A 113642-nucleotide genomic window follows, 5' to 3' on the forward strand; every position below is an offset into this window, starting at 1 on the left:
GCAACGTCAACCCGGCGCCGGACATCAGCTACAAAGTGGTCGGCCAGGCACCCGAAGGCCTGGTCGAACGGCCGATCGTGGTGGGTTTCGGCCCTTGCGGCATCTTTGCCGGGCTGTTGCTGGCACAGATGGGCTTCAAGCCGATCATTCTTGAACGCGGCAAGGAAGTACGCCAACGCACCAAGGACACCTGGGGCCTGTGGCGCAAAAGCGTGCTCAACCCCGAGTCCAACGTGCAGTTCGGCGAAGGCGGCGCCGGGACCTTTTCCGACGGCAAGCTCTATAGCCAGATCAAGGACCCGAAATTCCATGGTCGCAAGGTGCTCCACGAGTTCGTAAAAGCCGGCGCCCCGGAAGAAATCCTCTACGTCAGCAAACCGCACATCGGTACCTTCCGCCTGACCGGCGTGGTGGAAAACATGCGCGAGCAGATCATCGCCCTGGGCGGTGAAGTGCGCTTCGAACAACGGGTCACCGACGTGTTGATCGAAGACGGCCAGTTGAACGGCGTGGTCATCGATGGCGGCGAGCAGATCCTGTCCAAGCACGTGATCCTCGCCCTCGGCCACAGTGCCCGCGATACTTTCCGCATGCTGCACAGCCGTGGCGTGTACATGGAAGCCAAGCCATTCTCGGTGGGTTTCCGTATCGAACACCCGCAATCGCTGATCGACGCCGCGCGCCTGGGCAAATACGCCGGGCACCCGAAACTCGGCGCCGCCGACTACAAACTGGTGCATCACGCCAAGAACGGTCGCTCGGTCTATAGCTTCTGCATGTGCCCAGGCGGCACCGTGGTAGCGGCGACTTCCGAGCTGCACCGCGTGGTGACCAACGGCATGAGCCAATACTCGCGCAACGAGCGCAATGCCAACTCCGGCATCGTGGTCGGTATCACCCCCGAGGTGGACTACCCGGGCGGCCCGCTGGCCGGTATCGAGTTGCAGGAACGCCTGGAATCCCACGCCTACATCCTCGGCGGCAGCAACTACGAAGCGCCGGCACAGTTGGTGGGCGATTTCATCGCCGGCAGACCGTCCACGGCGCTTGGCAGTGTGGAACCGTCCTACAAACCGGGGGTGGCCCTGGGCGACTTGGCCCTGGCCTTGCCGGACTTCGCCATCGAAGCGATCCGCGAAGCCCTGCCGGCATTCGAGAAGCAGATCAAGGGTTACTCGCTGCATGATGCGGTGTTGACCGGTATCGAAACGCGCACCTCGTCGCCGCTGCGGATCACCCGTAACGAATCGATGCAGAGCTTGAACGTGAAAGGCCTGTTCCCGGCCGGTGAAGGCGCCGGCTATGCAGGCGGGATTCTCTCGGCGGGGGTTGACGGGATTCGAATCGCCGAAGCGCTGGCAAGGGACATGCTCGGCATCGACGCCTGAATACAGCGCAGTCTCCAGGAGGGAGGGGGCCCCCTCCCTCATTGGGCATTGCCGCGTGTCAGATATTGGCGCGCAGGACGCTGTCAGGCAGAGGCTCACCGCGCTCCACACTGGCTGCAACGGCCGCGATCAACGTTTCCAGCAAATACCCCTGCCCCGCCAGCCACGCCTGATCGTAATAGGTGGTGGCATACCGCTCGCCGCCATCACACAAAATCGCCACGATCGAGCCCGACTCCCCGGCGGCTTTCATCTGCTGCGCCGCTATCAGCGCACCGATGAGGTTGGTGCCGCTGGACCCGCCGACCCGCCGACCAAGGCGCTCGGCCAGGTAATGCATGGCCGCCAGTGACAGCGCATCCGGCACCTTGACCATCGCGTCGATAACCTTGGGCAGAAACGACGCCTCGACACGCGGGCGGCCAATGCCTTCGATCCGCGAACCGCAGTCCAGGCGCAGGCTGGCGTCGCCACTCTGATAAAAATCGAAAAACACCGAGCGCTCGGCGTCGGCACACAACACGCGAGTACAGTGCTGGCGATAACGCACATAGCGACCAAGGGTGGCGGTGGTGCCGCCGGTGCCAGGGCTGGAAATCAACCAGCTCGGCTCGGGATATTGCTCGAAGCGCATCTGTTGGAAGATCGATTCGGCAATGTTGTTGTTCGCCCGCCAGTCGGTGGCGCGCTCGGCGTAGGTGAACTGGTCCATGAAGTGACCGCCGCTCTCCCGGGCCAGGCGTTCGGATTCGGCGTAGATCTGCGTCGGGTCCTGCACCAGATGGCTCTTGCCGCCATAAAAAGCGATCTGGGCGATCTTTTCCTGGGACGTGGTGGCCGGCATCACCGCGATAAACGGCAAGCCAAGCAAACGGGCAAAGTACGCTTCGGAAATCGCCGTCGACCCGCTGGATGCTTCGATCACTGGAGCGCCCGGCTTGAGCCAGCCATTGCACAGCGCATACAGAAACAAAGAACGGGCCAGTCGATGTTTCAGGCTGCCGGTGGGGTGGCTGGACTCATCTTTAAAGTACAACTCGATACCGGGCAGACCCGGCAGTGGCAAGGGAATCAGATGCGTGTCGGCGCTGCGCTGGAAGTCGGCTTCAATGATGCGAATGGCTTCGCGGGCCCAGGGCCGGTGGTCGTTCATGACGGGTGCTCTCCAAGAGTTTTCATCGCCAATCTTAAGAGTTTTCCTACACTGCACACAGGTACAGTAACGACTCAATTGGACACACAATTACCCGCCATGACAGCAATATCGACGGGGTGCATCACTTATAACAAATAAGAATATAACTTTTGTTTTAACAACTAACGGTACGGGTTAGGGTACCCACCTATTGAACCTTGATTGGAGAGCATCCCTTGCCTCTGCGTAGCACTTTCACCCGTTTCTTCCAGCTGGAAGCCGCCAGCGGTCTGTTATTGATCGCCGCTGCGGCCCTGGCCCTGATCATCAACAACTCACCTTTGTCGCACCTGTACAACGCGTTTCTCGACGTACCGGTGGTGGCACAAATCGGCGCGCTGAAAATCGCCAAGCCAGCCCTGCTGTGGATCAACGATGGCCTGATGGCGTTGTTCTTCCTGCTGATCGGCCTGGAGGTCAAGCGCGAGTTGCTCGATGGCCACCTGTCCAAGCCCTCCCAAGTGGTCCTGCCCGGCGCGGCAGCCATCGGCGGTATGGTCGTGCCGGCGTTGATCTACTGGGCGATCAACAAGGACTATCCTGCGGCACTTTCCGGCTGGGCCATTCCCATGGCCACCGACATTGCCTTTGCGCTGGGCGTACTGGCGCTGCTGGGCAAGCGGGTTCCGGTGTCGCTGAAGCTGTTCCTGATGACCCTGGCAATCATTGACGACCTGGGCGCCATCATCGTCATCGCGGTGTTCTATTCCTCCGACCTGTCCGGTGCCGCCCTTGCTGGCGCGGGTGCCTGTCTGATTGCCTTGATTGCCATGAACCGCCTGGGCGTGATCAAGCTGGCGCCTTACCTGATCGTGGGCTTGATCCTGTGGGTCTGCGTGCTCAAGAGCGGTGTGCATGCGACCCTGGCCGGCGTGACCCTGGCGTTCTGCATTCCGATGCGTACCAAGAACGCCGAACCCTCGCCGCTGCTGACCCTGGAACACGCCCTGCATCCGTGGGTGGCCTATGGCATCCTGCCGCTGTTCGCCTTCGCCAATGCCGGTGTTTCGCTCACCGGGGTCAGCCTGGAAAGCTTCACCCATCATGTGCCACTGGGCATCGCGACAGGGCTGTTGATCGGCAAGACCATCGGCGTGTTCGGCCTCACCTGGCTGGCGATCAAGACCGGCTTGGCCGCCCTGCCCAACGGCGCCAACTGGGGCCAGGTCTTCGGTGTGGCGATCCTGTGCGGCATCGGTTTCACCATGAGCCTGTTTGTCGGCTCGCTCGCGTTCGTACCGGGGGCCAGCGAATTTGCCGGGGAGGATCGAATGGGGATTCTGACCGGGTCGATATTGGCTGCGTGTATCGGTTACGCGATCACAGCGATGGCCAGTCGCAAGAAAGCCTGAACGGACTGGACCGTCGCCCAAAGAAAAACCCCAACCGGTTACCCGGTTGGGGTTTTCTTTGCCTGCTGCTTACCGTTAGCGGGTCACGCGGCTGGTGCCATCTACCGTCATGATGCGCACGCGATCGCCGATGCGGAAGATTTCATTTTCCTGCACGGCCTGCACGTAGGCGCGGATGCTGCCATCGTCTTCGCGGACGGTGATCTCGACACCCTGGGTACGGGTCAGGCCTTCTTCGGTGGCCGAGCCCAGCAGGCCGCCGGCGACGGCGCCGATCACAGCGGTGACGATGCTGCCACGCCCGCCGCCGATGGCGCTGCCGCCAACGCCGCCGATGACAGCACCCGCAGCGCCGCCGATTGGGGTCTTGGTACCTTCGATTTTCACCGGACGCAGGGATTCGATAGTCCCCATGCGCACGGTCTGCACACGACGCGCTTCATCACGGGAGTACGAGTCGCCGGTCAGACTCGAAGCACAGCCACCCAGCAGAAGTGAAAGGGTGGTAACGCAGGCAACCAGTAAAACGGACTTACGCATAGCATCAACTCCAAAGGACAGGTATTCATTAAACGCTGAGGCTTGACGCCTGTCACGGCAAGCCCCGCAGAAAATTGCTTTCATTCAGCCTTAGTACAGACAGCCCGCACCAAAAAAACAGACGAACGGTAGCAGTCTTCTCATTATCAGGACGCTTATGGATTATTTCATTATCGCAGTCACTACCCTCGCCGGCCTGTACTTCCATGGCTGGCTGTACCTGCGCATCAAGCGCTGGATGAACCGCGATCTCGCACTCTCCCTGGCGGGTGGTGACCTGCACAAACGGGCCTATATGCTGCAACAGTTGCAGAGGGCCCATGAGCTGAAGATCAAACGCAGTGACTTGCCGGACTGGCTCAAGAGCGCTGCTCAGCAGTATAAGCCTGAAGCCTCTTCAACAGAGACTTCGGCATGATGGGCATCACTCAAGCAAAGCGATAATAGACACAACTCAGGGCGCGAGGCGCTCGCGAATCCAATCAGCCCCTTGCAGGCGATAGTTCAGGCGATCATGCAGGCGGCTGGCGCGGCCCTGCCAGAACTCGATGCGCTCGGGCAACAGGCGGTAACCGCCCCAATGCTCGGGGCAGTGAGGCTGGCTGTCACTGAAACGCTGCTCGGTGGCCTTGAGCAGTTCATGCAGTTCTTCGCGGTCACGCAGGACCTTGCTCTGCGGGGATGCCCAGGCACCGAGGCGGCTGCCCAGCGGGCGGACCTGGAAATAAGCATCCGATTCCTCCGGCGTGACCTTGACCACCCGCCCTTCGATGCGCACCTGGCGCTCCAGGGTCGGCCAGAAGAACGTCATGGCCCCAAACGGCCGCGCCGCAAGCTGCTCGCCCTTGGCGCTGTCGTAGTTGGTAAAGAAGGTAAAGCCCTGCGCATCCAGGCCCTTGAGCAACAGGATGCGGCAGTGCGGGCGACCGTCCTGATCGACCGTGGCGAGGGTCATGGCATTGGCTTCCACCGGCGGCTGCTCGGTTTTCACCGCATCGCCAAACCATTGGTGGAACAACGTGAACGGTTCGCTCGGAGCCTGGGCCTCGTTCAAACCGTCCCGCGTGTAGTCACGGCGCATATCGGCCAGTGCCTGGGTCATGCAGCGTTATCCTTCTGGTTCAACGGATCAGTTTTTCGCCTGGTCGTTAGCCGGATCAGCAGCCTTGGCTTTTGCCGGAGCAGCCTTCTTCGCAGCGGGCTTGGCCGGGGCCTTTTTGGTCGCAGGCTTGGCCGCGGCTTTCTTGGCTGTGGCCTTCTTGGCGGCAGGCGCCTTTTTCGCCGTGGCTTTGGCGGCCGGTGCCGGAACATCCTGCACGGCAACCATTTCAGCCACTGGCGGTGTCTTGCCCGACTGGTATTTGCTCAGCAAGGCCAACATAGTTGTACGCTGAGTGAACATGATTTCCATGCGACGATTCAGCGCACGGCCCTGGGAGCTGTCGTTGGCGGCGCGCGGCATAAGGTCGCCCATGCCGCGCAGCATCAAGCGGTCCTGCTTCAGGCCGCTGAGGCTGAAGATCGAAGCGATGGACTGTGCACGCTGCTTGGTCAATGCCTGGCTCGCAGGGGCGCTGCCGGTGGCATCAACGTGGCCCAGCACCAGTACGGCAGTCTTGGGATCGGCTTCAACGGCCTTGGCCACGCGAGTGAACGGGCCCAGGGTAACCGGCAGCAACATCTCCGGGCGCTTAGGGTTGTAGGAGCCGTCTACCGGAGCGATCACGACCAGTACGTTGTCGCGACGCTCCAGTTGCAGGTTGCTGTCCTTGATGGCGGCGCGCAGGCGCGGCTCATAGTCGTCCAGCCAGGCCTGGGTGATTTTCGGATCGGGCATCGGCACGTTGGTCACGTCGACCTTGGCCAATGGCTTGGGCTTGCTTTCGAACGGCCACCACCAGTGGGTTTCAGTATCGTTCTTGGCTACCGCAGGGGCCGGTTCCGCAGCCTTGACGTCGGCTTTCAGATCGGCCTTGGCAACAGCAGCTTTATCGTCGGCATTCTTGGAAGAGAACGGCCACCAGCTGGAGCCGGTGTCAGCCTTGGCGACCGGTGCAGGCGCAGGTGTCGGTGCAGCAGCGGCGGCTACAGGTGCGGCAGGCTTGGCCCCGGCGGCAGGTTTGGCATCCGGCTTGGCGTCGGTTTGAGTGACTACGTCCTTGGTAGTGGCTTTATCCGATCCAAATGACCACCAATGCCCGCCCTCGGCATCATTTTGTGGAGTTTGTGCGCAACCGGTAATAGTGAGGCAAAGCGCCAGTGCCAAGGACTTGTTCGATAACATGAGATATCCACAAAATGAGAAAAGAAACGGGGGTCTGATTGACCCGTTAAACAGACGCTTACAGGACATTAAAGTTACATCATTTCCTTCAGCGTCTTCTTATAGTTGCCTTTGTAACAAAAAAACGTGAAACAGCAAGGGGTTTACAGACAACCGGCCAATATTCCGACCAACTTCTGTGCCCGCGGGTCCATAAGTACATAAGGCCCCAGTGTATTAGTCACGAAACCAAACGCTACATCATGTTCAGGGTCGGCAAACCCCACCGAACCGCCGGCACCGGGATGCCCGAAAGCACGTGGGCCAAGGCCGAAGGTGGCATTGGGCAACTGCGGTTGATCCAACATGCAGCCCAGGCCGAAACGGGTTTGTGTCAATAATGTTTTATCCGGCCCGATACTGTGTTCACGGGTCAATTGTTCGAGCATGTCGGCTTCGAGCAAACTACCGTCCAACAAACCGCTATAAAAACCCGCCAGGCTGCGCGCATTACCATGGCCATTTGCCGCCGGCTGCTGCATGCGTCGCCATTCGGGTTTATTAGTGCTGGTCAGAATAGACGGCGGATTGGCAAATGCCCGTGTAGTCATGGCCGTCGGTTCACGCATCATTACTTGCAGTAACCGTTGAGCGGCTTCATCGCCCATGTTGCCTTTGCTGCGCGCTATATGTGCCACGCGATAAAACTCTTCGTCGGCCAGGCCCACATGGAAGTCCAGCCCCAGCGGGCGCGCAACCCGTGCCACGATGGACTCCCCCGGCCCACGCCCGTCGGCACGCCGCAGCAGTTCACCAACCAGCCAGCCGTAGGTGATGGCCTCGTAGCCATGGCCCTGGCCCGGCGTCCACCACGGCGCTTCGGCCGCCAGGGTATCGACCATCAGTTGCCAGTCGTACAGCGCTTCGGTGGGCAACATCTCGCGGATCGCCGGCAACCCGGCCTGGTGGCAGAGCAACTGGCGCAGGGTGATGTTCTGCTTGCCGGCGGCGGCGAACTCCGGCCAGTAGTTGGCAACCGGCGCATCCAGCTGCAGCTTGCCTTCGGCCACCAATTGCAGGGCGGTGACAGCGGTGAAGGTCTTGGTGCAGGAGAACAGGTTGACGATGGTGTCGCTGTGCCAGGCCTCGGTGCCGTCCTTGTCGGCGGTACCGGCCCACAGGTCGACGACGGTTTCACCGCCGATCTGGATGCACAGCCCGGCACCACGTTCCTGCGGGTCATCGAATAACGCGGCGAACGCTTCACGCACCGCTTCGAACTGGAGCTCGTAATGACCCTGAATCTGCACCGGTGCACCCTCGAAAGACAGCGTAAAAAGTGGCCGGCATTGTTCCAGCCCTCAGCGTTTTTGTGAACCCATCAGCACTCAATCAATGACCATTTCCAGCGTGTCCGCCCGCATGCCCGGCGCCTTGCGCCGCGCCTTTGCCGTCACTCGATGCCCTGCCACCTTCGCTTTCACGCACAGCGTTGGCCGCCTTGGCCTTTTGCGCCTCCTTGCCCAGTTGGTCGATCGCCGCCAGGTTGCTTTTGCGCACACTGTCGACAAAGCCCTGGAACGGCACATCGGTAATACCGACCAGGCCGAAATGGCCGTTTTCACCGTCCAGCAAGCGGCCGGTAACCGGTTGGTCCAGATACTGGAACCAATGCACGCCGACAATCGACGGCTCGGCCATGGCCTGCTTGAGGAAGGCACCATACGCCGCACCGCGATCTTCTTCCCTGGCCAACTGCGTCACGCCTCCCCAGAACGGGCCACGGTCGCTGGAGCCAAAGTTGAATTCGGTGATCAGCACCGGTTTGTCCAGTGCGCGCAGGGCGGCAAAGTCATAGCCGTCCTGGGGTTTGAGGGTGTACATATTGAAGCTCAGCACATCGCAATACTGCGCGCAGGCCGCCACCGCTTCCGGCGTGCTCACCGAATAGCGGCCGCCCAGCAGCAGTTGGTTGGGCGCGTGCCATTTCAGCGAATCGGAAAGCGTCTTGAAGTAGGCGTCGGCGAAGGTCTTCTGGAAATATTTGAAGTCGGCTTCGATTTCCGGGTGTTCGGAACTCGGCATCGGCGCTTCGAACCCCGGATCTTCCATCAGTTCCCAGCCGGCCAAGTGGATACCCCAGGCCCGCGACAGGCCTTCTTCGTTGCGATACTTGTCGCGCAATTGCTTGAGAAACGCGCGCTTGGCCGGTACGTCGGTGGTCATGCGCAAGGTCCCGTAGGCCAGGGCATAACGGGATTTCGGATCGTCTCCGGGGCCTGCCCACGCCAGTTCGTTATCGGCGAAGAAGCCGATCAGCCATGGATCATCGCGGTGATCGCGGGCGGCAATGGCCACGGCGCGCTCGGTGGCCATGGCGAAACGCGGGTCGAACGGATCGGGCATGCCGCCCCACCAGTCGGTGCCGGTGCTGATGCTGGCGTAATCGCCGACGATCGACAGCGGCAAGGTGTACGGCACCCGGTCAGCGGTGGCCAGGCCCGGCTCGCTCCAGTTGCCCACGGTGTTGAAACCCCAGGCTTGCAGGCGGTCGAGGGTGTGGGTGACCCAGCGTTTCTGGTCGAAGCCTTTGGTGTCATAGGTGCGCTGCAGGTTGGCGCCATAGAAGTCGTACCAGCGCCCCACATTGAAGCCACGGCCCTGATCGGCACCGTTGCCACTGCGGTTGTCGCCGCTGCCGTAATACTTGTCGAAAGGTTCACCCGCCTTGGGCAATGCCGCGAACATCCACTCGCGGCCGGCTACGTAGGTCTGGTTATTGGTCGCAGCCACGGTGTTGACCCCCAGGGAGTAAAACGGGTGGCCTTCCGGCGTTACGAGGTACCAGCGACCGTCGCGCTTCTCGGTGCGGAAAAAGCCGCTGGCGTCGAACACCGGGCCCTTGTTCCATCCGCCGTATTGGTCCAGGGAGGCGTTGTCCCGCTCGGTAAGCCAAGCCTTGAGCTGTTGCTGCTCCTTGGCGGCGGCAGCCTTGAGTTGCTCGTCGCTGCTGACTTTTTCCGGCCAGCGCGCGCGGTTCGACTGCCCATACGCATCCACCAACTCGCTATAGGCGGCCTTCACCACCGGTTCGCTGTCCTGCACGCCGAAACGTTCCAGCAGGATGCTTTGGGCGGCGACGGGCTTGATCATCGACAGGGTCACCGAGACCACCTGGCTGCGGTCCACCTCCCCGGTGCTGCTGGCCAGCAACACGCGCTGGCCGTCAACGGTGATCGGCATCGGTGGGCCGGCCTTCATGCCTTGGCTCAACGGCGAGTTGGCTTGCAGCGGCACCAGCAAGGTCTGGGCCGGGCCGGCCGGCAGGTCGATGCGGCTGAGCAGGGTCTTGCCGTCGTTGCTCTGCACCTTGACGTACAGGGTCAGCGCCCAGTCCATGGCGCTCTGGATACGCAGGCTCATGGCGCTGGATTGCGACCAGTCCCACACGCCGGTCTGAGGGCTGAGCACCAGGCTCGGCTCGGCCGCCGGGTTGAAGGTGATGCGGCGCAGCACCTCGCCTTCGGCGGTCTGTTCGGCGTTGTATTGCGGCAGGCTGGCGTCCTGGGTCGCCACGTTGACCACATCGGCGGGCCGGACGAAGTTGAACAATGTCTGTTGCCCGGCGGGCGCGGCCATCAGCGGCGCGGCGAGCAGCAGGGCAAAAAGAGCGGGCAGCGTGCGAATCATACGAACAAGGTTCTCCCAAACGACCGGTGAATGGCCTGATGACATAACTGAGATAGACCACAAAGTGGGCGAATTCGCCCACGGTGGCTTAAGAAATTTCGCGCCGGAACGGCGGCAAGGCATTCAGGATCGCCTTGCCATAGCGCTGGGTGACCAGGCGGCGATCGAGCAAGGTGATGGTGCCCCGGTCTTCTTCGGTACGCAGCAGGCGGCCGCAGGCCTGGACCAGCTTCAGGGAAGCATCCGGCACCGAGATTTCCATGAATGGGTTGCCGCCCCGCGCCTCGATCCACTCGGCCAGTGCGGCCTCGACCGGATCATCCGGCACCGAGAACGGGATCTTGGCGATCACCACGTGTTCACAGTAGGCACCGGGCAAGTCCACACCCTCGGCGAAGCTCGCCAGGCCGAACAACACGCTGGAATCCCCGCCATCGACCCGCGCCTTGTGCTTGTTCAGGGTTTCCTGCTTGGACAGGTTGCCCTGGATAAACACCTGCTTGCGCCAGTCACGGTCGAGGCCGTCGAACACGTCCTGCATCTGCTTGCGTGACGAGAACAGCACCAGGGTGCCGCGCGACCCTTCCACCAGCCCCGGCAGGTCACGGATGATTGCAGCGGTGTGAGCCGGCGCATCCCGTGGGTCGGCCTTGAGGTCGGGCACGCGCAGCACACCGGCGTCGGCGTGATGGAACGGGCTCGGCACCACGGCGGTGACGGCTTTTTTCGGCAGCCCGGCGCGCATGCGGAAGCGGTCGAAGGTGCCCAGGGCGGTCAGCGTCGCCGAGGTCACCAGGCAGCCATAGGCCACGTTCCACAGGTTGCGTCGCAGCATTTCGGCGGCAAGGATCGGGCTGGCGTTGACCTCGATATCGAACAACGCACCACTTTCCGACAGGGTCAACCAACGGGCCATGGGCGGGCTGTCCTCCGGGTCTTCGACGGTAAAGGCAGTCCACAACTCCCAGTTGCCCTGGGACCGGGACAACAGGCTGCCGAACAGCGGGTACCACTCCTCGGCCTGGTTGCTGGCGATGCCGATATTGACCTCGCCATCCATGCCTTCCTTGAGCAGATCGGTCAGGCGAGTGAACAGGTCGGTCAGGCGCGAGAAGCCCTTTTTCAGCTCGATGCCCATTTCGCGCATGTGCTCGGGGATCAGCCCGCCCACAAACCGATGACGCGGGCGCTCGCGGCCCTCGACGTCTTCGCCGGGCTTGAAGTCGGCGACCTGCTCGCAGGCACTGAACATGAACTGCTGCTGGGTCTTGATCTCCCGCGCCAGCTCCGGCACCTGTTCGATCAGTTTGCCCAGGTCGCCGGGCAGCGGATGCTGGGCCAGCAGCTTGGTGAGGTTCTTGGCGGTGGTCTCCAGCCAGTCGGCGGTGGAGCGCAGCCGCGTGTAGTGGGCGAAGTGGCCGATGGCCTTGTCGGGCAGGTGGTGGCCTTCGTCGAAAACGTAAAGGGTGTCGCGCGGGTCCGGCAGCACGGCACCGCCGCCCAGGGCCAGGTCGGCCAGCACCATGTCGTGGTTGGTGACGATCACGTCGACCTTGCCCATGCCTTCGCGGGCCTTGTAGAAGGCGCACTGGCCGAAGTTGGGGCAATGGCGGTTGGTGCACTGGCTGTGATCGGTGGTCAGGCGCGCCCAGTCGGCGTCTTCCAGGGCGGTGGGCCAGCTGTCGCGGTCGCCGTCCCATTTGTTGCCGGCCAGTTTCTCGATCATGCTGGTGAACAGCTTCTGGCTGACTTCATCGACTTCGATCTTGAAGCCTTCTTCTTCGAACAAGGAAGCTGTGGCGGTTTGCGCGTGGCCTTCCTGCAACAGCACGTCGAGCTTGGACAGGCACATATAGCGGCCACGGCCCTTGGCCAGGGCGAAGGTGAAGTTCAGGCCGCTGTTGCGCATCAGGTCGGGCAGGTCTTTGTAGACGATCTGTTCCTGCAGGGCGACGGTGGCGGTGGCGATCACCAGGCGCTTGCCGGCGGCCTTGGCAGTAGGGATCGCGGCCAGGCTGTAGGCCACGGTCTTGCCGGTACCGGTGCCGGCCTCGACGGCCACGACCGCAGGCTCACCCTCGCGGCGACCTTCGTCGTCGGTGTCGATATCCCCGAGGACCTTGGCCACTTCGGCGATCATCAGGCGTTGGCCGTAGCGCGGTTTCAAGCTCTTGGCTTCGAGAAAACGCGAATAGGCGCCCTGGATCGTGGTTTTGAGTTCAGTGCTGATCATGGATAGTCGGGCGCAAAAAACGCTGGATAAATTTTCAGTGGTTCGGATCGGTCGCTATCATACCCCGCTAATTAATCCCGCGCAGAACGGAGTACCACCATGACCGCGTTTAGCCTCGCTTACACCCTGCATGTATTGGCCGCCCTGATTTGGGTAGGCGGTATGTTTTTCGCCTGGATGATCCTGCGCCCCGCCGCTGTGGCGGCCCTTGAAGGCCCTGCCCGGCTAAAGCTGTGGGCAAATGTGTTTCAACGTTTTTTCGTGTGGGTTTGGGTGGCCGTGCTGGTTTTGCCGATCAGCGGTGTCGGCCTGCTGCAACTGCGCTTCAACGGCTTTGAAACCGCGCCGCGTTATGTGCAGGTGATGATGGGCTTATATCTGGTGATGACGGCGCTGTTTATCCGTATCCAGGCGCTGAAATTCCCCGAATTGCGCGCGGCGGTAGCGGCTGAGGATTGGCCGGCGGGTGCGGCTGCACTGGGGCAGATTCGCAAACTGGTGGGGATCAATCTGATCGTGGGCCTGGTAGTGGTGGCGATTGCTTCGGCTCGGCCGATGTTCTGACCAGACACTGTAGGAGCGAGCTTGCTCGCGAAGGTCGTCAACGATAACGCAGCGCTTCTGGAAGCCCGTGTCGCCGATGGTTTTTTCGCGAGCAAGCTCGCTCCTACAAGTGGGTGTGTCAGAGGCGCTGGATCGTTACGGCGCCCGCAGGCCCAGCCGGCCCCGGCTGTCCTTCAAGTCCTGGCCGGCCCTTCTCGCCGCCATCGGCGCGGTACACCAGGCAGCCTTTGGATTGGCCACCGTTGCCCGGTTTACCCGCCGTGCCAGCCAAACCACCGGCACCGCCATCGACCCACACCTTGATCTTGTCGCCTGGGAAGTCCTGCGGCAGTTCGACCCGCACCTGCGCACCTGCCGCGCCAGGCAACCCGTCACCACCGTTATCGCCGTTGGCGCCGCGCCCAGCCGAGCCCCACGTGCACCCTGGGTCTTCACCGTTGGCACCATCCAGCCCGGCATACCCCTGGGCACCAGCGCCACCGCGGGCATCCACCGACAGTTCTTCAGCCGTCAGGGCTTTGATATGCAAGGTCAGGTCACGCCCGGCCTTGGCTGGTTTTTCATGGGTGCCCGGTGCGCCACGGGAAGTGAACTGGCTGCCGTGGTCCAATTGGGCATGCTGCACCTGCAGTTGTAATGCGTTAATACCGGGGGCAATCGCAATACGGGCGTCGCGGCCCAAGTGCAGTTGATCCACCGTGACCTGGCTGATCGTGGCCGGGATCAGCAAGGTGCCGTAGTCCGCCACATCCAGGCGTTCCAGCTGCAATACGCTGGTGCTGCTGGGCAGGCGCATCAATGAGTTGGTTTCGACACTGACGCTCTGGGCCAGGGCTATGGGGCTGACCAACAGGGCCAACAGAAAAACCTTACGCATCATGGGGCTCCTGAGTGTTTTCAAATTTTTCTTTGAACGCACAGTAACGACTTCTACAGGCGATTTGCCAGTGAAGGTTCAAAAAAGTTAATAAAGGGGGAGGTTTCGCTGCAAATCGCCGGCAATGCCCCTGCTGTCAGCAGTTGATCTGGATTTCGGTCCGGCGGTTGAGCGCGCGACCTTCAGCGGCTCCGTTGTCAGGCACCGGATGGCTTTCGCCCGCACCGGCGGGGGCCGATGGGTGGACTAAAGACCGCTCTTTTCAACTGCGCTACTACGCCACACCCCGTATTCATTGAGGTTTGCCGTCCACATCGGACTTTTCGCAGCCGTATGCTCTAGGCCCGCACGCTCAGCCGCGCTAGTCTCTGAGGTCTTGATGTGAGGATCTCTGATGACCGCTGGTATTTCTTCCCGTACACCCCAGCAAGCCTTGGCTGCCCTGCTGGATCTGCACCAGCCCAAACGCCTGCTGCTATTGGGCGCCAGCCAGTTCCCGGCACTGGATGCCTTCCAGGCGGCCCACCCGGATACCCACGTTAGCGTGGCAGTGCCCGGGGCCTTGCCGGCGGAGCTTGCAGCGCAGCGTTTTGACCTGGCGCTGGTGGTGGACTGCCTGGAACACCTGTCAAAACCCCAAGGCCTGACCCTGCTCGGCGGCATTCGCAACCTTAATGCCAGCCGTATTGCCGTGCTGGTGGACCTGGGCGCCTGCGACTGGAAAGACACCGACTTTTTCTCCCTGGCCCTGCAGGCCGGCGAGCGCTTCCAGCGTGATGAGCAGGTTCTGACCCTGTTCACCTACGATCTGCTTGACTATAAACAGGTACCGGACTGGCTCAACGCCCGGTTCTGGGCCAACCCGGAAAACTTCGGAAAGTATTGGTGGTAAGCCGATGAGTACATCCATTTGTCCCTGCGGCAGCGGCAACCTGCTGGATGCCTGCTGTGGCCATTATCACGCCGGGCATCCGGCGCCTTGCGCCACCGCACTCATGCGCTCACGCTATAGCGCCTATGTGCTGGGCTTGGTGGACTACCTGGTCGCTACCACGTTACCCGCGCAACAGGCCGGCCTGGACCGTGACGCGATCGCCGCCTGGAGCGCCCAGAGCACCTGGCTCGGCCTGGAGGTGGAAAGCTCGGAGGTGTTCGGCGGCCAGCCGGAACATGCCTTCGTGACCTTCACCGCACGCTGGCATGACAGCACCGGCGAACATAGCCACCGCGAGCAGTCCTCTTTCGTACAGAATGACGGGCGCTGGTACTTCATCGACCCAACGGTGGAGGTCAAGGCAGGACGCAACGATGCGTGCCTGTGTGGCAGTGGGCAGAAATTCAAGAAGTGTTGTTCCAGCTACCTCTAAATCCATTCAAAGGACAACGCCATGCTTCGGATGTACAGCTTGATGCTGGCGCTGACCCTCATGTTGACGGGCTGCGCTTCATGGTTCGAAGACGACTCGCCGCCGCCCCACGTCTCGCTGGTCAAGGTCGAAGTGGTGCGCGCCAAGCTGCTGGAGCAGAAATTCAAGCTGTACTTTCGCGTGGACAACCGCGACGACTCGGACCTGACCGTGCGCGGTCTGATCTACAAAGTCACCCTCGGCAACTTTGTGCTGACCGAGGGCGAGTCCAACGAATGGCTCACCGTACCGCCACGGGGCCACGCCTTCTTCAAGGTCTCGGTGCGCACCAACCTCTGGCCGCAAATCCGCGATGTGGTGCAGATGCTGAAAAACCCCGACAAACCCGTGCCCTATCGCCTGGAAGGTGAACTGAAAACCGGATTATTCATCGGTTATGACGTGCAGGTGAACCACAATGGCGAGATAATCCCCGGCGATTTTATTCCGGAGCGACATCAATGACTCAACAACCCCATGTCCATGGTCCTGACTGCAACCACGATCACGATCACCATGATCACGACCACGGCCATGTCCACGGCCCGAATTGCGGCCACGCTCACCAGGAACCGGTACGCAACGCCTTGAAGGACGTTGGCCGCAACGATCCGTGCCCATGCGGCAGCGAGAAGAAATTCAAGAAGTGCCACGGCGCCTGATACCAGGCTCCTGAAAATAAGCCTTAGCTCCTGCTTGCGTCGTTTCGCCGCGCTCACTAACGTAGCGCCTTTACTGACGCTACCCCCCGCAGGAGCTTTGCCATGGCCTCGCCAGCCCTCTCACATTTTCTTCCCCGGTTCGGCGTTGCCGCGGCAGTGGCCAGTGCATTAAGCCTGGCCGGTTGCCAGCTCCAGAGCACCCAGGACACCCTGCTTCCCGTTGCCGGCGTCCAGCCGATCAAGGGCCTCGCACAGAATGTTTCGATACGCCGCAACGCCCAAGGCATGCCGCTGATCGAAAGCAACACCTTTCACGACGCACTGTTCAGCCTCGGCTACGTGCATGCCAGCGACCGCATCACACAGATGGTCACGTTGCGCCTGCTGGCCCAGGGCCGTCTGGCGGAAATGTCCGGCCCCGACGTACTGGATGTCGACCGCTTCATGCGCGCCGTCAACCTGAAGAAAAGCGCCGGCGAGCTGTACAACGCCTCGTCGCCGCGTCTCAAGCGTTTCTTTGAAGTGTATGCCCGGGGCGTCAACGCCTACTTGTTCCGCTACCGCGACAAGCTGCCGCCGGACCTCGCCCGGACTGGCTACAAGCCCGAATACTGGAAGCCGGAAGATTCGGCACTGTTGTTCTGCCTGCTGAATTTCAGCGAGTCGGCCAACCTGCAGGAAGAACTGGCGTCCCTGGTACTGGCGCAAAAAGTCGGCGTCGACAAACTCGCCTGGCTCACTCCGAGCGCGCCGGACGAACCGATTCCCCAGGCCGAAGCCGACAAACTCAAGGGCGTGAACCTGGGCCAGATCACCGGCCTTGCCGGGCTGGATGCGGCCAGTCAGCAACTGAGCAGCCTCAACTCCCTGGCGGTGACGACGTCGAGCAACTGGGCCATCGGCCCACAACGCAGCCGCAGCGGCAAAAGCCTGCTGGCCAACGACCTGGCCGCCCAACCGCAAGCACCGTCGCCGTGGAGCTACGTGCAGATTCGCGCACCGAAGTACCAGGCGGTCGGTGCCTCGATTGCCGGCCTGCCCACCCTGCTGTCCGGCTTCAACGGCAAAGTGGCGTGGAGCATGAGCGCGGTCAAGGGCGATACCCAGGACCTGTTCCTGGAGAAAGTCAAACGCCAGGGCAACGCGTTGTACTACGAAAACAACGGAAAATGGCTACCGGCGGGGGTACGTAACGAAACGTTCTTCGTCAAAGGCCAACGCTCGATCCGTGAAGTGGTGTACGAAACCCGTCACGGCGCCCTGCTCAACAGCAGCCAGGCGCTGACCACGGGCCTGGGCCTGGCCCTGCAAACCGCCGACTTCAAAGACGACAAGAGCCTCGATGCGTTCTTCGACCTGTCCCGTGCGCAAAGTGTCGCCAAGGCCTCGGACGCGACCCGTGAAATCCGCGCTATCGCCTTGAACATGGTCTTCGCCGACGCCACCAATATCGGCTGGCAAGTCACCGGCCGCTTCCCCAACCGCCGCGAAGGCGAAGGCCTGCTGCCCTCGCCGGGCTGGGACACACGCTTTGACTGGGACGGTTACGCCGACGCGATGCTGCACCCGTACGACCAGGACCCGGCCCAAGGCTGGATCGGCACCGCCAACCAGCGCACCGCGCCGCGTGGCTATGGCATGCAGTTGTCCAACTCCTGGGATGCGCCGGAGCGCAGCGAACGCCTGGCGCAATTGGCCAATGCTGGCAAGCATGACAGTCGCAGCGTGATTGCCATGCAGTACGACCAGACCACCACCTTCGCCGCCAAACTCAAGACCATGTTCAAGGCGCCGGGCATGGCCCAGCCGCTGAAACAGGCGATTGACGCTTTACCGACCGCGGAACAGGCCAAGGCACGGGAAGCCCTCAATCGCCTGATGGCCTTCGACGGTCGTCTGGTGGCCACGTCCGCCGACGCCGCGCTCTATGAGCTGTTCCTGCAGGAAAGCACCAGGCAGATCTTCCTCGACGAACTCGGCCCGGAAAACAGCGCCAGCTGGAAAGCCTTTGTCAGCAATGCAGGCTTGTCCTACGCCGCCCAGGCCGACCACCTGCTGGGGCGCGAAGACAGCCCGTTCTGGGACGATGTGCGCACTGCGCAAAAAGAAGACAAGCCCGCCATCCTCGCCCGCAGCCTGGCCGCCGCGATCAGCGCCGGCGACAGCCAACTGGGCGCCGACCACAAGGCCTGGCAGTGGGGCAAACTGCACAGCACCACCTGGAAAAACACTCAGGGCCAGGCGATTCGCGGCCCGCTGGCGTCCGGCGGCGACCACAACACCTTGAACCCGGCGCCGTACAGCTGGGGCCGGGACTTCAATACCACCCAAGTGCCGGCGCTGCGCATGATCATCGACTTCGGCCAACCGGAACCGATGATGGGCCAAGGCGGCATCGGCCAATCCGGCAACCCGGCCAGCCCGAACTATGCCAATGGCATTGACCCGTCGCTCAAGGCGCAATACCTGAGCTTCCCGATGCAGCCGCAGAACTTCGACAAGGTGTATGGAAAAGCCAGGCTGACCCTGACACCCGGCAAATAACCGGTTCCCCTGAAGACGCCGGACCAACATCTGCGAGGGGGCTTGCTCGCGATAGCAGTGGATCAGTCGATACACGTGTGACTGACCCACTGCTATCGGGAGCAAGCCCCCACATTTTCAATCTCCAAATGATCTGAAATGGTGCGCTGTTTTTTTCATGCCCATTTTCGGGCATCTCCTACACTAATAACGCCTTTGTCCTACCTTTTAAAACGCTCATTCGGAACTATGGTGCAGAAATTGCTACTTGTGATCCGTCTGACACCGTTCAGTAACAGTCCTAAACGCGCCACAAGCGCCTATCTTGGTTTCTAGGGATTACATAATGAAAAAAGCATTGCTGACCCTTTCCGCACTGGCTCTGTGCATGGCCGCAGGTTCCGCCTTGGCCAAGGAATACAAGGAACTGCGTTTTGGTGTCGATCCGTCCTACGCTCCGTTCGAATCCAAAGCGGCTGACGGTAGCCTGGTGGGCTTTGATATCGATCTGGGCAATGCGATCTGCGCCGAACTGAAAGTGAAGTGCAAGTGGGTCGAAAGCGACTTCGACGGCATGATTCCAGGCCTGAAGGCCAACAAATTCGACGGTGTGATTTCGTCCATGACCGTCACCGAAGCCCGTATGAAGGCTATCGACTTCTCCAATGAGCTGTTCTCCGGCCCAACGTCGCTGGTATTCAAGAAAGGCGCCGGTTACTCCACTCCCGAGTCCCTCAAGGGCAAAACCGTGGGCTACGAGCAAGGCACCATCCAGGAAGCCTACGCCAAGGCCGTGCTGGACAAAGCCGGTGTGACCACCAAGGCCTACGCCAACCAGGACCAGGTTTACGCCGACCTGACCTCCGGCCGTCTCGATGCGTCCGTGCAGGATATGCTGCAGGCCGAACTGGGCTTCCTGAAGTCGCCAGCCGGTGCCGACTATGAAGTCAGCGCAGCCATCGACGACCCATTGCTGCCGGCGAAAACCGCCATCGGTATCAAAAAAGGTAACACTGAGCTGAAGGCCCTTTTGGATAAAGGTATCAAAGCGTTACACGATGATGGCACCTACGCCACCATCCAGAAGAAACACTTTGGCGATCTGAACCTGTACAGCGGCAAATAATGCCTGGGGCGCCCCTTTTCCGAAGGGGCGCTTTTTTATCGCCATAGGTCCTGATTTATGTTCGAAGAACTGTTGCAAACCCTCGGGCTGAGCGCGCTCAGTTTGAAGGGTTTCGGCCCGTTGTTGCTGCAAGGCACCTGGATGACCCTCAAGTTGTCGGTGCTGTCCCTGGCCGTCAGCGTGTTGCTGGGCCTGCTCGGCGCCAGCGCCAAACTCTCCAGCCTGCCCTTGTTGCGCATCCCCGCCCAGCTCTACACCACATTGATTCGCGGTGTACCCGACCTGGTGCTGATGCTGCTGATTTTCTACAGCCTGCAAACCTGGCTGACCGGTCTTACCGACTTCATGGAATGGGAATACATCGAAATCGACCCATTCAGCGCCGGGGTGATCACCCTGGGCTTTATCTACGGTGCGTACTTCACCGAGACCTTTCGCGGCGCGATCCTCGCCGTGCCCCGCGGCCAACTGGAAGCCGCCACGGCCTATGGCCTCAAGCGCGGCCAACGGTTTCGCTACGTGACCTTCCCGCAGATGATGCGCTTTGCCCTGCCGGGCATTGGCAATAACTGGATGGTGATGCTCAAGGCCACCGCGCTGGTGTCGATCATCGGCCTGGCGGATCTGGTCAAGGCCGCCCAGGATGCCGGCAAAAGCACCTATCAGCTGTTTTATTTCCTGGTCCTCGCCGCGCTGATCTACCTGTTGATCACCAGCGCGTCCAACTTCGTCCTGCGCCGTCTTGAACGTCGCTACGCCGCAGGCTCCCGGGAGGCAGTGCGATGATCGAACTCTTGCAGGAATACTGGCGCCCCTTTCTTTATAGCGACGGCCAGCACATCACCGGCCTGGCCATGACCCTGTGGCTGCTCAGCGCGTCCCTGGTCATCGGTTTCCTGGTGTCGATCCCGCTGTCCATCGCCCGGGTATCGCGCAATCCTTTGGTACGCTGGCCGGTGCAGTTCTACACCTACCTGTTCCGTGGCACGCCGCTCTATATCCAACTGCTGATCTGCTACACCGGCATCTACAGCATCGCCGCCGTGCGCGCGCAACCGGTGCTCGATGCGTTCTTTCGCGACGCGATGAACTGCACGATCCTGGCCTTCGCCCTCAACACCTGCGCCTACACCACGGAGATTTTCGCCGGCTCCATCCGCAGCATGGCCCACGGCGAAGTCGAAGCGGCCAAGGCCTATGGCTTGAGCGGCTGGAAGCTGTACGCCTATGTGATCATGCCGTCGGCGCTGCGCCGCTCGTTGCCCTACTACAGCAACGAAGTGATCCTGATGCTGCACTCGACCACGGTGGCGTTCACCGCGACGATTCCAGACATCCTCAAAGTGGCCCGGGACGCCAACTCGGCCACCTTCATGACTTTTCAATCATTCGGCATCGCGGCGCTGATCTACCTGACCGTGACGTTCGCCCTGGTCGGTCTGTTTCGCCTGGCCGAACGCCGCTGGCTGGCGTTTCTCGGACCGAGCCATTAAGGAGCCTTCATGCGTCATCAGGTTCATGAACTGATCGCGCCGGTGCCCGGCACGGCGCGGCAGATTCACAGCTTTCACTTCGGCCCGGAACAGGCCGAAAGCAAGATCTACATTCAGTCGTCACTGCATGCCGATGAACTGCCGGGCATGCTGGTGGCCTGGCACCTCAAGGCGCGTCTGGCGCAATTGGCGGCGGCCGGGTGCCTGCGCAGCGAGATCGTGCTAGTGCCCATCGCCAACCCGGCGGGCCTGGAACAGGTGCTGATGGATACCCCGCTGGGCCGTTACGAACTGGAAAGCGGGCAGAATTTCAATCGCCGGTTTGTCGACCTCAGCGACGAAGTCGGTAACCAGATCGAGCATTTGCTTGGGGATGACCCGCAGCACAACGTCCAACTGATCCGCAACGCACTGTCCCGCGCCCTGGCCGCACACACCGCCGAGACCCAGTTGCAATCCCAGCGCCTGGTGCTGCAACGCCTGGCTTGCGATGCCGACATGGTGCTGGACCTGCATTGCGACTTCGAAGCCGTGGCGCACCTGTACACCACGCCCGCCGCCTGGTCGCAGGTGGAACCGCTGGCGCGCTATATAGGCTCGGAGGCCAACTTGCTGGCCACCGACTCCGGCGGGCAATCCTTCGATGAGTGCTTCACCCTGGTGTGGTGGCAATTGCAGCAACGTTTCGGCAAGCGCTTCCCGATCCCCATGGGCAGCTTTTCGGTGACCGTCGAGCTGCGCGGCCAGGGCGACGTCAACCATGGCCTGGCGGCCCTCGACTGCCAGGCGATCATCGACTACCTGATCCACTTCGGCGCAATTACCGGCGACGTGGCCCCACTGCCGGACCTGCCCTACCCCGCGACGCCGCTGGCGGGCGTCGAACCCGTGGCCACGCCGGTGGGCGGCCTGCTGGTGTTCAGCGCCCTGCCGGGTGAATACCTGGAGGCCGGGCAACTGATCGCCGAAATCATCGACCCCATTACTGACCGCGTAACGCCTGTGCATTGCCAGAAGGCCGGCCTGCTTTACGCCCGCTCGCTACGCCGCATGGCCACTGCCGGGATGGTCATCGGCCATGTCGCAGGCTCAGAGGCCTACCGCAGCGGCTATCTACTTTCGCCTTGAGGATGCATGCCCCATGTACAAATTGACCGTTGAAGGCCTGCATAAAAGCTATGGCGACAATGAGGTGCTCAAAGGTGTCTCGCTCAAGGCCAAGACCGGCGACGTGATCAGCCTGATCGGCGCCAGCGGCTCGGGCAAAAGCACGTTCTTGCGTTGCATCAACTTCCTGGAAACGCCCAACGACGGCGCCATGACCCTTGATGACAAGCCGATCCGCATGGTCAGCGACCGCCACGGCATGCGCGTGGCCGACGATGCCGAGTTGCAGCGTCTGCGCACACGGCTGGCGATGGTGTTCCAGCATTTCAACCTTTGGAGCCACATGAGCGTGCTGGAGAACATCACCATGGCGCCGCGCCGGGTGCTGGGTTGCAGCAAGAAGGACGCCGAGGATCGCGCCCGTCGCTATCTGGACAAAGTCGGCCTGCCGGCGCGCGTGGCCGATCAATATCCAGCATTCCTGTCCGGCGGCCAGCAGCAACGGGTCGCCATCGCTCGCGCCTTGGCAATGGAACCGGAAGTGATGCTATTCGATGAACCCACCTCGGCCCTCGATCCGGAGCTGGTGGGTGAAGTGTTGAAGGTGATCCAGGGCCTGGCCGAAGAAGGTCGCACCATGATCATGGTGACCCACGAGATGAGCTTTGCACGCAAGGTATCAAGCCAGGTGCTGTTCCTGCACAAAGGCCTGGTGGAAGAGCAAGGCACGCCGGAGGATGTGCTGGGCAATCCGAAGAGCGAACGCCTGCAGCAGTTCCTGAGCGGCAATCTGAAGTAAACCTTTGCCGCCGCCTCCCGTGGGTCTGCGGAATAGACCCACCGGAGTGTCAGCTGCCGTATGGCCAGTACGCTAGAGAACTGGCCACTTTCCCCCTGGGATATCAGGCCATCGGTACGGGTGGTGGATCGTCCGGAAGGGTCGGTTCGCCAGGTTCGGTCGGTTCCGGAAAATCGGGATCGGGTTGACCGGGGATACCGCCCGCATAGGCAGGGTCAGCCATCAGGGACCAAGCCAGAACACCAATCTGATTGGGTTCAAGTCGGGCGAGTTCGGCACTGATTCGCGGGTCGATCTTCATAAGGTAATCCTCAAGCGTGGCTCGGTACGTTTTGCACGTACCGAGGCAGTACACCCAATAGAGTCCCTTTCCGCAGACTAATTCCCTTTACGCGTAGGACGTTTCGATCAAGCGCGTGGCAAGGTGACGCCGCGCTGCCCCTGATACTTGCCGCCACGGTCTTTGTAGGACACTTCACAGGCTTCATCGGACTGCAGGAACAGCATCTGCGCCACGCCTTCGTTGGCGTAGATCTTTGCCGGCAGGGTGGTGGTGTTGGAGAACTCCAGAGTCACGTGGCCTTCCCACTCGGGCTCCAGCGGCGTCACGTTGACGATAATGCCGCAGCGCGCGTAAGTGCTTTTACCCAGGCAGATGGTCAGCACGTCGCGAGGAATACGGAAGAATTCCACGGTGCGCGCCAGGGCGAAGGAGTTAGGCGGGATGATGCACACATCGCTCTTTACGTCGACGAAGCTCTTTTCGTCGAAGTTTTTCGGATCGACGGTCGCCGAATTGATGTTGGTGAACACCTTGAATTCATCGGCACAACGCACGTCATAGCCATAGCTGGAAACACCATAGGAAATCACGCGGTCGTCGCCTTCACCCCGGATCTGGCGCTCTACGAACGGTTCGATCATGCCGTGCTCTAGCGCCATGCGGCGAATCCACTTGTCCGATTTGATGCTCATGGCGGGTGTCCTGAATAGCGAGGTGGAAAAATTCTGTTGGGCATCTTACCGGGGCAGGCGGTGGGGTTCAAAGGGCGCGGGGGTTTTCTTGACGAATGCGCCGGCCACATAAGCCGCAGCCAGCGGGGCCGGGGGCGTTTTCACGATGCGTGGGGGCGGTAAATACCACCGCCAGTCACGAAAATAGAGAAACCTTCGGAAATACCATTGGCACGTCTCGGAAAAAGGGTTAAGGTGGCGCCACTGTGCTGCTTGTGTCACTGAGAATCTCTACACGATATGTTGAATTTCGATCCAACCATCTCCAAGAATTTTTCCTGCTCTTTGCACTCAGTCTCGGCCAGGGCTTTTCCTGAGTCGCAGTTAACTTTGTCCAAGGAGATACACCATGTCTAATCGCCAAACTGGTACCGTTAAGTGGTTCAACGATGAAAAAGGCTTCGGCTTCATCACTCCACAATCCGGTGACGACCTGTTCGTTCACTTCAAAGCTATCCAATCCGACGGCTTCAAAAGCCTGAAAGAAGGCCAACAGGTTTCTTTCATCGCTACCCGCGGTCAGAAAGGCATGCAAGCTGAAGAAGTTCAAGTTATCTAACTTGTACTGACCCAGTCGAAAGAACCCCGCCCTTAAAAGCGGGGTTTTTTTATGCCTTGGATTTGAGCATTCCTTTGAATGCCCCGCCGTGTAGCCACGCAGGCACGGCTTGCCGGTGATGGCGACGTTATGATCGCTATCGCCGGCAAGCCGGGCTCCTACAGTGGGTGTACGGGCACACAGCAAAACGCCCGATGCATTCCCATGCACCGGGCGTTTGTCGTGGCGGCCTTATCAATCGTTACTGAAACAACGACTCACTCGACAAGCCATTCTTCTCCAGGATCTCACGCAAGCGCTTGAGCCCCTCGACCTGGATCTGCCGCCCCCGCTCACGGGTCAAGCCGATCTCCAGACCTACGTCTTCCAGGGTGCTGCTCTCATGGCCGCGTAGACCGAAGCGGCGAATGACCACCTCACGCTGCTTGTCCGTGAGCTCTGACAGCCACTGATCAATGCTCTGGGAAAGGTCATCGTCCTGCAACAACTCACAGGGATCGGTGGGACGATCATCGGTCAGGGTGTCCAGCAGGGTCTTGTCCGAATCCGGCCCCAGCGAGACGTCGACCGAAGACACCCGCTCGTTGAGACCCAGCATGCGCTTGACCTCCCCTACCGGTTTTTCCAGCAGGTTGGCGATTTCTTCAGGCGAAGGCTCATGATCGAGTTTCTGAGTGAGCTCACGCGCTGCCCGCAGGTAGACGTTGAGTTCCTTGACCACATGGATCGGCAACCGGATCGTGCGGGTCTGATTCATGATCGCCCGTTCGATGGTCTGGCGAATCCACCAGGTGGCATAGGTCGAAAAGCGGAAGCCCCGCTCTGGATCGAACTTCTCCACGGCCCGGATCAAGCCCAGGTTGCCCTCCTCGATCAGGTCCAGCAACGATAGCCCACGATTGACGTAGCGTCGGGCGATTTTCACCACCAGTCGCAGGTTGCTTTCAATCATGCGCTTGCGCCCAGCAGGATCGCCCTTTTGCGACAAGCGCGCAAAATGGACTTCTTCTTCAGGCGTCAGCAGAGGAGAAAAACCGATTTCATTGAGATACAGCTGGGTCGCATCGAGCGCCCGCGTGTAATCAATGTATTTGTGTTGCTTTAACGCAGTGGAGTTCTTGGATTTGGTGCGAACTGAAGGTACAGCAGATCCCTCATTCGACATCGAATCCATAGCGATGCCGGTCTCCATCAGGAGAACCTCATCGTCGATGTCAAACTCCGGCGCTTCTTTACTGAGAGCCATTGTTATAGTCCTTTGGTGAGTTCGACCTCAAGCTCAAGCGACGCCTTTATCCTTGGCAACGCTGGAGCCTGTTCCTTCTACGTGAGGGAACAGGCTGGCAACACATCAACGACGGGGTAGGAATTGCAGCGGATCTACAGGCTTCCCTTGGCGGCGAATCTCAAAGTGCAGTTTCACCCGGTCTGTACCAGTTGACCCCATTTCGGCAATTGTCTGTCCGACCTTGACCTGCTGCCCCTCCCGAACCAACAGCCTACGGTTGTGGCCGTAAGCACTGACGTAGGTATCGCTGTGTTTGATGATGACCAGCTCGCCGTAGCCCCGTAATCCACTCCCGGCGTATACCACTGTCCCATCAGACGCAGCTAAAACAGGCTGTCCCAAATCCCCGGCGATATCAATGCCTTTATTCAAACTACCGTTTGAAGAGAATTTTCCAATCAATACGCCGTTCGAAGGCCATCCCCAACCGGTCGGTGCAGGCCCTGCGGGGGGCAGCGGCGCGGGGGCGGGCTTGCTCGCAGTGGTGGGCGCGGCGGTGCCCGCAGGCCGCGTAATGATGGTGGTTTTGCTTGAAGAGGATGGGGAAGAACCGCTGTTTGTCACAACTGTCGTAGACGTTGAACCGGTACGCCCATCGAAGCGAATCGTCTGACCCGGATGTATGGTGTACGGCACAGGAATATTGTTTCGAGCTGCAAGTGCCTTGTAGTCCCAACCGTAACGGAAGGCGATCGAGAACAGCGTATCGCCCTTGCGCACCACATATTGCCCGGTGGTCACCGTCGGCTTTTGCGGCGCGGCATTGTTACGGTCAACGACCCGCGCGCCGCCGGATGGCGTGCTCGAACAGGCCGCCAATAAGGAACTCAAGACAAGGCCAAGCACCAGTCGCTGAAAGCTTGTTTTACTCATACGCTGCGCAAGACCTGTGAGACTCACCCGCCGCTCCCTTTGTGGTGGCTGAACATGAACGCCTGTACCAGGCTTGAAATATGTCGCAAGTATAACTGGGCATTGGCTTTTTACCGGCACACGACCGAAACGAAACATTCATCGTGATGAATACCATCGCCAAGTATGTTGAATCGATAGACCCAGCCGTAAGACATGTCCTAATCAACAGAATTCACTGCCAGTAAGGAAATGCTCAGGCCAGCGGACCATTGAGCAGAGGCACAAAACGCACGGCACCCAGCACATGCCGGGAAAAACCTTCGTCCTCACGAATAATGAGCATCAATTGTTGCACTTCGCCGGAACCCACCGGGATAACCAACCGCCCGCCCGGAGCCAGTTGATCGAGCAAGGCCTGCGGGACGTCGGTGGCCACGGCGGTGACGATGATGCCATTGTACGGCGCCAGCGCCGGCCAGCCTTCCCAGCCATCGCCCCAGCGAAAGACCACGTTGCGCAGGTTCAACTCCACCAGGCGTTCCTTGGCGCGATCCTGCAGCACCTTGATACGCTCCACGGAGAACACCCGCTCCACCAGTTGCGCCAGCACCGCCGTCTGGTAGCCAGAGCCGGTGCCGATCTCCAGCACCTTGTCCAACGGCCCCGCCGCCAGCAGCAGCTCGCTCATGCGCGCAACCATATAGGGCTGCGAGATGGTCTGGTTATGCCCGATCGGCAGCGCCGTGTCTTCATAGGCGCGGTGGGCCAATGCTTCATCGACAAACAGATGCCGAGGCGTGCGCCGGATGACTTCCAGCACCTGGGCGTTGGACAAGCCCTCTTCGTACAAACGCTGGATCAAACGCTCGCGGGTACGCTGGGAGGTCATCCCGATACCTCGGCGCAGCAGGTCGTCCTGTTCACGAGCCATCAGCGCAGCCCCTCCAACCATCCATCGAGACTACTGAAGGCATCACTGAAGGTGCGATCGAGTTGCAACGGGGTAATCGACACATAACCTTGCATCACCGCGTGAAAATCCGTGCCCGGGCCGCCATCTTCGGCGTCGCCCGCGGCAGCGATCCAATAGCCTTCCTTGCCTCGCGGATCAACCACCTTCAATGGTGCTGCCGCACGGGCGCGATGGCCCAGGCGGGTGAGCTGAATGCCGCGAACATGCTCGAGGGGCAGGTTGGGAATATTGACGTTGAGCACTGTGCGCGGCGGCAGGTCCAGGGAGCCATGGGCCTCTACCAGCTTGCGCGCGAAATAGGCGGCAGTGGGCAGATTCTCGAGCTGGCGCGTGGCGAAGGAGAACGCTAGCGACGTACCACCCAGGAAACGGCCTTCAAGGGCAGCCGCCACGGTACCGGAATACAGGACATCATCCCCCAGGTTCGCCCCCAGATTGATGCCCGACACCACCAGGTCCGGCGCGCGATCCAACAAACTGTTGATGGCCAGGTGCACGCAGTCGGTCGGGGTACCGTTCACGCTCATAAAGCCATTGGGCAGTACCTGCACGTGCAGCGGACGGTCGAGTGTCAGCGAACTGCTGGCACCGCTCTTGTCCTGGTCGGGGGCAACCACCACGCACTCGGCATAATCTTCCAGCGCAGCATAGAGCGCAGCCAAGCCGGGTGCGGTGGCACCGTCATCGTTTGATATCAGAATACGCATGGGTTGTCCGTCTGCCCCACCGGCACCAGATCAACAAGCTCGCGCACCAAGACAGTGGCGAAGCATCCGGCCGGCAGGACGAATTCCAATTGCAGAATGTCCAGCGACGGATAATGCCACGTCAAACCGCCAATGGGCAGTCGCAGAATGCGACGCTCCTGGCTCATACCGGCATTCACCAGCCAATCGCGCAGGTCAGCTTCACCGGCGGCAACCGCCTGTTCCAAGGCGAAGGTCGCTCCGGCAGCCGGCGAATCGCCCTCGCCCCACTGCGGCCCGGTCGGATGCAGGTCCAGAATCGCCAGGCGTGGGTCGCTGCACTCGGCTTCGCCGGCCGGGAAAAAACTGCGACTGTCGGTAAATGCCAGCAGGTCGCCGACCTGCGCACGCTGCCAGGAACCGTCGGCGACGCGTGCCGCCAGCACTTTGTTGAACAGGTAGCTGCGAGCGGTGGACAGCAGGCGCGAACGCACATTGCGCTGTTCCGGCAAGGCCTTGCGGGCGGCCCATTCGCGGGCGTCGGTGAGATTGCCGCCGTTGTGGCCGAAACGCTGGGCGCCGAAGTAGTTCGGAATGCCGTGCTGTGCGATCAGTTGCAGGCGCGCGTCGATGGCGGCGGTGTCACCCACCAGTTGAGTCAGGCGCAGGGTAAAGCCGTTGGCCGAATGTGCACCCCGTTGCAGCTTGCGCTTGTGGCGGGCGGTCTTGAGGATTTTGAGGGCGTCGTTTTCCGCAGCGCTCATGTCCGGATCGGCCTTGCCCGGCAGTTGCACGCTGAACCACTGGCGGGTCAACGCCTGGCGATCCTTGAGCCCCGCATAGCTGACAGTACGCAACGGCACGCCAGCCGCCTTGGCGATCCGACGCGCCGCTTCTTCGGTGTTGAGACCACGCTTCTCCACCCACAACCACAGGTGCTCACCCTCGCCGGTCAGCGGGATATCCAGCACTTCGTCAACCTGGAAGTCTTCGGCCGTGGCCTTCAGTACCGCGCTGCCCAGGGCCTCGCCGTAGGCCCGTGGGCCCAGCTGTTGCAGGTCGTTCATGCGCGCAGCAACAAGGCGACGGAGTGCACCGCGATGCCCTCTTCGCGACCGGTAAACCCGAGCTTTTCGGTGGTGGTGGCTTTCACGTTGACTTGATCCAGTTCAATTTGCAGGTCTGCGGCAATCAGCGCCCGCATCGATTCGATATGGGGGGCCATTTTCGGCGCCTGGGCCACGATAGTGTTGTCGACATTACCGACCTTCCAGCCCTTGGCATGGATCAGGCCGACCACATGGCGCAGCAGGACGCGGCTGTCGGCCCCCTTGAAGGTGGGGTCGGTGTCAGGAAAGTGCTTGCCGATATCGCCCAACGCGGCCGCGCCGAGCAAGGCATCGCTCAAGGCGTGCAACAGCACGTCGCCATCGGAATGAGCCAGCAACCCATGGTGGTGCGCAATACGCACGCCGCCCAGGGTGATGAAATCGCCTTCGGCAAAACGGTGCACATCGTAGCCGTGACCAATACGCATAAAAAAACGCCCCGATTTAATTCAGGGCGTGATTCTACCTACTTTTGCCTCACATTAACCGAGCAAAGCACGGCCATGGTGTCGCAAATGGTCTTCGATGAAACTGGCGATAAAGAAGTAGCTGTGGTCGTAGCCGGGCTGCAGGCGCAGTTCCAGCGGATGGTTCGCCGCCTTGGCCGCTTGCTGCAAGGCTTCTGGCTTGAGCTGCACGGCAAGGAAGTCGTCGCGGTCGCCCTGGTCCACCAGCAAAGGCAGCTTTTGCGAAGCTTCGCTGATCAGTACGCAGGCATCCCACTCGCGCCACTTCGCGCGCTCTTCGCCCAGGTAGCGGGAAAAGGCTTTCTGGCCCCATGGGCAATCCATCGGATTGTTGATCGGCGAAAACGCCGACACTGACAGGTAACGCCCCGGGTTGCGTAATGCACACACCAGCGCACCATGCCCCCCCATCGAGTGACCGCTGATGCCGCGTTTATCCGAAGCCGGGAAATGCGCCTCGACCAGTGCCGGCAATTCCTGCACCACGTAGTCATGCATCCGATAGTGCTTGGCCCAGGGTTCCTGGGTGGCATTCAGATAGAAACCGGCCCCCAGACCGAAATCCCAGGCGTTATCGGGATCACCGGGCACGCCTGGACCACGCGGGCTGGTGTCCGGCGCAACGATGATCAGCCCCAGCTCGGCGGCCATGCGCTGAGCGCCGGCTTTCTGCATGAAGTTTTCATCGGTGCAGGTCAACCCGGACAACCAGTACACCACCGGCAACTTGCCGCCCTGCTCCGCTTGCGGCGGCAGGTAGACGGCGAAGGTCATGTCGCAATCCAGCACATCGGAGTAGTGCTTATAGCGTTTATGCCAGCCACCGAAGCTTTTCTGGCACGACAGGTTTTCCAGACTCATGGCCGACCTCAGAAGTGGATGACGGTACGAATGCTCTTGCCTTCATGCATCAGGTCAAACGCCTTGTTGATGTCTTCCAGGCCCATGGTGTGGGTGATGAACGTATCCAGCGGAATTTCGCCGGCCTGGGCCATTTCCACGTAGCTTGGCAGTTCGCTGCGACCGCGCACGCCGCCGAAGGCCGATCCGCGCCAGACGCGACCGGTCACCAACTGGAATGGGCGAGTGGAAATCTCCTGGCCGGCACCGGCAACACCGATGATGACCGACTCACCCCAACCTTTGTGGCAGCACTCGAGCGCCGCACGCATCAGTTGCACATTGCCGATGCACTCGAAGGAAAAGTCCACGCCGCCGTCAGTCAAATCCACAATCACGTCCTGGATCGGGCGGTCGTAGTCTTTTGGGTTGATGCAGTCAGTAGCGCCCAGTTGCTTGGCGATTTCAAACTTGGCCGGGTTGATGTCGATGGCGATGATGCGACCGGCCTTGGCCTTGACCGCACCGATCACCGCCGACAAGCCGATACCGCCGAGGCCAAAGATGGCCACGGTGTTGCCGGGCTTGACCTTGGCGGTATTGATCACCGCACCAATGCCGGTGGTGACGCCGCAACCGAGCAGGCAGACTTTTTCCAGGGGGGCGTCTTTAGGAATCTTGGCCACGGAAATTTCCGGGAGCACGGTGTATTCGGAAAAGGTCGAGGTACCCATGTAGTGGAAAATCGGCCGCCCCTTGTAGGAAAAGCGCGTGGTGCCATCGGGCATCAGGCCTTTGCCTTGGGTGGCACGGATGGCCTGGCACAGGTTGGTCTTGCCCGACAGGCAGAATTTGCACTTGCCGCATTCCGGGGTGTACAGCGGGATCACGTGGTCGCCCACTGCGACCGAGGTCACGCCCTCGCCAATCGCTTCAACCACCGCCCCGCCTTCATGACCGAGGATCGACGGGAAGATGCCTTCCGGGTCAGCGCCGGACAAGGTGTAGGCGTCGGTGTGGCACACGCCGGACGCGACCACCCGCAACAGCACTTCACCGGCCTTGGGCATGGCCACATCCACTTCAACGATCTCAAGGGGCTTCTTGGCTTCGAAGGCTACGGCAGCGCGGGACTTGATCATCCGGGTTTCTCCAGGGAATTGAATACTGAGGCGGCGAGTGTAAAACATGGCCGGTTGATTAATAATCCGAGCGAAAGCAAAACTTTATTGCTGTACAGGGATAATTGCCATGCTGGAAAACCGCTGGGAAGGCATCGATGAGTTTGTGGCCGTCGCTGAATGCAGCCAATTCACGGCAGCGGCGGAACGCCTTGGGGTGTCTTCGTCCCATATCAGCCGGCAAGTGGCACGCCTGGAAGAGCGCTTGCAAACGCGCTTGCTGTATCGCAGCACGCGCAAAGTGACCCTCACCGAAGCGGGTCAGACCTTTCTGCAACATTGCCAGCGTTTGCAGGACGGTCGTGAAGAAGCCCTGCGCGCGGTGGGTGACCTGGCCAGTGAACCCAAGGGCATGTTGCGCATGACCTGCGCGGTGGCGTATGGCGAGCGCTTTATCGTGCCGCTGGTGACACGGTTCATGGGGCTTTATCCGCAACTGCGGGTGGATATCGAGCTGAGCAATCGTCAACTGGATCTGGTGCATGAAGGCCTCGACCTGGCGATTCGCCTGGGGCGCCTGCAAGACTCTCGCATGGTCGCCAGCCGCCTGGCGCCGAGGCGCATGTACCTGTGCGCGTCGCCCTCCTACCTGGCGCGGTATGGTCGTCCCCATAGCTTGTCGGAATTGAGCCGGCATAACTGCCTGATCGGTAGCTCGGACATCTGGCAGTTGGACCAGGACGGACGAGAATTTTCCCAGCGCGTGCAGGGCAACTGGCGCTGCAACAGTGGGCAGGCGGTGTTAGACGCGGCGTTGCAAGGGGTGGGGTTGTGCCAGTTGCCAGACTATTACGTGCTCGAGCACTTGCACAGCGGCGCACTGGTGTCGTTGTTGGAGGCGCATCAGCCGCCCAATACGGCGGTGTGGGCACTGTATCCGCAGCAGCGGCATTTGTCGCCGAAGGTCAGGAAGCTGGTGGATTACCTAAAGGCAGGGTTAGCCGAACGACCCGAGTACGGTGCTGAGCATTGATGGCTTTTGTGCAGGAGCGAGCTTGCTCGCGAAAAACCTGAGAGCGCCGCTTCAATCCAGATTGTCCGCGTTATCGTTGACGTTTTCCGCGAGCAAGCTCGCTCCTACAACCGGTTGGCCCAACGTAGTCGCAGCCATTCCAGGTCCTCGGGCCGGGTCACCTTGATATTGTCCGAGCGCCCCTCGATCAGTCGCGGCGACTGACCGGACCACTCCATGGCCGACGCCTCGTCGGTAACAACCGCATCGGCCACAAGACTGTCGGCCAGCGCACGGTGCAGCGCCCCCAGTCGGAACATCTGCGGTGTGTAGGCTTGCCAGATCAGGCTGCGGTCGACGGTCTCGATGACGCGACCATGCTTGTCCACCCGTTTGAGCGTGTCGCGGGCCGGCACGGCCAGCAGGCCACCCACTGGATCGTCCGCGAGCTCGGCCAGCAGTTTGTCGAGATCTTCACGGCTCAGGTTGGGCCGCGCAGCATCGTGCACCAAGACCCAATCATCATCGCTGGCGCCCAAGGCATTGAGGTGCAGCAAGGCATTGAGCACCGACCCTGAACGCTCGGAACCACCATCCGCACGCTGGATACGCGGGTCAGCGGCACACGCCAGGCTGGGCCAATAAGGGTCATCAACAGCAAGACTGACCACCAGCCCCTTGAGCGAGGGGTGGTCGAGAAAACAGCCAAGGCTGTGTTCGAGAATAGTGCGCCCGCCCAGTTGCAAATATTGTTTGGGACGGTCCGCAGCCATACGGGCACCGACGCCCGCGGCAGGAATCACGGCCCAGAAGGCCGGCAAACGCTTGCTCATTGGGCCAACTGGTAGAGGGTTTCACCCTCCTTGACCATGCCCAACTCATGACGAGCCCGCTCTTCAACGGTCTCGGTACCTTTTTTCAGCTCAAGCACCTCGGCATCGAGGACGCGGTTGCGCTCCAGCAGGCGTTCGTTTTCGGCGTGCTGGTCGGCAATTTGCTGAGTCAGGTCTTTTACCTGCGCAAAGCTGCCGTTACCCACCCATAGGCGGTACTGCAGGCCAGCCAGCAACAAGAGCAAGACGAGGAACAACCAATTGGGACTGCGCATCGAATATCGGGTATCCAGTGAAAAAAGACAGCCATGCAAAACTTTTAAAGCAACTGATAGCACGAAGCCTGGAAAAACCAGGCTTGTACTTGATCGCCATCAGATTAGCGTCGAATTTCACACTCTCGTGATTTTTCCGACGCAATCCGCCGACTTTTTACCACTTACTGATCAACCGCGAAACTCACCGCGACCGTTGTACTTGGCTTTGCCACCCAGTTGCTCTTCGATACGCAGCAATTGGTTGTACTTGGACACGCGGTCGGAACGGCAGAGGGAACCGGTCTTGATCTGACCCGCCGAAGTGCCCACGGCCAGGTCGGCAATGGTCGAATCTTCGGTTTCGCCGGAGCGGTGGGAGATCACGGCGGTGTAGCCCGCAGCCTTGGCCATCTGGATGGCTTCCAGGGTTTCGGTCAGGGTGCCGATCTGGTTGAACTTGATCAGGATCGAGTTGGCGATCTTTTTGTCGATGCCTTCTTTCAGGATCTTGGTGTTGGTCACGAACAGGTCGTCGCCCACCAATTGGATTTTCTCGCCGATCTTGTCGGTGAGGATTTTCCAGCCGGCCCAGTCGGACTCGTCCAGGCCGTCTTCGATCGAGATGATCGGGTAGCGCTGGGTCAGGCCTTTGAGGTACTCGGCAAAACCTTCGGAGTTGAACACCTGGCCTTCGCCGGACAGGTTGTATTTGCCATCTTCATAGAACTCGCTGGCCGCGCAGTCCAGGGCCAGGGTCACATCGGTGCCCAGGGTGTAGCCGGCGTTGGCCACCGCTTCGGAGATCACTTTCAGTGCATCTTCGTTGGACGCCAGGTTCGGTGCGAAACCACCTTCGTCACCAACGGCAGTGCTCAGGCCACGGGCCTTCAGAACAGCCTTGAGGTGATGGAAAATCTCGGTGCCCATGCGCAGGCCTTCGGAGAAGGTCTTGGCGCCAACTGGCTGCACCATGAATTCCTGGATGTCGACGTTGTTATCGGCGTGCTCGCCACCGTTGATGATGTTCATCATCGGTACCGGCATCGAGTAGACACCCGGAGTACCGTTCAGGCTGGCGATGTGGGCGTACAGCGGCAGGTCCTGATCCTGCGCGGCAGCCTTGGCGGCGGCCAGGGACACGGCGAGGATGGCGTTGGCGCCCAGGCTGCCTTTGTTTTCGGTGCCGTCGAGCTTGATCATCGCGTGGTCCAGGGCTTTCTGGTCCACGGGGTCTTTGCCCAGCAACAGGTCACGGATCGGACCGTTAATGTTGGCTACCGCCTTGAGGACACCCTTGCCCAGATAACGGCTCTTGTCGCCATCACGCAGTTCCAGCGCTTCGCGCGAACCCGTGGAAGCACCGGACGGCGCGCAGGCGCTGCCGATGATGCCGTTATCGAGAAGCACGTCGGCTTCGACGGTTGGGTTGCCACGGGAGTCGAGAACTTCACGACCTTTGATGTCGACGATTTTTGCCATTGTTGTAAACACTCCAAAGTTGACGAAAACGACGCAGCTGAAGGAAATCTTTTGAACGACCGCAAGGGGGAAACAACGGGGCAGACTTGCAGACGACAAGGCTCAGGCCCGAGGGCCTGAGCATAAAACGTGGGAAATTCTACCGGAGAAACGCCGCTTACGCGGTCTCTACTGTCGGAAAACTCTTGACCAGTTCGTCCAATTGCTTGAGCTGGGCCAGGAAAGGCTCCAGTTTGTCCAGGCGCAGGGCACACGGACCGTCGCATTTGGCGTTGTCCGGGTCCGGGTGGGCTTCCAGGAACAGGCCCGCCAGTGACTGGCTGATGCCCGCCTTGGCCAGGTCCAATACCTGGGCACGACGCCCACCCGCGGAATCGGCACGACCACCCGGCATTTGCAGCGCGTGGGTCACGTCGAAGAACACCGGGTATTCGAACTGTTTCATGATGCCGAAACCGAGCATGTCCACCACGAGGTTGTTGTAGCCGAAGCTCGAACCGCGCTCGCAGAGAATCAACTGGTCGTTACCCGCTTCCACGCACTTGTTCAGGATGTGCTTCATTTCCTGGGGCGCGAGGAACTGGGCTTTCTTGATATTGATCACAGCGCCGGTCTTGGCCATGGCGACCACGAGGTCGGTCTGGCGCGACAGGAAGGCCGGCAACTGGATGATGTCGCACACTTCGGCGACCACGGCAGCCTGTTCAGGCTCGTGGACGTCGGTGATGATCGGCACGCCGAAGGCTTGCTTGATGTCCTGGAAGATCCGCATGCCTTCTTCAAGGCCCGGGCCGCGATAGGAGGTGACGGACGAACGGTTGGCCTTGTCGAAGCTGGCCTTGAACACGTAAGGGATACCCAGTTTCTGGGTGACCTTGACGTACTCTTCACAGACCTGCATCGCCATGTCGCGGCTTTCCAGCACGTTCATGCCGCCGAACAGCACCATGGGCTTGTCGTTGGCAATCTCGATGTCGCCTACGCGAATGATCTTCTGGGCCATCAGGTTCACGCCTTCTTCTGATGTTGCGTCAGTGCTGCTTTGACGAAACCGCTGAACAACGGGTGACCGTCGCGCGGCGTCGAGGTGAACTCGGGGTGGAACTGGCAAGCGACGAACCATGGATGATCCGGTGCCTCGACCACTTCGACCAGTTTGCCGTCACCGGAGCGACCAGAGACTTTCAGGCCGGCTGCTTTGATCTGCGGCAGCAGGTTGTTGTTCACTTCGTAGCGGTGACGATGGCGCTCGACGATTACATCCTTGCCGTAGCAGTCATGTACCAGCGAACCCGGCTCCAGCAGGCAGTCCTGTGCGCCAAGGCGCATGGTGCCGCCCAGGTCGGACGTTTCGGAACGGGTTTCGACGGCGCCGGTGGCATCTTCCCACTCGGTTATCAAGCCCACGACCGGATGGCCGCTCTTGCTGTCGAACTCGGTGGAGTTGGCGTCTTTCCAGCCCAGTACGTTACGGGCGAACTCGATAACGGCCACTTGCATGCCCAGGCAGATCCCCAGGTACGGCACTTTGTTCTCACGGGCGTACTGTACGGCGGTGATCTTGCCTTCCACGCCACGCAGGCCGAAACCGCCCGGGACGAGGATTGCGTCAACACCTTCGAGCAGCGCGGTGCCCTGATTCTCGATGTCTTCGGAATCGATATAGCGCAGGTTGACCTTGGTACGGTTGCTGATGCCGGCATGGCTCATCGCTTCGATCAGCGACTTGTATGCGTCCAGCAGCTCCATGTACTTGCCGACCATGGCGATGGTGACTTCGTGCTCGGGGTTGAGCTTGGCATCGACCACGGCTTCCCACTCGGACAGGTCAGCACCGCCGCACTGCAGGCCGAAACGCTCGACCACAAAATCATCCAGGCCCTGGGAATGCAGGATGCCCGGGATCTTGTAGATGGTGTCGGCGTCTTCCAGGGCAATCACCGCACGTTCTTCAACGTTGGTGAACTGCGCGATCTTGCGACGCGAGGAAATATCGATCGGGTGATCGGAACGGCACACCAGCACATCAGGTTGCAGGCCGATGGAACGCAGTTCCTTGACCGAGTGCTGGGTTGGCTTGGTCTTGGTTTCGCCGGCGGTGGCGATGTAAGGCACCAGCGTCAGGTGCATCAGCATCGCGCGCTTGGCGCCGACTTCGAAACGCAACTGGCGGATGGCTTCGAGGAACGGTTGGGATTCGATGTCACCCACGGTGCCACCGATCTCGACCATTGCCACGTCGGCATCGCCTGCACCCTTGATGATGCGGCGCTTGATTTCGTCGGTGATGTGCGGGATCACCTGGATGGTCGCACCCAGGTAGTCACCACGGCGCTCCTTGCGCAGCACGTGTTCGTAGACACGGCCGGTGGTGAAGTTGTTGTTCTGGGTCATGGTCGTGCGGATGAACCGCTCGTAGTGGCCCAGGTCCAGGTCGGTCTCGGCGCCGTCGTGGGTGACGAACACTTCACCGTGCTGGAACGGGCTCATGGTGCCCGGGTCGACGTTGATGTACGGGTCCAGCTTGAGCATGGTGACCTTAAGTCCCCGCGCCTCCAGGATGGCCGCCAATGAAGCGGAGGCAATGCCTTTCCCCAATGAAGAAACAACACCGCCCGTGACGAATATGTAGCGCGTCATGAAAAACCCTAGAAGTCTGCGTTAAAGCGGTCCGAGCCGCCGGGGAAAGCGAAGAGAGGCCGAAGCCCCCGATCACCTGCATTAATCACAGTGCACCTTTCAAAAAAACCGCCGCGTTGTGACAGACCAGCAATGAAGCACCGGTACGTTGATCGCTACACATTTTTTGGAATCGCCCAGCAAAGACTGCTTGGTAATCGGCAACTGCTGCGATTCAGGCGAATCCACAGAAGTTGTATCAAGAAGGGAGCGTAGTCTACCGGAAAGGCGCTATCAGCTCAAACCTTGATCGCAAGTCTGTGGCATCCAATGCAATTGCCAGTCGCCAGGCGCCGCGTTCCATGCCGTGTTCCATAGCCCCGTCAGGCTGGGCACCCCCAGCAATTGCTCGCCCTGATAGAGCAGCGGCAATCTGCCACGGACGAAGCCGGGCAGCCCGCTTTCGTTGAGCAAGCGTTTCAAGTCACGCCGGCCCCGACCTGGCACGTCGATGACTTCACCACCCTGCCGATACCGGATCACCAGCGGGCCTCCGGGGGCTCTGCCGCTGAGTCTCAACTGACCGTTACCGGGTAACGCTAGAGGGCTTTGCGGGTCAGGCCAGCTCACCGCCGCGTCGGAAAAATCCGACCAAGCGACGGGTAACCACCAGATACGCTCGCCGCAACGGTGCAACTCGCCACCAGCCAGATGCCATACGGGTTGCGCATCGCCCCTGGCATCACGCAGGGAATACCAACCGGCCCAGTGGTCGCTGTCGGGTAACCGGGTCAGCGGGCTCAGCCAGTGACGCAGGGCATTGCGTTGACGCGCGTCGGAAAGCGCACACAACGGCGCCAGGGCCAATGATGGCAAGGGTAGCCACGGAACAGGCGATGGCTGCTCGGCGGTTTGCAGGTCGAGGCATGCCAACTCGTCCAACAGGCCTTGGGCTTCGCTCAAATGTTCAGCGGCACGGGCCAGGCTGGCAACGGCCTGGGGCCAGCGCTCGGTCAGCCGCGGAAATACACGATGGCGCAGGTAATTACGCGAAAAGCGTGGATCGGCGTTGGAAGGGTCTTCGACCCACGTCAACTGGTGTTCCTCGGCGTAGGCCTGCAGCTGCGCGCGCGAACTGCCCAGCAACGGCCGCAGCAGATGACCGCTCGCCAGCGCACGCTGCATTGGCATGGCCGCCAACCCTTGCACCCCCGCGCCGCGCAACAGACGAAACAGCAAGGTTTCGGCCTGATCGTCGCGGTGCTGGCCGATGAGCAACACTTCTCCTGCCCCGACCACATCACTGAATGCCTGATAGCGCGCATCACGGGCCGCGCGCTCCAGGCTTGCGCCTGCCCGCACCTGCACGCACATCACCCGCAAGGGCACGCCAAGGGCGTCACAGACCGACTGGCAATGACCAGGCCAGGCATCGGCCGCAGCTTGCAGGCCATGGTGGACATGAACAGCGCTGAGCGTAGGAAGCGTCTCAGTTTTGGCGAGATTTGCCAGGAGGTGCAGCAGGACGGTGGAATCAAGCCCGCCGGAAAAAGCGATATGCCAGGCCGGAGCGTTGCGCCAGGGAGCCAGGGTTTGCAGGAATTTGGCGGATAGTAAGGGTTTCATCAGATGTTACCGCCGCAAACCTGGAATACGTTGGCCAAGCATACACAAAGCAAATGTGGGAGAGGGCTGGCTCCCGATAGCGGCGGGTCAGTCACCTGATGCATTGACTGACGCTCAGCAATCGGGGGCAAGCCCCCTCCCACATTTTTACTGTTGCGATTTAGAGGCCGTAGCTCATCAGACGCTCGTAACGCCGGGCCAGCAGCGCTTCGGTATCCAGCTTCTTGAGCATCGCCAGTTGCGAACCCAGCTCGACACGGATGGTCGCGGCGGCAGCGGCCGGGTCGCGGTGAGCGCCGCCCAGTGGCTCGGCGATGACTTTATCCACGATGCCCAGGCCCTTGAGGCGATCGGCAGTGATGCCCATGGCTTCAGCGGCATCCGGTGCCTTTTCGGCGGTTTTCCACAGGATCGAGGCGCAACCTTCCGGCGAAATCACCGCGTAGGTCGAATATTGCAGCATGTTCAGTTGGTCGCAGACACCAATGGCCAACGCGCCGCCGGAACCACCTTCACCAATCACGGTGGCGATGATCGGGGTTTTCAGGCGGGACATGACACGCAGGTTCCAGGCAATCGCTTCGCTCTGGTTGCGCTCTTCGGCGTCGATGCCTGGGTAGGCGCCCGGAGTGTCGATAAAGGTCAGGATCGGCATCTTGAAGCGTTCGGCCATTTCCATCAGGCGGCAAGCCTTGCGGTAGCCTTCCGGACGCGGCATGCCGAAGTTACGGCGGACTTTCTCGCGCACTTCACGGCCTTTCTGGTGACCGATCACCATCACCGGCTGGTCATCCAGGCGAGCGATGCCGCCCACGATGGCCGCGTCGTCGGAGAAGTGGCGGTCGCCATGCAACTCGTCGAACTCGGTGAAGATGTGCTGAATGTAGTCCAGAGTGTACGGACGACGCGGGTGGCGGGCCAGGCGAGCGATCTGCCAGCTGGTCAGCTTGCCAAAGATGTCTTCGGTGAGCGTACTGCTCTTGTCTTGCAGGCGGGCGATCTCATCGCCGATGTTCAGCGAATTGTCATTGCCGACCAGGCGCAGTTCTTCAATCTTGGCTTGCAGGTCAGCGATCGGCTGTTCGAAATCAAGAAAATTCGGGTTCATAAGCGTCCGTCTTGGGTCGACGGCCAAGGAGTGCCTGGCCAGCCGGTTGTCTATTCGCGCCCTACCTTAAGGGAGAGGCACGTCTAGGTCGAGATTAAATGTTTGGCCGAGATCAGGCGATTTGCCATCACCTGATCGTCAGCGGTATTGGAGGAAGACGTTGTCACGACCGAACTGGTCACGCAATGCTTGAATCAAGCCATCAGCGGGATCAATTCGCCAGGTCTCACCGAACTGCAGCATGGCCTTGGCGTCGTTACCGGTGTATTCCATGGTCACCGGGCATGCACCACGGTGGCGTTTGAGCAACTCGCCCAACCAGCGTAGCTGATCACCCTTGAGTGCCTCGGTTTTCACCTTCAGGCGCAGGCTTTCGGCCAGGTTGGTGCGCGCATCTTCCATGCTCATCACCCGCTTGATCCGCAGGCGCAGGCCGCCGGAGAAGTCGTCGTTGCTGACCTCACCTTCCACCACCACCATGGCGTCGGTCTGCAACAGCGACTGCGCCGAATGGAAAGCATCGGCAAACAGCGACGCCTCGATCCGGCCGGAACGGTCGTCGAGGGTGATAAAGCCCATCTTGTCGCCCTTTTTATTTTTCATCACCCGCAGGGCGATGATCATGCCGGCGACGGTCTGGGTGTCGCGCGCCGGTTTCAGGTCGATGATGCGCTGACGGGCAAACCGGCGGATTTCGCCTTCGTACTCGTCAATCGGGTGACCGGTCAGGTACAGGCCCAAGGTGTCTTTTTCACCCTTGAGGCGCTCCTTGAGGGTCAGCTCCTTGGCCTTGCGGTGGTTGGCATAGACATCGGCGTCTTCTTCGACGAACAACCCGCCAAACAGGTCGGCGTGACCACTGTCGTGAGTGCGGGCGGTCTGCTCGGCGGCCTTGATCGCTTCTTCCATGGCCGTGAGCAGCACCGCGCGATTGCGGTCGATATTGGCCTGGTAAGCCTTCGGCTCGTCATGGAAGTAAGGGCCGAGACGGTCGAGTGCGCCACTGCGGATCAAGCCATCGAGGGTACGTTTGTTGATGCGCTTGAGGTCAACCCGCGCGCAGAAGTCGAACAGGTCCTTGAACGGACCGTCCTGGCGCGCTTCGGTGATCGCCTCCACCGGGCCTTCGCCGACGCCCTTGATCGCGCCCAGGCCGTAAATGATGCGGCCTTCCTCGTTTACCGTGAACTTGAACTCCGAAGCGTTCACGTCCGGCGCGTCGAGGCGCAGTTTCATCGTGCGCACTTCCTCGATCAAGGTCACGACCTTGTCGGTGTTGTGCATATCCGCTGACAGCACCGCCGCCATGAACGGCGCCGGGTAATGGGCTTTCAGCCACGCCGTCTGGTACGACACCAGGCCGTAGGCAGCGGAGTGGGATTTGTTGAAGCCGTACCCGGCGAATTTTTCCACCAGGTCGAAAATGTTACCGGCCAGGTCTGCATCGATGTTGTTGGTCGCGCAACCTTCAATGAAACCGCCGCGCTGCTTGGCCATTTCCTCGGGTTTTTTCTTACCCATGGCGCGACGCAGCATGTCCGCACCACCGAGGGTGTAGCCGGCCATCACCTGGGCGATCTGCATCACCTGTTCCTGATACAGAATGATGCCGTAGGTCGGTGCCAGTACGGGCTTGAGGCCCTCGTACTGGTAGTCGGAGTGCGGGTACGCCAACTCGGCGCGGCCGTGCTTACGGTTGATGAAGTCGTCCACCATGCCCGATTGCAATGGCCCCGGACGGAACAGGGCCACCAGTGCGATCAAGTCTTCCAGGCAGTCGGGCTTGAGCTTTTTGATCAGCTCTTTCATGCCCCGGGATTCCAGCTGGAACACCGCCGTGGTCTCGGCTTTTTGCAGCAGGCTGTAGGTCGGCTTGTCATCCAGCGGGATAAACGCGATGTCCAGCGGTTCCTCGCCGACCTTGGCGCGGTCGCGATTGATGGTCTTGAGCGCCCAGTCGATGATCGTCAGGGTCCGCAGGCCCAGGAAGTCGAACTTCACCAGGCCGGCCGCCTCCACGTCATCCTTGTCGAACTGGGTAACCAGGCCACCGCCCTCTTCATCGCAATAGATCGGCGAAAAGTCAGTCAGTTTGGTCGGCGCGATTACCACACCGCCGGCGTGTTTACCGACGTTACGCACTACGCCTTCGAGCTTGCGCGCCATGTCCCAGATTTCGGCAGCCTCTTCATCGACCTTGATGAAGTCGCGCAGGATCTCTTCCTGCTCGTAGGCTTTTTCCAGGGTCATGCCGACTTCGAATGGAATCATCTTCGACAGACGATCCGCCAGGCCGTAGGACTTGCCCTGGACCCGTGCCACGTCGCGGATAACCGCTTTGGCCGCCATGGAACCGAACGTGATGATCTGGCTCACGGCGTTGCGGCCGTACTTCTCGGCCACGTATTCGATCACGCGGTCGCGACCATCCATGCAGAAGTCGACGTCGAAGTCGGGCATGGAAACCCGTTCCGGGTTCAGGAACCGTTCGAACAGCAGGTCGTATTCCAACGGGTCGAGGTCAGTGATCTTCTGCACATAGGCCACCAGCGAACCGGCACCTGACCCCCGGCCCGGCCCCACCGGCACACCGTTGTTCTTGGCCCACTGGATAAAGTCCATCACGATCAGGAAGTAACCGGGGAATCCCATCTGGATGATGATATCCAGCTCGAAATTCAGCCGATCGACATAGACCTGGCGCTTGGCCTCGTAATCTTCGGTGGTGTCCTTGGGCAACAGGACCGAAAGGCGCTCTTCCAGGCCATCGAACGACACCTTGCGGAAATACTCATCGATGGTCATGCCGTCGGGAATCGGGAAGTTGGGCAGGAAGTGCTTGCCCAGTTTCACTTCGATATTGCAACGCTTGGCGATCTCGACGGAGTTTTCCAGGGCCTCGGGCAAGTCGCAGAACAGCTCGGCCATTTCCTCGGCGCTTTTAAGGTACTGCTCTTCGCTGTAGTTCTTGGAGCGGCGCGGGTCATCCAGGGCCCGGCCTTCGCCGATGCATACACGGGTTTCGTGGGCTTCGAAATCTTCCTTCTTGATAAAGCGCACATCGTTGGTCGCCACCAGTGGCGCGCCCAGCTTGTCGGCCAGGGCTACGGCGGCGTGCAGATGTTCTTCGTCGTTGGGACGGTTGGTGCGCTGGACTTCCAGGTAGAAACGATCGGGGAAGACCTGCATCCACTCACGCGCCAGCACTTCTGCCTCGTGGGGATTACCGCCCAGCAGCGCGATACCGATCTCACCCTCTTTGGCGGCCGACAGCATGATCAGGCCTTCGCTGGCCTCGGCGACCCACTCGCGCTCGATGATGATCGAGCCGTTGCGCTGACCGTCGATGAAACCACGGGAAATCAGCTCAGTGAGGTTGCGATAACCGACGCCGTTCATCGCCAGCAGGCTGATGCGGCTCAAGGGGTTATCCGGGTCTTTGTTGGACAGCCACAGGTCAGCGCCACAGATCGGCTTGATGCCGGCGCCCATGGCGTTCTTGTAGAACTTGACCAGGGAACACATGTTGTTCTGATCGGTAACCGCGACCGCAGGCATATTCATGCCCACCAGGGTTTTGACCAGTGGTTTGATCCGTACCAGGCCGTCGACCAGGGAGTATTCAGTGTGCAGGCGTAGATGAACGAATGAAGCCGGCATAGTGATCCTGTCTAAAAACGTGGAGACAACAAGGCCCGGATTGTACCGGGCCTTGGCAAAAACATCAGCCTGGCGACTAAACCTCGCTCAGGCTCCCGCGCAACTCGTAAGCCAGGCGCACCGGGGCGAACGAGCGTCGGTGGATCGGCGTCGGGCCCAGACGGGCGAGGGCTTCCAGATGAACGGGCGTGGGGTAGCCTTTATGGCCCGCGATGCCGTAGCCGGGATAGATCAGTTCAAAGGCAGCCATTTCGCGATCGCGGCTGACCTTGGCCAGGATCGAGGCCGCTGCGATGGCAGGTACCTTGCTGTCGCCTTTGACCACCGCTTCCGCCGGCATGGCCAGCTTAGGACAACGGTTGCCGTCGATCATCGCCAGTTTTGGTGTGATGTGCAGGCCTTCGACCGCGCGTTGCATGGCAAGCATGGTGGCGTGGAGGATATTCAGTTCGTCGATCTCTTCGACTTCGGCCCGGGCGATATGCCAGCTCAGGGCTTTTTCGCAGATCTCGTCAAAGAGTTTTTCGCGACGCGCTTCGGTGAGTTTTTTCGAGTCGTTGAGACCGATGATCGGACGGTTCGGATCAAGAATCACCGCCGCCGTGACCACCGCGCCACACAGTGGGCCACGTCCGACCTCATCCACACCGGCCACCAGTTCATGGGCTTGTGCGACCAGGCTGAAATCCAGCCCCATTTGCGTCGTCATAGGGCTTCCTGTTTGTGGCCGATCAAGGTCAGCACGGCATCCGCCGCCTGGTTTGACGCATCACGCCGCAAGGTGCGATGGATCTCGTCGAAACCACGGGTCTGCTCTTCGCCGCCGTCGATCAAGGGCAGTAACGTTTGCGCAAGGGCCTCGGGCGTTGCATCGTCCTGCAACAGTTCCGGCACCAACAAGCGCTGAGCCAGCAAGTTGGGCAACGAGATGTAAGGGCTTTTGACCATACGCTTGAGAATCCAGAACGTCAGCGGCGCCAGTCGGTAAGCCACGACCATCGGACGCTTGTACAACAATGCCTCCAGAGTCGCAGTACCCGACGCGATCAACACCGCATCACACGCTGCCAGAGCCAGATGCGACTGGCCGTCGAGCAGTGTCAACGGCAGGTTGCGGCCTTCCAGCAGGGTTTCGATCTGTGCGCGACGCTGTGGGCTGGCGCAGGGCAACACGAAACGCACCCCGGGTTTCAGGGCCTGAAGGCGCTCGGCGGCATCGAAAAACACGCTCGCCAAACGGCCGACTTCGCCACCACGACTGCCCGGCATCAGCGCGACGAGGGGCCCGTCAGGCAAGCCCAGTTCGGCCCGCGCTGCGCTGCGATCAGCTTGCAAAGGGATGGCATCGGCCAAGGTATGCCCGACAAAACGCACCGGAACGCCCTGCTCTTCGTAGAACTTGGCCTCGAACGGCAGCAAGGTCAGCATCAGGTCGCAGCCTTCGCGGATCTTCAGTACGCGCTTCTGCCGCCACGCCCAGACGGACGGGCTGACATAGTGAACCGTCTTGATCCCGGCCTGACGCAACTTGAGTTCGATATTGAGTGTGAAGTCCGGCGCGTCTATTCCGATAAACACGTCAGGCTTTTCTTCGATCAGGGTCTGAATCAGAAGCTTGCGACGAGCCAGCAGCTCACGCAGGCGCCCCAGCACCTCGACCAGTCCCATGACCGACAGACGCTCCATGGGAAAGTAAGATGTGAGGCCTTCGGCCTGCATCAACGGGCCACCGACCCCAATGAACTCGACCGCCGGATGCTGAGTCTTGAGCGCCCGCATGAGACCGGCGCCCAGAATGTCGCCGGAAGCTTCTCCGGCGACCAGCGCGATACGCAGATTGGCCATGATCAGCGGGTGATGCCGCGGGTCGACGCCTGGATCGAGTCACGGAACACCGCGACTTCCGGGAACAACGCGGCGGACTCGGCCAGTTGAGTCAACGCCTGGTCCACCGTCAGCCCCTGGCGATACACCACCTTGTAGGCGCGGCGCAGGGCATGGATCGTATCTTCGCTGAAACCGCGGCGGCGCATGCCTTCGAAGTTCATGCTGCGGGCTTCGGCAGGGTTACCGAACACCGTGACGAACGCCGGTACATCCTTGCCGATGGCGGTCCCCATGCCGGAAAAGCTGTGGGCACCGATATGGCAATACTGATGCACCAGGGTGAATCCGGACAGGATGGCCCAATCATCAACGTGCACATGGCCAGCCAGTGCGGTGTTGTTGACCAGGATGCAGTGGTTGCCGATCACGCTGTCATGGCCGATGTGGGCATAGGCCATGACCAGATTGTGGTCACCCAACGTGGTTTCAGCACGATCCTGCACAGTGCCACGGTGAATGGTCACACCTTCACGGATGATGTTGTGATCACCGATGACCAGGCGCGTTTCTTCACCTTTGTACTTCATGTCCGGGGTGTCTTCGCCTACCGAAGAGAACTGGTAGATGCGATTGTGTTTGCCAATGCGGGTCGGCCCTTTGAGGATCACGTGCGGCCCGATGACAGTCCCCTCGCCGATTTCCACACCTGCGCCGACGATCGACCAAGGGCCGACCTCAACGTCGGCGGCCAGTACGGCCGACGGATCGATGATTGCGCGAGGGTCAATCAAACTCATAGTTTGCGTTCCGCACAGATGATCTCGGCGGAGCACACCGGCTTGCCATCCACCGAAGCCTGGCATTCGAACTTCCAGATCTGGCGCTTGCAGCTGATGAACTTGGCTTCCAGGATCAACTGGTCACCCGGGGTGACCGGGTTGCGGAAACGCAACTTGTCGGAACCCACGAAATAGTAAAGCGTGCCGTCGGCAGGCTTGAGATCGAGCATTTTGAAACCAAGGATACCGGCAGCCTGGGCCATCGCCTCGATGATCAGCACGCCCGGCATGATGGGATGCGCGGGAAAGTGACCATTGAAGAAAGGTTCGTTGATGCTGACATTCTTGTAGGCACGAATGCGCTTTTCCTCAACATTGAGGTCCACTACGCGATCCACCAGCAGGAACGGGTAACGGTGAGGCAGGTATTCGCGAATCTCGTTGATGTCCATCATTTCGGAGGGAAGCCTGTAATAAAGATTGGGGGCGGACTAAAAGCACGCCCCGCTAGCAAATCAAGGAGGCAGTCTAGCGGCTGTGCACACTTGATATGGAAATGGTATCAGCCTTCTGATGAAGCATTACCGCCAGGGGTCACGTCTGCAACGCGCTTTTCCAGCTGTTTGAGGCGCCGAGCCATGTCGTCGATATGCCTCAAGCGGGCTGCGCTCTTGCGCCACTCAGCTGCGGGCTGCATGGCGGTACCGGAAGAATAGGCACCCGGTTCGGTAATCGAGTGGGTCACCATGGTCATGCCCGTGATGAAGACGTTGTCGCAAATTTCGATATGTCCCACCAGCCCTACGCCACCGGCGAGCATGCAATGCTTGCCGATTTTGGTGCTGCCGGAAATCCCGACGCACGCGGCCATGGCGGTGTGATCGCCAATCTGCACGTTGTGGGCGATCTGGATCTGGTTGTCGAGCTTCACGCCATTACCGATCACGGTATCGGCCAGAGCCCCGCGATCCACAGCCGTATTGACGCCGATTTCCACGTCGTCGCCGATCAAAACGCCGCCGACCTGGGCAATCTTGTTCCAGATACCTTTGGCATTGGCAAAGCCGAAGCCCTCGCCGCCGATGACCGCACCGGATTGAATGACCACACGCTCACCGATACGCACATCGTGGTAGAGGGTCACGCGGGGGGCCAACCAGCCATCAGCACCGATTTCGCAACGCGCGCCGATAAAGCAATGCGCCCCTACCGTTACACCGGCGGCAATGCGTGCACCGCTCTCGATCACCGCAAAGGCGCCGATACTGGCCGCAGGGTCAACCTGGGCATCATCGGCAATAACCGCTGACGGATGAATACCGCCGGCCGCCTTGGGCTTGGGATCGAACAGGTGCGACACCCGCGCATACGCCAGGTACGGATCGGCCACCACCAGCGCGTCTCCGGCAAACGCTTCGGCGTCAGCGGCTTTGAGCAACACGGCTGCGGCTTGGCTGTCGACCAGGTATTTACGGTATTGGGGGTTTGCGAGAAAGCTCAACTGAGCTGGGCCAGCCTCCTGCAAGGTGGCTAGCCCAGTAATTTCCTTCTCCGGGGAACCACGCAAGGTGGCGCCCAGGAACTCGGCCAACTCGCCGAGTTTGATAATCGCGGTCATGGCTTACTTCAGCTGGTTCATGCGCTCGATCACCTGGCGGGTGATGTCGTATTGAGGCTTGACGTCGATCACAGCGCCACGCTCGAAGACCAGGTCAAAGGCACCTTTCTTGATGACTTCTTCCACAGCGCTGTCGAGTTTTGGCTTCAACTGTTTCAGCATTTCACGGTCAGCAACAGCCTTGGCTTCGTTCAGCTCTTTGGACTGGAACTGATAGTCACGGGCCTTTTGCTTGAATTCAAGCTCCAGGCGCTCGCGCTCGCCTTGCTGCATCTTGTCACCACCAGCGACCAGACGATCCTGGATACCCTTGGCACTGCTTTCCAGGGTCTTGAGCTTGGTCAGTTGCGGACCGAATTTCTTCTCGGCATCCACGGCGTACTTCTTGGCCGCGTCGGATTCCAGCAGGGCCATCTGATAGTTCAGGACGGCAATCTTCATTTCGGCGAAGGCCGGGGTCGCTACCAGCACGGTTGCCAGCAGAACCAATTGAGTCAACTTACGCACGATGTACTCCTACAGAATCCGTTGTCGTTATCTTAGGTCAGGCGCTTAGAACGTCTGGCCGAGGGAGAATTGGAAAATCTGGGTTTCAGCGTTATCCGGTTTCTTGATCGGCATGGCCAGAGCAAAGCTCAATGGGCCAAGCGCGGTCACCCAGGTCACACCAACACCCACGGAACTCGCCATGTTGCTGAGGCTAACCTCGTTGCACTGGGTGTTCGACTTCACGCCGCTCGGGTTGGTGACCTGCTCGCACTTGGAGTCGAACACGTTACCCACGTCCCAGAAAACCGAAGTGCGCAGGGACCGTTGATCTTTAACGAACGGCAGTGGGAACAGAATCTCCGCACCACCCTGGATCAACACGTTACCACCGAATGGCAGCGCACTCGTATCGGAGTCCGCCACGGTGCCAGTGTTACCGGTCACGCCTACACCACGGCTCGGCGTACCACGAGGGCCCAGGGTACTGTCCTTGAAGCCACGAACCGAGTTGAAACCACCAGCATAGTAGTTCTCGTAGAACGGCAGCCCATTGGTCGAACCGTAACCGTCACCATAGCCCAACTCAGTGTGCAGGCGCATGGTGTAGTTGTCGCTCAGAGGCTGGAACAACTGGCCACGATAGTCGAGCTTGAAGAACGACAGGTCGCTGCCCGGCGTCGTCGCTTCCAGGGTCAGGCTCTGGGAGTGACCACGGGTGGCGAGCACGCCCTTGTTCAGCGTCGACTCGGACCAGCCGGCGGACGCCTTGAAGTTCAGGAACTTATCGCCTTCCTTGCGGGTAAAGTCGAAGATTTCATCCACGGTGTATACACCGGTCTTGATCTCATCCTGCTGCGCGGTCAGGCCGAAGGTCAGACGGGAAGTCTCGCTGATCGGGTAACCGATGTTGGCGCCCACACCCAGGCTGTCGATCGCATAGCTTGCTACGTTGACGTCGAGGTCTTTGTAGTCGGTGGTGCGGTAGAAGGCGTTATAGCCCAGGCTCACACCGTCGGCAGTCCAGTAGGGGTCGACATAACCGAAGTTATAGCGGCTCTGGTATTCGCTTCGGGTCAGGCCGATGGAGACTTTGTTACCGGTACCCAGGAAGTTGTTCTGGGTAATCGAACCACCCAGGATCAGACCGGCACTCTGTGCGAAACCGACGCTGGCGGTGATGGAACCCGACGCCTGCTCTTCCACGGCGTAGTTCACGTCAACCTGGTCGTCCACACCCGGTACGGCCGGGGTCTCGACGTTCACTTCCTTGAAGAAGCCCAGACGCTCGAGGCGGGTCTTGGACTGGTCGATCAGGTAAGTCGAGGCCCAACCACCTTCCATCTGACGCATTTCACGACGCAGCACTTCGTCAGCGGACTTGGTGTTGCCACGGAAGTTGATGCGGTTCACATAGGCACGCTTGCCTGGATCGACGACAAAGGTGATGTCCACGGTATGGTCATCATCGTGCGGAGTCGGCACGCCGTTGACATTGGCGAAGGTATAACCTTCGTTACCCAGGCGACGGGTGATCAGCTCGGACGTGGTGGTCATCAGCTTGCGCGAGAACACCTGGTCTTTCTGCACCAGCAACAGGGCCTTGACTTGGTCTTCAGGCACCTTCAGGTCGCCACTCAGCTTGACGTCGCGAACCTTGTATTTCTCGCCTTCATTGACGTTGACAGTGATGTAGACGTGCTTCTTGTCCGGAGTGATGGACACCTGGGTCGAAGCGATATCCATGTTGATATAGCCACGGTCCAGGTAGTAGGAACGCAGGCGCTCCAGGTCACCGGAGAGTTTTTCACGGGCATACTTGTCATCGTTCTTGAAGAACGACAACCAGTTGGTGGTCTTGAGTTCGAACAGGTCGATCAGGTCTTCGTCGGCGAACTTGGTATTGCCCACCACGTTGATGTGCTGAATGGCCGCCACGGTGCCTTCGTTGATGTTGACCTTGAGGCCGACACGGTTACGAGGCTGGGGGATCACTTCCGTTTCCACGGTCGCAGAGTAGCGACCCTGGGCAACATACTGACGTTGCAGTTCGTTACGCACACCTTCAAGGGTGGCGCGCTGGAAGATTTCGCCCTCGGCCAGGCCGGACTGCTTCAGGCCTTTCATCAGGTCCTCAGTGGAGATCGCCTTGTTGCCTTCGATCTCGATACTGGCGACGGAAGGTCGCTCGACCACGGTGATGACCAGGACGTTGCCTTCGCGACCCAGTTGGATATCTTGAAAGAAACCGGTTTTGAACAGCGCACGAGTGGATTCCACCAGGCGACGGTCATCAGCCTGTTCCCCAACGTTCAACGGCAAGGCGCCAAAGACGCTACCCGCGGAAACCCGCTGGAGGCCGTTGACACGAATATCGGAGATGGTGAAGGACTCGGCGTGAACTTCGGCGATCATCAATACGGTGAGAACCGCAGTTAGCAGCAGACGTTTCATGAAGTCCTTTCTTATTCCAACTGGCAATAAACAAACTGCCGCAAAATGCGGCAGATTCGCAATTCAGCGAAGCGTTACAGACGACCCAGATCGTTGACCAGGGCTAACAACATCACCCCGACCACCAAACTGATACCGATCTGTATCCCCCAACCCTGCACCCGATCCGACAAGGGGCGACCACGCACCCACTCGACCAGATAAAACAACAGATGCCCCCCATCCAATACAGGAATGGGCAACAAATTCAGAACACCCAGGCTGATACTCAGATAAGCCAGGAAATTCAGGAAATCCGCGACCCCCGACTGGGCAGAAGCGCCCGCCACTTTAGCAATGGTTATCGGCCCACTCAAGTTTTTTACCGAGAGCTCGCCGAACAACATTTTCTTGAGCGATTCTAGAGTCAGCACACTCATGGTCCAGGTGCGTCGCGCGCCCTCGCCAATCGCGGCCAACGGCCCGAAGCTGACCTCGCGCACCATGGAAGGCGGCCACTCCGGACTCTTGACCCCGGCACCGAGGTAACCCCCGGCGGCCTTGGCTTCCCCGCGTACCGACAGAGTCACGGGAACGTCGATTTGAGCACCGTCACGTTCGATTTTCAGCAAAACTTTGGTATCAGGACGTACACGTACCAGGTCGACCACTTGCTGCCAGTCCCCCAGTGCCTGCCCATCAAGGGCCAACAGGCGGTCGCCGGTTTTCAGACCTGCGGCCTGGGCCGGCCCTTTCGGATCCAGTTCGGCGAGCACCGGTGGCAGCGCCGGACGCCACGGGCGGATGCCCAGGGATTTGATCGGATCAGGCTCATCAGCCCCTTTGAGCCAGTGGTCCAGGGCCAATTCACGCGGGCTTTCGGCGGTAGAGTCCTGCTCGCGCACCACAACGTTGACGCTGCCGCTCTCGCCCAGGCGACGGACCAGCTGCAAATTGACCGCCCCCCAACCAGTGGTGGGTTCGCCATCAATAGAAACAATTTCCTGCCCGGCGACCAATCCAGCCTTCGCCGCCATGCTGCCCGCCTCAACCACACCGATAACCGGACGTATCTGTTCGCTGCCGAGCATGGCCAGGACCCAGAAAAACACCATCGCCAACAAGAAATTGGCGATCGGACCGGCGGCGACAATAGCGATACGCTGACGAACGGTCTTGCGATTGAAGGATTGGTCCAACTGGTCCGCCGGCACTTCGCCTTCGCGCTCGTCGAGCATCTTGACGTAGCCGCCCAATGGGATGGCCGCAATCACGAATTCGGTGCCGCGACGGTCGTGCCAGCGCAATAGCGGCATGCCGAAACCAACGGAAAAGCGCAGTACCTTGACGCCGCAACGACGCGCCACCCAGAAGTGGCCGAACTCGTGGAAGGTAACCAGCACACCCAGAGCAACCAGGGTGCCGACAATCATGTAAAGCGCACTCATCTAATTTCTCCGCATTCCAATCCAGTGCCTGAAGGCTCAAGCGCGCCGACAGGCTAACGCGCGTTGCGGCTCAACCATTGTTCGGCCAGGGCCCGGGCCTTGGTATCCGCCTCGAACACGGCGCCCAGCTCATTCACAGCCACTATGGGCTCCAGGCCCAGAACGTCTTCGATGATACGCGCGATCTGCGGAAAGCGGATGCGCCGTTCGAGAAACGCCGCCACAGCCACTTCATTGGCCGCATTAAGCATCGCCGGGGCGCTGTTTCCGGCCTCCGCCGCTTGCCGCGCCAGACGCAGACAGGGAAAGCGTTGCTCATCCGGGGCTTCGAAGTCCAGCCGGGCAATCGCAAACAGGTCCAACGGGGCCACACCGGAATCAATCCGCTCCGGCCAGGCCAGGGCATTGGCGATTGGCGTGCGCATATCGGGATTGCCCAACTGCGCCAATACCGAACCGTCCACATAGTCGACCAGGGAATGAATCACGCTTTGCGGGTGAACCACCACCTCGACCTGATCTGGCCGTGCATCAAACAGCCAGCACGCCTCGATCAACTCCAGGCCCTTGTTCATCATGCTTGCCGAGTCCACGGAAATCTTGCGCCCCATGGACCAGTTAGGATGCGCGCACGCCTGATCGGGAGACACATGCTCCAGCTCTTCCAGCGGAGTTTGCCGGAAAGGACCACCGGAGGCGGTCAATAGAATACGGCGCACGCCCACATGGCTCAGGCCACGGGCAAAGTCACCGGGCATGCACTGGAAGATTGCGTTGTGCTCACTGTCGAGTGGCAACAGCACCGCGCCGCTTCTACGCACAGCCTGCATGAAGAGCGCGCCGGACATGACCAGTGCTTCTTTGTTCGCCAGCAGGATTTTCTTGCCGGCATCGACAGCCGCCAGGGTCGGACGCAAGCCGGCGGCGCCGACAATGGCCGCCACCACTGTATCCACCTCGGCATCGGCCGAGACCTGACACAACCCCTCCTCCCCCACCAGCACTTGAGTGGCCAGCCCGGCAGCCCGCAACTCCTCCTGCAGCCCCCGAGCGGCCGCAACCCCAGGCACGACAGCGAAACGCGGCACATAGCGCACGCACAGGGCCAGCAATTCGCGCAGGCGCGTAAACCCGGTCAGGGCGAAGACTTGATAACGATCAGGGTGGCGAGCGATCACATCCAGGGCGCTCAGGCCTACCGAGCCGGTCGCCCCCAGCACGGTCACTTGTTGCAGGCGGCTCACGATGCAGTCATCCACAACAGCACAGCGAAAATCGGGATAGCCGCGGTCAGGCTGTCAATGCGATCCAGCACCCCCCCATGACCCGGCAGCAGGTTGCTGCTGTCCTTGATCCCGGCCTGGCGCTTGAACATGCTTTCGGTGAGGTCGCCCACCACCGAGATAAATACCACGACGGCCGTCCCCAGCAGCGCCAGGATAATGTCCTTGATGGACCAATCGCGCACCACCCCCACGACCAGCGTGATCGCCAGCGTCAAAGCGAGGCCGCCGTAGACGCCCTCCCAACTCTTGCCCGGACTGACTGCCGGCGCCAGCTTGCGCTTGCCGAATGCCCGGCCGGAGAAATAGGCGCCGATATCCGCCCCCCAGACAAGCACCATCACAGCCATGATCAACCAGTTGCCCATGGGCGAATGCTTGATCAGCACCAGCCCTTGCCAGGCGGGCAGCAGGATCAACAGACCGATCACCAGCTTGCAGGCTACGCTGGACCAATGACTGCTGGTCTGCGGATAGGTCAGCACCAGGAAAGTCGCGAGCGCCCACCACAACACCGCCGCCCCCAATACCCAGGGTGCGACATCCGGCAGGATGTACATCAGGAACAGCAGCAGTGCGACGACGGCGGCATACGCCACGCGCGGCAACTGCGTGCCGAAACCCGCCAGACGCGCCCACTCCCAGGCCCCCAGGGTCACGACCAGGCCGATGAACAGCGCAAAGCCGGAACCTTCGAGCAGGAAAAACCCACACAGGGCGATCGGTAACAGGATCAGTGCCGTGATGATTCGTTGTTTAAGCATTTAAACCCGGGCTCCAGCTTCGATCTGCTCGCTCGTTTTACCGAAGCGACGCTGACGGGAAGCGAAATCGGCCAATGCAGTGCGCATGGCATCGTGTTTGAAGTCCGGCCAGAACAGGTCGGAGAAGTACAGCTCGGTATAGGCCAACTGCCATAACAGGAAGTTGCTGATGCGGTGCTCGCCACCGGTACGGATGCACAAGTCCGGCAACGGCAGGTCGCCGGTCACCAGACAGGTTTGCAACAGTTCGGGCGTGATTTCGTCCGGGCGCAGATGCCCGGCCTGCACTTCACGGGCCAGCCGCTGGGCGGCCTGGGCAATGTCCCACTGGCCGCCGTAGTTGGCTGCAATCTGCAGCACGAAACGGCCGACACCGGCAGTGATCGCCTCGGCTTCGCGCATGGCCGCCTGCAGTTCCGGGTGGAACCGCGAGCGATCACCAATGATACGCAGGCTGATGTTGTTCTCGTTGAGACGCTTGGCCTCCCGACGCAGGGCCCTGAAGAACAGATCCATCAAGGCACTGACCTCTTCGGCGGGTCGCTGCCAGTTCTCACTGGAGAAGGCAAACAGGGTCAAGACTTCGACCTTGGCCTCGGCGCATACCTCGATCACAGCCCGAACCGCATCGACCCCCGCTTTATGCCCGGCGACACCTGGCAAAAAGCGCTTCTTCGCCCAGCGATTATTACCATCCATGATGATCGCGACATGGCGCGGCACCACAGAGGGCACAGTCTGCTTGGTCTTTTCCATGAAGGCGTCCTGACCCCTTATACGGCCATCAGGTCCTTTTCTTTTTCTTCCGTGGCCTTGGTGATCTGGGCCTCGGCGTCCTTGGTCAGCTTGTCGATATCAGCGACGGCACGACGCTCTTCGTCTTCACTGATTTCCTTGTCCTTGACCAGCTTCTTCAGGTCACCCAGGGCATCGCGACGAATGTTGCGCACCGCAACACGAGCATCTTCAGCCGCACTGCGTGCCTGCTTGGTGAAGCCCTTACGGGTTTCTTCGGTCAAGGCCGGCATGGAGATGAGCAACAACTCACCCAGGTTGGTCGGGTTGAGGTTCAGGCCGGCGCTCTGGATGGCCTTGTCGACGGCCGCGAGCATGTTGCGCTCGAAAGCCACGACTTGCAGGGTGCGCGAGTCTTTAACGGTGACGTTGGCTACGCCGCTCAGCGGTGTGTCGGCGCCATAGTAAGGCACCATCACGCTGCCCAGGATGCTTGGGTGCGCCTTGCCGGTACGAATCTGGCCGAATGCATGGCTCAGAGACTCCAGGGATTTGTGCATACGCGCTTGGGCGTCTTTCTTGATTTCGTTGATCATTGTTGGCCTTCCTCGATCAGAGTCCCTTCCGCACCGCCGTGTACGATATTCAGCAGAGCACCGGGCTTGTTCATGTTAAATACGCGCAGCGGCATCTTGTGGTCGCGGCACAGGCAAATAGCCGTCAGGTCCATCACGCCCAGCTTGCGATCCAGCACTTCATCGTAGGTCAGATGATCGAACTTCTCGGCATGCGGGTCTTTGAATGGGTCTGCGGTGTATACGCCATCTACCTTGGTGGCCTTTAGCACCACATCAGCATCGATCTCGATGGCGCGCAGGCAAGCCGCCGAATCGGTGGTGAAGAACGGGTTACCCGTACCTGCGGCGAAGATCACCACTTCCTTGGAGTTCAGGTGGCGCATGGCCTTGCGGCGATCATAGTGATCGGTCACACCCACCATGGAAATAGCCGACATCACGATAGCCGAGATGTTGGCGCGCTCAAGGGCATCACGCATGGCCAGGGCATTCATCACAGTGGCCAGCATGCCCATGTGATCACCGGTTACCCGATCCATGCCGGCCGCACTCAGTGCCGCGCCACGGAACAGGTTGCCGCCACCGATCACCAGGCCTACCTGTACGCCGATGCCGACCAGTTGGCCGACTTCCAGCGCCATGCGATCAAGCACCTTGGGATCGATCCCGAACTCTTCCGAGCCCATCAGGGCCTCGCCGCTGAGCTTGAGTAGAATGCGTTTATAGCGAGCCTGATAACCACTGCCCTGCTGAGCCATTGCGAATCTCTCCTGCGGCGTATTTTTTAAAAAATTCTTGGCGAGCCGTTTACGGCTTGCGTTCACTCTAGCTGGACGCTATCACAGCGCCATCGGAACACGGCTTTGTAAGCCAGTTCCAAGGGGAAGCAAAATAAAATCAGCCTTCCCATTTGAAAAGAGGCTGCGCGCGTGAGCGGGCAGCCTCTTTCGGGCGACAGTTGAAAACTGTCTTATTGCTTGGCGGCAGCCAGCTGGGCAGCAACTTCTTCTGCGAAGTTGTCGACCGGCTTCTCGATGCCTTCGCCTACTTTGAAGTAAGTGAAGGAAACGATTTCAGCACCGGCTTTCTTGGCCAGTTCGCCAACCTTGACTTCAGGGTTCTTGACGAACGCCTGCTCGACCAGGCTTGCTTCTGCCAGGAACTTGCTGATACGGCCTTTGATCATGTTTTCAACGATGTTCTCTGGCTTGCCAGCGATCTTGTCAGCGTTGAGGCTCAGGAACACGGCTTTTTCACGTTCGATAGCGTCAGCAGACACTTCCGACGGCAGCAGGAACTCAGGGTTGCTGGCCGCTACGTGCATAGCGATGTCTTTGGCCAGCTCAACATTGCCGCCCTTTAGAACAACCGCTACACCGATCTTGTTGCCGTGCAGGTAACCACCGACAACATCACCTTCAACGCGAACCAGGCGACGAATGTTGACGTTTTCGCCAACCTTGCCGACCAGTACCAGGCGATCAGCTTCTTGAGCTTCGATCAGCGGAGCGGCGTCGGTCAGCTTGTCAGCGAAGGCTTTTTCAACGCTGGCAGTAACGAATGCCTTGAAGTCGTCCTGCAGAGCTAGGAAGTCGGTCTGCGAGTTCACTTCCAGCAGGACTGCGGATTTACCGTCTTCCTTCAGGGCGATGGCGCCTTCAGCGGCAACGTTGCCTGCTTTCTTGGCAGCCTTGATGGCGCCCGAAGCACGCATGTCATCAATGGCTTTTTCGATGTCGCCGCCGGCCTTGGTCAAGGCCTTTTTGCAATCCATCATGCCTTCGCCGGTACGCTCACGCAGTTCTTTGACCAACGCTGCAGTAATCTCTGCCATTTCAAAATCCTCTTGGATAGGTTTTCAACCATTCCACCCGATCAAACGGGCGATCAATTCTTCCCGAATCTCCGTTGTAGGCCGCTGCACGTTACAGATGTTGTAGCTGCGCTGCCGACAAATGGTTTTCGAGGGGGCAAAAAGGGGGCCAAGCCCCCTTTTTGCTTACTGAGTCAACGCCAGGGCGTCAATTACTCAGCGGCAGCTACCGGAGCTTCTTCAACGAACTGCTCGGTACCACCAGCAACGTGGTTGCGACCACGGATAACAGCGTCAGCCATCGAACCCATGTACAACTGGATAGCGCGGATTGCGTCATCGTTGCCTGGGATGATGTAGTCAACGCCTTCCGGGCTGCTGTTGGTATCGACTACGCCGATAACCGGGATGCCCAGCTTGTTGGCTTCGGTGATCGCGATGCGCTCGTGGTCAACGTCGATAACGAACAGTGCGTCAGGCAGACCGCCCATGTCCTTGATACCACCCAGGGAACGATCGAGCTTTTCCAGGTCGCGAGTGCGCATCAGCGCCTCTTTCTTGGTCAGCTTGGCGAAAGTACCGTCTTCGGCTTGCACTTCAAGGTCACGCAGACGCTTGATGGAAGCACGGATGGTTTTGAAGTTGGTCAGCATGCCGCCCAACCAGCGGTGATCGACGTACGGCGAACCGCAACGTGCTGCTTCTTCAGCAACGATCTTGCCAGCGGAACGCTTGGTACCGACGAACAGAATCTTGTTTTTGCCCTGGGCCAGGCGCTCTACGAAGGTCAGCGCTTCGTTGAACATTGGCAGGGTTTTTTCAAGGTTGATGATGTGGATCTTGTTACGCGCGCCGAAAATGTATTTACCCATTTTCGGGTTCCAGTAACGGGTCTGGTGACCGAAGTGCACACCGGCCTTCAGCATATCGCGCATGTTGACTTGGGACATGATAGTTCCTTAATAAGTCGGGTTTGGCCTCCACGTATCCCAATGACCAACCAGCGGCATCAAGGCCTCCGGCACCCAGGTCATCGTGTCGACACGTGTGTGGATTTAAGCTCTTCGGGGTATCCCCGGAAAGCGGCGCATTTTATACCACACGAAGGGCGAAAACGAAACCCGCAATCACATTTGCCGTATGCAGCCCTGGCGTAACCCTTTGAATAGAGCGAATTTAACCCCACCTGATAGACAGAAGCGATCATCAGAGGCTCATGATTTGACGCCATCGTCTGTTAGAATCGCGTTTTTTGGGGCTTGTGCGGATTCTGCAACCTTTTGTCGCACACCCGTAAACCGTATTGATTTCAGCGCGTCGCGCTAGAGAGAGCCCGTATGACCGTTACCTTGAAAACCGCCGAAGACATCGCCGGCATGCGCATCGCCGGCAAACTGGCTGCCGACGTGCTGGAAATGATCGCCGAACACGTCAAGCCCGGCGTGACCACCGAAGAGCTGGATCGCATCTGCCACGACTATATCGTCAACGTGCAAAAAGCCATCCCAGCCCCACTGAACTACAAGGGCTTCCCCAAGTCGATCTGCACCTCGATCAACCATGTGGTGTGCCACGGCATCCCAGGCGACAAGCCGCTCAAAGACGGCGACACCCTGAACATCGACGTCACCGTCATCAAGGATGGCTACCACGGCGACACCAGCCGCATGTTCCATGTCGGCACCGTGCCGGTCTGGGCCGAGCGCCTGTCCCAAGTCACCCAGGAATGCATGTACAAGGCCATCGAACTGGTCAAGCCCGGTTGCCGCCTGGGCGATATCGGCGAAGTGATCCAGAAGCACGCGGAAAAGAACGGCTTCTCGGTCGTGCGTGAGTTCTGTGGCCATGGCATCGGCAAGGTGTTCCACGAAGAGCCGCAGATCCTGCACTACGGCCGCGCCGGCACCGGCATGGAACTCAAAGCGGGCATGACCTTCACCATCGAACCGATGATCAACCAGGGCAAGGCCGACACCAAGGTGCTGGGCGACGGCTGGACCGCCATCACCAAGGACCGCAAGCTCTCGGCCCAGTGGGAGCATACCCTGCTGGTCACCGATACTGGCTACGAGATCTTCACCCTGCGCGCCGACGACACGATCCCGCGCATTTCGGGTGCAGCTTCGGCGTAAGCAGGCTGACCAGGTTTTCCCAAGCTGTGTTGTGACTGACTGACTAGATAAAAAGGAAAGCCAATCGATGCCCCAGGTGGATCCCGAACTCTTCGACCGTGGCCAGTTCCAGGCCGAACTGGCCCTGAAAGCAAGCCCCATTGCCGCTTTCAAGAAGGCTATCCGCCAGGCCCGCGAGGTGCTCGACGAGCGCTTTCGCAGCGGCCGGGACATCCGTCGGCTGATCGAGGACCGTGCCTGGTTCGTCGATAACATCCTGCAAAAGGCCTGGGAACAGTTCAGTTGGAGCGAAGACGCCGATATCGCCCTGGTGGCGGTCGGCGGCTATGGTCGCGGCGAACTGCACCCCTACTCCGACATCGACCTGCTGATCCTGCTGGACAGCGCCGACCATGAGATCTTTCGCGATTCCATCGAGCGCTTTCTGACGCTGCTGTGGGATATCGGCCTAGAAGTCGGCCAGAGCGTGCGCTCGGTGGCCGAGTGCGCCGAAGAGGCCCGTGCCGACCTCACCGTGATCACCAACCTGATGGAAAGCCGCACCATCGCCGGCCCCGAGCGCCTGCGCCAGCGCATGCTCGAAGTCACCAGCACCGCCCACATGTGGCCGAGCAAGGACTTCTTCCTGGCCAAACGCGCCGAGCAGAAGGCCCGGCACCATAAGTACAACGATACCGAATACAACCTGGAACCGAACGTCAAAGGCTCGCCGGGCGGGCTGCGGGATATCCAGACGATTTTGTGGGTTGCCCGTCGCCAGTACGGCACCCTGAACCTGCGGGCCCTGGCCGGCGAAGGCTTCCTGGTGGAGAGCGAAAACGCCCTGCTGGCCTCGTCCCAGGAATTCCTGTGGAAAGTGCGCTACGCCCTGCACATGCTCGCCGGACGCGCCGAAGACCGCCTGCTGTTCGACCATCAGCGCTCCATCGCCACCCTGCTGGGGTTTGAAGGCGAAGATGCGAAGACCAGCATCGAAAGCTTCATGCAGCAGTACTACCGGGTGGTCATGAGCATTGCCCAGCTCAGCGACCTGATCATCCAGCACTTCGAGGAAGTGATCCTGGCCCCCGAAGACGAAGCGCCGCCGCAACCGATCAATGCGCGCTTCCAACTGCACGACGGCTATATCGAGGCGCGCAACGACAACGTATTCCGCCGCACCCCGTTCGCCATGCTGGAAATCTTCGTGCTCATGGCCCAGCAGCCGGAAATCAAAGGCGTGCGCGCCGACACCATCCGCCTGCTGAGGGAAAACCGTCACCTGATCGACGACGACTTCCGCCACGACATTCGCAACACCAGCCTGTTCATCGAGCTGTTCAAATGCAAGATCGGCATCCACCGCAACCTGCGACGGATGAACCGTTACGGCATTCTCGGGCTCTACCTGCCGGAGTTCGGCTTTATCGTCGGGCAGATGCAGCACGACCTGTTCCACATTTATACGGTGGACGCCCACACCCTGAACCTGATCAAGCACCTGCGTAAGCTGCAGTACACCCAGGTGTCAGAGAAATTCCCGCTGGCCAGCAAGCTCATGGCCAAGCTGCCCAAGCCGGAACTGATCTACCTGGCCGGCCTGTACCACGACATCGGCAAAGGCCGGCACGGCGACCATTCGGAGGTCGGCGCGGTCGACGCCGAGGCATTCTGCCAGCGCCACCAGTTGCCATTGTGGGACAGCCGCCTGATCGTCTGGCTGGTGCAGAACCACTTGGTGATGTCGACCACCGCCCAGCGCAAGGACTTGTCCGACCCCCAGGTCATCCACGACTTCGCGCAGATCGTCGGCGACGAAACCCGCCTCGACTACCTGTACGTGCTGACCGTCTCCGACATCAACGCCACCAACCCGACGCTGTGGAACTCCTGGCGCGCCAGCCTGTTGCGCCAGCTCTACACCGAAACCAAGCGCGCCTTGCGCCGAGGCCTGGAAAATCCGGTGGACCGCGAAGAGCAGATCCGCCGCACCCAAAGCGCGGCCCTGGATATCCTGGTGCGCGGCGGCAACGACCCGGATGATGTCGAGCAGCTGTGGTCGCAGTTGGGCGACGACTATTTCCTGCGCCACACCGCTGGCGATGTCGCCTGGCACACCGACGCCATTCTGCAACAGCCGGCCGATGGTGGCCCGCTGGTGCTGATCAAGGAAACCACCCAGCGCGAGTTCGAGGGCGGCACACAGATCTTCATCTATGCGCCCGACCAGCACGACTTCTTCGCCGTGACCGTGGCCGCCATGGACCAGCTCAACCTGAACATCCATGACGCCCGGGTGATCACCTCCAGCAGCCAGTTCACCCTCGACACCTACATCGTGCTCGACACCGAGGGCGAGTCCATCGGCGACAATCCGGCGCGGGTGAAAAAGATCCGCGAAGGCCTGACCGAAGCGCTGCGCAACCCGGATGACTACCCGACCATCATCCAGCGCCGGGTACCGCGCCAGCTCAAGCACTTCGCTTTCGCGCCCCAGGTGACCATCTCCAACGACGCACAGCGCCCGGTGACGGTGCTCGAGCTCAGCGCCCCGGACCGCCCAGGCCTGCTGGCGCGGGTCGGCGGGATCTTCCTGGAGTTCGACCTGTCGTTACAGAACGCCAAGATCGCGACCCTCGGCGAGCGCGTGGAAGACGTGTTCTTCATTACCGATGCGGATAACCAGCCGTTGTCCGACCCTGAGCTGTGCCGGCGCTTGCAGGAAGCCATCGTCCAACAGTTGAGCGTCAACCAGGAAAGCGGCGTGGAGCCATCGCGCCTGAGTATCTGATCGAAAGCCCTTTTTAGCTTCCAATGAATTGAACGAGATCCACCGATGAACAACGCCCTGAACCAGCTGCAGCCCTACCCGTTCGAAAAACTGCGCGCCCTGCTGGGCAGCGTCACGCCAAACCCGGACAAGCGCCCGATCGCGCTGTCCATCGGCGAACCCAAGCACAAATCCCCGGCGTTCGTCGCCGAGGCCCTGAGCAACAATCTCGACCAGATGGCGGTGTACCCGACCACCCTGGGCATCCCGGCCCTGCGCGAAGCGATTGCTGCCTGGTGCGAACGTCGCTTCAACGTGCCCAAAGGCTGGCTGGACCCGGCGCGCAATATCCTGCCGGTCAACGGCACCCGCGAAGCGCTGTTCGCCTTCACCCAGACCGTGGTCAACCGTAGCGACGATGCGCTGGTGGTCAGCCCGAACCCGTTCTATCAAATCTACGAAGGCGCCGCGTTCCTGGCCGGGGCCAAGCCGCATTACCTGCCCTGCCTCGACGAAAACGGCTTCAACCCGGATTTCGATGCGGTCTCGCCCGACATCTGGAGACGCTGCCAGATCCTGTTCCTGTGCTCCCCAGGCAACCCGACCGGCGCCTTGATCCCGGTCGACACCCTGAAAAAACTCATCGCCCTGGCCGACGAATACGACTTCGTGATCGCCGCCGACGAGTGCTACAGCGAACTCTACTTCGACGAACAGACCCCGCCGCCGGGCCTGCTCAGCGCCTGTGTCGAGCTGGGCCGCCAGGACTTCAAGCGTTGCGTGGTGTTCCATAGCCTGTCCAAGCGCTCCAACCTGCCGGGCCTGCGCTCCGGCTTCGTGGCCGGCGACGCGGATATCCTCAAGGGCTTCTTGCTGTACCGCACCTACCATGGCTGCGCGATGCCAGTGCAAACCCAGCTGGCCAGCATCGCCGCCTGGCAGGACGAAGCCCACGTGCGGGCCAACCGTGACCTGTATCGCGAAAAATTCGACGCAGTGCTGGCGATTCTCAAGCCGGTGCTGGACGTGCAAAACCCGGATGGCAGCTTCTACCTGTGGCCGAATGTGAATGGCGACGATGCTGCGTTCTGCCGCGACCTGTTCATGGAAGAGCACGTGACCGTGGTGCCGGGCTCGTACCTGTCACGGGAGGTCGACGGCGTCAACCCCGGCGCCGGGCGTGTGCGCATGGCCCTGGTCGCGCCATTGGCGGAGTGCGTGGAAGCGGCTGAGCGGATTCGCGACTTTATTCAGCGTCGTCGGTAAGAGATGCAAGCAGCCCGGCGAATCAGGCTGGGCTTGTTTTCAATGTCGTCTTACTCTTCCTCGGTACCTGTCGCCGCGTCATCAAGATGTAGCCCCTCGCATACGGCTATCAGTTCAGCAAAAGAGTTTGGCATTTTCCCGCCTTTCAACATCGCTGTAAAAACGGCGTAGACGTCGTTTTTATCACCAGCCTTTCGAAGGGTTCGCTCATCATTCAGCCAGGCGTAAATGATGGTCTTCGGCGCCTCCGATCTGAACTGAAAGAACAATCGATAACGCGGCAAGAGCCCCTGCTTTTTCACCCGAAACCAATGCAAGAACTCGCGCCCCAGGGTCTTGCCTTGCCGATAACAAGGATGCGCCGGGTTAGCAGGAACGGTTCGCAGAACGTTACCGGTTACAGCATCAAACAACTTATACGCAGGGTGATGATGAAAGCCTTCAGGGTCGCTGATTGCGGCTCGCTCTATATCAGCGGTAAGTTCCTCCAGACGTAGAACGAAAAACGGGTGGGCATAAAGCGCCCACCCGTTTTCGATATGAACAGTACTTTCAGTCACGCTCAACCTTCTTGCAGCTCACGACGCCGATTGGCGTCTGCCTTGGCGCGAAGCGTTTCAATTCGTTGCACCAAACCACGAGAGAGGGGCTGGACACTGTCTGGATTTGCCTTGATATCGTCATCAAGCAACTCCAGAAACCCTACGCCAGCCTGCAACTCCGCTTTCTTTTCGGTAAACGAGACGACATTGCTTTTAGACATGACCTCTCTCCATAAAATTTTGCGCTTCAGCACACCGGATCGCTAAAGAATCAATGTAGGACACTATTGAGCACAAGGAGGGCATTTAACACCATAAAAGCACCCAAGTGACGCTACCCCGATAGATGGGCAAGCCAACATAGCTTGGATCGAGGATAGCAATCAAAGCTGATCATTTGACGTGACCCAGATTCGCCTCTGTCATATCCAGATCCGCCAACACTTCCCTCAATACGTCATCACCGATCCGGTGGTGACGACTCAAGCTGTACAACTCCAGACGCTGGGCACGCAGGGCCTTGAGCCGCAGTTTGCGTTCGAGCAGATCCATCTGCTGTGCCAGCGCCTGGGCTTCGGCCGAATCGTTGAACACCTGCAACTGATGCCGATATTCCGACATCAGTCGCGCCCTGAGTTCGGTGGCCAGTGCTGCCTGGGCGGCGTCGGAGTTTTCCACCTCGGCAGGTTCTTCCGTCTCCAGGGCATGGATCGCCGCCACGGCGGTCTTCTTCCAAGCCTCGCGCACTTCGTTGCGGCGCTTCTCGTCCGGGCTATTTTCGATACCGCGCAACAGCAGCGGCAGGGCAATACACGCGGCAATCAGCGACAGTAGGATCACCCCCGCGGCGATGAAGATCAGCAGGTCGCGCTCGGGAAAGTCCTTGCCCCGCGCCAGCAGCAAAGGCACCGACATCACACCGGCCAGGGTCACGGCACCGCGCACGCCACCGACGGTCAATAGCCAGCAGGAGCGTGCGGTGGGCACCAGGGTCAGTTCACTTCTCCCACGCAGACGGCGAAGTACTCCCGACAAACGCCAGATGCTTTGTACCCAGATAAAGCGCAACACCAGCAACACCAGGAAGATCGCGATCACATCCAGGCAGCGATACAACAAGGTTGGCCACAACGTCGGTTCATGACTGACCACCGCCTTGACGATGTCCGGCAGTTGCAGCCCCAGCAGCAGGAAGATCAGGCCGTTGAAGGCAAACTCCAGCAACGACCAGACACTGCGGTTGAGCAGGCGTGTACTGGTCTGGCGTGGCAACAGGTCGAGCCAGCTTTGCATCATCCCCGCCGCGACCGCCGACAAAATACCCGATGCGCCCAGACGTTCGGCCAGTACATAGGCAGCAAACGGCAGTAGCAACATGAACACCACGTGGGTCGCCGGATCATCCCAACCCCGGGCGACCATCCACGCGCGCAGGCGACCGACCAGCCAGCTCAACGCCACACCGACCGCCAGGCCACCCATGGCGACCAGCACAAAGGTCAGGCTGGCGTCCGCCAGGGAAAATACCCCGGTCAACGCCGCCGCCAGGGCGAACTTGAAGGTCACCAGGCCCGAAGCATCATTCATCAAGGCCTCGCCCTGGAGCATGTGCATCAGCGGTGTCGGCAAACGGTTCTGGGAAATGGCCGACACCGCCACGGCATCCGTCGGCGACAGCACGGCCGCCAGGGCGAAGGCCACCGGCAACGGGATCGAAGGCAATATCCAATGGATGAAATAACCGGCACCGACCACGGTAAACAGCACCAGCCCCACGGCCAACGTGAGGATCGGGCCGCGCAGGCGCCACAACTCGCGCTTGGGCATGCGCCAGCCATCGGAGAACAACAGGGGCGGCAGGAACAGAAACAGGAACAGCTCCGGGTCCAGCGCCACATGCAAACCCAGGGTCGGCCAAGCGAGCAAGGCACCCGCGCCAATCTGCACCAGCGGCAGCGGCAGAGGAATGATCCGTCCGACCAGACGCGAAACGCTGACCAACATCAGCAGGATAAGAACGGTGTAGGCGGTTTGCATAACGCGGGTTTCCCGGACAATCGACTCGCAACGACACACATCAGGCAACAACTCGCCGTTGAAGTGCCATATTAGCCGCCTATGCTGCACGATGGCTTTTGCACAAACGTCGCACGATGCTGACGAGCGGCACTCAAAGCCGCTGGTCGTGGCATAATCCGTGACCTTTGAATTTCATTCGTCCAGAAGGGGGCAATTCCTTGACCGTTTCAAGTAAAACGTTGCACCTTTTCGGCATTAAAGCCTGCGACACCATGAAAAAGGCGCGCACCTGGCTCGATGAGCACGGGGTGAGCTATGAGTTCCACGACTACAAAACGGCCGGCATCGACCGCGAACACTTGACCCAATGGTGCGACGAGCACGGTTGGCAGGTGGTTTTGAATCGTGCGGGCACCACCTTTCGCAAACTCGAAGACGAACGCAAAGCCGATCTCGATCAGTCGAAAGCCATTGAATTGATGCTCGCGCAACCTTCGATGATCAAGCGCCCGGTGCTTGATCTCGGTGACAGAACCCTGATTGGCTTCAAGCCAGATAGTTATTCGGCGGCCCTCAAGTAGGCCAGCCATTCCATTTTTGTAGAGGTAACAGCATGTCCAATTCCCTGTTCAGCCTGGGCTTCGGCGTCGGCACTCAGAACCGCCAAGGTGCTTGGCTGGAAGTGTTTTACGCCCAACCCTTGCTCAACCCATCGGCTGAAATCGTTGCGGCCATCGCGCCGATCCTCGGCTACAGCGAAGGCAACCAGGCGATCACGTTCACCGTCACCCAGGCCCTGCAACTGGCTGACGCGCTCAAGGGCGTCGATGCCGCCCAGGCCGCGCTGCTCAACCGCCTGGCTGAAAGCCACAACCCGTTGGTCGCCACCCTGCTGGCCGAAGACGCCGCGCTGACCTCCACCCCCGAGGCGTACCTCAAGCTGCACCTGCTGTCCCATCGCCTGGTCAAGCCACACGGCCTGAGCCTGGCCGGCGTGTTCCCGCAACTGCCGAACGTGGCCTGGACCAGCCAGGGCGCGATCGACATCAATGAGTTGGCCGAACGTCAACTGGAAGCGCGCCTGCGTGGCGAGCTGCTGGAAGTGTTCTCGGTGGACAAGTTCCCGAAAATGACCGACTACGTGGTACCGACCGGCGTGCGTATCGCCGACGCCGCGCGTATCCGCCTCGGCGCCTACGTGGGCGAAGGCACCACCGTGATGCACGAAGGTTTCGTCAATTTCAACGCCGGCACCGAAGGTCCGGGCATGATCGAAGGCCGTGTCTCGGCGGGCGTGTTCGTCGGCAAGGGCTCGGACCTGGGCGGCGGTTGCTCCACCATGGGCACCCTGTCGGGCGGCGGCAACATCGTGATCAAGGTCGGCGAAGGCTGCCTGATCGGTGCCAACGCCGGTATCGGTATCCCGTTGGGCGACCGCAACACCGTGGAATCGGGCCTGTACGTGACCGCCGGGACCAAAGTGGCGCTGCTCGACGAGCGCAACCAACTGGTCAAAGTGGTCAAGGCCCGCGAGCTGGCCGGCCAGCCGGACCTGCTGTTCCGCCGCAATTCCGAGACCGGTGCCGTGGAGTGCAAAACCCACAAATCGGCCATCGAACTGAACGAAGCGCTGCACGCTCACAACTAAGCAGCCACTCGATGCCACTAGCGGGTCGCGCCTTCGGGCCGGCTCGCTTATACGAGTCTTGATCACCATGCTTGTGCCCTCCCCCTGGCGCGCCGATTTTCCGGCCATCGCCACCCTGCAACGGCAAGACCAGACCTACCTGGACAACGCCGCCACCACGCAAAAACCTCAGGCCCTGCTGGACGCCATCAGCCATTACTACGCCAATGGCGCCGCCAATGTGCACCGTGCCCAGCATTTGCCGGGTGCCCATGCGACCCAGGCCTTCGAGGACAGTCGCAGCAAGGTTGCGCAGTGGTTGAATGCAGGCGACAGCGGGCAAGTCATCTTTACCCACGGCGCGACGTCTGCGCTGAACCTCTTGGCCTATGGCCTGGAGCACTTATTCAATGCGGGCGATGAGATTGTCATCAGCGCCCTGGAACACCACGCCAACCTGCTGCCCTGGCAGCAACTGGCCAAACGTCGCGCACTGGAGCTGGTGGTATTGCCACTCGGCGACGACGGCGTGATCGACCTCGACGCCGCCGCCGCGCTGATCGGCCCGCGTACGCGGCTGCTGGCGGCGAGCCAACTGTCCAACGTCTTAGGCACCTGGCAACCGCTGGACGCCTTGCTGGCACTGGCCAAGGCGCGTGGAGCCCTGACCGTGGTCGACGGCGCCCAAGGTATCGTCCATGGCCGTCATGACATGCAGGCCCTGGGCTGCGACTTTTATGTGTTCTCCAGCCACAAACTGTACGGCCCGGACGGCGTCGGCGTGCTGTTCGGCCGCAACGAAGCCTTGCATCACCTGCGCCACTGGCAGTTCGGCGGCGAGATGGTGCAACAGGCGGACTACCACAGTGCGAGCTTTCGCCCCGCGCCGCTGGGCTACGAAGCCGGCACGCCGCCGATCGCCGGCGTGATCGGCCTGGGCGCCAGCCTGGATTACTTGAGTTCGCTGGATCAACAGGCGGTGTCTGCCCATGAAGCGGCGTTGCATGACTACCTGTTGCGCGGCTTGAAAGCCCGTAATGGCGTGCGTGTACTGGGGGCGCCGCAGGTGGCACTGGTCAGCTTTGTGGTGGACGGCGTGCACAACGCCGACCTCGCCCACCTGCTCACCGAACAAGGGATCGCGGTGCGCGCCGGCCATCATTGCGCGATGCCGCTGCTCAAGGCGCTGCACTTATCGGGGGCGATCCGCGTGTCACTGGCGCTGTACAACGATTCCGATGACCTGGAGCGCTTCTTTGAAGCACTGGATCAGGCGCTGGATATGCTGCGATGAGCCTGCCGAAAGACGCCGTGGTCGCACTGCAAGCGTTTCAGTCGGTGGGCAGTTGGGAACAGCGGGCGCGCATGCTGATGCAATGGGGCGAACGCCTGCCGGCATTGGCCGATGAAGATAAGGTCGAGGCCAACCTGGTACACGGCTGCGAGAGCCTGGTGTGGTTGGTGGGGCGCTTGCAGGATGGGCATTGGCAGTTTGCCGCCAGCAGCGAGGCGCGGATGATCCGCGGGCTGGTGGCGTTGCTGCTGGCCCGGGTCAACGGACTGTCGGCTGCGGAACTGCAGGCGGTCGATTTGCCGGATTGGTTCAATCAACTCGGGCTGTCCCGCCAGTTGTCGCCCTCTCGTAGCAACGGCCTCAATGCCGTCCTGCAGCGCATGAGAGAACTGAGCCACACACAACACTGATGTGGGGGTGTGACAGTCAACCAAGACAGTGACTGACACTCAGGCAATCGGGAGCAAGCCCCCACAGGTTGTACTGCCTACGAATCTGGAATTCAGCTGGGCTTGACCCGCTCGGACGGCCGGCGCACCCCGGCCACGATCTTGTCCACCGCCTTGGTCGCCGCCACCATGCCGAAGGTGGCCGTCACCATCATCACCGCGCCAAACCCGCCGGCGCAGTCCAGCTTCACGCCATCCCCGACAAAACTCTTCTGCAAGCAGATGCTGCCGTCCGGCTTGGGATAGCGCAGTTGCTCGGTGGAAAACACGCACGGCACGCTGTAATGGCGGGTCACGGTGCGGGAGAAGCCGTAGTCGCGGCGCAGGGTGGAGCGTACTTTCGAGGCCAGGGGATCGTTGAAAGTGCGGTTCAGGTCACACACCTGGATCAGCGTCGGGTCGATCTGCCCGCCAGCGCCGCCGGTGGTGATGATCTGGATCTTGCGGCGTTTGCACCACGCGATCAGCGCGGCCTTGGCGTTGACCGCGTCGATGCAGTCGATCACGCAATCGATGTTCGGCGTGATGTATTCGGCCATGGTGTCGCGGGTGACGAAATCCGCCACCGCATGCACCGTGCAATCCGGGTTGATGCCGCGCAGGCGCTCAGCCATCACCTCGACCTTGGGCCTGCCCACCGTGCTGTCCAGGGCGTGCAACTGCCGGTTGCTGTTGCTCACGCAGACATCGTCGAGGTCAAACAGCGAAATCTCGCCTACGCCGCAACGGGCGATGGCTTCCGCCGCCCAGGAGCCGACTCCGCCGACGCCGACGATCGCCACATGGGCCGCTTTCAAGCGCTCCAGGCCTTCAATGCCATACAAGCGGGCGACGCCTGCAAACCGCGGATCTTCTGCACTCATGACCATTACCCCAAAAACCGGCGCGCATTATAGGGCTTTGCTGCGACAAGTTCGAAACTTCAGGTTACAAGTAAAGAACTTAGGCGAACATTCGCGGACTAACGTCCGGCTTTTCTCTGTCTGCTATACGCTCAGTGAAAGGCCGGTGTAGGATGCGCGCCGTTCGACGTAAGCCGACACCTCTTTCCGTTCCACACCTTTTGGAACCCGATATAACCATGGCATCGCGTAAATTTGGACTCAACCTGGTGGTGGTGCTGGCAATTGCCGCGCTGTTCACCGGTTTCTGGGCGCTGATCAACCGCCCGGTCACTGCCCCCAACTGGCCTGAGCAGATCTCCGGTTTTTCTTACTCGCCGTTTCAGCAAGGCCAGTACCCGCAGAAAGACCAGTACCCGACCGACGACCAGATGCGCCAGGACCTGGCGATCATGAGCAAGCTGACGGACAACATCCGTACCTACTCGGTCGACGGCACCCTTGGGGATATCCCCAAGCTGGCCGAAGAATTCGGCCTGCGGGTGACCCTGGGGATCTGGATCAGCCCGGACCTGGAACGCAACGAGCGTGAAATCCAGCGCGCCATCGAAATCGCCAACAGTTCGCGCAGCGTCGTGCGCGTGGTGGTGGGTAACGAAGCGCTGTTCCGTGAAGAGATCACCCCTGAAGCGCTGATCGTGCTGCTGGACCGGGTGCGCGCCGCGGTGAAAGTACCGGTGACCACCTCCGAGCAATGGCACATCTGGGAACACAATCCGCAGTTGGCCAAGCACGTCGACCTGATCGCCGCGCACATCCTGCCGTACTGGGAGCACATTCCGGTGGACCAGGCGGGCCAATTCGTACTCGACCGCGCGCGGGATCTGAAGAAAACCTTCCCGAAAAAGCCGCTGCTGCTGTCGGAAGTCGGCTGGCCGAGCAACGGGCGCATGCGCGGTGGTGCTGACGCGTCGCCGGCCGACCAGGCGATTTACCTGCGCACCCTGGTCAACAAGCTCAACCGCCAAGGCTACAACTACTTCGTGATCGAGGCCTTCGACCAGCCGTGGAAAGCCAGCGATGAAGGTTCGGTCGGCGCCTATTGGGGTGTGTTCAACGCCGCGCGCCAACAGAAATTCAACTTTGAAGGCCCAGTAGTGGCGATCCCGCAATGGCGGGTGCTGGCCATCGGTTCGGTGGTGCTTGCGCTGCTGTCCCTGACGCTGCTGATGATCGACGGCTCGGCCCTGCGCCAACGTGGCCGGACCTTCCTGACCTTTATCGCGTTCCTGTGCGGTTCGGTGCTGGTGTGGATCGGCTACGACTACAGCCAGCAATACAGCACCTGGTTCAGTCTGACCGTCGGTTTCCTCTTGGCACTCGGCGCCCTGGGCGTGTTTATCGTGTTGCTGACCGAGGCCCACGAACTGGCGGAAGCGGTATGGACCCACAAGCGTCGGCGTGAATTCCTGCCTGTGGTGGGGGATTCGGACTACCGCCCGAAAGTATCGATCCACGTGCCGTGCTACAACGAGCCGCCGGAAATGGTCAAACAGACCCTCGACGCCCTGGCCGCCCTCGATTACCCGGACTACGAAGTCCTGATCATCGACAACAACACCAAGGACCCGGCGGTATGGGAACCGGTGCGCGATTACTGCGCCACCCTCGGCCCGCGCTTCAAGTTCTTCCACGTTGCGCCCCTGGCCGGTTTCAAGGGCGGTGCGCTGAACTACCTGATCCCGCACACCGCCAAGGATGCCGAGGTGATCGCCGTGATCGACTCGGACTACTGCGTGTCGCCGAACTGGCTCAAGCACATGGTGCCGCACTTCGCCGACCCGAAAATCGCCGTGGTGCAATCGCCACAGGATTACCGCGACCAGAACGAAAGCACCTTCAAGAAGCTCTGCTACGCCGAATACAAAGGCTTCTTCCATATCGGCATGGTCACCCGCAACGACCGTGACGCGATCATCCAGCACGGCACCATGACCATGACCCGGCGTTCGGTGCTCGAGGAACTGGGCTGGGCCGACTGGTGTATCTGTGAAGACGCCGAATTGGGCCTGCGGATATTCGAGAAAGGTCTGTCAGCGGCGTATTACCACGACAGCTACGGCAAGGGGCTGATGCCGGACACCTTCATCGACTTCAAGAAACAGCGTTTCCGCTGGGCCTATGGCGCGATCCAGATCATCAAGCGTCATACCGCCAGCCTGTTGCGCGGCAAGGACACCGAGCTGACCCGTGGCCAGCGCTACCACTTCCTCGCGGGCTGGTTGCCGTGGGTGGCCGATGGCATGAACATCTTCTTCACCGTCGGCGCGCTGTTGTGGTCGGCGGCGATGATCATCGTGCCGACCCGGGTCGACCCGCCGCTGCTGATCTTCGCGATCCCGCCCCTGGCGTTGTTCGTGTTCAAGGTGGGCAAGATCATCTTCCTGTACCGCCGCGCCGTAGGCGTGAACCTCAAGGACGCATTCTGCGCGGCCCTGGCCGGATTGGCGTTGTCCCACACCATCGCCAAAGCGGTGCTGTATGGCTTCTTCACCACCAGCATTCCGTTCTTTCGGACGCCGAAGAACGCGGATAACCACGGCTTCTGGGTGGCGATTTCCGAAGCCCGCGAAGAAATGTTCATCATGCTGCTGTTGTGGGGCGCCGCGCTGGGGATCTACCTGGTGCAGGGTCTGCCGAGCAATGACATGCGCTTCTGGGTGGTAATGCTGCTGGTGCAATCGCTGCCGTATGTGGCGGCGTTGATCATGGCGTTCCTGTCGTCGCTGCCGAAACCGGCGCCGAAGGCCGAGCCGGCCACCGCGCTGTAAAAACTTGCGCAATGCACTAAACGGCGGCCTCTGGTCGCCGTTTTGCTATAAGATAACGGCCCTTTTGCACACCTTGCACCCAACGACTGTAGGAGCGAGCGTGCTTGCGAAAATCGTCAACGATCACGCGGGCATCCTGAATGAACGCGGTGCTTTTGCGTTTTTCGCGAGCAAGCTCGCTCCTACGGTCAATTGGAACGTCGCCGCCTTGATTTTCGGAGTTTTCCCATGACGGCCCATGCCGACCTTTCGCCGACCCTTCAACTTGCCATCGACCTGATCCGTCGCCCTTCGGTGACGCCGATTGACGCCGATTGCCAGAAGCTGATGATGCAGCGCCTGGGCGACGCCGGTTTTGCCCTGGAGCCGATGCGTATCGAAAACGTCGACAACTTCTGGGCCACCCATGGCAAGCACGCCGGCCCGGTGCTGTGTTTTGCCGGCCACACCGACGTGGTCCCGACCGGCCCGGTGCAGGCTTGGCAGAACGACCCGTTCGATGCCCTCATCGACGAAAACGGCATGCTCTGCGGGCGTGGCGCGGCGGATATGAAAGGCAGCCTGGCCGCAATGCTGGTGGCGTCGGAGCGCTTTGTCGCCGACTACCCGGACCACAAGGGTTCGATCGCATTCCTGATCACCAGCGATGAAGAAGGCCCGGCCCACCATGGCACCAAGGCGGTCATCGAACGCTTGGCCGCGCGCAAGGAACGCCTGGACTGGTGCATCGTCGGCGAACCGTCGAGCACGACCCTGGTGGGCGACGTGGTCAAGAACGGCCGTCGCGGTTCCCTCGGCGCCACCCTGACCGTGCGCGGTGTACAGGGCCACGTGGCCTACCCGCATCTGGCGAAGAACCCGATCCACCTGGCCGCTCCGGCCCTGGCCGAATTGGCCGCCGAGCATTGGGACGATGGCAACACCTTCTTCCCGCCGACCAGCTTCCAGATCTCCAACCTCAATGCCGGCACCGGTGCGACCAACGTGATCCCCGGCGACCTGACGGCCGTGTTCAACTTCCGTTTCTCCACCGAATCCACCGTCGAAGGCCTGCAACAGCGCGTCGCCGCGATCCTCGACAAGCACGGCCTGGACTGGCACGTAGACTGGGCACTGTCGGGCCTGCCGTTCCTCACCGAACCCGGCGCCTTGCTCGATGCGGTCTCGGCCAGCATCAAGGCGGTCACCGGGCGCGAGACCCAGGCGTCCACCAGTGGCGGCACCTCCGACGGGCGCTTCATTGCGACCCTCGGCACCCAGGTGGTCGAGTTGGGCCCGGTCAACGCGACGATTCACCAGGTCAACGAACGCATCCTGGCCAGCGACCTCGATGTGCTGACCGACATTTACTACCAAACCCTGATCAAGTTGCTCGCCTGATGCTCGCCTGCCCCCTTTGCAGCGCACCGCTCCACGCGGTGGACAATGGCGTGGCCTGCCCGGTCGGGCACCGTTTCGACCGCGCGCGCCAGGGTTACCTGAACCTGTTGCCGGTGCAGCACAAAAACAGCCGCGACCCAGGCGATAACCTGGCGATGGTCGAGGCGCGCCGCGACTTCCTCAACGCCGGCCACTACGCGCCGGTGGCCAAGCGCCTGGCGGAATTGGCGGCCGAACGTGCGCCGCAGCGCTGGGTGGACATCGGCTGTGGCGAGGGTTACTACACCGCGCAGATCGCCGAGGCCCTGCCCCACGCCGACGGCTATGCCCTGGATATTTCCAAGGAAGCGGTCAAGCGTGCGTGCAAGCGCAACCCGGCGCTGACCTGGTTGATCGCCAGCATGGCCCGCATACCGTTGGCCGATGCCAGCTGTCAGTTCCTTGCCAGCGTATTCAGCCCGTTGGACTGGCAAGAAGCCAAGCGCCTACTAAGCCCCGGCGGCGGCTTGATGAAGGTCGGCCCCACCAGCGGCCACCTGATGGAACTGCGCGAGCGTTTATACGATGAAGTGCGCGAGTACACCGACGACAAGCACCTGGCCCTGGTGCCGGACGGCATGAGCCTTGCGCACAGCGAGACCCTAGCGTTCACCCTGAGCCTGGCCGAACCCCGGGACCGCGCCAACCTGCTGGCCATGACGCCCCACGGCTGGCGCGCCAGTGCCGAGCGCCGCGCCGACGTAATCGAGGCCGCCGAGCCGCTGCAGGTCACTGTGTCGATGCGCTACGATTATTTCGTGCTTCAATAACCGACTTTTCGGGCACTACGCCCACCTGACATCCGCGAATGGATTTTCGAATCCCGCAACGAGGAACATCCATGCGCCAACCTGATATCGAGATTTACCTGAAGGACGCCGACGTCGACTACAAGGCCATCGCCGCGTGGCTCGGCGCCGCGCTGGGTCCGTGCACCGACTGGGTCCAGAAGGGCCAGACCTACAAGTGCAAGGCCGGCAATGTGCCCGTCACCTGGCTGCCGAAAGCGGTAGGCAAGTGGAACAGCCTGTATCTGGAAAGTGACCAGACGCCGTGGGAAGACGACATCGCCTGCGCCCGCGCTGCGTTTGCCGCGCTGAATGTCGAAGTGCGCTGCGCGCCAGGGAGCTGGATCGAGGAAGAAGGCGAGGAAAACGCCGACACCTGGATTCGCATCAGCGCCGATGGCGAAGAACAGATCACCTGGAAAACCGCCTGATCCGAATGGGTGACCCCGATCAAAATGTGGGAGGAGGCTTGCTCCCTCCCACATTGATTCAGCGGTGGTCTCAGAGGCCCACCACATCCTCTGCCTGCAAGCCCTTCTCGCCGCTCACCACGGCGTATTCCACCTGCTGGCCCTCGGCCAGGGAACGATGGCCTTCACCGCGAATGGCACGGTAGTGCACAAACACATCCTTGCCGTCTTCACGCTGGATAAAGCCGTAGCCCTTGGCGTCGTTGAACCACTTCACACTACCGGTTTCGCGCGTTGCCATCTGTTCACTCCCACATGATTGTTATTGTTGAGTCGGTCGCGTTGAACTGCCGAGTATATGACAGGCTCAAAAACGATCAACTCAAGTTTACATCGCTGCTTTTTTGCCGATTTTCGGCGAATACGGCACACTACTCGCCCGAGCGCCTGCTCGGTTTTTTCCACTTGAAGCAGCTCGCCTATGACCCGCTCCCCGTTCCGCCGTCTGGTGTTTGGCACCCTGCGCCGACTGTTGTACCTCTGGGTTCGCTCGGAAACGATCAACCAGTCGTCCCTAACCCTCAACCTGGACCGCAGCCGGCCGGTGTTCTACGTCCTGCAATCGCCCTCCCTCAGCGAATTGGCCGTGGTCGATACCGAGTGCACCAAGGCCGGCCTGCCACGCCCGGTGCTGCCGGTATCGGTCGGCCCGCTGATGGAACCCGCGGCGTTCTTCTACCTCACACCGGAACCGGACTGGCTCGGCCGCCAGGACAAGCGCGGCGCGCCGCCGACCCTGACCCGCCTGGTCAATACCCTGACCGAGCACGCCGAAGAGAATGCACAAATCATTCCGGTCAGCGTGTTCTGGGGGCAGTCACCCGATAGCGAGTCCAGCCCCTGGAAACTGCTGTTTGCCGACAGCTGGGCAGTCACCGGGCGTCTGCGCCGCTTGCTGAGCATCCTGATCCTCGGTCGCAAGACCCGAGTGCAATTCTCCGCGCCCATCAACCTGCGTGAATTGATCGAGCACAATAAAGGTCACGAACGCACCGTGCGCATGGCCCAACGCATCCTGCGCGTGCACTTTCGTAACCTGAAGACCGCGGTGATCGGCCCCGATCTGTCCCACCGCCGCAATCTGGTGAAGGGCTTGGTGAATATGCCGCTGGTACGCCAGGCGATTGCCGACGAAGCCGAGCGAGAAAAGATCAGCCCGGAAAAAGCCAAGGCCCAGGCCCTGCGCTACGGCAACGAGATCGCCTCGGACTACACCTACACCGCGATCCGCTTCCTGGAAGTGGTGCTCAGCTGGTTCTGGAACAAGATCTACGACGGCATCAAGGTCAACAACATCGAGGGCGTGCAAAAGGTTGCCCAGGGTTACGAGGTGATCTACGTACCCTGCCACCGCAGCCACATCGACTACCTGCTGCTGTCGTACCTGCTGTTCAAGAACGGCCTGACCCCGCCGCACATCGCCGCCGGGATCAACCTGAACATGCCGGTGATCGGTAGCCTGCTGCGCCGTGGCGGTGCGTTTTTCATGCGGCGCACCTTCAAGGGCAACCCGCTGTACACCTCGGTGTTCAACGAATACCTGCACACGCTGTTCACCAAAGGCTTCCCGGTGGAGTACTTCGTCGAAGGCGGACGTTCGCGCACCGGGCGCATGCTGCAGCCCAAAACCGGGATGCTGGCGATTACCTTGCGCAGCTTCCTGCGTTCCTCGCGCATGCCGATTGTGTTCGTACCGGTGTATATCGGCTATGAGCGTGTGCTCGAAGGCCGCACCTACCTCGGTGAGTTGCGTGGCGCGAGCAAGAAGAAAGAGTCGATCTTCGATATTTTCAAAGTGATCGGTGCGCTCAAGCAGCGTTTTGGCCAGGTCGCGGTCAACTTCGGCGAACCGATCAAACTGGCGGAATTCCTCGACGTCGAGCAACCGGATTGGCGCGCCCAGGAGCTGGGCCCGAACTACAAACCGGCCTGGCTCAACGCAACCACCCATCGTCTCGGCGAACAGGTGGCGCGGCACTTGAACGAAGCGGCGGCGGTCAACCCGGTCAACCTGGTGGCCCTGGCGCTGCTGTCCACCACACGCCTGGCCCTGGACGAACAGGCCATGGCCCGCCAGTTGGACCTGTACCTGGCGCTGCTGCGCCGCGTGCCTTATTCGCCCCACACCACCTTGCCCGAAGGCGATGGCATGGCGCTGATCAAGCACGTCAAGGACATGCACCTGCTGTCGGAACAGAGCGACGCCCTCGGCAAGATTCTGTACCTGGACGAGCAGAACGCCGTCCTGATGACCTACTACCGCAACAACGTGCTGCATATCTTCGCCCTGCCGGCGCTGCTGGCGAGCTTCTTCCAGAGCAGTTCGCGGATGAGCCGCGAGCAGATCCTGCGCTACACCCGTGCCCTGTACCCGTACCTGCAATCGGAGCTGTTTATCCGCTGGTCGCTGGAAGAGCTGGACACGGTGATCGACCAGTGGCTGGAGGCCTTCGTCGAGCAGGGCCTGCTGCGCCTGGAAAACGACGTGTACCTGCGCCCGGCCCCGAGTTCGCGGCACTTCGTGCTGCTGACGCTGCTGTCCAAAAGCATCGCCCAGACCCTGCAACGCTTCTACATGGCGATCTCGCTGCTGCTCAACAGTGGCCGGAACACCATCAGCGCCGAAGAGTTGGAAGACCTGTGCACGACCATGGCCCAGCGCCTGTCGATCCTGCATGGCCTCAACGCCCCGGAATTCTTCGACAAGAGTCTTTTCCGACATTTCATCCAGACCTTGCTGGAGCAAGATGTGCTGCGCCGCGATGAAGCCGGCAAGTTGAGTTATCACGACCTGCTCGGCGAACTGGCCGAGGGCGCAGCCAAGCGCGTGTTGCCGGCCGAAATTCGCCTGTCGATTCGCCAGGTGGCCTTGCATCGCGTGGACGGTGCGGCCGAGGCGTCGGACGAACCTGCAGCCGTCAAACCCGAAGAAAACCGCTAGATTTAACGAGGTGCCGGTTGGACGCCGGCACCGTTGAAAAGGAGCTGCACCATGAAAAAGATCCTCCTCCTGGGCCTCACCGCCCTGCTCGGAGCCTGCCAATCCATGCCCCCTGCGCCCACGGCCAGCCTCGATGGCGAAGTGTTCTACCTGCAACGCATCGCCCTGCCAGCGACAGCGACCTTGAGCGTCAGCCTGCAAGACGTGTCGCGGATGGACGCCCCGGCCGTGACACTCGCCGAGCAGAAAGGCCCGGTCAAGGGCCAGGTGCCACTGCCATTTCACCTGAGTTACGATCCGGCACAGGTCAAGCCGGGCCACCGTTATGCGGTGACTGCTCGCATCGAACTGGACGGCAAGCTACTGTTCATGACCACCGAACAGCACGCGGTACAGCTCAATGGCCAGGACCCACAGCCACTGCGCTTGCGGGTCAACGCTGTCGCTCACTGAATTTTTCGACCATAAGGAAGCGCCCATGCTCCGCAACTCCCTTCGCCTCACTGCCCTGTGTGCCGGCCTGCTGCTCGGTGCCAACGCCATGGCCCTTGACCTTGGCAGCCTGTCCCAGGGCGACGCCAGCGGCGGCCTCAAGGACGCCCTGACCCAGGGCGCACAGATCGCCGTAAAACAACTGGGTGTACCCGGTGGTTTCAGCAACAACCCCGAAGTGAAAATCGGCCTGCCGGGCAAACTCGGCAAAGTCGCCGACAAGCTGAAAATGTTCGGCATGGGTGACCAGGTCACACAGCTGGAAGACAGCATGAACAAAGCGGCTGAAACCGCCGTGACCCAGGCCCAGCCGATCCTGGTCAACGCCGTGAAAAACATGAGCGTGACCGACGCCAAGGGCATCCTTACCGGCGGCCAGGACTCGGCCACCCAGTACCTGAACAAGAGCAGCCGCGAAGAAATCCGCGCCAAGTTCCTGCCCATCGTCAAGGCTGCCACCGACAAGGTCGGCGTCGCCCAGCAGTACAACGCCCTGGCCGGCAAGGCAGCGGCATTTGGCGCGATCGATACCAAGAGCGCCAACGTCGAAAACTACGTGACCGAGCAGGCGCTGGATGGTTTGTTCAAGATGATCGCGCAGCAGGAAGAGACGATTCGCAAGAATCCGGCAGCTGCGGCGACCAGCCTGGCGAAAAAGGTGTTTGGCGCGCTGTAGACACCGCCCCCCTCGCGCCACGAAAAAAAACGCCCCGATTATTCGGGGCGTTTGCGTACAGGAGTCAGTCGGGGATCAATATTTTATTTTTGCCTCAATATTGATTGTCCGCTCATTGGCCTTGTCGTCACATGGTTTGGCGGGCTCAGGTTTGCAGCACCCGCCGCCATGGGACTGGCCATTTTTCATCGCGGCGCCAAGCAGCGAAAGAGGATTCAACAGAATAGGCATGATGATCATGGTGAACTCCTTGCGTTCCAATCGTTCCAGCCTCTGCCTCAAGCAGAAGCCGGTACCTGCCAATCAGGTAACGTTGAGTGGCGATCACACAAGAATGGTTCCTTGCCGACTGTAGTCATACGCCCTGGCGCAAAAGCGAAACAGCCGACCGCCACGGAGGTCGCAGGGTTGATCTTCAACGGGCTCAGCCAGGGCTGAAACAGTGACCAGCATGCTTACGCAGCATCCTTCCTCACTTTGAACCACGCTGCATACAGTGCTGGCAGGAACAATAGCGTCAATGCCGTCGCCACAATCAATCCCCCCATGATCGCCACCGCCATCGGCCCGAAGAACACACTGCGTGACAGCGGGATCATCGCCAGTACCGCCGCGAGTGCCGTCAGCACAATCGGGCGGAAGCGTCGGACGGTGGCTTCGATGATGGCCTGCCACGGCGCGAGTCCGGCCTTGATGTCCTGTTCGATCTGGTCCACCAGGATCACCGAGTTGCGCATGATCATCCCCGACAGCGCGATGGTGCCGAGCATGGCGACAAACCCGAAGGGTTGGCGGAACACCAGCAGGAACAGCGTCACGCCGATCAGTCCAAGGGGTGCGGTGAGAAACACCATCGCCGTGCGTGAGAAACTTCGCAGTTGCAGCATCAGCAACGTCAGCACCACCACGATGAACAAGGGGACACCGGCCTTCACCGAGTTCTGCCCGCGCGCGGAGTCTTCGACGGTACCGCCGACGTCCAGCAGGTAGCCGTCGGGCAGTTCGGCGCGCACACCTTCAAGGGTCGGCAGGATCTGCTGGACCAGCGTCGCCGGTTGCTCCTTGCCATAGATATCAGCGCGAATGGTCACGGTCGGCAGGCGGTTGCGGTGCCAGATCACGCCCTCTTCGAAGCCGTATTCAAGGGTAGCGATTTGGGCCAGGGCCACGCTTTTTCCGTTGTCGGTCGGCACGGCCAGGCTTGGCAGCAGCGACAATTCAGTACGTTCGTGGACGGTGCCGCGCAGAAGGATTTCGATCAACTCGTTGTCCTCCCGGAATTGGCTGACGCTGGAACCGGTGAGGGAGCTCTGCAGGAATTTCGACAGGTTGGCGGTGCTCACGCCAAGGGCGCGGGCGCGGTCCTGGTCGATATTGAGGTAGACGATCTTGCTGGGTTCTTCCCAGTCCAGGTGCACATTGGCCACGTGGGGATTTTCGCGAACCCTGGCCGCCACTTTACGGGCCAGGGCGCGAACTTCTCCGATGTTCTCGCCCGTCACGCGAAACTGCACTGGGTAGCCCACGGGCGGGCCGTTTTCCAGGCGCGTGACCCGTGAGCGCAGGTCCGGGAATTGTTCGTTGAGGGTTTGGATCAGCCAAGTGCGCAGGCTTTCACGCTCCTCGATCGTCTTGGCCAACACCACGAATTGGGCAAAGCTGGCCGCCGGCAGTTGCTGGTCCAGGGGCAGATAGAAACGCGGCGAACCGGTACCGACATAGGCCACGTAGTTGTCGATGCCAGCATGGTCCTTGAGCAAAGCCTCCAGGCGCTTGACCTGCGCGGCGGTGTTGCTCAGGGAGGCGCCTTCGGCCAGTTTGAGGTCGACCATCAGTTCCAGACGGCCGGACGCAGGGAAGAACTGCTGGGGCACAAAACGAAACAACGCAACCGACCCGATGAACAACAGCAGGGTCAACACGACCACGGTTTTACGGCGCCGTACACACCACTCCACCAAACGTCTTACACGCTGGTAGAACGGAGTGCCGTAGGGATCGGGCCCATCCGTACCGTGCTTAGCCGCATGAATCTTCGCCAGGTCAGGCAGGAGTTTTTCCCCCAGGTAAGGCACGAACACCACGGCGGCCACCCAGGAAGCCAGTAACGCGATGGTCACCACCTGGAAGATCGAACGGGTGTATTCGCCGGTGCTCGACTGCGCGGTGGCGATCGGCAGGAAGCCGGCGGCGGTGATCAGCGTCCCGGTAAGCATCGGGAACGCGGTGCTGGTCCAGGCGAAACTTGCGGCTTTAACCCGGTCATAACCCTGTTCCATTTTGATCGCCATCATTTCCACGGCGATAATCGCATCGTCCACCAGCAAGCCCAGGGCCAGCACCAGGGCACCAAGGGAAATCTTGTGCAGGCCGATACCGAGGTAATACATGCTGGCAAAGGTCATCGCCAGCACCAGCGGAATCGCCAGGGCTACCACCATGCCGGTACGCACGCCGAGGGAGAAGAAGCTCACCAGCAACACAATGGCCAGCGCCTCGGCCAAGACACGGACGAATTCTCCGACGCCGGTTTTCACTGCCGCCGGCTGGTCCGACACCTTGCGCAGTTCCATGCCCGCCGGAAGGTTCTTCTGCAAGCGTGCGAATTCGCCTTCAAGAGCCTTGCCCAACACCAGGATGTCGCCGCCGTCGCGCATGGCCACGGCCAGACCGATGGCGTCTTCGCCCATAAAGCGCATGCGCGGCGCGGGTGGGTCGTTGAAGCCACGGTGGATCTGCGCCACATCGCCGATGCGGAAGGTGCGATCGCCGACGCGGATCGGGAAGGCGCGAATCTCTTCCACCGTCTTGAAATTGCCTGACACCCGCAACTGCACGCGCTCGCTCGGGGTTTCAAAGAAGCCGGCGGTGGACACCGCGTTCTGCTCCTGCAACGCCTGCTGCACGGCGGCCAGGGGCAAGCCGAGGGTGGCCAGTTTGAGGTTGGATAGCTCGATCCAGATTTTCTCGTCCTGCAGGCCGATCAGCTCGACCTTGCCGACATCCGCCACCCGTTGCAGTTGGATCTGGATGCGGTCGGCGTAGTCCTTGAGCACGGCGTAGTCGAAACCGTCGCCGGTCAGGGCGTAGATATTGCCAAAGGTGGTGCCGAATTCATCGTTGAAAAACGGCCCTTGTATATCGGGCGGCAAGGTCTGGCGAATGTCGCCGACCTTTTTGCGCACCTGGTACCACAGGTCGGGAATCTGCGCCGAACGCATGGCGTCGCGGGCGACGAACGTGACCTGGGATTCGCCGGGCCGCGAGAAGGACACGATGCGATCGTACTCGCCGGTCTCCATGAGTTTTTTCTCGATGCGCTCGGTGACCTGCCGCGAAACCTCCTGGGCCGTGGCCCCGGGCCAGTTGGTCTTGATCACCATGGCCTTGAAGGTGAACGGCGGGTCTTCGCTTTGCCCCAACTTGGTGTAGGACAAAGTGCCAACCACTGCCAGCAGGATCATCAGGAACAGTACGATCTGGCGATTGCGCAACGCCCATTCGGAAAGATTGAAACCCATCGGGGACTACTCCTTGGCCGCCAGATTCACTACACGGTTGGCGCGATCCACCGGGCGCACTTGCTGGCCCTCATGGAGCACATGCACACCGGCGGCAACCACCCAATCAGTGGGATTCAAACCTTCCAGTACCGGTACGGCCTTTTCGCCGAACGCGCCGATGCGCACCACTGTGCGCTTGAGGGTATTGTCCGGCAGCACGCGCCAGACGTACGACACACCGTTCTCTGCACTAAGGGCGGACAGCGGCACAGACAAAGGAATAACGCCATCGGCCTGTATGAATACGCGGGCGCTCTGGCCCAGTTCGGCCGGGACCTTACCGCCGGTGAACGCGATGCGCGCGGCGAAGGTCCGGGATTTGGGATCGGCGGCGGGCGACAGTTCACGAATACGCCCGGCAAAGCGTTGCTCCGGCTGGCTCCACAACTCAACCGCGACCGGTTGGCCGATCTTGAAGCGACCGAAGCCTTGCTCCGGCAGACTGATCAGCACTTCACGTTCACCGTCGGTGGCCAGGGTGAATACGGTCTGGCCGGCGGACACCACTTGGCCGACTTCCACCGAACGCTTGGCGACCACGCCGTCCTGCGGCGCACGCAGCACGGCATAACCGGCCTGATTGCTGGACACGTCGAACTCGGCCTTGATCTGCTTGAGGCGCGCTTCACCGGATCGGTAGAGATTTTCGGCGTTGTCGTACTGGGAACGGCTGACCAGTTGACGGTCCATCAGCGTTTTGTAGCGATCACGCTCGGCCCGCACCAATCTCAGGTTGGCTTCGGCAGCCGCGACTTGGGCGCGGGTGGCCTCCAATTGCAGGCGCACATCCTGGGGATCGAGTTCCGCCAACGGCTGGTTGGCCTTGACCCGTTCGCCCTCCTCCACCAACCGCTTGCTGACTTTGCCGCCGATGCGAAAGGCCAGATCCGGCTCGTAACGGGCACGTACTTCGCCTGGATAGCTGTCCGTCGCCTGCGCCGAGGGCTGCGGCTGCACCACCATGGCCGGGCGGAGGGGGGTCTTGGCCGTATCTTCATGGCCGCAAGCGGCCAACAGGAGGGCCAGGCTGAGAGGCAACGCAAGGGGCAGGAAAGTGCTGCGCATGCTGAAGGACCTTTCGCAAATGGAGCTTGGAATAATTATACTTGCCGGTATGTTATTAATACCAAACTCACCAGTCCAGTATTAAAGGTGGAAATGTCCGACAATCCTGTCCACACCAATAGCCCAGGGCGTCCCAAGGACATGGCAAAACGCCAGGCTATCCTCGAAGCAGCCAAAATCCTGTTTCTGAACAATGGCTACGCCAGCACCAGCATGGATGCTGTGGCCCTTGAGGCCGGCGTGTCGAAACTGACCGTCTATAGCCACTTCACCGACAAAGAGACCTTATTCACCGCCGCCGTGGTGGCAAAGTGCGAGGAACAACTGCCGGTGATGTACTTTGAACTGCCCCCCGATATGCCGGTGGACACTGTGTTGTTGAATATCGCGCGGGGGTTCCATCGGCTGATCAACAGCGAGGAGTCGGTGAACCTGCATCGCCTGATGATGACCACCGGCAATCAGGACGTGAAACTCTCACAGATCTTCTTTGAAGCGGGCCCCATGCGCATGTTGCAAGGCATGGAACGCCTGCTGAGCAAAATCGACCAGAGCGGCGCGCTGAGCATCGACAAACCGTTCAAGGCGGCCGAGCACTTCTTCTGCCTGCTCAAGGGCACCGCGAATTTCTGCTTGCTGTATGGCTGCGCCGGGCAGTTGAGCGAAGAGGCCGCCGAAGCCCATGTGCAGGATGTGGTGGGGTTGTTTATGCGGGCCTACCGACCTTGAGGATCAGGGCTTGAGCGCCTTCTTGGGGTAGATGTCATAGCGGCTGGATTTGCCATCCAGCGCATGGCTTGGCTTGGGCCCTTCGATGCATGGCGCCTTGCGCGGGCGCTTGACCACCACGCGATGACTGGCCAGCGCCAGCGCCGCCGCCAGCAAGGCCGGAGCGTCCAGATCATCGCCTACCAGCGGACGGAACAGGCGCATTTCCTTCTTCACCAAGGCGGTTTTCTCACGATGAGGGAACATCGGGTCGAGGTAGATCACCTGGGGCGGCTCGCCTTGCCAGTTGAGCATCACGTCGATGGAGTTGCCCTTGAGCAGCTTCATGCGCGCCACGATCGGCGCCACGTCAAAATCCTCCGCCGCGCGTGCCAGGCCGTCTTCGAGCAAGGCGCCGATCAATGGCTGGCGCTCGATCAGGCTCATGTCGCAACCCAGGCTAGCGAGGACAAACGCGTCCTTGCCCAGCCCGGCTGTGGCGTCCAGCACCCGCGGACGCACACCTTGGGCAATGCCCACGGCCTTGGCGATCATCTGTCCGCTGCCACCGCCGTATAAACGCCGGTGCGCGGCACCACCTTCGACAAAGTCGACGCGCACCGGCCCCGGTGCATCAGGCCCAAGCTGTTGCAACTGCAGGCCGTGTTCCCCGACTTGCAGGGAAAAATCCGCATCGGCCAGCGTTAATGGCAAGCCAAGCTGTTCGGCCACCTGCCCGGCGCGGGCCTTGAAACCTTCGGCCAAGGCCTCGACCTGGATGCGGCTGGCCGCGGGTTGTTCGCTCATCAATCGCTACGCTCAAAAATATTAAGGATCGGCAAAAAGCGGCCGATAAAAACAACAGTCAGGTATTTTGCCAGAGCTGAGCGTCGACCGAGAAAAATGTCAGACATTCTTCCCCTAACCATCGGTGTACTGCCGACCCACAACAACTACGGCCTGCGCAATACTCAAGCGCTGGCCGGCGTAAGTCATGTGTGGCAGGACTTCTTCGCCCGGGCGCTGGCCGAGCAGCTCGGTGAAAACCAGGACGCCCTGGCCGCCAAGGCGTCGGCACCGGCGGACCCGGCGGTAGAACCCAGCGAAGGCGCCGACCTGTTGTCGCAAATCCTCACCCAGCGCGAATGCGACGTCAAAGACACCGAGATCGCCCCGCCTGAGCCGCTGTTCCTGCCGAAAGCCGAGTTCGAGACCGAGCTGCTGCCACCACCGGCAACCCCATTCCCGCCTGACGAAATCGTCGCCCAGCAGCGCCAGCAGAATTTCGAAAGCGGTTGGGTGCGCCCGATCGTGCTGACCGCCGGCCAACCGTTGCCCGAACCGGGCCCGGCACCGGAACCGCGTCCACTGCACCTGCCGATTGCCGAGTTCGAACTGGATCTGCTGCCACCGGCCGCCACCCCATACCCTGAAGAAGAGCTGGTGGCGCAACAAAAAGCCCTGGACTTCGACTACTACTGGGCGCGTCCGCTGATCACCCACAACCTGCGCCTGGCCGCCTGAGCCTCAGCGGTACAGCCACCGCTTAATCCTTGAAGAACCGATTGGCGGTGCTGAAAGGCATCGAGCGCTCGGTAAACGTGAATGTGCCGTGCTCGGACACCTCCTGGGCCGCCCGGTAAAACTCGCCGTAGGCCGCCAGCGCCATGGCCGAACCTACGCTGATACGCCTGACGCCCATCTCGCTCAACTGCGCCACACTCAGCTTCAGCCCGCCGGACATCAACACGTTCACCGGCTTTGGGGCGACGGCCTTGACCACCGCCAGCACATCCTCGGCACTGCGCAGACCCGGTGCGTAGAGCACGTCGGCCCCGGCTTCGGCGTAGGCCTGCAGGCGGCGGATGGTGTCGGGCAAATCCAGGCGACCGTGTAGGAGGTTCTCCGCGCGTGCCGTCAGGATGAATGGAAATGGCAGACTGCGAGCGGCGGCTACGGCGGCTTCCACGCGCTGCACGGACAGGTCGAAGGGATAGATCGGGTCAGCCGCAATGCCGCTGGCATCTTCGATGGAACCCCCGACGATACCGCTGGCGGCGGCGCACAGGATCGTCTGGGCACAGCCTTCGGGGGTGTCGCTAAAACCGTTTTCCAAGTCCGCCGCTACCGGCAAGGTGGTCGCCCTGGCAATCATGCCGGCATTGGCCAGCGTGTCCTCCAGGGACAACGCCCCTTCAGCATCCGGCCGCCCCAGGCTGAAGGCACAGCCCGCGCTGGTGGTGGCCAGGGCCTCGAAACCGAGGCTGGCGAGCATGATCGCCGAGCCCGCATCCCACGGGTTGGGCATCACAAAGGCTCGATCGCGTTCATGCAAGGCCTTGAAGGTTTCGGCGCGACGGGCTTGGGCATCCATGACTGACTCCTGGCGGGAAAAAGTCCCCTAGAGTAACCCCAGTTGCTCCACAGCAGGCTCACGATGCAAGGTCGGCAGCGCCGGCAGGCCGGGCAGGCGCGCCATCAGTTGGCCATGGAAGCGCAGGGCCAATTGCGCCGCGAGGCGGTTGTCGGAAGTGTGCAGGAACATGTAGGGCGTGCGCCCTTCTTCGATCCAGCCGGCGATTTTTTCCACCCAGGGGATCAGGAACGGATCGTTGGCCTCAAGCTCTGGATGACCGATAAAACGCACCTGGGGAAACAGGGTCAGCGCCGCCGGACGTGGCGGGACCTTGGGCTTTTTCGATTGAGCATGCAGCACGGCCGCCGCGGTGGACGTGCAACTGAACAGCGCGCGTGGGTCGAGGCAGACGCGCTCGACGCCACGGTCACGCAGCAGACGATTGAGCATGCGCTCGGCATCGCCCTTGGCGAAGAATTCCGGGTGGCGGACTTCCACGGCCAACGGGCGTTCCAGCCCGTCGATAAAACCGGTCAGCTCGCCCAGGCGTTGCGGCGAAAAACTCGCCGACAGTTGCAGCCACAGCGGCGAAACACGCTCGCCCAACGGGCTCATCAGGCCGACGAAGCTTTGCGCCGCCGGCAACTGCTCACGCAGGTCGCCACCATGGCTGATATCGCCGGGGAATTTGGCGGTGAAGCGAAATCCCTCGGGCATGATCTCGGCCCAGCGCTGCACAGTGGCGGCCGAGGGGCGAGCATAAAACGTGGTGTTGCCTTCAACGGCATTGAAGACTTGGGAATACAAGGCGAGGTAGTCGCCGGAGCGGGCATCGGCGGGGTACAGGTACTCACGCCAGGCGTTTTCGCTCCAGGACGGGCAACCGATGTAGTAAGGCAGGTGCATCAGATGTGGATGTCGAGGCCCAGCACTTCCATATCCCATTCGACGAAACCGGCGGTGGTCAGGTAGCTGGCCAGGGCGGTGGCGACGCTTTTGCTCATGGAGCGCGGGAAGACCATGTCTTGCTGGCGCGCGGGAAGACCGCTGATACGAGCGCTGGCGGCGCCTTGGGCTTCGGACTGCACGTCGATGAAGTCCGGCGAATCCTCGACGGAATCGTCTACCGTGGCGTTTGCCTTACGCGGCTTACGCTTGATGGGGTAGGACTGTGAGGAAAAGCCGTCTATACGCATCGATGCGAACTCGGTCTCGGTGATGGCATTTTAGTGGCGCACTCCATGACGCGCAAATGCTCTGGTGATAACTAGAACACATAATTTGAAAAAGGTTTAAAAACGCGGGCAATTTCTGATGATTGGCGGCTTTCTAGCCCAAATTGCCATCATTTTTTGCCTTCATACGATCCCGCGTTCGGCCTTGGTTTGCGCCACCTTATCCCGCAGGTAAACCGGCGCGGCCTGATCGGCAGCAATGGCCTCGCCACGTTCGAAAGCGAAGCGCGCCAGGGTCAGCAGGTCTTCGGCGTGGGGCAGCATCGCGCCGTCCTGCCCTGCCGGATGCACGCCGATGCGTTCGCCATACCCCCAACCGGTGCCCGCACCGAACCAGTCGCCCTCGGCACCAACCGGTAATACTGCCGATTCCGGCGGCAACACGGCTTCCGCGCCGACCAGGCGCATTTCCCCGGCGGTTTCACGGTAGCAGCCCCAGTAGACTTCATCCATGCGCGCATCGATGGCTGCCGCGACTTGCCGTGCGCCGTGTTCACGCAGCGCGCGCTGTGCCAGCACTGCAAGGTTGGAGACCGGCAATACCGGACGCTCCAGCGCAAAGGCCAGGCCCTGCACCACGCCGATGGCGATCCGCACACCGGTAAACGCGCCCGGGCCACGGCCGAACGCGATGGCATCGACGGCGGCCAGGGTGGTGCCCGCGTCTTCGAGCAGTTGCTTGATCATCGGCAACAGCTTCTGCGCGTGCAGGCGCGGGATCACTTCGTAATGGCTCGTGACCTTGCCATCGTGCAGCAGGGCAACGGAGCAAGCTTCAGTCGCAGTGTCCAGGGCCAGCAGGGTGCTCATCGGTGTCGGTGTCCAAGTTGAAAAAAAGTGCGCCAGTATAAACAACAACGGCCCGCAAGCGGGCCGTTGTCCATGAAGCCGGTCGTTCGATCAGCTCAGTGCTTGCAGCACCTTGGCGGTGATCGCTTCGACCGAGCCGACGCCAGGGATGTGGCTGTACTTCGGCTTGCCCTGGGCAGCGGACAGCTTCTGGTAGAAATCCACCAGCGGCTTGGTCTGGGAGTGGTAGACCGACAGGCGATGGCGCACGGTTTCTTCAGTGTCGTCCTTGCGCTGCACCAGGTCTTCACCGGTGATGTCGTCCTTGCCTTCCACTTTCGGCGGGTTGTAGACGGTGTGGTACACGCGGCCCGAGGCTTCGTGGACACGACGACCGGCGATACGCTGGACGATTTCTTCGTCTTCAACGGCGATTTCAACCACGGCGTCCAGCTCGACGCCGGCGGTCACCAGGGCTTCAGCCTGGGGAATGGTGCGAGGGAAACCGTCGAAGAGGAAGCCGTTGGCGCAGTCGGGCTGCGCGATACGGTCCTGGACCAGTGCGATGATCAGGTCATCGGATACCAGGCCGCCGGCATCCATGATGCTCTTGGCTTTAATACCCAGCTCGGTGCCTGCTTTTACCGCAGCGCGCAGCATGTCACCGGTGGAGATTTGTGGAATGCCGAATTTTTCAGTGATGAACTTTGCCTGAGTACCTTTACCGGCCCCGGGAGCTCCCAGCAGAATGACGCGCATCGATGTGCTCCTCAATTTTTTATAGAGATGACGCTCGGATTCGCCGCGGGGGCCAATCTCGTAAAAATGTGGGTCCAGGCCGTCCAAACGGCCAAAGGCTGATCAAGATACACAGCGGGCCCAAACCACACAAGCCGCCAAAAGTAGGAAAAACCCGCGCCCTACACGCGTCATAGGTGCGGCGTGCCTGGGTGCAACCCGCCCCCATAAACGTCGACCGCCCGGTTCGGGCGGTCGATGGGGTTTATCTGCAAACCGTTGAGAACAGGCAAAAAACCTCAGCCGGTGTTACGCAGCCCCGCCGCGATCCCGGCCACCGACACCAGCAGCGCCTGTTCCAGAGGGCTGTCCTGCGCCGCTTCCTGGCGACGCGAGCGCGCCAGCAATTCGGCCTGCAACAGGTGCAAGGGGTCGAGGTAGGTATTGCGCAGGCGGATGAACTCCAGGGTGTCGGGGCTGTGGGCAAGCAGCTGCGACTGGCCGGTCAGGCCAAGCACCACGCTGCATGCCTGCGACAATAGGTCGCGTAAGTGCGCACCCAATGGCAACAAGTCCGGCTGCACCAGGCGCTCGTCATACAGGCGGGCAATATCGGCATCGGCCTTGGCCAGCACCATTTCCAGCATGTCGATGCGGGTGCGGAAGAACGGCCACTGCTCGCGCATCTGCCCCAGCAGCTCGCCTTCGCCCCGGGCCAAGGCCTTGCTCAGCGCGGCTTCCCAGCCGAGCCAGGCCGGCAGCATCAGGCGGGTCTGGGTCCAGCCGAAGATCCACGGGATCGCGCGCAAGCTTTCGATGCCACCGGCACGGCGCTTAGCCGGGCGACTGCCCAGGGGCAAGCGCCCCAGTTCCTGCTCCGGGGTGGACTGGCGGAAGTATTCGACGAACTGCGGATTTTCCCGCACCACGGCGCGATAGGCACTGACACCGTCAGCCGCCAATTCATCCATCAAATGGCGCCAGGCGGGCTCGGGTGGCGGCGGTGGCAGCAGCGTCGCTTCCAACACCGCCGCCAGGTAAAGGTTGAGGTTCTGCTCGGCGATATCCGGCAGGCCGAATTTGAAGCGGATCATTTCGCCTTGTTCGGTGGTGCGGAAACGCCCCGCCACCGACCCCGGCGGCTGCGACAGAATCGCCGCGTGGGCCGGGCCGCCGCCACGGCCGACGGTGCCGCCGCGACCATGGAACAACAGCAGTTCCACCTGCTGCTCGCGGCAAATATCCACCAGGCGTTCCTGAGCGCGGTACTGTGCCCAGGCCGCGGCGGTGGTGCCGGCATCCTTGGCCGAGTCCGAATAGCCGATCATCACTTCCTGCGGGCCCTGCAACCGTGCGCGGTAGCCGGGCAACAGCAACAGTCGTTCGATCACGGGCCCGGCGTTATCCAAGTCGGCCAGGGTTTCAAACAGCGGCACCACGCGCATCGGCCGTTGTACGCCCGACTCTTTAAGCAGCAGTTGCACGGCCAGTACGTCCGACGCGGCGCCGGCCATGGAGATGACATAGGAGCCGAGCGACGCCGCCGGGGCCGCGGCCACTTCCTTACAGGTGTTGAGCACTTCGGCGGTGTCGGCCGACGGTTTGAAATAGCCCGGCAGCAGCGGTCGACGGTTGACCAGTTCCTTCATCAGGAAGCTGATGCGCATGTCTTCGTTCCAGTCCTCGTAACGCCCCAGGCCCAGGTAATCGGTGATTTCGGTCATGGCCGCGGTATGGCGACTGGAATCCTGGCGCACGTCGAGGCGCACCAGGAACAAGCCAAAGGTCACCGCACGGCGCAGGCAATCGAGCAGCGGACCATCGGCAATCACGCCCATGCCGCACTCGTGCAGGGACTGGTAACACAACTCCAGCGGCTCCAGCAGGTCGCGGTTGTTCTGCAACACATCGGCCGGTGCCGGGATCGGCGTGTTCAACGATGCGCTGGCCCATTGGCGGGTGGCGCGCAGGCGGTCGCGCAGTTGCTTGAGCACGGCGCGGTAGGGTTCGATGCTGTCACCGACCTTGGCCAGCAGTGCCTTGCTGGCTTGTTGCATCGACAGCTCGGAAGCCAGGTGATCGATATCGCGCAGGTACAGGTCCGCAGCCATCCAACGCGCCAGCAACAGCACTTCGCGGGTGACCGTCGCGGTGACGTTGGGGTTGCCGTCACGGTCGCCGCCCATCCACGACGCAAAGCGAATCGGCGCCGCCTCCAGCGCCAGGCGCAGGCCGGTGGCGGCATGCAGGGCGTGATCGGCCTTGCGCAGGTAATTGGGGATGGCGTGCCACAGTGAATGCTCGATCACCGCGAAACCCCACTTGGCTTCGTCCACGGGCGTGGGCCGGGTGCGGCGGATTTCCTCGGTGTGCCAGGCTTCGGCGATCAGGCGTTGCAAGCGCTCGCGGATCTGCTCGCGCTCGGCGGTGGTCAGGTCGCGGTGATCCTGCAGCGCGAGTTGTGCGGCGATGGCATCGTATTTCTGGATCAGGGTGCGGCGCGCCACTTCGGTGGGATGGGCGGTGAGGACCAGTTCGATTTCCAGGCGCCCCAGCTGGCGGGCCAGGGATTCGTTGCTGTGGCCTTCGCGTTGCAGGCGGGCGAGCAACTCGGGCAATACACGGGACTCGAAAGGTGCCGGTTGCGACTCATCGCGCCGGTGAATCAGTTGGTACTGCTCGGCGATATTGGCCAGGTTGAGGAACTGGTTGAACGCCCGCGCCACCGGCAGCAACTCATCTTCCTGCAACTGGTTCAGGCGGGTGCTCAGCTCATCGCCGGCACCATGGCGGTCGGCTTTGGCGCCCTTGCGGATCTGCTCGATCTTGTCGAGGAACTCATCGCCGTACTGCTCTCGAATGGTGTTGCCCAACAGTTCACCCAGCAGGTGAACATCCTCACGCAAGCGTGCATCGATATCACTCATCAGCCAATCTCCAGCCAGAAATCCGGGACGCGCAAGCTTTGCAGAGTGCCGCCAGTGTCGGTTTATGACAAGACTTTAAACCTTGTGGTTTACAGCTAGTCTCATTACTGAGTCGTCGCGTTTATCCATGCGCGCGGCTGGTCACTCATCACCGCCCACCACCGCGGGCTTTATTGAGGTTGCCATGAAAATTCGAGAACTGGCCCAGCATTGGGAAGAGAATGCCAAGGGTCGCCTGACCCAAACCGAGTACGCGATCCACCTGGATGTGGAAGCAGCGGCCAGACTGGCGGCCATCGCGGAAATGTACCCCAAGCGCAGCACCGAAGAACTGCTCGGCGAATTGATCGGCGCGGCCCTCGAAGAGCTGGAAGCCAGCTTTCCCTATATCAAGGGCCAACAGGTGATCGCCACTGACGAAGAGGGCGATCCGCTGTACGAAGACGTCGGCCCTACCCCGCGCTTTCTGACATTGTCACGCCGCTACCTGCACGACCTGGCGAGCGCCGCCGACGAACACAAGCACTGACAGATCCCCCCCTCCCCCCGTAAACCCCTTGTAATCCGGGCCTTCCACAGGCCCGGCATACTGTTGCGCACCGTGAAAGCTCCATCTTTTTTCGCTGACCGACTGGTCAGTTATCTTTTCAGGCAGATCGCCATCTTTTCTGAACTTTTGAAAAATGCCTCCGGTCACAGCCAGTAAGCCATCACTTGGAACAGCCGTTTGAACAGGCGCTCGGCGCTCTGCCGCCGGGCTCGCGACCGCTGACCAGTGACATGGATTTTGATGTTTTTCAGGAGTTACACCATGGAGTTGAAGACGATGAAGACCAGCACTGCCCAATCCTCGTTTAACCCTCTGCGCGGGCTGAAACTGGCCACGCTGGCGATCGGTACCAGCTTCGTTCTCGCCGGCTGCGCCGGCAACCCTCCGAGCGAGCAATACGCCGTGAGCCAATCGGCAGTGAACAGCGCTGTCAGCGCCGGCGGCACCGAGTACGCGGCCGTAGAAATGAAGTCGGCCCAGGACAAGCTCAAGCAAGCCGAAATCGCCATGCACGACAAAAACTACGACGAAGCCCGTCGCCTGGCCGAACAAGCCGAGTGGGACGCACGCGTTGCCGAGCGCAAAGCCCAGGCGGCCAAGGCTGCACAGGCGGTGAAGGATTCCCAGAAGGCTGTTGACGAGTTGCGCAAGGAAGGCATGCGTCCGGCTGTTATCCAGCAGCAGTAAGACGCACCCCTTGACTGCCTCGCACCTGATATCGAATTGAAAGGACGACACGACTATGCGTAAACAACTGATGATCCCTGCCCTGTTGGCGATGAGCGTTGCCCTGGCGGCCTGCTCCACCCCGCCGAACGCGAACCTGGAAAACGCACGGACCAACTTCTCGGCCCTGCAGTCCAACCCGAACGCCACCAAGGTTGCCGCCCTGGAAACCAAGGACGCCCAGGATTGGCTGGATAAGGCTGACAAGGCCTACCGCAACAAGGAAGACCAGAAGAAAGTCGACCAACTGGCGTACCTGACCAACCAGCGCGTGGAAGTGGCCAAAGACACCATCGCGCTGCGCGAATCGGAAGCCAAGCTGAAAAACGCTGGCGACGAACGTGCCCGCGCCCTGTTGGAAGCCCGCGATGCACAGATCAAGCAACTGCAAAACAGCCTGAACGCCAAGCAAACCGAGCGCGGCACCCTGGTGACCTTCGGTGACGTGCTGTTTGCGACCAACAAGTCCGACCTGAAACCCAACGGCCTGGTGAACATCACCAAGCTGGCGCAGTTCCTGCGCGATAACCCGGACCGTAAAGTGATCGTCGAAGGCTACACCGACAGCACCGGTTCGGACTCGTACAACCAGAGCCTGTCCGAGCGTCGTGCGGCCTCCGTGCAGCGTGCACTGGCCCAGCAAGGCGTGGATATCTCGCGCATCGTGACCCAGGGCTACGGCAAGGAATACCCGGTTGCCGATAACGGCAGCGTCTCCGGCCGTGCGATGAACCGCCGCGTCGAAGTGACCATTTCCAACGACAACCAGCCGGTCAAGCCACGTTCGTCGATGGCGAACTGATTGATTGATGCTGGAAAGAAGAACCCCACCTGACGGTGGGGTTTTTCTTGCCTGTCAGACTTGGATTTTTCGACCGTTGTCGCTATCCGGCATCATCGCCTGCATGCCTTCGCGTCCGGCCAGCATCTTGTTGATTTGCTCAAGGTCCGGCTGATCGCCAGCGCCCGAGGAACCCCCACCGCTCTGCGCGCCACCGGCAGCACCCGAGAGCATTTCCAACAGTTTCTTGAGCAGCTCCGGATCGATTCCGCCCTTCTGCTGCTCGCGGCCATACGCGCCCTTCTGGTCGAGGCTGTCCTGGCCCCTCGACATGCCCAACATCCGGCCTAATGCACCAACGTCCATCATCACACTCCTGGATTCGTCATTCGTAGGTTATGTGCCAGCGCTGCTGACACCCCACTCAGTGGTTTCTCACGGAATGCGGTTCCAAATATTTCGGGAGTGCGGGTTATTGCTGCAACTGCGGGGTTTCCTGACCAACGCAACGCACGGCCTGTTTCTTGTTGTTCACCAGCACACCGCTGAGGCCCTTCTGTTCGGTGTCAAACATCACCAATACGCCGTCCACGCATTGCGCCACTTGGGCCGCCGGGGTCAGGGAAATCTTGTAGTCCTCGCCAGGCACGGTCTTGAGCATGGTGAAGTCGCTGAGCAGCAACGCATCTTCCGGTTTGGCGAAGTGCAGGTAGCCGTAGTACCACAGGCAGCCGACGGTGCCGATGATGGTGCCGATGCCAGTGAGGATCAGCGGGATCATATTGCGTTCTTCGCTCATTGCGGGCTCTCTGATGAATCAACGTGGGAAGTCGGGTAATTCGGAATTTCGCCGAGGCGGCGCAGGCCGTTGAAGTGTTGCGGGTCATCCAGGTACCGCAGCATCACGGTTTGCCAGGTTTTGTCGGCGAAGGTCTGCACATGGCCACCGCGGGTCAACTGCAATACCCGGGGCGGCGGTGCGGCCTGGTACAGGCGGATAACATTGGCCACGGGTACGATCGGGTCATCCAGGCTGTGGAACAGCAGTTTGGGCACGCCGGTCAACCGGGGCATGGCTTGGATAGCGCTGTCGGCATCCGGCACCAGCCAGGACAAGGGCACTTGCAATGGCCATGTTAACCAAGAGGTGCTCAGGGCGAATTGTCCTACGTCACGATAACTGGCAGGCACACCGTCCAGCACCAGGGCCTTGAGCTGGGACTGCCGCTCCGGGTGGTCAGCCAGGTAATGCACCGCCAACGCACCGCCCAGGCTCTGGCCCAGGACAATCAGGGGCTGGCCCTGGGTTTCCGGGGCCTTGTCGAGCCAACTGAATGCCGCGTCCACATCCTGGTAGACCGCCGGCAACGAGGGTTTGCCTTCCGACAGTCCGTAGCCGCGATAGTCCAGCAAGAGCACTTGATAGCCTTGCTCCGGCAACCACCAACTGCCGCCCAGGTGCCAGGCCAGATTGCCGCCGTTGCCATGCAGGTGCAGCACCGTGCCCTTGAGCGGCACGCCGGGCTTGGCCGGCAGCCACCAGGCGTGCAGCTTTACCCCATCGGCGGTGGTCAGGGTGACGTCACGGTATTGCAGGTGAGCCTTTTCTGGCGTGAACGGCAGGCCGGGTTCGGGGTAGAACAGCAGCGAGCTGCAGCCGTTCAATGTGAGTAGCAGGCAAAGAATGCCGAGGATTCTCATCCGTTGAAGCCTCGTGAGCAGGTTGTAAATCTAAAGACCCATGGGATCGGACTGCAGGAGCGGGCTTGCCTGCGATAGCAGTGTGTCAGTTGACACTTATGCGTCCGATGCAGCGCTATCGGGAGCAAGCTCCCTCCCACATTGTTGAAGCCGTTGCATCAGTCACATCGTTTACAGGATGTTGGAGTAATCCGCCTCGATCCGGTCCAGGCTCAGGTGGTTGAGGAAGTTGGAGAAGCACATCCACGCCGCCAGCGCGTTCATGTCGCGGAACTGCTCGGGCAGGTATTTGGGCGGTACCACCAGGCCTTCGTCGATGAGTTGGCGCAGGGTGCGCATGTCTTCCAGGGTGGTCTTGCCGCAGAACAGCAGCGGCACTTGTTCCAGCTTGCCTTTGCGGACAGCCAGCTGGATGTAGTTGTAGACCATGATGAAGCCCTTGAGGTAGGACAAATCCTTGGTAAACGGCAGGCCAGTCGGCACCGAGCCACGGAATACGCGGCTGGCATTGCCGTAGCTTTCGGCCATTTCAAAGCCTTGCTCACGGAAGAACTCGAACACCTGCAGGAAGTCGGCGCCCTCTTCCACCATATGGATAGCGCGAGTGCGATTGGTCAGTTTGCGCAGGCGGCTGGGGTAGGACGCGAAGGTGATGATCTCCATCAGGATCGCCAGGCCTTCCTGGGTCACGGTGGACGACGGCGGGCCCTTGGACAGAAAGGTGCAGATCGGCTGGTTCAGGCCGTTGAGGGTGGTACCCACGTGCACCAGGCCTTCATGCACTTCCAGTGCACGCACGTCGCGCTCGTTGAACATCGCATCGGCGCGGATCTTGATGTAGTCGGCACCCGCTGCCGCGTCGGCGACGATTCCGTCGGACTCGAATACGCGGATGGTTTCCTCGGCCTCGCCAAACACCTTGTTCAGACGGGTTTGCAACAGGCTGACCGCGTCCTTGGCGGTGAGGGTCTTGGCCTCGTCCTTCAGGTCGCCACGGACGTCGATATTGTTCAAGTAGTCGGAGAGCATCAGGCCCAGGTCAGCCAGGGTCGGGTCGCCGGCATGGAAGGCGTCGGAGGCGGCGCCGTACAGTTCCTGGGAAATCAGGCCGAAGTCCTCGGTACCGCGGGCTTCGAGCATACGCACCACCATGCGGTACTCCCGGCACATGCGGCGCATGATCTGCCCCACCGGGCTGAACTGGCCGAGACGGCGGGTGATGTCACGCTCGATATTCTGGAATTCCAGCTTCACCGCGCTGGAGTCGAACGACAGCGGGCGATTCAGGTAGTAGTCGCGGTCTACGGCGGGCATGGCCTTGCCCTTGGCCTTGAGGAATCCCTGGCGGATGTTTTCGTCCCATTTCACCGCGTCGAGGACGCGAATCGGTGTTTGCGCCAGCACAATGCGATCAGACAAGGTGCGTATCGTCTGCTGGTAATCGTCCACCCGGTGCTTCCTCTTTAAACGTTATTGGCCCGCGCGCTGGTAGCGGGCGGCTTCAACGAACACATCGGCGTTGGCCGGGTTATCCAGGTAGGCAAACACCTGGTTCATGGGGCTGTCCACCAGCACCCCGGCGCCTTCGACGGTTTCTACTGGGCTGCCGTGCAATGCTTGCTGGCCTATGGCTTGATGGATCTGCTCAAGGTCGAGGTTGTAGACCACCAATTCATGCTTATCGTCGATCTCAAAGCCGGCCAGGACGTAATGCCCACCGAATTTTGCCGGCAACGGCGCCGACAAGTACCAGCGGCTGCCATGGCGCGAGACGCTGAACAGGTACTCGTCGCGCTGGCTCGGCTTGGCTGTAGGGTAGCTCACGGCTTTGTAGCGATGTTGGCCGGCGCGGCTGATGGTCAGCTTGAGGGGCTCGCCCCAGGCGTTTTTGCTGCTCCATTGGCCCAGCAAGGCCTTCGGCGCGGCTTCAGGGGCCGGCAGCGGGTCCTTGAAGGTTACCAGGCAACCGCTGAGCAGCAGGAACGACAACGCGATGACCGCGACACGCCAGGTTTTCATTGGACATCCCCCGGTGTCAGACCGAGGCCAACACCAAATGCATGTAACGCTTGAGAATCTCAAGCATCTCGTCAGCGGTCAGAGGCTCTGCGCCGCCCAGCAGGCCCTGATATTCCATCCGACCGATTATCGCCGTCAACACTTTGGCATCCTGCTGCGGCTCACGCGAGCCCAATACCTGGAAAAACTGCCCGGTGCCCTGCAACAGGATCTGCTGGTGAGAACGCACCAGTTCGGCCAGGCGCGGGTTGAGCAAGGCTTCCTGGCGAAACGCCTGTTCGGCCATCAGGTGTTCGCGACGGTTGTTCAACTGGCGCATGACGTAATCGGCGGTCAGCCTTGCAATGTCATCGGCCAATTGCGAGCGCGATTCCGGGCTGCCATCGCCGTAGGCGACCATCTCACGCAACAGGCCTTCGTTGCGCACCCACAAATTGCCCATGAAGGCGGCGCTGCGTTCGACGTATTGGGCGAAGGTATCGGTGAGCAGGTCATCGATGTCCTTGAAGTAATACGTCGTCGCCGATAAGGGCACACCCGCCTCCGCCGCCACCGCACGATGGCGCACAGCCCGCACTCCATCGCGTACCACGATGCGCATGGCGGCATCGAGAATGTCTTGCCTGCGCTGCTCGCTGCCCCGACGACTGGCCTTGCGGCCCTGGTACTGGACGCTTTCAGCCACGGCAGCGGCAATGCCGGCGGCGCCTTCTTGAGCGGTTACGCGGTTCACGACTGACATCCTTGAATAGATCAAAAACCCGGCGCTGTTTGCTTGACGCTTATAAACGCCGCATAAAAAAGCCGCCTTATAAAAGGCGGCTCTGGATTTCGCTACGGTTACGCTTGTGGCCGCATGTGCGGGAACAGGATCACGTCGCGGATCGACGGCGAGTTGGTCAACAACATCACCAGGCGGTCGATACCGATACCTTCACCGGCCGTCGGCGGCATGCCGTATTCCAGGGCCCGCACGAAGTCGGCGTCGTAGTGCATGGCTTCGTCGTCGCCGGCGTCCTTGTCGGCCACCTGGGCCATGAAGCGCTCGGCCTGGTCTTCCGCGTCGTTGAGCTCGGAGTAGGCGTTGGCGATTTCGCGGCCGCCGATGAACAGCTCGAAACGGTCGGTGACGTTCGGATTTTCATCGTTGCGACGGGCCAGCGGCGACACTTCGAACGGGTACTGGGTAATGAAGTGCGGCTGTTCCAGCTTGTGCTCCACCAGTTCCTCGAAAATCATCACCTGCAGCTTGCCCAGGCCTTCGAAGCCCAGCACCTTGGCCCCGGCTTTCTTGGCGATGGCGCGAGCCTTGTCGATGTCGTTCAGGTCGTCGGCGGTCAGCTCGGGGTTGTACTTGAGGATCGAGTCGAACACCGACAGACGCACGAACGGCTCGCCGAAGTGGAACACCTTGTCGCCGTACGGCACGTCGGTGCTGCCCAGGACCAGCTGCGCCAGTTCACGGAACAGTTCTTCGGTGAGGTCCATGTTGTCTTCGTAGTCGGCGTAGGCCTGGTAGAACTCCAACATGGTGAATTCCGGGTTGTGCCGGGTCGAGACACCTTCGTTGCGGAAGTTGCGGTTGATCTCGAACACCTTCTCGAAACCGCCGACCACCAGGCGCTTGAGGTACAGCTCAGGCGCGATACGCAGGAACATTTCCATGTCCAGCGCGTTATGGTGGGTTTCGAATGGCTTGGCTGCGGCGCCGCCGGGGATGGTTTGCAGCATCGGCGTTTCCACTTCCAGGAAGTCACGCTTCATCAGGAAGCTGCGGATGTGGGCGATGACTTGCGAACGCACGCGGAAAGTCTGGCGCACGTCTTCGTTGACGATCAGGTCAACGTAACGCTGACGGTAGCGTTGCTCGGTGTCGGTCAGGCCGTGGTGCTTGTCCGGCAGCGGGCGCAGGGATTTGGTCAGCAGGCGCACGCTGGTCATTTCGACGTACAGGTCGCCCTTGCCGGAACGGGCCAGGGTGCCTTCGGCGGCGATGATGTCGCCCATGTCCCAGGTTTTCACCGAGGCCAGGGTTTCTTCGGACAGGGTCTTGCGGTTGACGTAGACCTGGATGCGCCCGGTCATGTCCTGGATCACCATGAACGAGCCACGGTTGAGCATGATGCGACCTGCCACCTTGACCGGGATCGCAGCCTCTGCCAGCTCTTCCTTGGTCTTGTCCGCATACTGCTTCTGCAAGGCATCGCAGTAGTTTTCGCGGCGGAAGTCGTTGGGGAAGGCATTGCCCTTGGCGCGCTCGGCGGCAAGCTTTTCCTTGCGCAGGGCGATCAGGGAGTTTTCTTCCTGTTGCAGGGCTTGCGGGTCGAGTTGTTGGTCGCTCATGTCTTTAGATTTTCCATCAGGTTCGTTGTCCCCGACCTGCGGCCGGGGATCGCCGGCAAGCCGGCTCCTACAGTCTTTACAGGCCCGATTTCAGGCTGGCTTCCAGGTATTCGTCGATGTCGCCGTCGAGCACCTTGTCGCAATCGCTGCGTTCGATGTTAGTGCGCAGATCCTTGATCCGCGACGCATCGAGCACATAAGAACGGATCTGGTGACCCCAGCCGATATCCGACTTGGTGTCTTCCAGCGCCTGGGAAGCGGCGTTGCGTTTCTGCATTTCCTGCTCGTACAACTTGGCCCGCAGCATTTTCATGGCGGTGTCCTTGTTCGCGTGCTGGGAACGCTCATTCTGGCAGCTGACCACGGTGTTGGTCGGTACGTGGGTGATACGTACGGCCGAGTCGGTGGTGTTTACGTGCTGACCACCGGCGCCGGAGGAGCGGTACGTGTCGATCCGCAGGTCGGCCGGGTTGATCTCGATTTCCACCTTGTCGTCGATCTCGGGCGAAACGAATACCGCACAGAACGAGGTGTGGCGACGGTTGCCGGAGTCGAACGGGCTCTTGCGCACTAGGCGGTGCACGCCGATCTCGGTACGCAGCCAGCCAAAGGCGTACTCGCCCTTGATGTGCACGGTGGCGCCCTTGATGCCGGCGACTTCACCGGCCGACAGCTCCATGATGGTCGCGTCGAAACCGCGTTTGTCGGCCCAGCGAAGGTACATGCGCAACAGGATGTTGGCCCAGTCCTGGGCTTCGGTGCCGCCGGAACCGGCCTGAATGTCCAGGTAGGCGTTGTTCGGGTCCATTTCGTGGCTGAACATGCGACGGAATTCGAGCTTGGCGAGGTTTTCCTCGAGACGGGCCAGCTCGGCGACGACATCGCCCACTGCGCCTTCGTCGTTTTCTTCGACGGCCATGTCCAGCAGGTCGCGGCAATCGCCCAAGCCGGTGTTCAGTTCGTCGAGGGTGTCGACGATCTGTGCCAGCGCAGAGCGCTCGCGGCCCAGTTCCTGGGCGTATTCAGGTTTGTTCCAGACACTCGGATCTTCAAGCTCGCGATTGACTTCGGTCAGACGCTCATGCTTTTGATCGTAGTCAAAGATACCCCCGAATAGTTTCGGAGCGCTCGGACAGGTCCTTGATGGTGTTAAGGATCGGGTTGATTTCCATGGCGGGCAGCACTCGTTGGCGAACTTTTGAAAGCCGGCGAGTATAACGGCAAACGTCCGACAACGGCAGCCCGCTTGGCGAAAAGGCCGGGGTTTGCAGGCAAGCCGCAGAACATGAATTGCCACTGTGGGAGGGGGTTTGCTCCCATATTCGGATTTGCCCCAGTCTCAAGTCACTCGATGCCGACCTGATTGCGCCCGTTATTCTTGGCCGTATACAACCCCTTGTCTGCCGCCATGATCAGTTTCCGGCAATCGGTGCCTTGTACTGGGGTCATGGTCGACAGACCGATGCTGATGGTCAGGCCCGCGCCTTCGGCCGGGGCGATATGCGGGATTTTCAGCGCGGCGACGGCCATGCGCAGCTTTTCGGCCACCAGCCGCGCCCCACCCGGCGAAGTATTGGGCAGCACCAGGGCGAACTCTTCGCCGCCGTAGCGCGCCGGCAGGTCCGAAGGGCGGCTGCTGGCTTCGCGGATGGCGGCAGCGACCTTGCGCAGGGCTTCGTCGCCTTCGACGTGGCCGAAGCTGTCGTTATAGGTCTTGAAGAAATCCACGTCGATCATCAGCAGCGACAACTGGGTCTGGTCGCGCATGGCGCGGCGCCACTCCAGTTCCAGGTATTCGTCGAAGTGCCGGCGGTTGGACAGCCCGGTGAGGCCGTCGGAGTTCATCAGCCGTTGCAGCACCAGGTTGGTGTCGAGCAACTGTTGCTGGCTGACCCGTAGCGCGCGATACGCCGCGTCCCGCTGCAGCAGGGTCATGTATGAGCGCGAGTGATAGCGGATGCGCGCCACCAGTTCGATGTTGTCCGGCAGCTTGACCAGATAATCGTTGGCCCCGGCCGCGAACGCCGCACTCTTGATCATGGGGTCCTCTTTGGTGGAAAGCACAATGATCGGGATGTTCTGCGTGGCCGGGTGGTTGCGGTATTCGCGCACCAGGGTCAGGCCGTCGAGGCCGGGCATCACCAGGTCCTGCAGGATGACAGTCGGTTTGATGCGGATCGCCTGGGCGATGGCCTGGTGAGGGTCTGCGCAAAAGTGAAAGTCGATGTTGTCTTCATGGGCCAGGCCACGCCGCACCGCCTCGCCGATCATGGCTTGGTCGTCGACCAGCAACACCATGGCGGCGTTTTCGTCGGTCTTAATGTCGTCGATCTGTAAATCATTCATGTGCAGTCACCTGAATTTCTACCTGCCTGCCAGCAGCGGGAAGAGCGGATCATTTTGCAAACACCTCCAGCAATCGGGGCGCAATGCTGTCCAGTGGGCGAATTTCAACAGCAGCATCAATCGCTGCCGCCGCTTTGGGCATGCCATACACCGCCGAGCTTTGCTGATCCTGGGCGATGGTCAAATAACCTTGTTCACGCAGCAGTTTGAGGCCTTGGGCGCCGTCACGCCCCATGCCGGTCAGGAGTACACCGACGGCGTCGCCGTTCCAGTGACTCGCCACGCTTTCGAAGAAGACGTCGATCGAAGGCCGGTAAATCTCGTTCACCGGCTCCGCGGTATAGGCTAGCGTGCCATTCTTCAACAGACGAATGTGGTGGTTGGTCCCCGCCAGCAATACCACGCCGCTCTGGGGCGGTTCACCCTCGCGGGCCAGGCGTACCGGCAGTCCCGAGGCCGTGCTCAGCCATTCGGCCATGCCGGCGGCGAACACTTGGTCCACATGCTGCACCAGCACGATGGCGGCGGGAAAGTCCCGTGGCAAGCCCTTGAGCAGGACTTCCAGGGCCGCCGGGCCGCCCGCCGACGAGCCGATGGCCACCAGGCGCTGGCGTTTGCCGGACGCACGCTGCGGTGCGGTTTCGGCCCGTACGCGGCTGCCACGCTGACCGATCAGCCAGCCAATATTGAGGATCTTGCGCAACAGCGGCGCCGCCGCGTCCTTGGGGTTGCCCACGCCAAGGGGCGGCGTGTCCACCACGTCCAGGGCACCGTGGCCCATGGCTTCGAACACGCGGCTGACGTTGGCCTGGCGGTCGACGGTGACGATCACGATGGCGCACGGGGTCTCGGCCATGATCCGGCGAGTGGCTTCCACGCCGTCCATCACCGGCATGATCAGGTCCATCAGGATCAGGTCCGGGGTCGATTCGGCGCAGCGCTGCACGGCTTCCAGGCCATTGCTGGCGACCCACACCACTTCGTGCGCGGGCTCGAAACTCAGGGCGCGGCGCAAGGCTTCCACCGCCAGGGGCATGTCATTGACGATCGCAATCCTCATGCCCGCGCACCTCCGATCAGTTCCACCACGGCATCGAGCAGCGCGTCGTCATGGAAACTCGCCTTGGCTAAATAGTAGTCCGCGCCGGCGTCCAGTCCACGACGCCGGTCTTCTTCGCGATCCTTGTAGGACACCACCATCACCGGCAACGATTGCAGGCGGCTGTCACGCCGCAAAAGTGTGACCAATTCAATGCCGTCCATGCGGGGCATATCAATATCGGTGATCAACAGGTCAAAGTCCTCGGAGCGCAACGCGTTCCAACCGTCCATGCCATCGACCGCCACCGCCACTTCATAGCCGCGATTGAGCAGTAATTTGCGCTGCAATTCCCGTACCGTGAGCGAGTCATCCACCACCAGCACCCGCTTGCGCGGTGCCTCGGCGGCCTGCTGGCTGCGCCGGGCGATGCGCTCCAGTCGACCGGTGTTGAGCAGTTTGTCCACCGAGCGCAGCATGTCCTCGACATCGACGATCAGCACCACCGAGCCGTCATCGAGCAAGGCCCCGGCGGAAATATCCTGAACCTTGCCCAGACGATCATCCAGCGGCAATACCACCAGGGTACGCTCGCCGACAAAACGCTCTACGGCGATACCGTACACCGCATCGCGCTCGCGGATCACCACCACTTTCAGGGTTTCGTCATTACTCTGCGCCGCCGGGCGCTGTAACAACTGGCTGGCGGCGACCAGGCCGACATGCCGGCCCTCGTGCCAGAAATGCTGGCGGCCTTCCAATTGCACAATGTCGTCGGGCGCCAGGTCGCACATGCGCTCGATATGGGCCAAGGGGAACGCATAGGCCTCTTCGCCGACTTCCACCACCAGGCTGCGCACCACCGACAGGGTCAACGGCACTTCCAAATGGAAGCGACTGCCCTGCCCCGGCGTCTGTTCCAGCACCACCGAGCCGCGCAGTTGGCGGACCATGTGCTGCACCGCATCCAGACCGACACCGCGCCCGGAGACTTCGGTGACTTTGTCGCGCAGGCTGAAACCCGGCAGGAACAGGAACGTCAGCAGCTCTTCTTCGCTCAGGCGCAAGGCTGTTTCCGGCGGCGACAGGTGGCGGTCGACGATGGTGGCGCGCAGGCGCTCCAGGTCAACACCGTTACCGTCATCGCTCAACTCCAGCACCAGCAACCCGGCCTGGTGAGAGGCGCGCAGGCGGATCAGGCCTTCGGCCGGCTTGCCCGCCAGAATGCGCTGCTCGGGCATTTCGATACCGTGGTCGACGGCATTGCGCAACAAATGGGTGAGCGGCGCCTCGAGCTTTTCCAGCACGTCGCGGTCGACCTGGGTCTTTTCACCCTCGATCTCCAGGCGCACTTGCTTGCCCAGGCTGCGCCCCAGGTCACGCACCATGCGCACCTGACCGGCAAGGACATCGGCAAACGGACGCATGCGACAGGCCAACGCGGTGTCGTAGAGCACCTGGGCGCGCTGGCCGGCCTGCCAACCGAACTCATCCAGCTCGACGGTTCTTTCCACCAACAGGGCCTGGGCTTCGCTGAGCAGGCGGCGGGCATCGGCCAGGGCTTCCTGGGCTTCCAGGCTCAAGCCGAGCGTCTTGAGGTGGCCATCGAGGTGGTCCAGTGCACGTAAGCCGTTGCCCTGGACGCGCTTGAGGCGTTGCAGGCTGGCCAGGTACGGTTTGAGCCGCTGGGTTTCCACCAGGGACTTGCTGGACAGGTCCAACAGGCTGTTCAAGCGTTCGGCGGTCACCCGCAGCACTCGCTCACCGCCCTCGGTCATGGGTTTGCTCTGACGCGACGGCGAGAGAGGAATCGGCGGCGCAGGCTCCGGTTCCGGTTCCGGTTCCGGCAACAGCATCTCGACGATGGGCAACGGGGCAGGCAACGGTGCTGGGGCGGGCGGCGGCGCAAGGCTGGCGGTCGGCTGCGAGGGGTCCAGCAAGCGCTCCATCAATGCCACATAGGCTTCTATATCCGCCGGCCCCACGTCGTTGCCGGGGGTGGCGATGCGCATCAGCAGGTCGGTGCCTTGCAATAGCGCGTCGATATGTTCGGGCTGCAGGTACAAGCGGCGTTCCTGGGCACTGACCAGGCAATCCTCCATGACGTGGGCCACGCTGACCCCGGCGTCCACGCCCACGATGCGCGCCGCGCCCTTGAGCGAGTGGGCCGCGCGCATGCAGGCCTCAAGCTGGTCGGCCTGGGTCGGGTTGCGTTCCAGGGCCAGCAGGCCCGCGTTCAGCACCTGGGTCTGGGCGTCGGCTTCCAGGCTGAACAGTTCCAGCAGCGAAGCATCACGCATCTGCTCGGGGGTCATGTGAGGCTCCGGGTCACGGCGGACAACAATTGCGCCTCGTCCAGCCAACGCAGGCTGCGGCCTTTCCACTGCAACACGCCTTGGGTGAAACGGCCGCTGGCCTGAGCGCCAGAGGTCGATGCCGCGTTCAAGGTGCGCTCATCGATGGCGTGGATGCCGTCCACTTCATCCACCGGCACCACCACCGGGCCATCCTGCGCGGCGATGATCAGCATGCGCGGCATGATACGCCCGGCGATGGCGCCATGGCTGGTGGCGTCCAGGCCCAGCAATTCCACCAGCGACAGGCACGCCACCAGCGCGCCGCGCACATTCGCCACGCCGAGCAAGGCGCGGGAACGTTGGTGCGGCAGGGAGTGAATCGGTTGCAGCGGCGCCACTTCCACCAGGCACCGGGTGGCGATCCCCAGCCATTCTTCGCCGAGGCGGAACATCAGCAGGGAACGGGTGACAATGTCTTCGCCCGCTTCGGCGGCGACCGGGCGATGGTCGTCCTGCTGCAACGCGTAGCGATCCAGCAGGCGGGTGGCGGCGGCGGCGTACACCGAACAGTTGCGGCAGTGGATATGGTCCGCCAGCAATGGGCAGGACTTGTCGCCGTGAATGCCGATGCGGTTCCAGCAATCGTCGATGGCCTGGGTGTCGGCCAACGTCAGGTCCAGGCCTGCAGTGTCGAGCACGTCGGGGCTACTCATCGTTTTTGCTCACTGTCAGCTCGCTCGCTACGCGCGGCCCGCGCCTGCAAACGGCGCGCCCCCGCAATGTCGCCCTGGGCTTCGAGCAGCGCGGCCAGTTGCATCAGGGCCTGCGGATGCTGCGGTTCCAGGTACAAGGCTTTTCGGTAAAACCCCTGGGCTTCCAGGGCACTGCCGGCCACATCGCTGAGCAGCCCCAGCCAGTAAAACACCTGGGCGGCCGGCGGGTGTTGACTCAAATAACGTTCGCAGGCGGCACGGGCCTCGGCGCTTTTGCCTTCGTTGGCCAGGGTCGCGATCTGGCTGAGCAGGTCGCCAGCATCCGACGGCGGCGCCTTGACCGGCAGCACCTGGGGACTGGGCGTACTGAACGGTCGCGGCTTGGGCGCGGTCGGCAGGACGTTGCGCCGAGGCGGCGGCGCGGGGATCGGCATGAATACCGGCTCAGGCTTGACCGGTTCGGTGTGCCGGCTGAAGGCGAACGACTGGGGCACGCCGATCGAGCGCATGCCCTGGCCACCCAACAGGCTGCCTTCGGCCGGACCGATAAACAGCACGCCGTCCACGTGGGTCAGCTTCTTGAGCACCTCGAACACCTGTTTTTGCGTCGGCTGGTCGAAATAGATCAGCAGGTTGCGGCAAAACACAAAGTCGTAGCTCGGTTCATTGGCGAGCAACCCCGGGTCGAGCAGGTTGCCGACGTTCAGCCGCACCTGTTCGCGCACGCGGTCTTCGAGGCGGTAACCATCGGCCTGCTCGGTGAAGTGGCGGTCGCGGAACTCAAGGTCGCCGCCACGAAACGAGTTGCGGCCGTACACGCCACGCTGGGCGCGCGCCACCGACAGCGGGCTGACGTCCACGCCCTGGACCTTGAACTGGTGCGGCGCCAGGCCCGCATCGAGCAAGGCCATGGCGATCGAATAGGGTTCTTCGCCGGTGGAACAGGGCAAGCTGAGAATGCGCAGGGCGCGCAGTTGGTTGATCTCGGCCAGGCGCGCCTTGGCCAGGCGGGCCAGGGTCGCAAAGGATTCGGGATAACGGAAAAACCAGGTCTCGGGCACGATCACGGCTTCGATCAGCGCTTGCTGTTCGTCGTGGGAGCGTTGCAAGTGGTGCCAGTATTCATCCGCCGTCTGGGCCGCGACGGCCTGGCTGCGTTGGCGCACGGCGCGTTCGATGATGGCCTCGCCCACAGAGGCCACGTCCAGGCCGATGCGTTCCTTCAAGAAGGCAAAGAAGCGTGGGTCGTTGCTCATAGGCTCGGCCCGGCAGCAAACAGCAAGGCGCGCACTTCATCGGTGAGCAAGTCCGCGACGCCGATCCATTGCATCAAGCCCAAGGCATCTTCGCGCACCGGCCCCAGGTACGGCGCCTGGGGATTGTCCAGGCCGTAGGGCTTGAACTCCGCCGGGTCGCAACGCAGGGTTTCGGTGGCCTGCTCCAGAATCAGCCCCAGCCAGCGTGCGTCGAGCCAGGGCTCGGGTTTGTAGTTGACCAGCACCAGCCGGGTGCTGGTGCGCGCCTGGGCCGGCGTGCCGAAGGTCAGGGCACTGAGGTCGATCACCGGCACCATCGCGCCGCGATGGGCAAAAATCCCGGCGACCCACAATGGCGCATGGGCGAGAGGTTTGAGTGGCAGGCGCGGCAGCACCTCGGCCACTTCGGTGGCCTTGAGGGCATAACGTTCGCTGCCGATGTGGAACACCAGAAACAACGCTTTTTTCGCTGCCGGGACGGCGCCGCGTTTAGTCGCGAGGTCGCTCATCAGACTTTGAAACGCGACACGCCGCTGCGCAGACCGACCGCAACCTGGCTCAGTTCATCGATGGCAAAGCTGGCCTGGCGCAGGGACTCGACCGTCTGGCTGCTGGCATCGCCCAGTTGCACCAGCGCATGGTTGATCTGCTCGGCGCCGGTGGCCTGGGCCTGCATGCCTTCGTTGACCATCAACACCCGCGGCGCCAAGGCCTGCACCTGATGGATGATTTGCGACAACTGCTCGCCCACTTGCTGCACTTCGAACATGCCGCGGCGCACTTCCTCGGAGAATTTATCCATGCCCATCACGCCCGCCGACACCGCCGACTGGATTTCCCGCACCATCTGCTCGATGTCGTAGGTGGCCACGGCGGTCTGGTCGGCCAAGCGCCGCACTTCGGTAGCGACCACGGCAAAACCGCGCCCGTATTCACCGGCCTTTTCGGCCTCGATAGCCGCGTTGAGCGACAGCAGGTTGGTCTGGTCGGCGACCTTGACGATGGTCACCACCACCTGGTTAATGTTGCCGGCCTTCTCATTGAGGATCGCCAGCTTGGCGTTGACCAGGTCGGCCGCGCCCATCACCGAGTGCATGGTCTCTTCCATGCGCGCCAGGCCTTGCTGGCCGGAACCGGCGGCCACCGAGGCCTGATCGGCAGCGGTGGAAACTTCGCTCATGGTGCGCACGAGGTCTTTGGAAGTGGCGGCGATCTCGCGGGAAGTGGCGCCGATCTCGGTGGTCGTTGCCGCCGTCTCGGTGGCCGTGGCCTGTTGCTGCCTGGAGGTGGCGGCGATCTCGGTGACCGAGGTGGTGACCTGCACCGACGACCGCTGGGCCTGGGCCACCAGCGCCGTCAGCTCGGTCATCATGTCGTTGAAGCCGGTTTCGACAGCACCGAATTCATCGTGGCGTTCCAGGTTCAGGCGGTTGCTAAGGTCGCCGGTACGCATGACTTCGAGGATATCGACGATGCGCCGCATAGGCGCCATGATCGTGCGCATCAGCAACAGGCCGCAGAGGCCGGCGGCCAGGATGGCGACGACCAGCGACACGACCATGCTGATCTTGGCCGACAGCACCGCGTCGTCGATGGCCGCCGAGGCCTGGTCGGAGACGCCCTTGTTGCTGGTAATGATGTCATTGAGCTTCATGCGCCCTTCGGTCCAGATCGGCGTCAATTGCTCATCGAGCAATACGCGCGCCGCCGGCAGGTCTTTGGCTTCGATTCGCTCCAGCACTTCGGCCAGGGCTTTGTTGTAGTTGATGTGCGACGCCTTGAAGTTGTCGAACTCCATGCGATCGGCCTGGCCATGGATGGTTTTTTCGTAACCGGCCATCTGTTGCTCAATGCGCGCGTCGAAGGTTCTGTAGTCCGCCTTGTCACTGCCGGTGAGGGTCTTGTCTTCGCGCAGGCCGATGATGTCGACCGTCAGCAGATAGCTGTCGACCCACGCGCTGCGGATCATCGAGCTGAGGTAAACCCCTGGCACCGCATCGTCACGGACGGCTTCCTGGCTGGTCTCGATCTTCAGCAACCGTGAATAGGACACCACCACCATCAGCAGCATGATCGCGATAATGACCGCAAAACTCGCCAAAATGCGCTGGCGCAAGGTCCAATTCTTCACAGTAACTCCTCGAGGGCCATTCAAATGCGAGCGAGTATAGCTGAGCAGAAGCCCTCGTTTATCAGTGGGTTTTGATACAAAGCGCACAGAATGCAAAAACACCCCTGGGAAGCCGCGATGTCGCCCGCTTCCCGATACAACCCGGCTATCCTTCGGTTAAATCGATATACACTCGATCACATCGATAAAAACTCCCCACCGGTAATTCCAGCATGATGACCTTGCGTCAAATCCGGCACTTTATCGCCGTGGCCGAGACCGGCTCGATCTCCGCCGCCGCGCAGGCCGCGTTCATTTCCCAGTCCACCCTGACCCTGGCGATCCAGCAACTGGAGCAGGAAATCGGCGTCATCCTGTTCAACCGCCACGCCAAAGGCATGACCCTCACGCACCAGGGCCATCAGTTTTTGCGCCAGGCGCACCTGATCCTCGCCACCGTCGACAACGCCAAGCGCAGCCTGCAACAGAGCACCGATCAGGTCGCCGGGCAGTTGATCGTCGGCGTGACCAGCCTGGTGGCCGGTTATTACCTGGCCGACCTGCTGACCCGTTTCCAGCGCGCCTACCCCAACGTGGAAATCCGCGTGATGGAGGACGAGCGCCCGTATATCGAGCATTTGCTGGTGAGCGGCGAGATCGATGTAGGCGTGCTGATCCTGTCCAACCTGGAAGACCGCCACGCCCTGCAGACCGAGGTGCTGACCCATTCGCCGCACCGTTTGTGGCTGCCGGCCCAACACCCGCTGCTGGAACACGACAGCATCAACCTGGCCGATGTGGCGCGCGAGCCGTTGATTCAACTGAACGTCGACGAAATGGGCCATAACGCCCAGCGCATGTGGACGTCTGCCGGCCTGCAACCGCGCGTGACCCTGCGCACCGCCTCGACCGAAGCCGTGCGCAGCCTGGTGGCCGCCGGCCTGGGCGTGTCGATCCAGCCGGACATGACCTACCGCCCCTGGTCCCTCGAAGGCGACATTATCGAAGCGCGACCGATTGCCGACCTCAGCCAGACCCTGGACGTGGGCCTGGCCTGGCGCCGTGGCACCTCGCGGCCGGCGCTGGTGGACCCGTTCCTCACCGTCGCACGGGAACAACCGCACCCGCGCAAGCCATCTATTTAATCGAATGCTGCATTCAGTATTTAGTATTTGTTGACCTCGCGTCCGACCTCTAGTCTCTGTGCATCTAGTAAGAGAAGGTCCGGCGCCTTGTAAGAGAACGCCCATGTCCACGCAAGAAAAGAGATCGCGAAAAATGCCCGGCGCGCCCACCCCGCTGCTCACTGCGTTGCTGATCGACGGCGAACTGGTCCAGGGCCAGGGCTTTGTCGA

At 61.0% G+C, this 113642-nt stretch carries 108 protein-coding genes and 2 pseudogenes (2 of these 110 cut by a window edge); 38 read left to right on the top strand and 72 right to left on the bottom strand.

Translation table 11 applies throughout. The annotated features are described in order from the left end of the window. Nucleotides 1–1388, top strand: partial view of an NAD(P)/FAD-dependent oxidoreductase gene (locus tag BLR63_RS15310; protein WP_010563568.1) — the 3' portion only. Its footprint begins 226 nt before the window's first position; 1388 of the gene's 1614 nt are visible here — the last part of the coding sequence; its start codon lies off the left edge, out of view; its stop codon occupies nt 1386–1388. A gap of 58 nt (nt 1389–1446) precedes the next feature. Here BLR63_RS15310 and BLR63_RS15315 read toward each other — a convergent pair whose 3' ends face one another. After that, the gene (locus BLR63_RS15315; RefSeq protein WP_010563567.1) at nt 1447–2541 is read right to left on the bottom strand and encodes a PLP-dependent cysteine synthase family protein; all 1095 of its coding nucleotides are present in this window, start codon (nt 2539–2541) and stop codon (nt 1447–1449) included. A 218-nt stretch (nt 2542–2759) separates the two neighbouring features. On the opposite strand from BLR63_RS15315, the gene nhaA reads away from it, so the two are divergent. Beyond that, entirely contained in the window at nt 2760–3935 is a 1176-nt protein-coding gene (gene nhaA, locus BLR63_RS15320) for a Na+/H+ antiporter NhaA (RefSeq protein ID WP_010563566.1), read from the top strand. Between the two features lie 75 nt (nt 3936–4010). On the opposite strand, the gene BLR63_RS15325 is transcribed toward nhaA, so the two are convergent. Further along, nucleotides 4011–4475 carry an outer membrane lipoprotein gene (locus BLR63_RS15325; RefSeq protein ID WP_010563565.1) on the bottom strand — a complete coding sequence of 155 codons (465 nt, stop codon included), beginning with the start codon at nt 4473–4475 and terminating at the stop codon, nt 4011–4013. Between the two features lie 157 nt (nt 4476–4632). Between BLR63_RS15325 and BLR63_RS15330 the strand changes: the two genes are divergently transcribed. Next, nucleotides 4633–4893, top strand: coding sequence for a hypothetical protein (locus BLR63_RS15330; protein ID WP_010563564.1), 261 nt, complete (start codon nt 4633–4635; stop codon nt 4891–4893). Between the two features lie 36 nt (nt 4894–4929). On the opposite strand, the gene pdxH is transcribed toward BLR63_RS15330, so the two are convergent. The 5 genes from pdxH to dinG form a co-directional block, all read right to left on the bottom strand. Beyond that, nucleotides 4930–5577 carry a pyridoxamine 5'-phosphate oxidase gene (gene pdxH / locus BLR63_RS15335; protein WP_010563563.1) on the bottom strand — a complete coding sequence of 216 codons (648 nt, stop codon included), beginning with the start codon at nt 5575–5577 and terminating at the stop codon, nt 4930–4932. Nucleotides 5578–5604: 27 nt separating this feature from the next. After that, a complete protein-coding gene (locus tag BLR63_RS15340) occupies nt 5605–6759 on the bottom strand; it encodes an OmpA family protein (protein ID WP_010563562.1) in 1155 nt (384 codons plus the stop codon). A 143-nt stretch (nt 6760–6902) separates the two neighbouring features. Beyond that, entirely contained in the window at nt 6903–8048 is a 1146-nt protein-coding gene (locus BLR63_RS15345; protein WP_010563561.1) for an EstA family serine hydrolase, read from the bottom strand. Nucleotides 8049–8130: 82 nt separating this feature from the next. Beyond that, nucleotides 8131–10428, bottom strand: a complete 2298-nt coding sequence (locus tag BLR63_RS15350; RefSeq protein WP_010563560.1) for a beta-galactosidase — start codon at nt 10426–10428, stop codon at nt 8131–8133. An 88-nt stretch (nt 10429–10516) separates the two neighbouring features. After that, entirely contained in the window at nt 10517–12661 is a 2145-nt protein-coding gene (dinG, locus tag BLR63_RS15355) for an ATP-dependent DNA helicase DinG (protein ID WP_010563559.1), read from the bottom strand. A gap of 99 nt (nt 12662–12760) precedes the next feature. Between dinG and BLR63_RS15360 the strand changes: the two genes are divergently transcribed. Next, nucleotides 12761–13225: a CopD family protein gene (locus tag BLR63_RS15360; protein WP_010563558.1), complete on the top strand. Its 465-nt coding sequence runs from the start codon at nt 12761–12763 to the stop codon at nt 13223–13225. Between the two features lie 118 nt (nt 13226–13343). On the opposite strand, the gene BLR63_RS15365 is transcribed toward BLR63_RS15360, so the two are convergent. Both BLR63_RS15365 and BLR63_RS31210 read right to left on the bottom strand, forming a co-directional pair. Continuing rightward, entirely contained in the window at nt 13344–14102 is a 759-nt protein-coding gene (locus tag BLR63_RS15365) for a hypothetical protein (protein WP_010563557.1), read from the bottom strand. A gap of 136 nt (nt 14103–14238) precedes the next feature. Continuing rightward, nucleotides 14239–14328: pseudogene (locus BLR63_RS31210) on the bottom strand (OmpA family protein); the annotation flags it as partial. 168 nt (nt 14329–14496) lie between these two features. Here BLR63_RS31210 and BLR63_RS15370 point away from each other — a divergent pair. The 10 genes from BLR63_RS15370 to BLR63_RS15415 all read left to right on the top strand — a co-directional run bounded on the left by BLR63_RS15370 (nt 14497) and on the right by BLR63_RS15415 (nt 23218). Then, nucleotides 14497–14994, top strand: coding sequence for a DUF6231 family protein (locus tag BLR63_RS15370; RefSeq protein ID WP_010563556.1), 498 nt, complete (start codon nt 14497–14499; stop codon nt 14992–14994). Nucleotides 14995–14998: 4 nt separating this feature from the next. Next, complete coding sequence (locus BLR63_RS15375) at nt 14999–15469, top strand: YchJ family protein (protein WP_010563555.1); 471 nt, start codon at nt 14999–15001, stop codon at nt 15467–15469. Between the two features lie 21 nt (nt 15470–15490). Further along, on the top strand, nt 15491–15973 hold the full coding sequence (locus BLR63_RS15380; protein ID WP_042946523.1) for an LEA type 2 family protein: 483 nt from the start codon (nt 15491–15493) through the stop codon (nt 15971–15973). Next, nucleotides 15970–16170 (top strand): SEC-C metal-binding domain-containing protein, encoded by a 201-nt coding sequence (locus BLR63_RS15385; RefSeq protein WP_003189235.1) that lies wholly within the window; start codon nt 15970–15972, stop codon nt 16168–16170. The genes BLR63_RS15380 and BLR63_RS15385 overlap by 4 nt, the downstream gene beginning before the upstream one ends. Before the next feature lie 102 nt (nt 16171–16272). Continuing rightward, complete coding sequence (locus BLR63_RS15390) at nt 16273–18714, top strand: penicillin acylase family protein (RefSeq protein ID WP_010563553.1); 2442 nt, start codon at nt 16273–16275, stop codon at nt 18712–18714. A gap of 325 nt (nt 18715–19039) precedes the next feature. Beyond that, nucleotides 19040–19819 (top strand): transporter substrate-binding domain-containing protein, encoded by a 780-nt coding sequence (locus tag BLR63_RS15395; RefSeq protein ID WP_010563552.1) that lies wholly within the window; start codon nt 19040–19042, stop codon nt 19817–19819. Between the two features lie 57 nt (nt 19820–19876). Further along, complete coding sequence (locus tag BLR63_RS15400; RefSeq protein WP_010563551.1) at nt 19877–20605, top strand: ABC transporter permease; 729 nt, start codon at nt 19877–19879, stop codon at nt 20603–20605. Then, nucleotides 20602–21312: an ABC transporter permease gene (locus BLR63_RS15405; RefSeq protein WP_010563550.1), complete on the top strand. Its 711-nt coding sequence runs from the start codon at nt 20602–20604 to the stop codon at nt 21310–21312. Before BLR63_RS15400 ends, BLR63_RS15405 begins: the two co-directional genes overlap by 4 nt. A 9-nt stretch (nt 21313–21321) precedes the next feature. After that, complete coding sequence (locus tag BLR63_RS15410) at nt 21322–22440, top strand: succinylglutamate desuccinylase/aspartoacylase family protein (RefSeq protein ID WP_010563549.1); 1119 nt, start codon at nt 21322–21324, stop codon at nt 22438–22440. Between the two features lie 13 nt (nt 22441–22453). After that, complete coding sequence (locus tag BLR63_RS15415) at nt 22454–23218, top strand: ABC transporter ATP-binding protein (protein WP_010563548.1); 765 nt, start codon at nt 22454–22456, stop codon at nt 23216–23218. Nucleotides 23219–23321: 103 nt separating this feature from the next. Here the strand turns inward: BLR63_RS15415 and BLR63_RS15420 are convergent, their stop codons facing one another. Then, on the bottom strand, nt 23322–23519 hold the full coding sequence (locus BLR63_RS15420; RefSeq protein WP_010563547.1) for a hypothetical protein: 198 nt from the start codon (nt 23517–23519) through the stop codon (nt 23322–23324). Nucleotides 23520–23626: 107 nt separating this feature from the next. Further along, a complete protein-coding gene (gene dcd, locus BLR63_RS15425; RefSeq protein WP_010563546.1) occupies nt 23627–24193 on the bottom strand; it encodes a dCTP deaminase in 567 nt (188 codons plus the stop codon). A gap of 388 nt (nt 24194–24581) precedes the next feature. Here dcd and BLR63_RS15430 point away from each other — a divergent pair, with 388 nt between their 5' ends. Then, the gene (locus BLR63_RS15430) at nt 24582–24791 is read left to right on the top strand and encodes a cold-shock protein (RefSeq protein WP_002554837.1); all 210 of its coding nucleotides are present in this window, start codon (nt 24582–24584) and stop codon (nt 24789–24791) included. A 241-nt stretch (nt 24792–25032) separates the two neighbouring features. On the opposite strand, the gene rpoS is transcribed toward BLR63_RS15430, so the two are convergent. From rpoS to BLR63_RS15470, 8 genes are all read right to left on the bottom strand, one after another. Beyond that, complete coding sequence (gene rpoS / locus BLR63_RS15435; protein ID WP_010563545.1) at nt 25033–26037, bottom strand: RNA polymerase sigma factor RpoS; 1005 nt, start codon at nt 26035–26037, stop codon at nt 25033–25035. Between the two features lie 105 nt (nt 26038–26142). Then, the gene (locus BLR63_RS15440; protein ID WP_042946522.1) at nt 26143–26979 is read right to left on the bottom strand and encodes a peptidoglycan DD-metalloendopeptidase family protein; all 837 of its coding nucleotides are present in this window, start codon (nt 26977–26979) and stop codon (nt 26143–26145) included. A gap of 208 nt (nt 26980–27187) precedes the next feature. Beyond that, nucleotides 27188–27823 carry a protein-L-isoaspartate(D-aspartate) O-methyltransferase gene (locus BLR63_RS15445; RefSeq protein ID WP_010563544.1) on the bottom strand — a complete coding sequence of 212 codons (636 nt, stop codon included), beginning with the start codon at nt 27821–27823 and terminating at the stop codon, nt 27188–27190. A gap of 41 nt (nt 27824–27864) precedes the next feature. Further along, nucleotides 27865–28614, bottom strand: a complete 750-nt coding sequence (gene surE, locus BLR63_RS15450; RefSeq protein ID WP_010563543.1) for a 5'/3'-nucleotidase SurE — start codon at nt 28612–28614, stop codon at nt 27865–27867. Further along, a complete protein-coding gene (gene truD, locus BLR63_RS15455) occupies nt 28602–29660 on the bottom strand; it encodes a tRNA pseudouridine(13) synthase TruD (protein ID WP_010563542.1) in 1059 nt (352 codons plus the stop codon). Before truD ends, surE begins: the two co-directional genes overlap by 13 nt. Next, complete coding sequence (gene ispF, locus BLR63_RS15460; protein ID WP_010563541.1) at nt 29657–30130, bottom strand: 2-C-methyl-D-erythritol 2,4-cyclodiphosphate synthase; 474 nt, start codon at nt 30128–30130, stop codon at nt 29657–29659. The genes truD and ispF overlap by 4 nt, the downstream gene beginning before the upstream one ends. 54 nt (nt 30131–30184) lie before the next feature. After that, a complete protein-coding gene (gene fghA, locus BLR63_RS15465; RefSeq protein ID WP_010563540.1) occupies nt 30185–31030 on the bottom strand; it encodes an S-formylglutathione hydrolase in 846 nt (281 codons plus the stop codon). A gap of 8 nt (nt 31031–31038) precedes the next feature. Continuing rightward, complete coding sequence (locus BLR63_RS15470) at nt 31039–32151, bottom strand: S-(hydroxymethyl)glutathione dehydrogenase/class III alcohol dehydrogenase (RefSeq protein WP_010563539.1); 1113 nt, start codon at nt 32149–32151, stop codon at nt 31039–31041. 109 nt (nt 32152–32260) lie between these two features. On the opposite strand from BLR63_RS15470, the gene BLR63_RS15475 reads away from it, so the two are divergent. Continuing rightward, nucleotides 32261–33163 (top strand): LysR substrate-binding domain-containing protein, encoded by a 903-nt coding sequence (locus BLR63_RS15475; protein WP_010563538.1) that lies wholly within the window; start codon nt 32261–32263, stop codon nt 33161–33163. Between the two features lie 104 nt (nt 33164–33267). Here the strand turns inward: BLR63_RS15475 and ispD are convergent, their stop codons facing one another. The 23 genes from ispD to rpsB form a co-directional block, all read right to left on the bottom strand. Continuing rightward, entirely contained in the window at nt 33268–33975 is a 708-nt protein-coding gene (gene ispD / locus BLR63_RS15480) for a 2-C-methyl-D-erythritol 4-phosphate cytidylyltransferase (RefSeq protein WP_010563537.1), read from the bottom strand. Further along, nucleotides 33972–34250 carry a cell division protein FtsB gene (ftsB, locus tag BLR63_RS15485; protein ID WP_003172294.1) on the bottom strand — a complete coding sequence of 93 codons (279 nt, stop codon included), beginning with the start codon at nt 34248–34250 and terminating at the stop codon, nt 33972–33974. The genes ispD and ftsB overlap by 4 nt, the downstream gene beginning before the upstream one ends. 171 nt (nt 34251–34421) lie before the next feature. After that, on the bottom strand, nt 34422–35711 hold the full coding sequence (gene eno, locus BLR63_RS15490; RefSeq protein WP_010563536.1) for a phosphopyruvate hydratase: 1290 nt from the start codon (nt 35709–35711) through the stop codon (nt 34422–34424). Between the two features lie 157 nt (nt 35712–35868). Further along, on the bottom strand, nt 35869–36714 hold the full coding sequence (kdsA, locus tag BLR63_RS15495) for a 3-deoxy-8-phosphooctulonate synthase (RefSeq protein WP_010563535.1): 846 nt from the start codon (nt 36712–36714) through the stop codon (nt 35869–35871). Between the two features lie 5 nt (nt 36715–36719). Continuing rightward, nucleotides 36720–38351 carry a CTP synthase gene (locus tag BLR63_RS15500; RefSeq protein ID WP_010563534.1) on the bottom strand — a complete coding sequence of 544 codons (1632 nt, stop codon included), beginning with the start codon at nt 38349–38351 and terminating at the stop codon, nt 36720–36722. 273 nt (nt 38352–38624) lie between these two features. Continuing rightward, nucleotides 38625–39956 carry a tRNA lysidine(34) synthetase TilS gene (gene tilS / locus BLR63_RS15505; RefSeq protein WP_010563533.1) on the bottom strand — a complete coding sequence of 444 codons (1332 nt, stop codon included), beginning with the start codon at nt 39954–39956 and terminating at the stop codon, nt 38625–38627. 160 nt (nt 39957–40116) lie between these two features. Continuing rightward, a complete protein-coding gene (locus BLR63_RS15510) occupies nt 40117–41064 on the bottom strand; it encodes an acetyl-CoA carboxylase carboxyltransferase subunit alpha (RefSeq protein WP_010563532.1) in 948 nt (315 codons plus the stop codon). Nucleotides 41065–41202: 138 nt separating this feature from the next. Beyond that, entirely contained in the window at nt 41203–44724 is a 3522-nt protein-coding gene (gene dnaE, locus BLR63_RS15515) for a DNA polymerase III subunit alpha (RefSeq protein WP_010563531.1), read from the bottom strand. Between the two features lie 76 nt (nt 44725–44800). Continuing rightward, nucleotides 44801–45433 (bottom strand): ribonuclease HII, encoded by a 633-nt coding sequence (gene rnhB / locus BLR63_RS15520; RefSeq protein ID WP_010563530.1) that lies wholly within the window; start codon nt 45431–45433, stop codon nt 44801–44803. Next, entirely contained in the window at nt 45430–46569 is a 1140-nt protein-coding gene (gene lpxB / locus BLR63_RS15525) for a lipid-A-disaccharide synthase (RefSeq protein ID WP_010563529.1), read from the bottom strand. The genes rnhB and lpxB overlap by 4 nt, the downstream gene beginning before the upstream one ends. A 2-nt stretch (nt 46570–46571) precedes the next feature. Beyond that, nucleotides 46572–47348: an acyl-ACP--UDP-N-acetylglucosamine O-acyltransferase gene (gene lpxA, locus BLR63_RS15530; RefSeq protein WP_010563528.1), complete on the bottom strand. Its 777-nt coding sequence runs from the start codon at nt 47346–47348 to the stop codon at nt 46572–46574. Then, a complete protein-coding gene (fabZ, locus tag BLR63_RS15535; RefSeq protein WP_003172281.1) occupies nt 47345–47785 on the bottom strand; it encodes a 3-hydroxyacyl-ACP dehydratase FabZ in 441 nt (146 codons plus the stop codon). Before fabZ ends, lpxA begins: the two co-directional genes overlap by 4 nt. A 107-nt stretch (nt 47786–47892) precedes the next feature. Further along, entirely contained in the window at nt 47893–48948 is a 1056-nt protein-coding gene (gene lpxD, locus BLR63_RS15540) for a UDP-3-O-(3-hydroxymyristoyl)glucosamine N-acyltransferase (protein WP_010563527.1), read from the bottom strand. A 3-nt stretch (nt 48949–48951) separates the two neighbouring features. Then, nucleotides 48952–49455, bottom strand: coding sequence for an OmpH family outer membrane protein (locus tag BLR63_RS15545; RefSeq protein WP_003219314.1), 504 nt, complete (start codon nt 49453–49455; stop codon nt 48952–48954). A gap of 45 nt (nt 49456–49500) precedes the next feature. Then, nucleotides 49501–51888 (bottom strand): outer membrane protein assembly factor BamA, encoded by a 2388-nt coding sequence (bamA, locus tag BLR63_RS15550; RefSeq protein WP_010563526.1) that lies wholly within the window; start codon nt 51886–51888, stop codon nt 49501–49503. Between the two features lie 74 nt (nt 51889–51962). Continuing rightward, nucleotides 51963–53315 (bottom strand): RIP metalloprotease RseP, encoded by a 1353-nt coding sequence (gene rseP / locus BLR63_RS15555; RefSeq protein WP_010563525.1) that lies wholly within the window; start codon nt 53313–53315, stop codon nt 51963–51965. A 53-nt stretch (nt 53316–53368) separates the two neighbouring features. Beyond that, nucleotides 53369–54559 carry a 1-deoxy-D-xylulose-5-phosphate reductoisomerase gene (gene ispC / locus BLR63_RS15560; protein WP_010563524.1) on the bottom strand — a complete coding sequence of 397 codons (1191 nt, stop codon included), beginning with the start codon at nt 54557–54559 and terminating at the stop codon, nt 53369–53371. Beyond that, nucleotides 54556–55362, bottom strand: a complete 807-nt coding sequence (locus BLR63_RS15565; RefSeq protein ID WP_010563523.1) for a phosphatidate cytidylyltransferase — start codon at nt 55360–55362, stop codon at nt 54556–54558. Before BLR63_RS15565 ends, ispC begins: the two co-directional genes overlap by 4 nt. Next, nucleotides 55363–56118, bottom strand: coding sequence for a polyprenyl diphosphate synthase (uppS, locus tag BLR63_RS15570; protein ID WP_010563522.1), 756 nt, complete (start codon nt 56116–56118; stop codon nt 55363–55365). Nucleotides 56119–56135: 17 nt separating this feature from the next. Continuing rightward, on the bottom strand, nt 56136–56693 hold the full coding sequence (frr, locus tag BLR63_RS15575) for a ribosome recycling factor (protein ID WP_010563521.1): 558 nt from the start codon (nt 56691–56693) through the stop codon (nt 56136–56138). Next, entirely contained in the window at nt 56690–57433 is a 744-nt protein-coding gene (gene pyrH, locus BLR63_RS15580) for a UMP kinase (RefSeq protein WP_003189161.1), read from the bottom strand. The genes frr and pyrH overlap by 4 nt, the downstream gene beginning before the upstream one ends. Nucleotides 57434–57645: 212 nt before the next feature. Next, the gene (tsf, locus tag BLR63_RS15585; RefSeq protein WP_010563520.1) at nt 57646–58509 is read right to left on the bottom strand and encodes a translation elongation factor Ts; all 864 of its coding nucleotides are present in this window, start codon (nt 58507–58509) and stop codon (nt 57646–57648) included. Between the two features lie 191 nt (nt 58510–58700). Then, nucleotides 58701–59438, bottom strand: a complete 738-nt coding sequence (gene rpsB / locus BLR63_RS15590; protein ID WP_003219330.1) for a 30S ribosomal protein S2 — start codon at nt 59436–59438, stop codon at nt 58701–58703. A 387-nt stretch (nt 59439–59825) separates the two neighbouring features. Between rpsB and map the strand changes: the two genes are divergently transcribed. The 3 genes from map to dapC all read left to right on the top strand — a co-directional run bounded on the left by map (nt 59826) and on the right by dapC (nt 64635). Then, entirely contained in the window at nt 59826–60620 is a 795-nt protein-coding gene (map, locus tag BLR63_RS15595; RefSeq protein WP_010563519.1) for a type I methionyl aminopeptidase, read from the top strand. 67 nt (nt 60621–60687) lie between these two features. After that, nucleotides 60688–63390: a [protein-PII] uridylyltransferase gene (locus BLR63_RS15600; RefSeq protein WP_010563518.1), complete on the top strand. Its 2703-nt coding sequence runs from the start codon at nt 60688–60690 to the stop codon at nt 63388–63390. Nucleotides 63391–63435: 45 nt separating this feature from the next. Continuing rightward, nucleotides 63436–64635 carry a succinyldiaminopimelate transaminase gene (gene dapC / locus BLR63_RS15605; RefSeq protein ID WP_010563517.1) on the top strand — a complete coding sequence of 400 codons (1200 nt, stop codon included), beginning with the start codon at nt 63436–63438 and terminating at the stop codon, nt 64633–64635. Nucleotides 64636–64685: 50 nt separating this feature from the next. On the opposite strand, the gene BLR63_RS15610 is transcribed toward dapC, so the two are convergent. From BLR63_RS15610 to BLR63_RS15620, 3 genes are all read right to left on the bottom strand, one after another. Continuing rightward, complete coding sequence (locus tag BLR63_RS15610; protein WP_010563516.1) at nt 64686–65195, bottom strand: type II toxin-antitoxin system YhaV family toxin; 510 nt, start codon at nt 65193–65195, stop codon at nt 64686–64688. A gap of 2 nt (nt 65196–65197) precedes the next feature. Continuing rightward, nucleotides 65198–65398 (bottom strand): AbrB/MazE/SpoVT family DNA-binding domain-containing protein, encoded by a 201-nt coding sequence (locus BLR63_RS15615; RefSeq protein WP_010563515.1) that lies wholly within the window; start codon nt 65396–65398, stop codon nt 65198–65200. Between the two features lie 172 nt (nt 65399–65570). Next, entirely contained in the window at nt 65571–67214 is a 1644-nt protein-coding gene (locus BLR63_RS15620) for a Na+/H+ antiporter (RefSeq protein ID WP_010563514.1), read from the bottom strand. Nucleotides 67215–67468: 254 nt separating this feature from the next. On the opposite strand from BLR63_RS15620, the gene BLR63_RS15625 reads away from it, so the two are divergent. From BLR63_RS15625 to BLR63_RS15640, 4 genes are all read left to right on the top strand, one after another. Next, nucleotides 67469–67777: an arsenate reductase gene (locus tag BLR63_RS15625; RefSeq protein WP_231124426.1), complete on the top strand. Its 309-nt coding sequence runs from the start codon at nt 67469–67471 to the stop codon at nt 67775–67777. Between the two features lie 32 nt (nt 67778–67809). Further along, nucleotides 67810–68844, top strand: coding sequence for a 2,3,4,5-tetrahydropyridine-2,6-dicarboxylate N-succinyltransferase (gene dapD, locus BLR63_RS15630; protein WP_010563512.1), 1035 nt, complete (start codon nt 67810–67812; stop codon nt 68842–68844). A gap of 67 nt (nt 68845–68911) precedes the next feature. Continuing rightward, nucleotides 68912–70117 (top strand): aminotransferase class V-fold PLP-dependent enzyme, encoded by a 1206-nt coding sequence (locus BLR63_RS15635; RefSeq protein ID WP_010563511.1) that lies wholly within the window; start codon nt 68912–68914, stop codon nt 70115–70117. After that, a complete protein-coding gene (locus BLR63_RS15640; RefSeq protein WP_010563510.1) occupies nt 70114–70527 on the top strand; it encodes a SufE family protein in 414 nt (137 codons plus the stop codon). Before BLR63_RS15635 ends, BLR63_RS15640 begins: the two co-directional genes overlap by 4 nt. A 92-nt stretch (nt 70528–70619) precedes the next feature. On the opposite strand, the gene tcdA is transcribed toward BLR63_RS15640, so the two are convergent. Further along, nucleotides 70620–71429 (bottom strand): tRNA cyclic N6-threonylcarbamoyladenosine(37) synthase TcdA, encoded by an 810-nt coding sequence (gene tcdA, locus BLR63_RS15645; protein WP_010563509.1) that lies wholly within the window; start codon nt 71427–71429, stop codon nt 70620–70622. A 218-nt stretch (nt 71430–71647) separates the two neighbouring features. Between tcdA and BLR63_RS15650 the strand changes: the two genes are divergently transcribed. From BLR63_RS15650 to BLR63_RS15665, 5 genes and pseudogenes are all read left to right on the top strand, one after another. After that, the gene (locus tag BLR63_RS15650; RefSeq protein ID WP_010563508.1) at nt 71648–74239 is read left to right on the top strand and encodes a glycosyltransferase; all 2592 of its coding nucleotides are present in this window, start codon (nt 71648–71650) and stop codon (nt 74237–74239) included. A gap of 100 nt (nt 74240–74339) precedes the next feature. Further along, nucleotides 74340–74429, top strand: a pseudogene (locus tag BLR63_RS31895) (outer membrane lipoprotein carrier protein LolA); the annotation flags it as partial. Nucleotides 74430–74467: 38 nt separating this feature from the next. Then, nucleotides 74468–75619 carry a succinyl-diaminopimelate desuccinylase gene (dapE, locus tag BLR63_RS15655; RefSeq protein ID WP_010563507.1) on the top strand — a complete coding sequence of 384 codons (1152 nt, stop codon included), beginning with the start codon at nt 74468–74470 and terminating at the stop codon, nt 75617–75619. Beyond that, on the top strand, nt 75619–76428 hold the full coding sequence (locus BLR63_RS15660) for a putative RNA methyltransferase (RefSeq protein ID WP_010563506.1): 810 nt from the start codon (nt 75619–75621) through the stop codon (nt 76426–76428). Before dapE ends, BLR63_RS15660 begins: the two co-directional genes overlap by 1 nt. 71 nt (nt 76429–76499) lie before the next feature. Next, nucleotides 76500–76877: a hypothetical protein gene (locus BLR63_RS15665; protein ID WP_010563505.1), complete on the top strand. Its 378-nt coding sequence runs from the start codon at nt 76500–76502 to the stop codon at nt 76875–76877. A gap of 70 nt (nt 76878–76947) precedes the next feature. Here BLR63_RS15665 and BLR63_RS15670 read toward each other — a convergent pair whose 3' ends face one another. Next, the gene (locus tag BLR63_RS15670) at nt 76948–77157 is read right to left on the bottom strand and encodes a cold shock domain-containing protein (RefSeq protein ID WP_010563504.1); all 210 of its coding nucleotides are present in this window, start codon (nt 77155–77157) and stop codon (nt 76948–76950) included. 180 nt (nt 77158–77337) lie between these two features. On the opposite strand from BLR63_RS15670, the gene plsB reads away from it, so the two are divergent. The 3 genes from plsB to BLR63_RS15685 are packed head-to-tail and all read left to right on the top strand — an operon-like array spanning nt 77338 to nt 81025. After that, on the top strand, nt 77338–79857 hold the full coding sequence (plsB, locus tag BLR63_RS15675; protein ID WP_010563503.1) for a glycerol-3-phosphate 1-O-acyltransferase PlsB: 2520 nt from the start codon (nt 77338–77340) through the stop codon (nt 79855–79857). Between the two features lie 51 nt (nt 79858–79908). After that, the gene (locus BLR63_RS15680; RefSeq protein WP_010563502.1) at nt 79909–80310 is read left to right on the top strand and encodes a YbaY family lipoprotein; all 402 of its coding nucleotides are present in this window, start codon (nt 79909–79911) and stop codon (nt 80308–80310) included. Between the two features lie 25 nt (nt 80311–80335). After that, nucleotides 80336–81025 carry a DUF4197 domain-containing protein gene (locus BLR63_RS15685; RefSeq protein WP_010563501.1) on the top strand — a complete coding sequence of 230 codons (690 nt, stop codon included), beginning with the start codon at nt 80336–80338 and terminating at the stop codon, nt 81023–81025. A 75-nt stretch (nt 81026–81100) separates the two neighbouring features. On the opposite strand, the gene BLR63_RS31215 is transcribed toward BLR63_RS15685, so the two are convergent. The 3 genes from BLR63_RS31215 to BLR63_RS15695 form a co-directional block, all read right to left on the bottom strand. Further along, on the bottom strand, nt 81101–81265 hold the full coding sequence (locus BLR63_RS31215) for a hypothetical protein (RefSeq protein WP_156791904.1): 165 nt from the start codon (nt 81263–81265) through the stop codon (nt 81101–81103). 215 nt (nt 81266–81480) lie between these two features. Further along, complete coding sequence (locus tag BLR63_RS15690) at nt 81481–84546, bottom strand: efflux RND transporter permease subunit (protein ID WP_010563500.1); 3066 nt, start codon at nt 84544–84546, stop codon at nt 81481–81483. Nucleotides 84547–84552: 6 nt separating this feature from the next. Beyond that, the gene (locus BLR63_RS15695; RefSeq protein WP_010563499.1) at nt 84553–85653 is read right to left on the bottom strand and encodes an efflux RND transporter periplasmic adaptor subunit; all 1101 of its coding nucleotides are present in this window, start codon (nt 85651–85653) and stop codon (nt 84553–84555) included. A gap of 93 nt (nt 85654–85746) precedes the next feature. On the opposite strand from BLR63_RS15695, the gene BLR63_RS15700 reads away from it, so the two are divergent. Then, nucleotides 85747–86382: a TetR/AcrR family transcriptional regulator gene (locus BLR63_RS15700; RefSeq protein WP_042946518.1), complete on the top strand. Its 636-nt coding sequence runs from the start codon at nt 85747–85749 to the stop codon at nt 86380–86382. Nucleotides 86383–86385: 3 nt separating this feature from the next. Here the strand turns inward: BLR63_RS15700 and BLR63_RS15705 are convergent, their stop codons facing one another. Next, nucleotides 86386–87168, bottom strand: coding sequence for a class I SAM-dependent methyltransferase (locus BLR63_RS15705; RefSeq protein WP_010563497.1), 783 nt, complete (start codon nt 87166–87168; stop codon nt 86386–86388). Nucleotides 87169–87264: 96 nt separating this feature from the next. Between BLR63_RS15705 and BLR63_RS15710 the strand changes: the two genes are divergently transcribed. After that, a complete protein-coding gene (locus tag BLR63_RS15710) occupies nt 87265–87885 on the top strand; it encodes a hypothetical protein (protein ID WP_042946517.1) in 621 nt (206 codons plus the stop codon). Nucleotides 87886–87907: 22 nt separating this feature from the next. Here BLR63_RS15710 and BLR63_RS15715 read toward each other — a convergent pair whose 3' ends face one another. The 6 genes from BLR63_RS15715 to ppc form a co-directional block, all read right to left on the bottom strand. Further along, on the bottom strand, nt 87908–88735 hold the full coding sequence (locus tag BLR63_RS15715) for an isocitrate lyase/PEP mutase family protein (protein WP_010563496.1): 828 nt from the start codon (nt 88733–88735) through the stop codon (nt 87908–87910). A 27-nt stretch (nt 88736–88762) separates the two neighbouring features. Then, nucleotides 88763–89623 carry a DUF72 domain-containing protein gene (locus BLR63_RS15720; RefSeq protein ID WP_010563495.1) on the bottom strand — a complete coding sequence of 287 codons (861 nt, stop codon included), beginning with the start codon at nt 89621–89623 and terminating at the stop codon, nt 88763–88765. Beyond that, complete coding sequence (locus BLR63_RS15725; protein WP_010563494.1) at nt 89623–89913, bottom strand: hypothetical protein; 291 nt, start codon at nt 89911–89913, stop codon at nt 89623–89625. The genes BLR63_RS15720 and BLR63_RS15725 overlap by 1 nt, the downstream gene beginning before the upstream one ends. Before the next feature lie 162 nt (nt 89914–90075). After that, nucleotides 90076–90762: a tRNA (adenosine(37)-N6)-threonylcarbamoyltransferase complex dimerization subunit type 1 TsaB gene (tsaB, locus tag BLR63_RS15730; RefSeq protein ID WP_010563493.1), complete on the bottom strand. Its 687-nt coding sequence runs from the start codon at nt 90760–90762 to the stop codon at nt 90076–90078. Nucleotides 90763–90852: 90 nt separating this feature from the next. Beyond that, nucleotides 90853–91500, bottom strand: coding sequence for an adenylate kinase (adk, locus tag BLR63_RS15735; RefSeq protein WP_010563492.1), 648 nt, complete (start codon nt 91498–91500; stop codon nt 90853–90855). 278 nt (nt 91501–91778) lie between these two features. Then, nucleotides 91779–94406, bottom strand: a complete 2628-nt coding sequence (gene ppc, locus BLR63_RS15740; protein WP_010563491.1) for a phosphoenolpyruvate carboxylase — start codon at nt 94404–94406, stop codon at nt 91779–91781. 184 nt (nt 94407–94590) lie between these two features. On the opposite strand from ppc, the gene BLR63_RS15745 reads away from it, so the two are divergent. From BLR63_RS15745 to BLR63_RS15755, 3 genes are all read left to right on the top strand, one after another. After that, on the top strand, nt 94591–94935 hold the full coding sequence (locus BLR63_RS15745) for a hypothetical protein (RefSeq protein WP_010563490.1): 345 nt from the start codon (nt 94591–94593) through the stop codon (nt 94933–94935). A 282-nt stretch (nt 94936–95217) separates the two neighbouring features. Beyond that, nucleotides 95218–95643 carry a DUF4398 domain-containing protein gene (locus BLR63_RS15750; protein WP_010563489.1) on the top strand — a complete coding sequence of 142 codons (426 nt, stop codon included), beginning with the start codon at nt 95218–95220 and terminating at the stop codon, nt 95641–95643. A 55-nt stretch (nt 95644–95698) separates the two neighbouring features. Beyond that, nucleotides 95699–96484 (top strand): OmpA family protein, encoded by a 786-nt coding sequence (locus BLR63_RS15755; RefSeq protein WP_010563488.1) that lies wholly within the window; start codon nt 95699–95701, stop codon nt 96482–96484. A gap of 54 nt (nt 96485–96538) precedes the next feature. Here the strand turns inward: BLR63_RS15755 and BLR63_RS15760 are convergent, their stop codons facing one another. The 15 genes from BLR63_RS15760 to BLR63_RS15830 all read right to left on the bottom strand — a co-directional run bounded on the left by BLR63_RS15760 (nt 96539) and on the right by BLR63_RS15830 (nt 112308). Continuing rightward, a complete protein-coding gene (locus BLR63_RS15760; protein WP_010563487.1) occupies nt 96539–96829 on the bottom strand; it encodes a hypothetical protein in 291 nt (96 codons plus the stop codon). Nucleotides 96830–96935: 106 nt separating this feature from the next. Further along, nucleotides 96936–97262: a hypothetical protein gene (locus BLR63_RS15765; RefSeq protein WP_010563486.1), complete on the bottom strand. Its 327-nt coding sequence runs from the start codon at nt 97260–97262 to the stop codon at nt 96936–96938. Continuing rightward, nucleotides 97259–98164: an alpha/beta hydrolase gene (locus BLR63_RS15770; RefSeq protein WP_010563485.1), complete on the bottom strand. Its 906-nt coding sequence runs from the start codon at nt 98162–98164 to the stop codon at nt 97259–97261. The genes BLR63_RS15765 and BLR63_RS15770 overlap by 4 nt, the downstream gene beginning before the upstream one ends. A gap of 171 nt (nt 98165–98335) precedes the next feature. Beyond that, on the bottom strand, nt 98336–99613 hold the full coding sequence (locus tag BLR63_RS15775) for a flavohemoglobin expression-modulating QEGLA motif protein (RefSeq protein WP_010563484.1): 1278 nt from the start codon (nt 99611–99613) through the stop codon (nt 98336–98338). A 21-nt stretch (nt 99614–99634) separates the two neighbouring features. Further along, nucleotides 99635–100183, bottom strand: coding sequence for a hypothetical protein (locus tag BLR63_RS15780; protein WP_010563483.1), 549 nt, complete (start codon nt 100181–100183; stop codon nt 99635–99637). A gap of 16 nt (nt 100184–100199) precedes the next feature. After that, entirely contained in the window at nt 100200–100916 is a 717-nt protein-coding gene (locus tag BLR63_RS15785; protein WP_010563482.1) for a TetR/AcrR family transcriptional regulator, read from the bottom strand. A 107-nt stretch (nt 100917–101023) separates the two neighbouring features. Beyond that, the gene (lysS, locus tag BLR63_RS15790; RefSeq protein ID WP_010563481.1) at nt 101024–102526 is read right to left on the bottom strand and encodes a lysine--tRNA ligase; all 1503 of its coding nucleotides are present in this window, start codon (nt 102524–102526) and stop codon (nt 101024–101026) included. Between the two features lie 76 nt (nt 102527–102602). After that, nucleotides 102603–103698 (bottom strand): peptide chain release factor 2 gene (prfB, locus tag BLR63_RS15795; protein ID WP_130926045.1). Its coding sequence is split into 2 segments (ribosomal slippage): nt 102603–103625 and nt 103627–103698, totalling 1095 coding nucleotides; the frame shifts between segments, so codons are not numbered across the junction. 172 nt (nt 103699–103870) lie between these two features. After that, nucleotides 103871–104872, bottom strand: a complete 1002-nt coding sequence (locus BLR63_RS15800; protein ID WP_010563479.1) for a response regulator — start codon at nt 104870–104872, stop codon at nt 103871–103873. Nucleotides 104873–104921: 49 nt separating this feature from the next. Continuing rightward, nucleotides 104922–105932: a chemotaxis response regulator protein-glutamate methylesterase gene (gene cheB, locus BLR63_RS15805; protein WP_010563478.1), complete on the bottom strand. Its 1011-nt coding sequence runs from the start codon at nt 105930–105932 to the stop codon at nt 104922–104924. Further along, the gene (locus BLR63_RS15810) at nt 105929–108226 is read right to left on the bottom strand and encodes a hybrid sensor histidine kinase/response regulator (protein ID WP_010563477.1); all 2298 of its coding nucleotides are present in this window, start codon (nt 108224–108226) and stop codon (nt 105929–105931) included. Before BLR63_RS15810 ends, cheB begins: the two co-directional genes overlap by 4 nt. After that, entirely contained in the window at nt 108223–108921 is a 699-nt protein-coding gene (locus BLR63_RS15815; protein WP_010563476.1) for a chemotaxis protein CheW, read from the bottom strand. The genes BLR63_RS15810 and BLR63_RS15815 overlap by 4 nt, the downstream gene beginning before the upstream one ends. Next, nucleotides 108918–110177, bottom strand: coding sequence for a CheR family methyltransferase (locus BLR63_RS15820; RefSeq protein ID WP_010563475.1), 1260 nt, complete (start codon nt 110175–110177; stop codon nt 108918–108920). Before BLR63_RS15820 ends, BLR63_RS15815 begins: the two co-directional genes overlap by 4 nt. Further along, nucleotides 110174–110686, bottom strand: coding sequence for a chemotaxis protein CheW (locus BLR63_RS15825; RefSeq protein ID WP_010563474.1), 513 nt, complete (start codon nt 110684–110686; stop codon nt 110174–110176). Before BLR63_RS15825 ends, BLR63_RS15820 begins: the two co-directional genes overlap by 4 nt. Continuing rightward, nucleotides 110686–112308 carry a methyl-accepting chemotaxis protein gene (locus BLR63_RS15830; RefSeq protein ID WP_010563473.1) on the bottom strand — a complete coding sequence of 541 codons (1623 nt, stop codon included), beginning with the start codon at nt 112306–112308 and terminating at the stop codon, nt 110686–110688. The genes BLR63_RS15825 and BLR63_RS15830 overlap by 1 nt, the downstream gene beginning before the upstream one ends. Nucleotides 112309–112520: 212 nt before the next feature. On the opposite strand from BLR63_RS15830, the gene BLR63_RS15835 reads away from it, so the two are divergent. Together BLR63_RS15835 and BLR63_RS15840 are read left to right on the top strand one after the other, a co-directional pair. Then, nucleotides 112521–113432, top strand: coding sequence for a LysR family transcriptional regulator (locus BLR63_RS15835; RefSeq protein WP_010563472.1), 912 nt, complete (start codon nt 112521–112523; stop codon nt 113430–113432). 133 nt (nt 113433–113565) lie between these two features. Then, nucleotides 113566–113642, top strand: partial view of a gamma-aminobutyraldehyde dehydrogenase gene (locus tag BLR63_RS15840; protein ID WP_010563471.1) — the start only. It continues 1381 nt past the right edge of the window; 77 of the gene's 1458 nt are visible here — the first part of the coding sequence; the start codon lies at nt 113566–113568; its stop codon lies beyond the right edge, outside the window.

This window comes from Pseudomonas extremaustralis, assembly GCF_900102035.1.
In the GTDB taxonomy this organism is placed as follows: Bacteria; Pseudomonadota; Gammaproteobacteria; order Pseudomonadales; family Pseudomonadaceae; genus Aquipseudomonas; species Aquipseudomonas extremaustralis.

Coding starts and splice junctions, on each gene's coding strand:
- BLR63_RS15315 (WP_010563567.1), bottom strand. CDS start 2,541: ATGAACGACCACCGGCCCTGGGCCCGCGAAGCCATTCGCATCATTGAA.
- BLR63_RS15325 (WP_010563565.1), bottom strand. CDS start 4,475: ATGCGTAAGTCCGTTTTACTGGTTGCCTGCGTTACCACCCTTTCACTT.
- BLR63_RS15330 (WP_010563564.1), top strand. CDS start 4,633: ATGGATTATTTCATTATCGCAGTCACTACCCTCGCCGGCCTGTACTTC.
- pdxH (WP_010563563.1), bottom strand. CDS start 5,577: ATGACCCAGGCACTGGCCGATATGCGCCGTGACTACACGCGGGACGGT.
- BLR63_RS15340 (WP_010563562.1), bottom strand. CDS start 6,759: ATGTTATCGAACAAGTCCTTGGCACTGGCGCTTTGCCTCACTATTACC.
- BLR63_RS15350 (WP_010563560.1), bottom strand. CDS start 10,428: ATGATTCGCACGCTGCCCGCTCTTTTTGCCCTGCTGCTCGCCGCGCCG.
- dinG (WP_010563559.1), bottom strand. CDS start 12,661: ATGATCAGCACTGAACTCAAAACCACGATCCAGGGCGCCTATTCGCGT.
- BLR63_RS15360 (WP_010563558.1), top strand. CDS start 12,761: ATGACCGCGTTTAGCCTCGCTTACACCCTGCATGTATTGGCCGCCCTG.
- BLR63_RS15365 (WP_010563557.1), bottom strand. CDS start 14,102: ATGCGTAAGGTTTTTCTGTTGGCCCTGTTGGTCAGCCCCATAGCCCTG.
- BLR63_RS15370 (WP_010563556.1), top strand. CDS start 14,497: ATGACCGCTGGTATTTCTTCCCGTACACCCCAGCAAGCCTTGGCTGCC.
- BLR63_RS15375 (WP_010563555.1), top strand. CDS start 14,999: ATGAGTACATCCATTTGTCCCTGCGGCAGCGGCAACCTGCTGGATGCC.
- BLR63_RS15380 (WP_042946523.1), top strand. CDS start 15,491: ATGCTTCGGATGTACAGCTTGATGCTGGCGCTGACCCTCATGTTGACG.
- BLR63_RS15385 (WP_003189235.1), top strand. CDS start 15,970: ATGACTCAACAACCCCATGTCCATGGTCCTGACTGCAACCACGATCAC.
- BLR63_RS15390 (WP_010563553.1), top strand. CDS start 16,273: ATGGCCTCGCCAGCCCTCTCACATTTTCTTCCCCGGTTCGGCGTTGCC.
- BLR63_RS15395 (WP_010563552.1), top strand. CDS start 19,040: ATGAAAAAAGCATTGCTGACCCTTTCCGCACTGGCTCTGTGCATGGCC.
- BLR63_RS15400 (WP_010563551.1), top strand. CDS start 19,877: ATGTTCGAAGAACTGTTGCAAACCCTCGGGCTGAGCGCGCTCAGTTTG.
- BLR63_RS15405 (WP_010563550.1), top strand. CDS start 20,602: ATGATCGAACTCTTGCAGGAATACTGGCGCCCCTTTCTTTATAGCGAC.
- BLR63_RS15410 (WP_010563549.1), top strand. CDS start 21,322: ATGCGTCATCAGGTTCATGAACTGATCGCGCCGGTGCCCGGCACGGCG.
- BLR63_RS15415 (WP_010563548.1), top strand. CDS start 22,454: ATGTACAAATTGACCGTTGAAGGCCTGCATAAAAGCTATGGCGACAAT.
- BLR63_RS15420 (WP_010563547.1), bottom strand. CDS start 23,519: ATGAAGATCGACCCGCGAATCAGTGCCGAACTCGCCCGACTTGAACCC.
- dcd (WP_010563546.1), bottom strand. CDS start 24,193: ATGAGCATCAAATCGGACAAGTGGATTCGCCGCATGGCGCTAGAGCAC.
- BLR63_RS15430 (WP_002554837.1), top strand. CDS start 24,582: ATGTCTAATCGCCAAACTGGTACCGTTAAGTGGTTCAACGATGAAAAA.
- rpoS (WP_010563545.1), bottom strand. CDS start 26,037: ATGGCTCTCAGTAAAGAAGCGCCGGAGTTTGACATCGACGATGAGGTT.
- BLR63_RS15445 (WP_010563544.1), bottom strand. CDS start 27,823: ATGACCTCCCAGCGTACCCGCGAGCGTTTGATCCAGCGTTTGTACGAA.
- surE (WP_010563543.1), bottom strand. CDS start 28,614: ATGCGTATTCTGATATCAAACGATGACGGTGCCACCGCACCCGGCTTG.
- truD (WP_010563542.1), bottom strand. CDS start 29,660: ATGAACGACCTGCAACAGCTGGGCCCACGGGCCTACGGCGAGGCCCTG.
- ispF (WP_010563541.1), bottom strand. CDS start 30,130: ATGCGTATTGGTCACGGCTACGATGTGCACCGTTTTGCCGAAGGCGAT.
- fghA (WP_010563540.1), bottom strand. CDS start 31,030: ATGAGTCTGGAAAACCTGTCGTGCCAGAAAAGCTTCGGTGGCTGGCAT.
- BLR63_RS15470 (WP_010563539.1), bottom strand. CDS start 32,151: ATGATCAAGTCCCGCGCTGCCGTAGCCTTCGAAGCCAAGAAGCCCCTT.
- BLR63_RS15475 (WP_010563538.1), top strand. CDS start 32,261: ATGCTGGAAAACCGCTGGGAAGGCATCGATGAGTTTGTGGCCGTCGCT.
- ispD (WP_010563537.1), bottom strand. CDS start 33,975: ATGAGCAAGCGTTTGCCGGCCTTCTGGGCCGTGATTCCTGCCGCGGGC.
- ftsB (WP_003172294.1), bottom strand. CDS start 34,250: ATGCGCAGTCCCAATTGGTTGTTCCTCGTCTTGCTCTTGTTGCTGGCT.
- eno (WP_010563536.1), bottom strand. CDS start 35,711: ATGGCAAAAATCGTCGACATCAAAGGTCGTGAAGTTCTCGACTCCCGT.
- kdsA (WP_010563535.1), bottom strand. CDS start 36,714: ATGGCCCAGAAGATCATTCGCGTAGGCGACATCGAGATTGCCAACGAC.
- BLR63_RS15500 (WP_010563534.1), bottom strand. CDS start 38,351: ATGACGCGCTACATATTCGTCACGGGCGGTGTTGTTTCTTCATTGGGG.
- tilS (WP_010563533.1), bottom strand. CDS start 39,956: ATGAAACCCTTACTATCCGCCAAATTCCTGCAAACCCTGGCTCCCTGG.
- BLR63_RS15510 (WP_010563532.1), bottom strand. CDS start 41,064: ATGAACCCGAATTTTCTTGATTTCGAACAGCCGATCGCTGACCTGCAA.
- dnaE (WP_010563531.1), bottom strand. CDS start 44,724: ATGCCGGCTTCATTCGTTCATCTACGCCTGCACACTGAATACTCCCTG.
- rnhB (WP_010563530.1), bottom strand. CDS start 45,433: ATGACGACGCAAATGGGGCTGGATTTCAGCCTGGTCGCACAAGCCCAT.
- lpxB (WP_010563529.1), bottom strand. CDS start 46,569: ATGGCCAATCTGCGTATCGCGCTGGTCGCCGGAGAAGCTTCCGGCGAC.
- lpxA (WP_010563528.1), bottom strand. CDS start 47,348: ATGAGTTTGATTGACCCTCGCGCAATCATCGATCCGTCGGCCGTACTG.
- fabZ (WP_003172281.1), bottom strand. CDS start 47,785: ATGATGGACATCAACGAGATTCGCGAATACCTGCCTCACCGTTACCCG.
- lpxD (WP_010563527.1), bottom strand. CDS start 48,948: ATGACCGCGATTATCAAACTCGGCGAGTTGGCCGAGTTCCTGGGCGCC.
- bamA (WP_010563526.1), bottom strand. CDS start 51,888: ATGAAACGTCTGCTGCTAACTGCGGTTCTCACCGTATTGATGATCGCC.
- rseP (WP_010563525.1), bottom strand. CDS start 53,315: ATGAGTGCGCTTTACATGATTGTCGGCACCCTGGTTGCTCTGGGTGTG.
- BLR63_RS15565 (WP_010563523.1), bottom strand. CDS start 55,362: ATGCTTAAACAACGAATCATCACGGCACTGATCCTGTTACCGATCGCC.
- uppS (WP_010563522.1), bottom strand. CDS start 56,118: ATGGAAAAGACCAAGCAGACTGTGCCCTCTGTGGTGCCGCGCCATGTC.
- frr (WP_010563521.1), bottom strand. CDS start 56,693: ATGATCAACGAAATCAAGAAAGACGCCCAAGCGCGTATGCACAAATCC.
- pyrH (WP_003189161.1), bottom strand. CDS start 57,433: ATGGCTCAGCAGGGCAGTGGTTATCAGGCTCGCTATAAACGCATTCTA.
- tsf (WP_010563520.1), bottom strand. CDS start 58,509: ATGGCAGAGATTACTGCAGCGTTGGTCAAAGAACTGCGTGAGCGTACC.
- rpsB (WP_003219330.1), bottom strand. CDS start 59,438: ATGTCCCAAGTCAACATGCGCGATATGCTGAAGGCCGGTGTGCACTTC.
- map (WP_010563519.1), top strand. CDS start 59,826: ATGACCGTTACCTTGAAAACCGCCGAAGACATCGCCGGCATGCGCATC.
- BLR63_RS15600 (WP_010563518.1), top strand. CDS start 60,688: ATGCCCCAGGTGGATCCCGAACTCTTCGACCGTGGCCAGTTCCAGGCC.
- dapC (WP_010563517.1), top strand. CDS start 63,436: ATGAACAACGCCCTGAACCAGCTGCAGCCCTACCCGTTCGAAAAACTG.
- BLR63_RS15615 (WP_010563515.1), bottom strand. CDS start 65,398: ATGTCTAAAAGCAATGTCGTCTCGTTTACCGAAAAGAAAGCGGAGTTG.
- BLR63_RS15620 (WP_010563514.1), bottom strand. CDS start 67,214: ATGCAAACCGCCTACACCGTTCTTATCCTGCTGATGTTGGTCAGCGTT.
- BLR63_RS15625 (WP_231124426.1), top strand. CDS start 67,469: ATGAAAAAGGCGCGCACCTGGCTCGATGAGCACGGGGTGAGCTATGAG.
- dapD (WP_010563512.1), top strand. CDS start 67,810: ATGTCCAATTCCCTGTTCAGCCTGGGCTTCGGCGTCGGCACTCAGAAC.
- BLR63_RS15635 (WP_010563511.1), top strand. CDS start 68,912: ATGCTTGTGCCCTCCCCCTGGCGCGCCGATTTTCCGGCCATCGCCACC.
- BLR63_RS15640 (WP_010563510.1), top strand. CDS start 70,114: ATGAGCCTGCCGAAAGACGCCGTGGTCGCACTGCAAGCGTTTCAGTCG.
- tcdA (WP_010563509.1), bottom strand. CDS start 71,429: ATGAGTGCAGAAGATCCGCGGTTTGCAGGCGTCGCCCGCTTGTATGGC.
- BLR63_RS15650 (WP_010563508.1), top strand. CDS start 71,648: ATGGCATCGCGTAAATTTGGACTCAACCTGGTGGTGGTGCTGGCAATT.
- dapE (WP_010563507.1), top strand. CDS start 74,468: ATGACGGCCCATGCCGACCTTTCGCCGACCCTTCAACTTGCCATCGAC.
- BLR63_RS15660 (WP_010563506.1), top strand. CDS start 75,619: ATGCTCGCCTGCCCCCTTTGCAGCGCACCGCTCCACGCGGTGGACAAT.
- BLR63_RS15665 (WP_010563505.1), top strand. CDS start 76,500: ATGCGCCAACCTGATATCGAGATTTACCTGAAGGACGCCGACGTCGAC.
- BLR63_RS15670 (WP_010563504.1), bottom strand. CDS start 77,157: ATGGCAACGCGCGAAACCGGTAGTGTGAAGTGGTTCAACGACGCCAAG.
- plsB (WP_010563503.1), top strand. CDS start 77,338: ATGACCCGCTCCCCGTTCCGCCGTCTGGTGTTTGGCACCCTGCGCCGA.
- BLR63_RS15680 (WP_010563502.1), top strand. CDS start 79,909: ATGAAAAAGATCCTCCTCCTGGGCCTCACCGCCCTGCTCGGAGCCTGC.
- BLR63_RS15685 (WP_010563501.1), top strand. CDS start 80,336: ATGCTCCGCAACTCCCTTCGCCTCACTGCCCTGTGTGCCGGCCTGCTG.
- BLR63_RS31215 (WP_156791904.1), bottom strand. CDS start 81,265: ATGATCATCATGCCTATTCTGTTGAATCCTCTTTCGCTGCTTGGCGCC.
- BLR63_RS15690 (WP_010563500.1), bottom strand. CDS start 84,546: ATGGGTTTCAATCTTTCCGAATGGGCGTTGCGCAATCGCCAGATCGTA.
- BLR63_RS15695 (WP_010563499.1), bottom strand. CDS start 85,653: ATGCGCAGCACTTTCCTGCCCCTTGCGTTGCCTCTCAGCCTGGCCCTC.
- BLR63_RS15700 (WP_042946518.1), top strand. CDS start 85,747: ATGTCCGACAATCCTGTCCACACCAATAGCCCAGGGCGTCCCAAGGAC.
- BLR63_RS15705 (WP_010563497.1), bottom strand. CDS start 87,168: ATGAGCGAACAACCCGCGGCCAGCCGCATCCAGGTCGAGGCCTTGGCC.
- BLR63_RS15710 (WP_042946517.1), top strand. CDS start 87,265: ATGTCAGACATTCTTCCCCTAACCATCGGTGTACTGCCGACCCACAAC.
- BLR63_RS15715 (WP_010563496.1), bottom strand. CDS start 88,735: ATGGATGCCCAAGCCCGTCGCGCCGAAACCTTCAAGGCCTTGCATGAA.
- BLR63_RS15720 (WP_010563495.1), bottom strand. CDS start 89,623: ATGCACCTGCCTTACTACATCGGTTGCCCGTCCTGGAGCGAAAACGCC.
- BLR63_RS15725 (WP_010563494.1), bottom strand. CDS start 89,913: ATGCGTATAGACGGCTTTTCCTCACAGTCCTACCCCATCAAGCGTAAG.
- tsaB (WP_010563493.1), bottom strand. CDS start 90,762: ATGAGCACCCTGCTGGCCCTGGACACTGCGACTGAAGCTTGCTCCGTT.
- adk (WP_010563492.1), bottom strand. CDS start 91,500: ATGCGCGTCATTCTGCTGGGAGCTCCCGGGGCCGGTAAAGGTACTCAG.
- ppc (WP_010563491.1), bottom strand. CDS start 94,406: ATGAGTGATATCGATGCACGCTTGCGTGAGGATGTTCACCTGCTGGGT.
- BLR63_RS15745 (WP_010563490.1), top strand. CDS start 94,591: ATGAAAATTCGAGAACTGGCCCAGCATTGGGAAGAGAATGCCAAGGGT.
- BLR63_RS15750 (WP_010563489.1), top strand. CDS start 95,218: ATGGAGTTGAAGACGATGAAGACCAGCACTGCCCAATCCTCGTTTAAC.
- BLR63_RS15755 (WP_010563488.1), top strand. CDS start 95,699: ATGCGTAAACAACTGATGATCCCTGCCCTGTTGGCGATGAGCGTTGCC.
- BLR63_RS15760 (WP_010563487.1), bottom strand. CDS start 96,829: ATGGACGTTGGTGCATTAGGCCGGATGTTGGGCATGTCGAGGGGCCAG.
- BLR63_RS15765 (WP_010563486.1), bottom strand. CDS start 97,262: ATGAGCGAAGAACGCAATATGATCCCGCTGATCCTCACTGGCATCGGC.
- BLR63_RS15770 (WP_010563485.1), bottom strand. CDS start 98,164: ATGAGAATCCTCGGCATTCTTTGCCTGCTACTCACATTGAACGGCTGC.
- BLR63_RS15780 (WP_010563483.1), bottom strand. CDS start 100,183: ATGAAAACCTGGCGTGTCGCGGTCATCGCGTTGTCGTTCCTGCTGCTC.
- lysS (WP_010563481.1), bottom strand. CDS start 102,526: ATGAGCGACCAACAACTCGACCCGCAAGCCCTGCAACAGGAAGAAAAC.
- BLR63_RS15800 (WP_010563479.1), bottom strand. CDS start 104,872: ATGAATGATTTACAGATCGACGACATTAAGACCGACGAAAACGCCGCC.
- cheB (WP_010563478.1), bottom strand. CDS start 105,932: ATGAGGATTGCGATCGTCAATGACATGCCCCTGGCGGTGGAAGCCTTG.
- BLR63_RS15810 (WP_010563477.1), bottom strand. CDS start 108,226: ATGACCCCCGAGCAGATGCGTGATGCTTCGCTGCTGGAACTGTTCAGC.
- BLR63_RS15815 (WP_010563476.1), bottom strand. CDS start 108,921: ATGAGTAGCCCCGACGTGCTCGACACTGCAGGCCTGGACCTGACGTTG.
- BLR63_RS15820 (WP_010563475.1), bottom strand. CDS start 110,177: ATGAGCAACGACCCACGCTTCTTTGCCTTCTTGAAGGAACGCATCGGC.
- BLR63_RS15825 (WP_010563474.1), bottom strand. CDS start 110,686: ATGAGCGACCTCGCGACTAAACGCGGCGCCGTCCCGGCAGCGAAAAAA.
- BLR63_RS15835 (WP_010563472.1), top strand. CDS start 112,521: ATGATGACCTTGCGTCAAATCCGGCACTTTATCGCCGTGGCCGAGACC.